Consider the following 96,553-nt stretch of genomic DNA (forward strand, 5'->3'; position numbering starts at 1 on the left):
CGAAAACGCGCTGATCTTCGCCCTCGTCGGCCAAGTCGCAGCCGAAGCCGGCGTGCTGCTGATCATCATGTCTGCGGGGCCGGGCTGAGCGCCGTCCCGAAAAATCGACTTCGGCAGCGGGCTGCTACGGTTCGGACGCGCTTTCCGGCGTCGTGAACTTCGTCCTCAAGAAGGACCTCGACGGCGTGCGCCTCGACATGCAGACCGGCTTCGCGCAGCACAACAACAACAACGATGCGGTGCGCGCCCTGCAGGCCGCTAAGGGCTATGAGCAGGCGCCCAGCTCGGTCGCCGACGGCGGCAAGCAGGACATCACCATCGCCGCGGGCAAGAACTTCGCAGACGGCCGTGGCAACATCACCGTGTATGGCGGTTATCGCAGCTTCAGCCCGGTCCGCCAGTCGAGCCGCGACGTATCCGCCTGCGCGATCCAGGACCAGAACAACGGCACCGAACTGTTCTGCGGCGGCTCCAGCAACACGCCCTACGGCTCGTTCCTGCCACTGTCGGACCGCAGCCCGCTGATCGGCCAGACGCTGATCAACAACCGCAACAACGACGGCACGCTGGTCCCCTACGATCCTTCGTATGCCTACAACTACGCGCCCGACAACTACTTCCAGCGTTCGGACGAGCGCATCACCGCGGGCGCCTTCGGCCGCTTCGAGATCAGCCCGGCCGCCGAAGTCTACGGCAGCTTCATGTTCATGCGTGACCATACCTTCTCGCAGGTGGCGCCCTCGGGCATCTGGCTCGGCCGCTCCTTCGCGATGCCCTGCAACCATCCGCTCGCCAGCGCCGCGCAGCTGACCGCCTTCTGCGGTGCCAACGCCGGCACCGATACCACCGAGGACGTGCAGGTGGCCTACCGCATGGCGACCGCACCCCGCCGCGACGACATCAAGTTCAACGACTACCGCTATTCGGCCGGTGTCCGCGGCGATATCGGCAAGGGCTTCAGCTACGACGTCAACTACATGTACTCGCTCGTGCGCATGAAGGAGACCTACCTCAACGACGTCGACCAGGACAAGGCGGCCAACGCTCTCGACGTGGTCAGCGTAGGCGGCGTTCCGACCTGCCGCGTCACCGCCAACGGCACCGATCCGGACTGTCTGCCCATCAACGTCTTCCAGCCCAACGGCGTCACCGCCGAGCAGGCCGCCTACCTCTTCACGCCGAGCCGCAGTTCCTCGCGCAACTCGCTCAGCGTGATTTCGGGCACGCTGTCGGGCGATCTGGGCGAAATGGGCGTGACCGTTCCCTGGGCCAACCACGGCGTGGGCCTGGCGCTGGGTCTCGAACGTCGCCGCGAGACGCTCGACTTCAGGGCCGACCGCATCAAGCAGCAGGGCGGCACGATGCCTTCGGACGGCATCATCAGCGTGACCGAGGCCTATGGCGAGATCGAGATCCCGCTGATCGAAGACCGTCCGTTCTTCCGCTCGCTCACCATCAACGGCGGCCTGCGCTACTCCTCCTACGACAACAAGCAGAACTCGACCGGCTTCAAGTCCAGCTACAACGTGTGGACGTACAAGGGCGAGATCTCGTGGGCGCCAGTGGACGACCTGCGCCTGCGCGGCAGCTACAACCGCGCCATCCGCGCGCCGAACGTGTCGGAGCTCTTCAACTCGCAGGGCATCGGCAACGTCGCGGGCAACGACCCGTGCGCCGGCGCCAACCCCACCGCCTCATTCGAGATCTGCCAGCTCACCGGCGTGACGCAGGCGCAGTACGGCCGAATCCCGGACTGCCCTTCGGCACAGTGCTCGACCTTGGGCGGCGGCAACCTGGGTCTCAAGCCCGAAACCGCGGACACCTACACCCTCGGCGTCGTGATCACGCCGCAGGCACTGCGCCGCTTCTCGCTCTCGATCGACTACTACAACATCAAGGTGAAGGATTACATCGGCACGATCGCGCCTTCGCTTATCATGGGCCAGTGCGCCGAGACGGGTGACCCCTACTTCTGCGGCCTGTTCAACCGCGATCCGCGCTCGGGTGCCGTCTTCGGCCTGAACACCGGCTACATCATCTCCACCACGATGAACACCGGCTACCTCAAGACCTCGGGCATCGACGTCAACGCCGACTACACGTTCGACGTGGGCAACATGGGCAGCGTCAACATCGGACTGGTCGGCACATACCTCCTCGAGCAGGTGTCGCAGCCGGTGCCCGGCCTTGGCTCGTACGACTGCAAGGGCCTGTTCGGCTATACCTGCGGCCAGCCCACGCCCGAATGGCGTCATGTCGCCCGCCTGAGCTGGATGGCTCCGAGCGATACGACGGTGTCGGTCTCATGGCGTCATATCGGCGGCACCAAGCTGTCGAGCCTGAGCGACAACCCGCTGCTCGGCGCACCGGAAACGGTCGTCAACAGCGAGATCGAGGCCTACAACTACATCGACCTTGCCCTGACCCAGGTGATCGACAAGCGCCTGACGCTGCGCGCGGGCGTCAACAACCTGTTCGACAAGGACCCGCCGGTCCTCTCCTCGAACCTGTTGCAGACGTTCGGCAACGGCAACACCTACCCCGGCATCTTCGACGCGCTGGGTCGCACGATCTTCGTGGGCGCGACCGTCAACTTCTGACGCCCGAAACCCTGATTTCCGCAAAGGCGGGCGGCGGCGCTCTTCCCACCCGGCGTCGCCGCTCCGGGAAATTGCCCGCTCGGTCTCAGGACCGGGCGGGTCTTTTTGTGGAGAAAGGCAAGGCGGTGCGGCCGCCACGGCAAAGGGAAACGCGCGCCGGACATGCCAAATGCCCGCTGGCGAGTGCGGGCGTAACGCCGGGGCCAGCTTCGCGAGCGCCCCTGTCGGGCACTCGGTAACTGCGGCTCCTTGCGAACGGCCCGGTAGCGGCATGGCAGCCCGGCTCGACCCTCAGCGAAAGCGTTCGGAACTGGCGCGCGGGCTCGCGAAAAGGCACCGGTTCCAAAGCTTGGCGGGAAGCGTCCTCTTATCAGGAGTCACGCCGTTTGCGCCGCGCCTTGCCTGTCTTCCCCTGAAAAGGGGAGCAGGCGGATGAACGCTTCCGGTGGCACACGGGGCCTTGTGCCCACGATGCCGACCCGATGATCCTCCAACCGTGTACCTCGGCCGGATGATGTCGCGACGTGTAACCTAATCGGTTAGTTGCGTCAAGGGCACATCGCGCTGCCATCGATTTGCCCTGATCTGTGTAGTGCGTCGCGCAACGGTCCATGCGGCGGTGGAACGCGGTGCCTGCATGCGAGTTTGCAGATGCAGCACAAGGGAAGCCGCGGCGAACCTTGCATTCAGGAGGCAGCACGTGTCGCAGGGGCCGATCGCCGGAGAACCGGCAGACTATTCTTTCGCTCGTCCGGAGCGGATGATCCATGAACTGGGCGCCGAGTTCACCGGAGAAGGAACGCACTTCGGCGTCTTTTCCGAGAACGCGGAAGCCATCGAGCTGTGCCTGTTCTCGGACGACGGCGCCGAGGAAACCGCAAGGCTTGAACTGCCCTCACGCGAGGGTTCGATCTTCTCGGGCTACCTTCCCGGCGTGAAGCCCGGCCAGCTTTACGGATTTCGCGCACACGGTCCTTACGAGCCGGAAGCGGGACACCGCTTCAACCCCAACAAGCTGCTGCTCGACCCCTATGCGCGCGAGGTTTCCGGCGCGGTGCGGTGGGACGATGCCTTGTGGGGATACGATCTCCTGAGCGGCGACGACACCACATTCGACGAGCGCGATTCCGCGCCCTTCATGGTCAAGAGCGTGGTTCAGGATCCCGACTTCGACTGGGAAAACGACCGTGCGCTCTGCCGTCCGTGGACCGAGACCATCGTCTACGAAGCCCACGTGCGCGGCCTGACCATGACCCATCCCGACGTGCCCGAGGCCCTTCGCGGCACTTACGAGGGCATGGCGAGCGAGCCCATCCTCGACCACTTGCAGAAGCTTGGCGTCAGCGCCATCGAACTGCTGCCCTGCCAGTTCTTCCTCGACGACCGGATGCTGCTGGACAAGGGGCTCTCGAACTACTGGGGTTACCAGACGCTGGGCTTCTTCGCGCCCGAGCCGCGCTTCCTGCGCGGCGGCGACGTGGCCCCCCGCGCGATCCGGCAGTTCAAGGACATGGTCAAGCGGTTCCACAAGGCCGGGATCGAGGTGATCATGGACGTGGTCTACAACCACACCGCCGAAGGCTCGGAAAAAGGGCCCACGATGTGCTTTCGCGGCCTCGACAACGCGAGCTACTACCTCCTGAGCCCCGAAAGTCCGCGCCACAGCTTCGATCATACCGGGACGGGCAACACGCTGGCGGTCGCGCATCCGATGGTGATGCGCATGGTCCTGGATTCGCTGCGCTACTGGGTCCAGGTCATGCACGTGGACGGTTTCCGCTTCGACCTCGCCTCTACGCTGGGCCGCGAAGCACAGGGTTTCGACCGCGAGGGCGGCTTCTTCGATGCGATCCGCCAGGATCCGATCCTCGCCGGCGTCAAGCTGATCGCGGAGCCGTGGGACGTCGGCATGGGCGGCTACCAGGTCGGCGGGTTCCCCTATCCCTTCCGCGAGTGGAACGACAAGTTCCGCGACGACGTGCGCGCATTCTGGCGCGGCGACGAGGGGCTGGTGGGGGACATCGCACAGCGACTGATCGGCTCTCCCGTGCAGTTCAACCATTCCGACCGGGGAGCGACGAGCTCGATCAATTTCCTTGCCGCGCACGACGGCTTCACGCTGATGGACACCGTTTCTTACACCGAACGCCACAACGAGGCGAACGGCGAAGGCGGCGCGGACGGGCACGACAACAACCTGTCCGATTCCATGGGCGCCGAAGGCGCGACGCAGGATGAAGGCATCAACGCCGCGCGCGCCCGTCGCCGCCGTGCGATGATGGCGACGTTGCTCATCAGCCAGGGCGTGCCGATGATCCTCTCGGGCGACGAGATCGGCAACAGCCAGCAAGGCAACAACAACGTCTACTGCCAGGACAACGAGCTTGGCTGGGTCGACTGGCAGGGCCGGGACGATGCCTTCCTCGACTTCTGCCGCCAGATGACCGCGCTGCGCCATCAGTTCCCGGTGCTGTGCCAGGAGAACTTCCTGCAGGGCGACACCGGCGACAACGAACGCGTCGAGATTGCCTGGTTCCAGCCCGACGGACGAGCGATGGACAACGAGCTTTGGGGCCAGGCAGGCCTTCGCGTGCTTGGCATGATGGTCGATTATTCCGCGCGCGAGGTTTTCCTCGATGGCGGCAGGCCGCTGTTCGCCGTGGTGAACGCAGGCGACGGGCTTCAGTTCACGTTGCCCAGCGGGAACGGCGCCGACCGGTGGGAGCGCGTGCTCGACACCGCCCGGGACGATCCGTTCACGGTGGAACCCATCGAAAGCGACGCCGCCGAAATCTCCCCGGCCAGCGTCTGCCTGTTCCGGCCGGTGTGAGGGCAGCCATGAAAGACATGCAATGGGGAGCCCGGCCGCTTGGAAACGGCCGATGGAGCTTCGCGATCTGGGCGCCCGAGGCAGGCGAGGCAGCGCTCGAACTGGGCGGCACGACCATCCCGGTCCCGGCCGTGGGCGAGGGATGGTGGCGGATCGAGGCGGAAGCGGAGGCGGGCGACGCCTATCGCTGGGCAATCGACGGTGCAGCCTATCCCGATCCCGCCGCAAGAGCGCAGGCAGGCGACGTTCACGGCCCTTCCGTGCTGGTCGATCCGGCCGGGTTTACGTGGAGAGCGCCATGGCAGGGGCGGCCCTGGCACGAGGCGACCATCTATGAACTGCATGTCGGCACCTTCACACCCGAGGGCACGCTGACTGCGGCGAAGGGCCAGCTGGCGCGCCTTGCGGAACTGGGCGTCACCATGATCGAGCTCATGCCGCTGGCCCAGTTCGACGGGCACCACGGCTGGGGCTACGACGGCGTACTGCCCTATGCCGTGCACCCGGCCTACGGCTCGCCCGATGAACTGCGCGCCTTCGTCGATGCGGCGCACGAGCTGGGCATGGGCGTGCTGCTCGACGTGGTGTACAACCACTTCGGGCCCTCGGGGAACTACCTAGGCGCCTGGTGCAAGGCGTTCTTCCACGCCGAGCGCGCCTCTCCCTGGGGCCAGGGCATCGCGTTCGAGGAGCCTGCGGTTCGCGAGTTCTTCATCGCCAACGCGCTCCACTGGCTCGAGGAATACCGGTTCGACGGCCTGCGCCTCGACGCTGTCCACGCGATCGAGGATCATTCGGCGAAGCACTTCCTCGACGAGCTTGGCGAGCGCATCCGATCGCGCGAGTGGGGGCGGCCGATCCATCTCGTGACCGAGGACGAGCGCAACCTCGCGCGTTACTTCACGTCCGACGCCCCCTTCGATGGCACCTGGAACGATGACTGGCATCACGCCGTGCACTGCCTGCTGACCGGCGAGAACGAGAGCTATTATGCGCCTTTCGCCGTCGATCCCGTGGGGGACATCGCGGTGGCCCTTGGAGACGGCTATGTCGAGCAGGGCCAGGCGCGGCCGAGCGGGGACGAGAAGCCGCGCGGCGAAGCGTCCGGTGATCTTCCCCGCACCGCCTTCGTCAACTTCCTTGGCAACCACGACCAGGTCGGCAATCGCGCGCGGGGAGAGCGGCTCCATCAACTGGTGACGGACTGCCATGCGCTGCGCGTGGCCACCGCGCTTACGCTGCTCACGCCGTTCGTGCCCATGCTGTTCATGGGCGACGAGTTCCTGACCGACGCGCCCTTCCTGTTCTTCGCCGACTTCTCGGGCGACCTTGCCGAGGCAGTGCGCAAGGGCCGGGCACAGGAGTTCGCACGCTTCAGCAGCTTCGGGGGCGAAGTGCCGGATCCGATCGCGCCGGAAACCTTCCGCCAATGCCGGATCGGGAGCCCCGCGCGGGCCGAGCAGAGCGAGCACGAACAGTTCGTCCATGGCCTGCTGGCCCTGCGCGCGCGGCACGTGGTTCCAATGCTGGGGCGCAACGCGCTGCCGACTTCCAGCGTTCATCGCGAAGGAGCGGACATCACGGCGCAGTGGTCGTTCGCGCCGGGCACGCTTTTCGTAAAGGCAAGGCTCGGCACGGGTGACCGCCCCTTCGAGCCGCATTCCCAACCTATCTTCCAGCTGACCGACGCGTCGAGCCCCTTCGCGTTCTCGGCTGCCGTCTCACCGGAGTGACCTGATGCAAGCCGCCGCCCACGCGCCCGACCTCGTCGCCACCTATCGCCTGCAACTGCGCTGCGGGGTCGATCTCGACCGGGCCGCGGCGCTGCTTCCCTGGCTGCAGGAACTGGGCGTCAGCCACCTCTATCTGGCGCCTCCCTTCCATGCGGCGGAAGGGTCCACCCACGGGTACGACGTGATCGATCCCACTCGTATCGATCCGGCGATCGGCGGCGACGAGGCGTTCGTGCGCCTGAGCGATGCCGCCAGGGCGGCGGGCATGGGCATCGTCATCGACATCGTGCCCAACCACATGGCGTTCACGCCCGAGAACCCATGGCTGGCCGACGTGCTTCGTCACGGCCGCGAAAGCCGGTATGCGCGCGTCTTCGACATCGATTGGGACCGGATCGAGAAAACGGACGCGCGCATCCACTTCCCGGTGCTCGACGGCACCGCCGCGGATCTTCTCGCGCAGGAGCAGATCGGCCTTGCCGGCACCGCCGACGATCCGCGCCTCCGCGTCTACGAGCGCGACTACCCGCTGCGCCTGACGCAGCTTGCCGCCGATCTCGTGCAGGGCGCGCGCACGCTCGACCTTGCCTCGCTGGAGAAGCTGCTGGCAGAGCAGCACTTCTCGCTGGGAGACTGGCGCGGCGATGCGGCTCTGGTGAGCCACCGCCGTTTCTTCAACATCACCGACCTTATCGGCGTGCGGCAGGAAGATCCGGAGGTCTTCGCGCTGACGCACCGCTGGATCCTGGATCAGGTCGCCGCTGGCCGCATCCAGGGCCTGCGGGTCGATCATGTGGACGGGCTTGCGCGGCCGGGTTCCTACCTTGCCGACTTGCGCCAGGCGGTCGGCGATCTGCCGGTCTGGGTGGAGAAGATCGTCAAACCCGGCGAGCAGATGCCGCCGTCCTGGCCGGTCGAGGGCATGAGCGGATACGAATTCATGGGCCCGGTTACGCGCCTGCTTACAGCCCCGGGCGGCCTTGCGGCCATGCGTCTCGCGGCCGAAGGTGCGGTGCCGCCCAGCACCTTGCATGAAGTGCGCAAGGTGCGGCGCAAGCTTCTGGACGACGTCTTCGTTCCCGAGCTTGCCCGCGTTACCGAAGCCGCCCTCGCCGCTCTTCCATCCGGAACGAAGGACCGTTCCGGAGTGTCCGAAGCGGTGAAGCGACTGGCGACGGCCTGGCCGGTCTACCGCTCCTACGCTGCGGATCATGAACCGCTTACGCCGCTGGTGACCGAAGGGATCGCCGAAGCCGCCGCCGATCCCGGCGCTGCCGCCCTGCTCGACCTGCTGCGCGCAGGCGACGATCCGCGCGCCCGCGCCTTCGCCGCCCGCTTCGAACAGCTGACGGGCGCCCTCACCGCCAAGTCGGAGGAAGATACCGTCTTCTTCCGCAGCGTCGCATATCTGCCCTTCTGCGAGGTGGGCTCCGAGCCCGACCTCGAGGCGATGGACGCGGACAGTTTTGCCGAGACGCTGTCGGCAAGAGCCGCGCAGAGCCCGCTCGCCCTCGACGCGCTCTCCACGCACGATACCAAGCGTTCCGCCGACGCGCGGGCCGTGCTGGTGGCGCTGAGCCATTTTCCGGAACTCGCGACCTTACTCTATGTCCAGGCGCGCGAAGCGGCCCTTTCCGCCGGGGTGCCGGAACACTGGGGCATCTACGCGCTGCAGACTGCGCTCATGCTGCGCGGCGAGGACGAGGCCGAGGAGCGCATGGCCGCGCACATCGCCAAGGCCATGCGAGAGGCGAAGGATCTTTCCCGTCACGAAGCGCCGAATGAAGAGGCGGAAGGCGCCGTGACGGCATTGGCCACGGCATTCCTGCACGATCTTGCCGACGGTGGCCTGCTTTCCGAAGATCAGGCCGCCCGGCTCGACGCGGCGACGGAGACCGTCGTGCTGGCGCAGGTCGCGCTGCAACTGACCGCGCCGGGCATTCCGGATGTCTACCAGGGCACCGAGGGGCTTGCCATCGCCCTTACCGACCCTGACAACCGCCGCGCCGTGCCGTGGGAGACGCTTAGCGGTGGCAAGGATGCCTTCTCTCCCCTCGCGGCCCGCAAGCTCGCGCTGACCCGGGATCTGCTGGCCCGCCGCCGGGCGGCTCCGCAGCTGTTCGCGCGCGGCAGCTATGCCCTTGCGAGCAAAGAAGGCCGCCTCGTCGTCGAGCGGACGTGGGAAGGAAAGAGCTTCCGGCACGAGATACCGCTCGTCGCCGCCGATGGCACGCCACAACCCGTCGATTCCCCGCCACTTCTGCTGCAGTAGCCGCACGCCGGAGGCGCTTGTCCGCTTCGTTGCTGTTCCCGCCGTGTTCCTTGACGGAGCCGCGCGGGAAGGCTGCGAGGCTGCATTATCCTTGTCTCATGGCTCGACAATCGCGTCGTAACCGTGTTTGGGAGCACGGCGCTGGCCCATCGCAACTGCGATGCGTGGCCTATCGAACACTGGCCTATTGAAGACAGGACTGCACAATGGACGAGAACCTCCGCCGCGCGGCACTGGATTACCACTTCCTTCCGCGCCCCGGCAAGCTGGCCATCGAGCCTACCAAGCGCATGGTCAACCAGCGCGACCTCGCGCTCGCCTACTCGCCCGGCGTCGCTGCTCCTTGCGTCGAGATCGCGGCGGACCCTGCCAAGGCGCTCGACTATACCGCGCGCGGCAACCTCGTGGCGGTGATCTCGAACGGCACCGCCGTGCTCGGCCTCGGCGCGATCGGGGCGCTTGCCTCCAAGCCGGTGATGGAAGGCAAGGCCGTCCTGTTCAAGAAGTTCGCCGACATCGACGTGTTCGACATCGAGGTGGACACCACCGATCCCGAGAAGTTCATCGAGGCCGTGGCCCTGCTGGAGCCGACCTTCGGCGGCATCAACCTCGAGGACATCAAGGCGCCCGAGTGCTTCGCCATCGAGGCGGCGCTGAAGGAGCGCATGAACATTCCGGTGTTCCACGACGACCAGCACGGGACCGCGATCGTCGTGGCGGCGGCAGTCACCAACGCGCTGGTGCTGCGCGGCATTCCGCTGTCCGAGGCGCGCCTCGTCACCTCCGGAGCGGGCGCGGCGGCGCTTGCATGCGTGGACCTGCTGGTGTCCATGGGTCTGCCGGTGGAGAACGTCACTCTCACCGACAAGGACGGCGTCATCCACGCCGGGCGCGAGGGCATGCTGCCCAACATGGCCCGCTACGCCCGCGTTACGGACGCACGCTCGCTGCCCGAAGTGCTGCCGGGCGCCAACGTGTTCCTCGGCCTGTCGGCGCCGGGCGTGCTCAAGCCGGAATGGCTGCCGATGCTCGCTCCCAACCCGCTGATCTTCGCGCTTGCCAATCCCGAGCCGGAAATCCGCCCCGAGATCGCGCGCGAGGTGCGTCCCGACGCGATCATCGCTACAGGCCGCTCTGACTATCCGAACCAGGTCAACAACGTCCTGTGCTTCCCCTATATCTTCCGCGGCGCGCTCGACGTGGGCGCGACGCAGATCAACGAGGCGATGAAGGCCGCCGCCGCGCAGGCGATCGCCGGGCTCGCCCGCGTTCCCGCGCATGACAGCGTGGCGCAGGCATATGGCGGGCGGCGCCTTGTCTTCGGCCCCGAATACATCATACCCACCCCCTTCGATCCGCGGCTCATCGCCGAGATCGCCGCGGCCGTGGCGCAGGCCGCGATGGAAAGCGGCGTCGCAACCCGCACCATCGACCTCGAGGAATACAAGCGCTCGCTCGCCAACGTGAACGCGCGCTCGGCACAGGTCATGCTGCCCGTGTTCCAGGCGGCACGCGGCGCGAACAAGCGCGTTGCCTATGGCGAGGGCGAGGACGACCGGGTGCTGCGCGCCGTGCAGGACGCGCTGCGCGAGGGCATGGTCCGCCCCACCCTCGTCGCGCGCCGCCGCATTCTGGAGCAGAAGCTCCCCGAACTCGGCCTGCAGTTCCAGCTCGACCGCGACGTCGACGTGGTCGATCCCGAAACCGATCATGGGCTGATGGAGGAACTGGCCAACGCTTACCGCGACGTCGCCGGGCGCAAGGGCGTGCCGGCAGCCGAAGTCATCCGCCATACCCACCGCCGCCCGACCGTGACCGCGGCGATGCTGCTGCGCACGGGCAAGGTGGATGCGGCGCTCGTAGGCGGCAATTCGGAATACTGGGGACAGATCGAGCATGTCCTTCGCATCATCGACCGTGCTCCCGGAGTGAACCGGGTCTATGCGCTTTCGGGCCTCATCCTCGATGCCGGCGCGCTGTTCCTAACCGACACGCACATGGTGCCCGATCCCACGCCAGAGCAGGTCGCCGAAATGACCGTGCTTGCCGCCGATGCGGTCCGGCGCTTCGGGCTCGAGCCGAAAGTGGCGCTGCTCTCGCATTCAAACTTCGGCTCCTCGCATAGCCCCAGCGCGCGCAAGATGCGCTCGGCCGCCAAGCTGGTCTGCAAGGCCCGGCCCGACCTGCTGGTGGACGGCGAGATGCATGCCGACGCGGCGCTCAGCCAGGCACTGCGCGAAAAGCTCGTGCCCGACAGCCGCTTCCAGGGCGCGGCCAACCTTCTGGTCATGCCCAATCTCGATGCCGCGAACATCACGCTGACGGCGCTTTCCGCCTCGTCCAGTTCGCCCACCATCGGGCCGATGCTGCTGGGTCTTTCGCAGCACATCCACGTGTTGACCCCCGGCGTCACCGCCCGCGGCATCCTCAACCTGACGAGCATCGCGGTCAGCGGCGTCGAGGACGATGCTGCTGTGGGCATCGCGGTTCCCGCCGCCTGAACACTCATGCCGGGGCGGCAGGGCTGTCCCGGCAAATTCCCGTTACCAGGGTTAGCCCAAGGAACCCCGGGTGTTTCCCATCGATTGCAGGAGCCGTTGCTGGTGCCTCTGGCACCTTACGGATCCCCAACGAAGGAAACCCCATGGACACCCTGAACACGCCCCTCCCGGAGCAGCAGCAGACGCCCCCGGGCACGACCGCGCAGATGGATCCCCGCCCCGACCACGGCGAGACCAGCTATCAGGGCCACGGCAGGCTCAAGGACAAGAAGGCCATCATCACCGGCGGCGACAGCGGCATCGGCCGCGCGGTCGCCATCGCATTCGCGCGTGAAGGCGCGGACGTGCTGATCTCCTACCTCAACGAGGAGGAGGACGCCCGCGACACTGCGCGCCTTGTCGAGGAAGCAGGACGCAAGGCGGTGCTCGTGCCCGGCGACATCGCCGACGCGGCCCACTGCCGCGCGATCGTCGAAAAGGCCGTATCGGAGCTTGGCGGGCTCGACATCCTCGTCAACAACGCGGCGCACCAGATGACGTTCGAGGACATCGTCGACATTCCCGACGAGGAGTGGGACAAGACCTTCCGCACCAACATCCACGCGATGTTCTACCTCGCGAAAGCCGCCGTGCCGCACATGAAGAGCGGGGCGGCGATCATCAACACCACCTCCGTCAACGCGGATATGCCCAAGCAGACGCTGCTTCCCTATGCGACCACCAAGGGCGCGATCCAGAACTTCACCGGCGGTCTGGCGCAGATGCTGATGCCCAAGGGTATCCGCGTGAACTGCGTCGCGCCGGGTCCGGTGTGGACGCCGCTGATCCCGGCCACGATGCCGCCCGAGCAGGTGAAGGAGTTCGGAGCGAGCTATCCCATCGGCCGCCCAGCCCAGCCCGGCGAACTCGCCCCGGCCTACGTCATGCTCGCCAGCGACGAGGCAAGCTACATCGCCGGCGCGACTATCGCGGTAACCGGGGGCAAGCCCTTCATCTGATCCCGCCCCTGCCCGGCTCTCGGGCGTCGAGAGCCGGGCCTTGCGGCCATGGTGCCAACATAAGGCAAAGCCTTTGGCACAAGGCATTGCCACGATGCCGCAGGTCCCCTAAGCACCGTTGTCTCCGCGACATTTGGGACACGCATGATAGCCGGCATCGACAAAGCCAAGACAGGCATCGAAGGCTTTGACGACATTACCATGGGAGGGTTGCCACAGGGCCGCCCGACACTCGTCTGCGGGTCGGCCGGCTGCGGCAAGACGTTGTTCGCCTCCACGTTCCTGGTCAATGGCGCGCGCGAAGGGGAACCCGGCGTCTTCGTGACGTTCGAGGAGCGGCCCCGCGACATCGTCGCCAACGTGGCCTCGCTCGGCTTCGAACTCGACGCGCTGATCGAGCAAGGCCTTGTCGCGATCGAGCATATCGCCATCGAGCCTTCCGAGCTTGCCGAGGTGGGCGACTATGATCTCGAAGGACTGTTCCTGCGCCTGGAACTGGCGATCGACGAAGTGGGCGCAAAGCGCATCGTGCTCGACACGATCGAGAGCCTGTTCTCCGCGTTCCAGAACCCCGCGATCCGGCGGGCCGAAATCCGCCGCCTGTTCGACTGGCTAAAGGAAAAGGGCCTTACCGCCGTCATCACCGGCGAGCGGGGCGATGGCACGCTGACCCGGCAGGGGCTTGAGGAATACGTTTCCGACTGCGTGATCCTGCTCGACCACCGGGTGCACAACCAGATCTCCACCCGCCGCATGCGCATCGTCAAGTACCGCGGCACCGCGCACGGCACCAACGAATACCCCTTCCTCATCGGCGAGGACGGCTTCAGCGTCCTGCCGGTCAGTTCGCTCGGCCTTGCCCATCAGGTTTTCGAGGAGCGGGTGCCAAGCGGCATTCCCGATCTCGACGCCATGCTTTCCGGCGGCGGCTTCCATCGCGGCAGCAGCGTGCTGCTTTCGGGCGTGGCGGGCGCGGGCAAGAGTTCGGTGGCGATGTGCTTCATCGATGCCGCCTGCGCGCGGGGCGAGCGGGCGCTCTGCTTCTCGTTCGAGGAATCCTCCGAGCAGATCGCGCGCAACATGCGCTCCATCGGGCTCGACGTGAACCGCTGGCTGGAGGAAGGGCTTCTGCGCTGCGTCTCGGCGCGGCCCACGTTCTATAGCCTGGAGATGCACCTCGCGATCATGGTTCGCGAGATCGCCCGGTTCCGCCCTTCGGTGGTGGTTCTCGACCCGATCTCGGCGTTCCTCGACAGCGGCGAACAGCTTGAGGTGCAGGCCATGCTGCTGCGCATGGTGGACTATCTCAAGTCCCACGGCATCACCGGCATCTTCACGCACCTTGCCCACGACCAGCGGATGGCGAAGACCGACGCCGGGCTCTCTTCCCTCATGGACGCGTGGCTGCTGCTCCTCAATCGCGAGGTCAACGGCGAGTTCAACCGCGAGCTCTACCTGCTGAAAGCGCGCGGCATGGCGCATTCGAACCAGGTGCGCGAGTTCGTCATGAGCGACCACGGTATCCGGCTGATCGAGCCTTATCTGGGCGAGAACGGGGCGCTCACCGGCTCCGCGCGCCGCTTCGCCGAAGCCCAGGCCCGCCGCGAAGAGAGCGAGCGTCGCCACCAGGTATCTGTCCTACAGGACGAGGTGTCGCAGCGCCGCCGCCGCGCCGAGGTCGAGATCGAGGCCTTGCAGGCCCAACTGGCGGCAGACGATGCCGAACTCCAGCGGCTGATGAAAGCCGAGCAGGACTACCGCAACCAGGCAGCCAACGACCTCGCGGAACTAGCGGCCGGCCGAAACGCTTCAAAGGCATGATCATGGACAAGCCGACCGAACTTACTCTCTATATCGCGGGGCAGACCCCCAAGTCGGTGGCGGCGATCCGCAATCTCGAGCGGATCTGCGCGGAGCATCTCGACGCGAACTTCGTGGTCAAGGTCGTCGACCTGAAAGAGAACCCGAAGCTCGCGCGCGAACACAATATCGTGGCGATACCTACGCTGGTTCGCCAGCTTCCCGTCCCCATCCAGAAGATCATCGGCGATCTTTCCGATACCGAGAAGGTGCTCGTCCACCTGCAGCTCGGCGACGCCGCATGAGCGACGGCGCGGCGCTCTCCACCCTGTCGGTGGATGAACTGCGCCGCCGGTTGACCGAAGCCGAGGACACGCTGCGGGCGATCCGTGAAGGAGAGGCCGACGCGGTCGTGGTCCGCAGCGAGGACGAGGACACCGTCTTCGCACTGGCGGGCGGCCAGGACAGCTACCGTGCGATCATGGAAGCGATGGACATCGGCGCCGTCGCTCTCGACGAGCAGGAGCGCGTGCTCTACGCCAACGCGGCGTTCTGCACCCTGCTGGGATGCGGCCCCGGCGCTCTTCAGCGCGACGGTCTGTTCACGCGTCTGTCGTCGGCTTCCACGGCGATCGTTCGCGAAACTATTGCACAAGCGCGCAACGGTCGACATCAGACGCAGTTCGTAGAGGCGTACGACGGCGGCGAACGGCACCTGATGGTCACTGCTGCGCCGCTGCCGCTGGCGTTCGGCACGGGATGCGCTCTCACCTTCAGCGATGTCACGGCACGCGTGAAGGCGGCTGCGGCCGAAGAGTCGGAGCGCATCGGACAAGCCGTGATCGCTTCGGCCAACGAAGCCGTGGTCGTGTGCGACCCTACCGGGCTCATCATCAATGCGAACGCGGCGCTCGCCTCCATCATCGAGGGCGATCCTATCGGCCGCCGCTTCGAGGAGGCGCTCCGCCTCTCCTTCCCCATCGGCAGCGCGGTGATGCACCCCGACGACCTGGTGATGATGGCCTGCGAGGGCACCGCCATAAAGGGCCTCGAAGCGTCTGCACCCTTTGCCGATCCTCCCAAGGATCTCCTCGTCAGCGTGGCGCCGCTCAGGCTTTCGGGCGAGACGATCGGCGGATGCGTCGTCACGCTCATCGACATGTCCGAGCGCAAGGCCGTTGAAAAGCGCCAGATGCTGCTGATGCACGAGCTGGACCATCGGGTTAAGAACACGCTGACGATGGTGCTGTCCATCTGCGGGCGCACGCTTGCCGGATCCAGCGGTCTGGAGGACTTTCGAGAGCGCTTCACCCGGCGGATCCAGGCCCTTGCTGCCACGCACAACCTGCTGGCCGACGCATCATGGGCCGGGATCGACCTGACCGCCCTGATCCGCTCGGAACTGGCGCCCTACCTCTCGCCCACAGGCCCGCGCCTCGAACTCAGCCGGCTGGACCGTCCCGTCACCCCCGATGTCGCCATCGCGTTCGGGCTGGTGATCCACGAACTGTCGACCAACGCGGTGAAATACGGCGCTCTTTCTCGCGAGACCGGGTGCGTCTCCGTCAGCGGCCGCCCGCTCCCGGACGCATTGTACGAGATCACCTGGACCGAAAGCGGAGGTCCGCCTGTGTCCATTCCTACCCGACATGGCTTTGGCCAGACCCTCATCACGCGCAGCCTTGCGCGGGGCGGCGGCACCGGTGCGACGGTCGAGTTCGCCCCGGGCGGCGTGGTATGCCGGATGGTGATCCCGATCCAGGCGGACTGAGCGCCCCGCGCCCATTCTCCTAAGCAAACCCTTATACCTTCGGAACATTCCGGCGCCTGTCTCATTGACACAGCGCCATTCATGAATGTTTCTGGAGTGTAACGATGGGATCGCCAAGCCTTCAGCCGGGGAGGCGTCCGCTGCCGCCCCTTGTCGTCGGTGTCGTCATCGCCGCGATCGGCGTTGTCCTTGCCGTCGGCGGCGCGTGGCTCGCAGCGCTTGGCGGTTCGGCCTACTACGTGCTGACGGGCGTCGCGATGATCGCGTCGGGCGTCCTTCTGTTCAGGCGCAATATCCTGGGCGGATGGCTCTACTGCGCGATCTTCGTGCTGACGGTGATCTGGGCGCTCGCGGAAGTCGGCGCGAACCCGTGGGCGCTGGTGCCCCGGATAATCGCGCCGCTGGTGCTGCTGCTTGCGGTCCTGCTCGTCATGCCGCTGCTGACGGTCCATCCGCTTCGCTGGAAACTGGGCCTTGGCGCGGGTGCCTCCGCGATCGTCCTTACCGCCGTCGCCGGGCTCATCTTCGCGCGCATGGCCGATACGGGGCCGCAAGGCCCGCTTCCTCCATTGCGCTTCGAAATGGGGGATCCCTCGCTTGCCAGCGTGGGTGACGACTGGCCAGCCTATGGCGGGACCGATGCTGCGCGCAGGTTCTCTCCGCTGGGGCAGATCACGCCCGCAAACGTGAAGAACCTGAAGCGCGCCTGGCTCATCCACACCGGCGACCTGCCTTCCGACGCAAAGATCCGCAAGACTTACGGCGGCGAGAATACGCCGCTTAAGGTTGGCGACACCCTTTACGTCTGCACGCCGAAGAACATCGTCCTTGCCCTTGACCCAGCCACGGGCAAGCGCAAGTGGCGGTTCGACCCCGTCGTTTCGGACGATGCGATCCCCTACACCGCCGCCTGTCGCGGGGTGACATACTACGCCGTCCCGGGTGCACCGGCCAACCAGCCATGCGCCACGCGCATCATCTACGGTACGCTGGATGCACGCCTCTTCGCGCTCGACGCACGCACCGGCCGGCGCTGCGCCGCTTTCGGCAACAACGGCGAAGTCGATACCAAGGTCGGCATGGGCGATACTCCGCCGGGCTACGTCTCGATCAACTCGCCGCCCACCATCGTGCGCGGGGTGGTCGTGACCGGCCATCAGGTTCTGGACGGCCAGGATCGCTGGGCACCCTCGGGCGTGATCAGGGGCTATGACGCAGCCACCGGCAAGCTGCGCTGGGCATGGGACATGATGCACCCCGACTGGAACGGTTACCCGCCGCCCGGGCAGACCTGGGCGCGCGGCACCCCGAACATGTGGACCATCGCCAGCGGCGACGAGCAGCTTGGCCTGGTCTACCTGCCGATGGGCAACGCGGCGGCCGACTATTATTCCAGCTTGCGCCGCCCGCAGGAGAGGGAATTCGCCACCTCCCTCGTCGCGCTGGACGTGACCACCGGCAAGCCGCGCTGGAAGTTCCAGGCCGTGCGCGACGATGTGTGGGACTACGATTTCGGTGCGCAGGCGACACTGGTGGACTTTCGCGGAACGCCGGCGCTGGTACTGCCCTCAAAGCAGGGTGACATCTATGTGCTCGACCGCAGGAACGGCCGGCCGCTCACGCCCGTGGGCAGGATCAAGGCTCCGGGCGGCGGCGTGGAGCCGGAACAGCGTGCGCCCATGCAGCGCGTGTCGCTCTGGCATACGCTTCGCAAGCCCGAGCTTACCGAGCGCGACATGTGGGGAATGTCTCCCATCGATCAGATGGTCTGCCGCATCCAGTTCCGGCGGGCGAGCTACAAGGGCTTCTTCACTCCGCCCGAGAGCGACCGCCGCTCGATCGAGTATCCGGGCTACAACGGCGGCACTGACTGGGGCGGCATCGCGGTCGACCCGCGACGCGGGATAATCGTGGCGAACTACAACGACATGCCAAACTACGTTCGCCTCGTCCCGCGCGAGGAAGCGAACCGCAAGGGATGGACGCCAAGGGACCAGGCACGCGGCGAGATCGGCGGTGCCGAGGGGGCGGGCGATCCCCAGGCGCACACGCCCTATGCGATCGATGTCAATGCCGGGTGGCGCCTGCCGTTCACCGGCATGCTGTGCAAGCAGCCTCCCTATGGCGGCATCCGCGCCATCGACATGTCGACTGGCCGCACGATCTGGGACAAGCCGTTCGGCGAGGCGAGGACCAACGGACCGTTCGGCATCCCTTCCATGCTGCCCTGGACCATCGGCACGCCCAACAATGGCGGCGCAGTGGTGACGGCGGGAGGCGTGATCTTCATCGCCGCGGCGACCGACAACCTAATCCGGGCGATCGATTTGAGGACGGGCAAGGTCCTGTGGAAGGACGTGTTGCCATCGGGCGGGCAGGCCACCCCGATGACCTACATGATCAACGGCAAGCAGTATCTGGTGATCGCGCCGGGGGGCCACCACTTCATGGAGACCCCGATCGGCGACGAAGTGATCGCCTACGCCCTTCCCTGAGGAGGGAAGATCACCGCTTGGGATAGGTCGCCAGCTTCACCCGGAGTACCTGCGGTGCTCCGGTGAAGTTGAGACCCCAGTCCACCTGGTCCCCGTTCCAGACGCGGGCGAAACGCCAGCGGCCGTCCGCGTCGAAAGTGCCTTCTTCCACCCGGTCGATGATGAGGTTCTGCGCCTCCGCGTCCGCAAGGGCGAACTCGACACGGGCGAAGTAGCCGGTCACGAGGTATTCGTCCGGGGCGAGCCGGGCGATGGCGACACCGCCGCTTGGGTAGGAGTTGCCCTTCGGCGGAGCCTCACCGAAGTCGCTGCTGCCGAAGCTGACGGTCGCGCGGTGGCGGCCAAGGTCAAGAACCCGGCGATGGCCTTCTGCCGGATCCTCCGGCTCGGCCACGCCCCAGGTCTCCCCCTCGAACGCGAGGCGTGCCCACACGCGGGCCATCGGCCGGAACAGTCTGTAGTTCGCCGCAAAAGGCACGAGCGCATCGCCCGCCAGCTTGGGAGTGGCGGGAAGGGCGGGCAGGTAGCGGGTGAAATCCACGCCGAACGGAGACCAGCCGATGGCACCGCGCCCGACCGCCTCGAAGAAGAAGCGCGCATATTCCCGCGCATGTCCGGTTTCGGGCACGAAAAGCGGGTTATCGGGCCGATCGTAGGCTTCCAGGAAGCCGACATAGGCCTTGCGCGCCGGGTTGTAGATGTCGGGCGCGACCACGTCGAGGTGCGGGGCCGCGGCCTTGTAGACGCCGATGACCGTGTTGGCAGGCCCCCCGCTGGCATAGGTTTTCGCGTCCTGCCAGGTGAAGGGATCGCCCGGCAGCGCGGCGTTGGCATACATCGGCAGCGGCTTCACCGCCTTGCCCGCCGCCGCGACCGCATCGATGTAGCGCGCGACGTGCCAGGCATGGAAGTAGAGTTCGGCATCGCGGCCGAACAGCGTGGCCCAACTGCCTGCCGGCCGGTTCATGCGCTGTCGCAAGGCCTCGGGAACCGGCCCGGCGAACGCGGCCTCGGCCGCCGGAGAGTGATCGCGCGCGAGCCCGTAGGACCCCGGCTCGTTCTGGACCTGCACCATGATGACGGTGTTCTGCGCGTCAGCCTCGCGCAGATGGCGCATGAGAGCGGCAAAGGCCCTGCTGTCCGCCTTCAGGGTCTCGGTCCCGAACGGCGAAAGCGCATAATGCAGCGTGCCGTCCGGCCGCACCATGCGCGGAAAGCGCGCGTTGTCGAGCTTGACCCAGCGGGGCGCGTATTGCGGATTGGTGTTCTTCCAGGTGGCGAACCATAGCAAGACGAGCCGCAGGTTGCGTGCCCGGGCCTGCTCCAGCAGCGTGTCGACGATGGAGAAGTCGAAGCGGCCCTCCTCGGGCTCGATCTGCTCCCAGCCGACCGGCACTTCCACGGTGTTGACGTTCAGGGCCTCCATCGCGGGCCAGACACGCGGCAGGGCTTCCGGCCATGCGCTGGAATTGTTGACCTGTGCCCCGAGCATGAGGAACGGCGCGCCGTCCACCATCAAGGCGTGGCGCCCTTCCCTGCTGACGATATGCGGAACATCGTCGGCCGCCGCCGCCCCGTGGCCACAAACGGCGACAAGGACGGCAAGCGCCGCGGCGATGCCTTTGAACATTGCCTTCATGCGATCCCCCGCCCTTCGATCTTCACAACCGGCACGAAACTTCCCGCGCGCGGCAATTCAAGCACCATGGCCGCGTCGCTCTGCCGCCAGGGCACAGGGCCGCCGCCAAGCAGGGTCACGCGCGCGACTTGCCCGCCGCGCATCGCGCGTCGGCCGAGAACCGGAACCGTCAGCGGACCCGAAGGCGGCACCAGCGCGAGCATGTAAAGCGCGCCGGCCTTCGTGGTGAAGCGCACGTCACCCTCGACAAAGCCCTTGAAGGCACCCTCGTTCTGCATGCCGGTGGGCAGCACCGTGGGCCCGTCGCCAAAAGTGTGCCATGGACGCGAGGCGAAGATCGCCTCCTCGTTCACCGCCATCCAGGCGGCCATGGCATCAAGGATGCGTCCCTCCTCGGCATCGATGGTGCCATCGCCCCGCTGTGGCACCGAGAGCAGCAGGCTGCCGTTCTTCGAAACAACGTCCGCCAGCCGCTGGATCACGGCCTCGGCGCTCATGTAGCTGCGGTCGGTGTAGCGCGAGCGATTGTAGAACCAGTCGCCGAGGCAGGTGTCCGTCTGCCATGGCTCGTCCCAGATCCTGTTGGTGAAGCCGCGCTCCACGTCCTGCACCAGTCCGAAGCGTGCCTGCGGGGCCAGTTGCTTGGCGGTCAGCACCACGTCGATGTCGCCGTGCCACTGGACCGAGCGGTTGTAGTAGTCCGCCGCCGCCGCAAGGCCGTACGGCCCGAATGGCAGGCCGTGATCGTCGAAGTAGCACAAGTCCGGCTTGTACCTGGCTACCAGATCCATCTGGCGCAGCAGCCACTTGCGCGCGAAGCTCTCGTCGCCCGGAGGTGCGGTTTCGATCCACTGCCCGTCGTTGCGGTCGTGCCAGGCATTCATCTCGGCGATGGTGTCGATGCCGTCCGGCGCGACCATGTGCCGCCCGGTGTAGAGTGCCTGCGGGTCGAGACCATTCCACCACTTGCCGCGGCCATCGGCCTTGCCCAGCCGGTATGCATCGTAGCGCTCCCCCTTGCGCGAGCCTTCCGGATCATAGGCATAGGCCGGCTGGTACCAGTGCCATGCGTGCGAAATATGGTTCGACACGCCGAAGCGCAGTCCAGCCCCTCGCGCCACCTTCTCCCACGTACCGACGACATCGCGCTTCGGCCCTACCCGAAGCGAGTTCCACTCGTGGTGTGCGCTGTCGAAGCAGTCGAGGTTGTCGTGGTGGCAGGCAAGGCTGACGAAGTACTTGGCGCCCGCTTTGACGTAGCGGCGCATCAGGTCCTCGGGATCCCACCGTTCCGCTTTCCATAGGTTGAGGATGTCCATCATCCCGGTATCGGCGGGATGACCATAGGTGCGGCGGTGGTGGTCGGCCATGGGGTGGCCCTGCATGTACAGGAAGCGCCCGTACCAGTCGCCTTGCTCGGGCACTGCCTGCGCTCCCCAATGCGACCAGATGCCGAGCTTGGCATCGCGGAACCACTCGGGATAGCGGTACTGCGAGACGAGCGAGTTCCAGCTCGGCGCGACCGGGCCGGAGACGGTCCCCTCCATGGCGGCCCCGCGCCCGGCGAGGCCTGCCGCAAGCGCGCCGCCAAGGAACGCGCGCCGACCCGGTCGCAGGGCGCTCACTTGCCGGGCCGCTTTACGCGCAGCGGCTTGCCCTGCCAGGTCACTTCCGCATCGGCCGGCCCTTCCTGCGCCACGGAGCCGCCGGCAGCGATCCAGCGGACGCGCACCGTGCGGCTTGCCGGCATTCCGGCATAGCCCTTGCCTTCGCGTGCGCCCAGAGTGACGGTGCCGGTCCGGTCATCATAGCTGATCTGCATCCGGCTCCACGCGCCCGACTTGTACTGCATCGATCGGCCGTCGTCCTCGTAGAGCGAGAACGCGCCATCGGCACCGGTATAGACCACCAGCGTCAGCGGAGCGTCCGGCTTCTCGTCCACGTACTGCGTGACCGGGCCCATCGGCACGATCGAGCCTGCGCGCACGAACAGCGGCATCTGCTCGGCAGGTGCGGCGACGGTGGCGCTGGCGCCGCCCGCATAGGTCTTGCCGCTATGGAAGTCGTACCAGGTCACGCCCTTGCCCGGGAACCACACCGAGCGCTCGCGCGCCTTGTAGGTCGCCACCGGAGCGACGAGGAAGGCCTTGCCGAACAGGAACTCGTCATTCGCCGAGCGCGACTTCGGCTCGTCCGGGAAGTCCATGACGAGCCCGCGCATGATCGAGCCATCCTTCAGGTAAGTGTCCGCGCCGAGGGTGTAGATGTAAGGCATCAGGCGGTACCGCAGCTTGTCGTACCACACCATCGAGGCCCGCATCGGGGAGCCCTCGGGCGCGATCTCGTAGATTTCGCGCAGCGGGTACTCGCCATGACTGCGGAACAGCGGGCTGAAGGCGCCGAACTGGAACCAGCGCAGGTTCAACTCGCGCCATTCGTCGAGGTCCTCGGGTTTCGGGGTCTTGCTGGCGAAGCGATCCTCGACCGAGAAGCCGCCGATGTCGTGAGTCCAGTTGGGAAGCCCCGAGAGCGCGGTGTTCACGCCCGCCGATATTTGCGCGTGGAGATCGAACCAGCGCGTCGCCACGTCGCCCGACCAGACGGCAGAGCCATAGCGCTGCAGGCCGCCGAAGCCGGAGCGGGTGAGGAGGAAAGGCCGCACGTCCGGCTTGAAGGCACGCCATCCATCGAAGAACGCGCGGGCGTTCATCAGCGGGTACGAGTTGAAGAATTCCGCCGCTGGGCCGATCGCGGTCGGCCCCATCGCATCGATGCGCTTGGGGATCGAGGTGTTGGAGTGCATGTCGGGCTCGCTCGCGTCCGCCCACCAGGCATCGAAGCCGAGGACGCCGATGCGTTCCTCCACCTGGCGCCAGAAGATGCGCCGCCCTTCGGGAGAGTAGGGATCGTAGAACGTGTTGGCGTAGCCGGGCCCGACCCAGTCCTTGTTGCCCTGCCTCAGGTTGCCCTTGTAGACGAGCCCCTTGGCGTCGAGTTCCTTGTAGGTGTCAGTCGTCGGATAGAACTTGGGCCACACTGAGATCATGATGTTGGCGTTGTCCGCATGGACGGCGTCCACCATCGCCTTAGGATCGGGGAAGCGCGATGCGTCGAACTTGTGGCTGCCCCAGGAATCGTCGGTCCAGTAGCGCCAGTCGAGAACGATGTTGTCGAGCGGGTAGCCAAGCTCCCGATACCTGTCGACCACGCCGGTCAACTGGTCAGCCGTCTCGTAGCGCTGGCGCGACTGCCAGAAGCCATAGACCCACTTGGGCATCATCTCGGACTTGCCGGTGAGCTGTCGGTAGCCGGCAAGCACGCCGTCCATGTCCTTGCCGCCCACGAACCAGTAGTCCTTGCCGCGTGCGACTTCGCTGGTGAACCACACCGAATGACGGTCCGCTTCCGGCAAAGGCTTGCTGTGCAGCAGGGCCATGTAGCCGGCGTTGGGCTCCCACTCGATGCGAAGAGCCACGGGCTTGCCCGAGGTCATCGGCAGGTCGAAGTCGGCATACCAAGGATTCCAGTTCTGCCGCCAGCGATCCAGCACCAGCTTCCCGTCGGCATAGACCTTGTAGTAGCTCGATCCGTAGAGCTGGAACTTGTGCACGCCACTGGCATCGGGCTGAAGCTCGCCCGTCCACACGACCGTCTGCTTCTGCACCGCGTTGCCTGCGGTGTTCTGCCCACCTGTGGCCGCAACGGTCCTGGCCTTGGCGGCTTCGGGCCACTTCGCCTGATCCTCGATGTACTGATAGTCGATGGACGCTTCCTGGCGTTTCAGCACTTCCTTGCCGTCGAGGAAGTATTGCGCCGTGAACCCGGGTTTGCCGTCGCTGCTGACCTTCAGCGCGCTCTGTTCTCCCACCAGCGTGTAGGGTGCGGGATTGCCGAAGCGGGTGATGCTTTCGTTGTCCCAGAGCAACCCGTAGTTCGCGGTGGACACGACGAAGGGCACGCCGATGTCCATGTTGTGCTGGGCAAGTTCGACGTCCTTGCCGTTATAGTCCATCACCGCCTGCTGGTGCTGGCCAAGGCCGTACAGCCCTTCGCTCGTGCCGCGGTTGAACTGCTGCGATACCGTGACATAGGGCTTGCCATCGGCGGTGGTGGCCTGGAACACGGTCGCGCCGCTCTCCGTCAGCACAGGCTTGCCCGCCGCATCGAGAAAGCGCACCTGCCCTGTCGCAAGATCGACATAGACGGTGGCAAGCGGAGCCTTGACGGTGACGTGCCCGTTCGTCTCGCTAACCGTATAGCTGGCCGGCGCCGGCGGACTTGGAGCCATGAGGCTGGCGTTCGGCGCAGGCACCTCCGCGCCGCGCGGATGCGCGACGACGTGGAAGATGCCTTCGCCGTGCAGCGTCACGTCCACCCGGTCGGAGGGCCCGCTCGACGGCACGACGGACACCCCGCCCTCGATACGGCTCACCCGCGCATCCGCGGCGAAGGACGGGTTTGCGGCAAGTGCGATGGCGGTGCCGGCCAGAAGGACAGCGAAATGACGTGTTTTCATGGTATTTTGTTCCCCTGTCCGTTCAGCGCTGCTTGCCGGAGTGGAAGCCGGTGGTGATCTTCAGCACCTGCGGGCGATCGATGAGATTGAGGCCATAGTCGGTCTGGTCGCCGTTCCAGACGCGCGACATGATCCACTTGCCGTCCTTGAACGTGCCTTCCTCGACCGAGACGATCATGCCGTCGCTGCGCCCGTTCGCGGCGGAGAAACTGACGCGCACATGATCGCCCATGACGAGGTACTCGCTGTCGGAAAGCTGCGCCACGGCGACGCCGCCCACGGGCTCGGCACCCCAGGGCGTGGGATCGGCCTTGATCCAGGTCCAGTCCTTCATGCCGAACTGCCACTGCCCCCAGCTAGCGGTGATCTTCCAGTCGCCCAGCGTAGTCGACTGGTCGCTGCCATCGTCGGGCTTGGCCGCGCCCCACGTCGGGCGGGTGGAGGCGATCCGCGCCCAGTCGCGCATGATCGAACCGACCGTCGCATACGGCAGCGCGAAGGCGGCGATCGTCTTCTCGTCGAGCCTCGTGGCACCGAGCGGGTAGTTGAAATAGCCGGTGTCATCCATGCCGAAGGGAGAGAAACCGATGCCTCCGCGCCCGATGGTGGGCCAGAAAAAGCGTCCGAACTCCCGCGCGTTGCCGATCTCGGGCACCATCAGCGCGTTGTCGGGGCGGGCGTACTTGTCGAGATACTGGATGACATTGCCGCTGTCGCGATCGTAGATGTCGGGCGCGGCGAAGTCGATCGCGGGCGCGGCGGCCTTCCAGATGTCGAGCACGTCCCACTGCGGCCCGCCGCTGGCGACGCCGGTCGGGTCAGGCACGTTGGACGGCCCGGACAACGATGCATTGACGTACATCGGCAGCGGCTTCACCGCCTTTCCGGCCTCGGCGAGCGCATTGACGAAGCTTGCCACATACCAGGTGTTGAACGCGCGCGGCGCCTGCTTTCCGAACGCCTGCTCCCACGTCCCGGACTTGCCGGTCTTGCGGGCCAGCGTGGCCGGGATCTGCTGCGCGAACAGGCGGTTGCCCTCGGCCGAATAATCTCGCGGCACGCGGTATGAGCCGGTCTCGTTCTCGGGCTGGACCATGATCACGGTGTTCTGCCGGTCATGATCGCGCAGGTATTCCATGACCTTTACGAAGGCGCGGCGGTCCGCTTCCATGGTGACTTTCGACAGCGGCGTCAGCACCCCGTGGTCGTTGCCCTGCTGGTCCTTCATGCGCGGGAAGCGAGCGTTGTCCAGCTTGACCCACGCCGGAGTGTAGGCCGGGCTCGTGTTCTTCCAGGTGCCGAACCACAGCAGCACCACCCGCTTGTCGTGGGCGCGCGCTTGGTCGAGCAGTTCCTGAAGGAACGAGAAGTCGTACCGGCCTTCCACCGGTTCCACCTGTTCCCAGGCGATCGGCACCTCCATCGTATTGGCGTGCATCGCATCGAGCACCGGCCACGCGGCCTTGAGCGGCTCGGCGTAGTTGCTCGAATTGTTGACCTGCCCTGCAAGCATGATGAACGGCGCGCCATCCACGATCAGCGCATGGCGGCCGTCGCGGCTCTCGAGGCGCGGCAGCGGCGTTGCTTTTTCCGCTGCATTCACCGCAGTGGCTGAAAGCACGAGCGCCAGAGCAAGCGGCGCGATCCTGGTCAGTTTCTTCATAATTCCCCCTTGGCCGGATCGCCGGCCAGAAGCCCGCGTCCGTCAGTCGCCACGTAGACCCGGCCGAAAAGGCGTGGGTCGCCCGAGACCATGCGGATCCGCAGGCCCCATTGATGCTGGTCGTCGTTGATGCGCTTCCACCGCGCGCCGCCATCGAGCGAACGCCAGATCGCACGCAGGCCTGCCACCGAGCCCAGCGCATACAGGGCCGGTTCGGCCTGCCCCGCAGCGCCTTTGCCCAGCCCGAAGCGCTCGACCGCGATGGCATCGCTGCTCGCTCGCCAGCTTTCGCCAAAGTCGGTGGAGTGCCAGAGGCGGCCCTCGATGTTGAGCCACAAGGCACCGGCGCGCGTCGGCTCGGCCGTGATGGGCGCAGGATGCTCGCGGTTGGCCGAACGCAGGGAAGTCAGGTCAGCGGGCAACCCGCGCCCTGCGGCGACATGGAAACTCGCTCCGCCATTGTCGCTGCGAACGACCCGGCCCTGGTCGAAGTCCACGGCGTAGAAGCGCCGCGCATCGACCTTGTCCGCCGTTACCCGCACTCGGGAACGGAGGCCTTCCACCACCTGCCAGTGCACCCCTCGATCGCGCGAAAGACGCGGCACGTCGGTCTCGACCAGGAACGTCGAACCGTCTGCGGAAACCGTGATCGCTGCGTCGCCCGAAGCCTCGGGACAAGGCGACCCGTCAACGCGCGGCGCGCAGGCAGGCACATGCAGCCCGGTCCACGAACCGCCACCATCTTTGGACCACGCCAGCGAGGTATCCGGCACCGTACGGGCGTGCGTGTTCCCGCTCCGCACCATGATCAGCGGCGACTTGCCCGCATAGTCCAGCGTGTTGGTATTGGTGAGGAAAGGCTGCAGGTGAATGCGCGAGGGCGACCCGGCGAAATCATCGTGTCGGAAACCGCCGATGTCGCCAAACCCCGATACGAGATGCGCTCCGCCCGTAGGGCTGATGAAGGTTATGACCGCTGTCTGCTCGATCCCGCTCGTCCATGGCTTCCAGAGCATCCCGCCAGACCGGTCGAACGCATTCGTGCCATAGACGGTGGCGCCAGTGACGTATGCGGCGTGGCCGGGATCGAAAGGATCGATGGCAAGACCGGCGATCCAGTGCCCGAAGTTAGCCTTGCCGTCGAAATCAAGGAAGGGCGTTTGCGAGACGTCGCGCGAGGACCGGCGCCACAGCTCGTCCCAGCTCTCGCCGCCGTCCCTGCTGAGCCACACGGTATCCACCGGCCGGCTCCGATCCACCGTGCTGACCGCGATCATCTTCGGGTCGGAGGCAGAGACGGAGACCCCCATGTAGCCGCCCGGCGGAGGGTTCGCCCCCTGCAGCGGCGTCACGTCCCGCCAGGTGCCGCGTGCCGTGTCCAACTGCCACACCGCGCCGCGCCGGATGCCGTTGGGTCCGATGCCGTCGTTCAGCGTGACAGTGAGCATGCCGTCGCGCCCGAGGGCCGCCTTGGCCGCAAGCAAATCGGCGGGCGGGCCACCGGCCACTGCGCTCCAGGTGCGCCCGCCATCGTCGGAACGGTAGAGATGGTGCGCTCCGGAGTCGGCATTGCCTACGAAGACGCGCCCTTTCACCCGGGGATCGAAGACCACGAACGACAAGCCGCCGTGCGTCTGGCGGCGCGCGGTTGGCAGACCCAGCCCACCAAGCGGAAAACTTTCCACCTTGCGCCAGTTCACGCCTGCGTCCTCGCTCGTCCAGAGGCCCTGGTGTCGGGAGCCGAAGAACAGACGCCGGTTGTCGGATGGGTCCACGGCCAGCCTTTCGCCCAGTCCGCGCCCGTCCTCATTGCCACCCATGGCGAAAGGCACCGGGATGACGGACCAGTGTGCGCCGTAATCGGTCGAGCGCAGGATGGCAGCCGGCGCACGCGACCCCATGCCGGCGGCCAGATAGACTGTTCCCGCCTCAACCGGATCGGGCGCGACGCTCTCGACGCCCATGTAGCTTCCTTCCGCCATGGCGTCCTGCAGCGGCAGCCACCGCTTCTCCCTCGCGTGCCACCGGTAGGCGCCGCCCATGTCGGTGCGCAGGTATGCAAGGCCGGGCTCCACCGTGCTGAACACGATACCCGGCGCGAAGCCGCCGCCGCCGACGCGCACGTTGCTCCAGTCGTAAGCGACCGAACCACCGCTTTCGCCTGCCCATGCGAACGTGGGCATCGCCGCGCCGCTCAACGCAAGCGCCGCGATAAACGCGCTTCTCGCCCCTGGAAAACCCACGGCCCCTTCCCTTTTTCTATCCTGTCCCGCGCACCACCCCGTTCAGGAGCTCGCAGGATTCTTCCGTCACGATAACGCTACCAACACATAAGGGGAATAGCTTCATGCTCCGTTGGCAGGAATAATCTTCCGCTTCAGGCACGGTCATGTTTAAACACGATAGCGCAATCATCGTGCCGCGAGCGCACATGCGAGGACAACTGAAAGGATTACCATGAAAGAGGCAACCACTTCCAGGAGGGCGTTGCTGGGCGGCATCGCGCTGGCCGGTCTCGCAGGGGCGACCATTGCCAGTCCTGCTCGCGCCGGGCCGCGCGCGATGCGCTACGCAGGCCCTTCGGTTCCACTCTGGCCCGCGACACCGCCGGGCGCGCTTTCCATTCTGCCCGTGCGCGCGGCGGAACAGCGCTCGAGCAACCCCGATTTCGACGATCGGTGGGTCACCGGCGTCGCCAGCCCGACGATCGAAGTGCGGCGTCCCGCGTATCAGGACGGCTCCGCCGTGCTCATCATACCGGGCGGCGGATACGGCTTCCTGTCGGTCGACAACGAAGGCGAGGAGCAGGCACGCTGGCTGACCGAGCGCGGCGCGACCTGCTTCATCCTCTATTATCGCTTGCCCGGCGAAGGATGGGCAAAACGGGCAAGCGTGCCGCTGCAGGATGCGCAGCGGGCCATCCGGGTGATCCGCTCCCGCTCGGCAGAGTTCGGCATCGATCCCCGGCGGCTTTCCGTCCTCGGCTTCTCGGCCGGCGGGCATCTTGCGGGCAGCATCGCGACCCGCTTCGACGAACGGGTCTATTCGCCCGTCGACGCGGCGGACCAGGCTTCCGCCCGGCCAGACCTCGTGGGGATGATCTACCCGGTGGTGACGCTGGCGCAGCCCTTCGTTCATGCCGGATCGCGCGATGCCCTGCTCGGGCCGAACTCCAGCATGGCGGAACGCAAGGCCGCCTCGGTCGAGAACCGCGTAGCCGAGGGCACTCCGCCCGTCTTCCTCGCAGCCGCAAGCGATGACGGGCTGGTCCCCATCGCCAACAGCGTGGCGATGTACGGCGCGATGCTGGAACACGGACGGCCGGTGGAGTTCCACGGGTTCGACAAGGGCGGGCACGGCTTCGGCGCACGCCTTCCCGCCGATGTTCCCGGCCATGCGTGGCCCGATCTGTTCTACGCCTATGCCCGCCGGCACGGGATCCACACCGCCTGACCGAACGCACGAAAGCCGCCGTCGCTGGTGCGATGGCGGCTTTCGCACGGCCGAAAGAGGGCGGATCCGGATGGACCACCCTCTCTCGAAAGATCAGAACGTGACGTTCACGCCCATGCGGTAGCGACGGTCGCTCTGGAACCAGCTGCGGCCATACAGCCCACCTGGATAACCGCCCATCAAGGTTTTCTGGGTGGCGTTCAGGATGTTGGTTCCCTGAAGCTGCACGCTCAGGTTGTCGTTCACGCGAACCGTGATGCCTGCGTCCAGAGTGCCGTAGTCCGCGCCGTAGATCGGCAGGTTCGTTGCAATATTCGTGCTTACGTCAGGAGCTGTGAAGAAGTTGTAGCTCTGGTTCGTACCGTTCGCGTTCGTGGACTGTAGATACTTCGAGCGCCAGCTATAGGCTACGCGCAACGAGAACGGGTTGTGCTCGTAGAGGAACGCCAGGTTGACGTTATGCTTCGACAGGCCCTGAAGCGGCACGTCGTTGTGCGCCACGCCATCAATGTCGTAATACAGGTCGCCCGGGTTCTTGCTGTCAAGGAAGGTATAGTTGGCCTCGAATCCGATACCAGACAGCCAGCCGGGAAGCTGGTCGAGGAACAGGCGGCCGCCCACCTCGAAACCCTTGACGGTCGCCGCCTTGTCGGCAGTCCGCGCATCGTTGGTCGTTGCCAGCGCCTGCTCGGTCGTTCCATCGGCGAAGGTGACAGTCACGGTCCGCTGGGTTGAGCCGAACACGACCGAGTCGGTAATGCGCTTGTAGAAACCGGCCAGATGCAGGCTGGTGCCGGCGCTCGGGTACCATTCAACCGACAGATCGAAGTTGTTCGACATCGTAGGCTTGAGCGTGGGGTCGCCAGTCGTGGTCGTATAGTTCGCGAAGTCGGGCGGCGTGCCGTTGCCAGTCGTCTGGACACCGAGGCTGCCAGAGGCGCGCAGCGAGTTGAACGACTGGTTGTCCATGGTGATGTTGTAGGCTGCGCGGATCTTCACAGGCTCGATCGGCGAATACGTAACGTTTACCGCCGGAAGAACGCGCGTGAACTCCGCGCCGCCGCTGCGCACCTGCGCGGCATTGGAGAGGGTGTAGACCACGCCATTGCGCACGAAGCTCGAGGTGTTCTGCTGGAAGTAGCCCGAGCTCTGGTTCTTCACGTTGACCACACGGGCGCCGACGTTGCCGGTGATGGACGAGTTGTCCCACTCGGTTCCGAAGTTCGCCATGACATAGCCCGCCAACGTCTTGGTGCTGTAGTCGGTCCGGTCGTTGGGCAGGACGAAGCCTTCGGGGCGTCCAGCCTCGCCGCCGTAGATGTCGTGAATCTCGTCCACGCCCACGTTGTGCGCGAAGTCCGCCGCCGGGAAGTATTGGCTCGCGGGCAGCGCGATGCCGCCGTGGAAGAAGTTCTTGAACGTGTAGAGTTCGTAGTCGCCCGGTCGGCCTTCCGAAAACGGAATGATCGGATAGCCGTTCCAGACCTGGCCCAAGGCGGCCCAGGCATAGCCGTTGTTCAAGTCGGTTTCGGTGCGCTTGGCCCAGCGACCACCCACCTTCACCGACTTGAGGAAGCCTTCGCCGACCGCGTAAGTCAGGTCGAGCGAGGCCGAATCCAGCTTGCCCCGGTTGTCCTCGTCGTGCGGCATGGCCGCCTGCCAGGAATAGTTCGCCGGGTCGAGCAGCTCGGGCACGAAGGCCGGATCGACACTGATCGCGGGAAGCTTGCCGCTAAGATCGAGCCCGAAGCTGGTGGGGAAGTCGACCGTGCGGAAGACGTTCATGCGGTGCTGCTTGGAAGACGAGGTGATGTGCTGGTAGGCGGCATCGACCGTCAGCGGACCGGCGCCGGGATTCCAGCGGACCGAACCGGAGATGTCTTGCGTCTTCGTGCGGCTCTGCCACGCGCCCGTGGTGCCGCCGGTGGTGATCGGCGCGCCGCTGGGAAGGAAGGTTGCGCTGTCGCGCTGGAACACGGCGGGCGAGGAGATCAGGCCACCGAACTCGTCGAACGTGCTTTCGCCCGGATCCACGGCCAGCCCCTGCGAGGTGACGAAGGATCCGAACTCGTCCGAACGGCTGCGATAGCGCGACTGGAAGAAGATGCCGGTGAAGGTAAGGTCGGGACTGGGCGCCCACTGCACCGCACCGTAGATGCCGCTGCGCTTGCGCTGGAAATCTTCCTGGCCATAGGCATAGCCGCCGGGAATGAAGTAGTCGTCGCCTTCGATCCGGGTGCGGAACATGGGCTCCATGCGCACGAACTGCGATACCGAGCTGAGCTGGCTGTATGCGGCATCGAAGACGAAGCCGATATCGCCGATCCCGGTGTTCCACTTGCCCGCGACAAGGCCGGAAAGTGAGTAGTCGGTCTTCTGCGCAAGGTCGCCGAAGCTGAGGTCGCCGCTGCCGGCGAAATGCAGGCCTTCGCTGTAGTCGAAAGGAAGCTTGGTGCGCAGGTCAACCGAACCGCCGGTGCCGCCTTCGATCTGGTCTGCCGAGGACGACTTGTAGACATCCACCGCCTGCATCAGTTCGGGCGTGACATCGCCCCAGAGCAGCGAACGACCCGCGTTGGCGCTGAAGATCTCACGACCGTTCAGGCGCGATGCGACGCCCGAGAGGCCGCGGATCTGGATGCCCGATCCTTCGACCGAGTAGTGGTCGGGATCGTTGATCGCGGCGAAGCGTACGATGGTGACGCCCGGCACGCGCTGCAGGACTTCGGTGATCGAGTTGTCGGGCAGCTTGCCGGCGTCGTCGGCCACCACCGAATCGACGATCGTGACCGCGTTCTTCTTGCGGTTTTCTGCCGATTCCAGTGCCGCGCGCCTGCCGGTGACGACAATCGCATCGCCTTCGGCGGCGGCAGACTCACCCGCAGCCGTCTGGGCGATCGCCTGGGGCATACCGGCCAGCGAAAGCATGGACAGAGCGATGATGCTCGAACACGTATTGAAGCGAGTTTTAACCATGTTCCCCTCCTGAACGCATGCAGGAGGGCATTGCTTTCCACCCCTCCCACAGACCGACTGTCGCTATCGCGACTATTTGTCGGACTAGGCAACTAAGCCAGCCTACCGGGTAGGTCAAACATTTTATGAGAGCGATACCATTTTGGATTGCGGGTATGTTTCTGCGACTAGGCTTTAAAGGCCGGTCGAGGCGATTGCGATCCTTATCATCCAAAAACCGCAGCGTTCCCGTCGGCGGCGCAGTGATTCCAAGGACTTTCCCGCGCCCTCACGAAAGTGCCGAGGCTACGTGAAATGGAGCGCGATAACGCTCTCATTCTGCAGCGAGGCGCAGTCTTCGGATTGCGCTTGGGTCAGCGGCAGCCTTGAGGCGGCCGGTTGGCCGGATTCACGAAGACCCAAGGGGAGCAGTTCGATCGTGAGTCGCTGCGCCTGCGAAGGCCAGCGCGCGTCAGCCGTTGGTAAGGGGCACGGCGGCCAGGATGTCGAAGGAGGTCATGTACAGGCGCCCGTCCCCGCCGAAAGCGCAGTTCGACACCGGCTTGCCGGTTGCGATGATCCCCAGCAGCCGCCCGTCCGCACTGCAGACGTGCACACCGCCCGGCCCCGTGGCAAAGACGTCTCCCGATGGAGCGACCTTGATGCCATCGGGCAAGCCGGGCAACTTGGCGTCGAACTGCGGCTGCATGTCACGGAACATGCGCCGGTCTGTGGGTCGACCATCCTTGTCGAGTGCATAGGCCAGGACCTGGGGCTGCTTCTCGTCCGATAGCGCCAGATAGAGGGTGCGTTCGTCGGGCGAAAGCGCAAGCCCGTTCGGCCGGCGATGGCTGCGGTCCAGCAGCACGACATCCCCGTTCGGCAAGAGCGCATAAAGTCCGCACCAATCCAGTTCGCGCAGGGGCGAGTCGTCTCCTCCGGCCAGTCCGTAAGTCGGGTCCGAGAAGTAGATCGTGCCTGTGCGCGAAACGCAAAGATCATTGGGGCTGTTGAAGCGCTTGCCCTCGTAGCGGTCGGCCAGAGTGGTGCGACGGCGCGTTGCCGGATCGATCCGTACGATCGCGCGTGAACCGCTGTTCGCCGCCACAAGGTTGCCCGAGGCATCGAAGGCGAGGCCGTTGAGCCCGGGCTCGGTTATACTTGCTGGAACCGGAGCGGGATGGCCGGACGGCGAAAGGAAGGTGGAAACACCTGCGCTCCTGCTCCAGCGGTGAACCACGTTGTTCGCGGGATCGCCGAACAGCAGACAGGCTTCTGCCGGCCACCAGACCGGTCCCTCCGCCCAGCGGTACCCACTACCCAGCACCTCTATGGCTGCATCGCCGGAAACGATCCGGTCGAGATCGGGGTCGATGCGGCGCACGCCCTGAAAGGCGGCGGGCTCCGCCCCTGCGGCAACGATGTCCAGCAACGACACGGCGGACAGCCCGGCGAGCACCGCGCGGCGGCCGATCACGCGCGCAGGCTCACATGGCGGCGTTCGGCAGCGGAGCGATAGATGGCTTCGATCACGCGCATGTCGGCAAGGCCTTCCTCGCCAGCAACGATCGGCCGGTTACCATTGAGGATGCACTCCGCCAGATGATCCAGCTGCCCGGCGAACTGGTTCTTGCGCGGTGCAGGCAAAGTCCGCGGTTCGGTCCGTCCACCCTTCCGGATGGTCATCACCTGTCCGACGTAGGGCGTGGCCGGCTCCATGTCGATCGAACCCTCGGTGCCGATCACGCGGTACCCGTTGTGGGCCGAACTGTAGCTTGAAATGCAGTTCGCCTCGATCCCAGAAGGGAAGCGCAACGCAAAGGTGATCCGGTCCTCTACCGTGCGGAAGCGGGGGTCCGACCGGTCGGTCGATTCTATTGCGCTGACCTCGACGGGCTCCTCGCCCGTAAGATAGCGCGCGGCGTTGAGGCTGTAGATGCCGATGTCCATCATCGAACCGCCGCCGGACAGGGGTTTGTCGAGCCGCCATTGCCCGGGCTGGATCGGAAAGCCGTGCTCCGCCGTGATGAGCCGGGTGGGACCCACGTGCCCTGCACGCGCCAGCTCGATCGCCAGCTTGTTGTAAGGCTCGAACCGTGAACGGTAGCCGATCATCAGCTTGGTGCCGGCCTTGCGGCAGGCGGCGATCATCGCTTCGCATTCGACGACCGAGGTGGCCATCGGCTTCTCGCACATCACGTGCTTGCCGGCCTGCGCGGCGCGGATCGAGTATTCCGCGTGGAGGCTGTTCGGCAGCACGATATAGACCGCGTCGATATCGGGGTTGTCGCGGATACGGTCGAAATCCGCGTAACTGTAGCGATGCGTTTTCGCGATCCCGTACTGCTCGCCGTACTGCTCGAGCTTGGCCGGGGTGCCGCTCACAAGGGCGACGAGACGGGAATGCTCGCAGCCCGCGAAGTTCGGCATGATCTGGCGCGTCGCGTAGGAGCCCAGCCCTACCACCGCGTAGCCGATCTTGCGGGTGGCACCCACCGCCCGTCCGCTGCCTAGCCCGGCAAGCGCCAGACTGGCGCCGAGCCCGCCGAGGATTTCACGTCGTGATCCTGCCGCCATTACCTGCTCCCCTGCGTCCAGCCGGATGTCCGGCGATCCTGTTGTCTCAAAGCGAAGCCAGGCGCCCCAGCCGATCCGCAGCGATAGCCGCCTGCGTTCGGTTCCGAACGTTGAGCTTGCGCATCAGTGCCGTCATGTGAACCTTCACGGTGGCTTCAGCCATACCGAGTTCGAAAGCAATCTGCTTGTTCAGCAAGCCCGAGCGGACGCATCGAAGCACCTTGAGCTGCGTGGGTGTAAGCTGGGGGCTTTCCGAATTTTCCGGCGCGGCGGGAACGGCATACAGATCCGCAGCAAGGTGCATCTCTCTCTCCCTCTCGACATGTCCCAATGCAGCAGCGGCGATGCGGCTTTCGGCCTTGGACGCCGATGTTTGTTGCAGCCTTGATAAGTGAATCAGTCTGACAGGTTCAAGCGGAAAATAGATGCGTGTGCTAAAATCTCTAGAATAACTTGTTATCGCAGCTATAACCTGTCCAACAGATTCAAGGCGAACGGCCCGTCAGGGTACGAATCGTCCCGAAGGGAGAGGAAGCGAATGACAGAGTCATTTCGTTGCACATGCCCGCGACGCCGGGGTGTTCCGTGGCAGCAGCCAGCCGGGTGCCGTCCGCGATGACGCCGGAGGACTATCGGCTCGTCCTGTCCGCCATCGCCGGCATTGCCCTGTCGATCTTTCTGATCGTCAAGGGACGCCTGCACCCTTTCATCGGCCTTCTGTGCGGGGCCTTCGTGGTCGGCCTCCTCGCCGGCATTCCGCTGTCCGATACGGCCGATGCGGTGGAGAAAGGCGCGGGGACCATCCTGGGCGGTACCGGGCTCGTCGTCGCGCTTGGTCTGGGGCTCGGCGCGATGCTGCAACTCTCCGACGGCGCTGGAGGCATAGCGCGGGCTGCGCTGCGTCTTTCCGGCGTTCGCGGCGCGCCCTGGGCAAGCCTGTTCACGGCGCTGCTCATCGGACTGCCGCTGTTCTTCGAGACCGGGCTGGTGCTGCTGTTGCCCATCGTCGCTTCGGCGGCCGCCGCGCTGCCGAGCGGGCAGGACGACGACACCGCCAAGCTGCGCCTCATGCTGCCCGCGCTCGCCGGTCTTTCGGTGGTCCATGCCCTGGTGCCGCCGCATCCAGGCCCGCTGCTGGCGGTCGACGCACTTGGCGCAAGCCTCGGTCTTACGCTGTTCTATGGCCTCATCGTCGGTATCCCGACCGCGATCATTGCCGGGCCGGTGCTGGCACGCTTCACTGCCCCTGGAGTGCGGCTCAGCCCGCCCCCCTTGGCCGCGGTCACTGTCGAAGTTGCCGCGCCTCCGGTCGGCCGCGCCATGACGGCAGTGCTGCTCCCGGTGGTGCTGATCGCCGCGGGACAGGCGGTTTCGCTGATGCCGCCCGCTCTCGCCGGGTCGATGCAGTGGCTTGGCTGGGTCAGCGATCCCGTCGTGGCGCTGCTCATCGCTAACCTTGCAGCGCTTCCCCTGCTGTTCGGTCACCGGCTGCGGGACAGCGGCATTCAGGGCGCGATATGGACCGAAGCCATGGCTCCCGCAGGCGGCATCCTCCTCGCGATCGGCGCAGGCGGAGCGCTCAAGCAGGTGCTTGTCACGGCCGGCCTTTCCGATCTGCTGGTGCGTCTGGCTGGAGACGGCGCGATCTCGCCCCTGCTGCTTGCCTGGGGCGTTTCGGTGTGCATACGGCTTGCCACAGGCTCGGCCACGGTGGCGACGATCACGACAGCGGGGGTCATGCAGGGGCTCGTCGCGACATCCGGCGTTGCACCGGAATGGATGGTCCTGGCAATCGGCGCGGGCTCGCTATTCTTCTCTCACGTCAACGATCCGGGCTTCTGGCTGGTCAAGAGCTACCTCGGAACCGACATGCCGGGCACTTTCCGCACCTGGTCGGTCATGGAAACGGTTGTCGCGGTGGTGGGCCTGCTGCTTGTCCTTGCGGGCAGTTCCATCTTCTAACAAAGGGGATGCGGATGAGGCCGGCAGGCAGAAAGGTGCGCCGATGAACCAGGAGCGACTTTCCGACCATGCCTATGCAGGCATCGTCGAGATCATAAATTCGCGCGATCTGGAAGTGGGCGCACGCCTGCCGTCGGAAGCAAGACTGGCGGAGATGTTCGGCGTGTCGCGCGCGATCGTGCGCGAGGCGCTGGTCCGCCTGGCCTCCGATGGAATCACCGAGGCCCGGCGCGGTGCCGGGTCCTTCGTGAAGAGCCGCCCCTCCGAACGTCTGGCCGCGTTCGTTCCCGCATCCGAGCTGCCGTCGACTTTGGGCAGCTACGAAGTGCGCTTCGTGCTCGAAGCGGAAGCGGCGCGGCTTGCCGCCACGCGCCGCACCCCGCAGGAGATGGCCTACGTGGAGGAAGGGCTGGAGCTTCTGCGCGACGCCCTGCTCTCGAACGCGCCTGCCCATGCCGAAGACATGGACCTGCACCGGCGCATCGCGGTGGCGACGGGCAATCCCGCCTTCCTGCAGGCGTTCGATGCGCTCTGGACCGACGTCGAGAGGATCATGCGCGCCGGCGTGGACATCTCCCGCTCGCGTCCTCCTGAAGTGATCGCGACGATGCTCCACGAGCACGAGGTCATCGTGCGCGCCATCCGCGCGCAGGATGCGGAAGGAGCGGCGCTGGCGATGCGATGGCACTTGTGGGAAGGACGGCGCCGACTGATGCCCTGAGCCGGGTCACTCGTCCCCGAGCCAGTGCAGCACCAAGTCGCGCAAGGCCTCGGGAGGCTCGTCGGTCGTCAGGGTAATCGCCGCTTCGCTTGCGACGGGGCGCTCCAGCGTGGCCAACTGGCTGTCGAGAAGGCTGGGAGGCATGTAGTGACCCGGGCGGTTGCCCACCCGCGCCAGCAGCCGCTCACGGCTGTTCTCGAGAAAGACGAAGCGAACTCCTCCGCCTACAGCGTCGCGCAGACGGTCGCGGTAGGCAAGGCGCAGTGCCGAACACGCCACTACGGCGCCTCCATGATCGGCTGCGGTTGTCGCTGCGGCGTTTCCCAGCCGGTCGAGCCAGGGCCAGCGGTCGTCGTCGGTCAGGGCCTCGCCGCCCCGCATCTTCGCCACGGCCTCGGGGGAATGATACGCGTCGCCTTCAAGGAAGGGGTAGCCAAGCGCCTGCGACAGCAGCGCGCCCAACGTGGATTTGCCGCAGCCGCTCACCCCCATGACGATGACGGCGCGCAATGGCGACAGTGCGTGACCGGGAAGTACGGGCAAGTCGGCATCCTTCATGTCGCAAAAGGCGGGAAATGCCTTCCGCCTATAGAAGCTGCGGCAAACACTTGGGAACTACGACCTTTGTCGCAAGTGCCACCTCCTTCGATCCGATATAACGAGATCGCGGCAAAAGAACCGAGGGGGAGACGGCGATGATCAGACGCGGCGCTTTCATGGCAGTCATGCTCGTAGGCACGGCTCTGGCCTCGCCCGGAACATCTCTCGCGGCGGGAACCTCGGTCTTCCCCGTCGCGCCCGACGAGCCCACCGCAGTGACCGTGCGTGCGCCGGGAGACGGCAGAACGGACGCCACCGACGCCCTCCAGCAGGCTTTCGACAGCGCGCGTGACCGCACAGGCCATGGCATCGTCTTCCTGCCTTCCGGAACCTACCGCATCACCCGCACGCTCGTGGTGCCGGCCGGGGTCAGGGTCTACGGCATAGGCGCGACGCGCCCGACGATACTGCTCGGCCGGAGCACTCCCGGTTTCCAGAAAGGCGTGTCGACGATGATCGTCTTTGCAGGAGACGACCAGTACAACGTCGGCAAGGTTCCCGTGCCCGTGCCAACGGTCGTTCCGCGCGACAAGGTGGTCCGCGACGCCAATTCCAGCACGTTCTACTCGGCGATGAGCAACGTCGACATCGAGATCGCCGAAGGCAACCCCGCTGCGGCCGGAGTGCGCTTCCGCCTCGCGCAGCACGCATTCCTCAGCCACATGGATTTCCGGCTGGGGAGCGCTTTTGCAGGCGTGTACCAGGCCGGCAACGTGATCGAGAACGTCCACTTCCACGGTGGCCGCTACGGCATCGTAACGGAGAAGACCTCCCCCGCATGGCAGTTCACGCTGCTCGATTCTACGTTCGAGGGTCAGCGCGACGCCGCAATTCGCGAGCACGAAGCGGGGCTGACCCTGGTGAACGTCTCTATCAGCGACACGCCGGTGGGCATCGAGGTGGATCGTGGATACGGTGATTCCCTCTGGGGCAAGGACGTGCGCTTCGAGAACGTCAGCCGGGCGGCAGTCGTGATCTCGAACGAGCGGAATGCCTTCACCCAGATCGGCTTCGAAAACGCGCTTGCAAGCGAAACCCCGGTCTTTGCGCGTTTCCGCGACAGCAGGAGCACCGTCGAGGGTAAGGGCGCCGCCTACAAGGTATCCGCCTTCTCCTATGGCATCGAGGTAGCGCATGGTCGCTCGACCGGAGAATATGCGACTCAGGCCGAGATCGAGCCGCTCTCGGCCATGCCCGCCCCCCGCGCTCCGGCCATCCGCGACCTTCCGACTGTGGCGGACTGGGTGAACGCCCGCACTGTGGGTGTGGCCGGCAACGGCAAGGCGGACGACACCGCCGCCATCCAGCGCGCGATCGATACGAACAGGGTGCTCTACTTCCCGACCGGGTTCTACAAGGTCACCGCACCCTTGAAGCTGCGTTCCGACAGCATTCTCATCGGGCTGCATCCGGCGATCACGCAGTTCTATGTCCCCGACGAGAACCCCGGCCATTCCGGCGTCGGCACGGTGGTGCCGATCGTCGAGAGCCCGCAGCGCGGCGACAACGTGCTTTCCGGGATCGGGCTGTTCACGGGCCGGGTCAATCCCCGTGCCGCCGCGCTCCTCTGGCGCTCGGGCGAGAACAGCCTGGTCGAGGACGTGAAGATCATGGGCGGCGGCGGAACACCGACCGCCGACGGCAAGCCGCTCGGCAGCATGAGCGCCCGCAGCGGAGATCCGGTCGCGGACGGTCGCTGGGATGCGCAATATCCCAGCATCTGGGTGACCGATGGCGGCGGCGGAACTTTCGCGGACGTGTGGAGCCCGAACACTTTCGCACAGGCAGGCTTCTATGTGACGAACACGAGCACACCGGGCCATGTCTACGAGATGTCCGTCGAACACCATGCCCGCAACGAGTTCGTGCTCGACAACGTGCAGAACTGGGAGTTCCTCGCTCCCCAGACGGAGCAGGAGGTGGGAGACGGGCCGAACGCCGTTTCGCTCGAGATCCGCAACTCGCGCAATCTTCTGTTCGCCAACTATCACGCCTACCGCGTCACCCGCAGCTACCATCCCGCTCGCAGCGCGGCGAAGCTGTACAACTCCAGCGACATCCGCTTCCGCAACGTCCACGTGAATGCGGAAAGCGGGTATGCCGCCTGTGACGACGAAGGCTGCGGCACCTTCCTTCGCGCGAGCAAGTATCCCTTCGACAACGCGATCGAGGATGTGACGCGCAAGCTTTTCGTGCGGGAACGCGAGTTCGCGCGGCTGGACATCGGCCCCGTCGGAAACCCGGTCGCTCCCGAGGCTACGCGTCCGGCCACTAAGTTGGAGAAGGTGGCAGACGGCTTCTGGTCCATCTCCGGCGCGGCGACGGATGCGAAAGGTGCTCTCTACTTCATCGACAGGCGGTTCCAGCGCATTCACCGCTGGACCGATGCGAAAGGCCTGGAGATCGTTCGCGATCACGCGCTGGATCCGGTGAACCTGGCAGTGGACGCATCGGGCCATCTCCTCGTCCTCTCCTCGCTCGGCACGAAAGGCAGCGTCTACTCGCTTGACCCGGCCGACCCCACCGACCGGATCACGATCATCCAGCCAACTCCCGCCCGGGCAAGACCGAAGGCGCGAACGCTCCTTCCAGTCAACTGGTGGATCAACGGCGAATTTCGCGATCAGCTGGACCACGACACCTACGAGTTCACGACCCTTGCCGAAATGTTCGCACGCGATGCGGGTTCGAAGAAGGCGCGCGAATACGTCTCTCCCGATGGCAGCCTTGCGCTTCCGGCATTCCGTGTATGGCAGCAAGGGCCTGCGGACCACGTCGGATGGCGCTGGTCGAACAGCCTTAACGCGAACGGGCTTGTTGGCGGCAAGCCGGGAGAGCGGATGTTCGTGACCAATGCTTCCGAGAACGTCACCTACAGCGGGACGATCGGCTCTCTGGGCGCGCTTGGAAGCCTGAAGCCTTTCGCCGGCCGTGGAGGCGAAAGCGTGACGGTGGGCCAGGATGGGCGCGTCTTCATAGCCAACGGGCAGGTCTTCATCCATGCTCCCGACGGACGCGAGATCGGGAGGATCGACGTACCCGAACGGCCCTTGCAGATCCTGTTCGGCGGGCAGGATGGGCGTACGCTTTTCATCCTCACGCACCACGCGCTCTACACCGCGAAACCGTGATGCCGAGGTATCTACGACCTAAGTGGTAAGTGCGGTCAGAGCAGTCCCAAGGTAACGTCGTGACAATGCCGGAAGCGGCGCGGCCGAGTCCGAAAAACGGGCGGCCGGAGGTTGAAGGGGAAGGATCATGAAGAGCATCGCGACTATCGACCGCCACCGGTCGGGCGTAAGCTTGGCAGCGCTGGCGGCTGTCATTCTCGCAGGATCGGCACATGCTCAGGAAGCATCGCCACCAGCCCCCGCTGCTGCGCAGGAGGAGCAGGAAGTACCCTCCGTGTCGGACCAGCGGGCGGCGGAGATCGTCGTCACCGGTTCGCGCATCACCTCCAGCGGCTTCAACGCGCCCACGCCCACCACGGTAATCGGCGAAGCGCAGATCGCCGCCAATGCGCAGCCCAACATCTTCAACACGATCGCGCAGCTCCCTTCGCTTCAGGGCTCGACGGGTGCGGCCACCGGCACGTTCAGCACCTCCAGCGGCTCGCAGGGCCTCTCCTCGTTCTCGCTGCGGGGTCTCGGCACGATCCGTACCCTGACCCTGCTCGATGGCCAGCGCGTCGTAGGCGCCAACGTGACCGGCGTGCCCGACATCAGCCTGTTCCCTCAGTTGCTGGTAAAGCGCGTCGACGTGGTAACCGGCGGCGCCTCGGCCTCCTATGGCTCGGATGCGGTCGGCGGCGTGGTGAACTTCATCACCGACACCAAGTTCGAAGGCTTCAAGGGCAACGTGCAAGGCGGCATTACCCGCTACAACGACAACGAGCAGGTCCTGGTCCAGGGCGCCTGGGGCAAGTCGCTTGGCCGCTTCCACGTGATCGTCAGCGGCGAATACGACCACGAGGAAGGCGTCGGCCCCGGCAACTTCGGCACCGACCTCGCCGGCAGCCGCGACTGGTACCGTGCCAGCACGCTGGTCAACACCGGCGTGCTGGACAGCACCAATCCGCAGTACCTCTATCGCGACTACGCCCAGCCCTACCAGTATGCCAAGTATGGCCTCATCAACGCGGGTCCCTTGCAGGGCATCGCTTTCGATCCGAGCGGCCGGCCCTACAACTTCAACTACGGATCGAACGGCGTTCCGGCAGGCAATGCGGCGGGTGACGTGACCGGCTGCTATGTCGGCTTCTGCGTCGGCGGCGACATGTCGGGCCATGTCGGATCGGGCACGTCCCTGCAGTCTGCGCTCAAGCGCATCAACGGCTATACCCGCCTCAGCTACGAGTTTGCGGACGACAACGAGCTTTATGCCACCGTCAACATCGCGCAGGTGAAGACCAACAACCAGCCGAACCCGGGCGCTGCACTCAGCAACCTCACCGTCCAGTGCGCCAATCCCTTCGTGCCGGACCTGGTGCAGGCTGCCTGCGCGGACGCAGGCATCACCAGCTTCCGCTATGGCCTCAGCAACGCCATCCTGCCCAACATCAAGGTCTTCACCGACCGCAAGCAGTACCGCTTCGTGGGCGGCGCCAAGGGCAAGTTCGAGGCGGCGGGCACGGCGTGGAACTATGACGCCTATTACGAACACGGTGTCAACATCACCGACATCAACGTGCGCAACATCCTGCTCAGCCGGCGCTACACCGCCGCGATCAACGCAATCGAGCTGGACGGCGCGATTGTCTGCGCGGATGCGACTGCCCGGGCGAACGGCTGCCAGCCGATCAACATCTTCGGCGCCGTTACGCCCTCGTCGGCGGCGCTGGCCTATCTCCAGCCGGAGAACGGGCCGTTCCAGCACACCAAGCAGACGCAGGACGTTGCCAGCGTCAACATCTCGGGCTCGCCCTTCGAATCCTGGGCCGGCCCGGTCTCGATCGCGTTCGGCGGCGAGTACCGGCGCGAGTTCTACCGGGTCAACGCCGACCCTTATGGCGCAGGCGTATCATCGACGAGCCCCTACGACGACGAGTACCCCGCCGACCCGCTGCTGCTTGCCGACGGCAACAACTGGTACGCCGGCAACTACAAGAACGGTCGCGGCAAGTACGACGTCGTCGAGGGCTTCCTCGAAGTCGACCTGCCCATCCTCGACTCAGAAGGGGCGGGCCGGGCCAACCTCAACGGCGCGGCGCGCGTCACGCGCTACAGCACCTCGGGTACGATCTGGTCGTGGAAGGTGGGAGGAACCTGGGACACCCCGCTCGACAGCCTGCGCCTGCGGGCGGTGACCTCACGCGATGTTCGCGCCCCGAACCTGTCGGAACTCTTCGCCGCGCCCACCACGACAACGGTCCCGAACTTCACCGATCCGTTCACCAATACGCAGGTGCTGATCCTGCAGAACACCATTGGCAATACCGCGCTCAAGCCGGAAGTCGCGCGCAATACCGAGGTGGGCATCGTGCTGGCACGCCCCTCGTGGCTCCCGGGCCTCAGCCTCTCGTTCGACTACTACGACATCAAGCTCGATGACGTGATCTCGAGCCTGACTGCCCAGCAGATCGTCAATCTCTGCTTCCAGGGCGACCCGACGACCTGCAGCGCGTTCGACCTCAACAACCCGAACGGCCCGAACTACGTCAACGTGCAGGCATTCAACCTCGCCTCGATCAAGACCAGCGGCTTCGACATCGAGGCGAGCTACCAGTGGCAGAACCCGCTCGGCCTCGACGGCAGCCTGACCCTGCGCGCCCTGGCGACCCATGTGCGCAAGTTCGTGACCGACACGGGTCTTCCCGGCACGATCCCGGTCGACACCGCCGGCAACAACACCGGCGCCACGCCCGACTGGAAGTGGCTGGCGATCCAGACCTACGAGAACGATCACTTCAGTCTGACCGTGCAGGAACGCTGGTTCTCGGACGGGACCTTCGGCAACCAGTACATCGAGTGCCGGCCCGGCAGCTGCCCCGTGTCGACGGTCAACAATCCGACGATCGACAACAACCACATGGACGGCGCGTTCTACCTCGACATCGGCGGTTCGTACAACGTGACCTCGCAGATCCGGGCCTACTTCAAGGTCGACAACGTGTTCGACCGCGATCCAACGCCCTCGCCGCAGACCAACACCGGACTGGACGTGAACCCCTCCCTGTACGACACTCTGGGACGGACATATCGTGCAGGCATCCGCTTCAATTTCTGACTTGATCGACGATACCCCCCACGAACTGTCCCGGCCTTGCGGCCGGGACATTTTTTGCTTCGGAGTGAACGACATGATGCGCGGCCTGATCGGAACCAGCGCGGCGGTGCTGGCCTTGTTGCTCGCACAGGCCGCATCCGCCTCCCCTTCCGTTTACACCACCGCACCGGACGAGCCTTCGGCCGTCACAGTTTCGGCTATGGGGGACGGGCGCGCGGACGATACCGCGGCCGTCCAGCAAGCGATCGACACGGCTGCGGCCAAGGGCGGCGGCGGCATCGTCTTCCTGCCTGCCGGCACGTACCGGATCAGCCGCACCCTGTTCCTCTGGCCGGGCGTCCGCATCTTCGGCGTGGGCGAGAAGCGGCCCGTCATCGTGCTTGGCGCAAGGACACCCGGGTTCCAGAAAGGGGTGGGCCATATGCTGGTCTTCGCGGGATCGCCGCGTGAACGCGACCCAAAGGACAAGCGCGAGATCGCCTTCCCTCCGCCCGGCATCGTGCCGGCCACGAAGGAGGTGGCAGACGCCAACCCCGGCACGTTCTACTCCGCGCTGGGCAACATCGATTTCCGGATCCTCGACGGCAACCCGGCCGCCACCGCCATCCGCTTCCACTCCGCCCAACACAGCTTCGTCAGCCATGTGGATTTCGACATCGGCTCCGGGCTCGCAGGGCTTTACCACGTCGCAAACGAAGCGGAAGACCTGCACTTTCGCGGCGGACGCTATGGCATCCTTGCCGAGAAGCCCTCGCCCGCATGGCCCTTCGCGCTTGTCGATGCCACTTTCGAAGGACAGCGCGACGCTGCCATCCGCGAACACGAGGCCGGGCTGACCCTGCTCAACGTGTCCATCCGCAACACCCCCGTGGGTATCGAGATCGACCGCGGCTATGGCGACTGGCTCTGGGGCCAGGACGTGCGTTTCGAGAATGTCTCCAAGGCAGGGGTGATCATCTCGAACGAGAGGAACGTCTACACCCAGATCGGCTTCCAGAATGTGCTGGCGACGAACACGCCGGTCTTCGCACGCTTTCGCGAAAGCGGGAGGACAGTCCCCGGCAAGGGAGGCACGTACAAGGTTTCCTCGTTCACGCACGGGCTGACGCTGCCGGCGATGGGCCGCATGGGAGAATACCGCACGCAAGTGGAGGCCGGGCCGCTCGGCGCCCTGCCCGGCCCTTCCGCCCCTGCCATCCGGCCCCTCCCGCCGGTCTCCGAGTGGGTCAGCGTCCGCACGCTCGGCGCCAAGGGCGATAACCGGACGGACGACACCGCCGCCATCCAGAAGGCGATCGACACCCACAAGGTCGTCTACCTTCCCGCCGGCTTCTACGTGGTCAGCGAGACGCTGCGGCTGCGGCCGGACACGGTGCTGGTCGGCCTCCATCCCAGCCTGTCGCGCATCGTACTGCCGGACGGCACGCCGGCATGGCAGGGCGTTGGTGCGCCGAAAGCGCTCGTCGAAAGCGCCAGCGGCGGTGATGCCATCGTGGCGGGGATCGGGCTCGACACCGGCGGCATCAATCCGCGCGCCACCGCGCTCCTGTGGAAGGCGGGCGCGAACTCGATGGTCAACGACGTCAAGTTCCAGAACGGCCATGGCACGAACCGCTTCGACGGCACGCGCATCGATCCGTACAACAACAACGGCACCGGCGATCCCGACGCCGCCAAACGCTGGGACGGCCAGTACGCCAGCCTCTGGGTCACGCAGGGCGGGGGCGGCACATTCGCCAACATCTGGAGCCCCAGCACCTTCGCCCACCCCGGCATCCTGATCTCCGACACGCGTACACCCGGGCGTCTGATCCAAGCCTCCGTGGAGCATCACGTAAGAACCGAGATCGGGCTCAATCGCGTTCAGAACTGGGAGCTGCTCGCGCCCCAGACCGAAGGCGAGGCAGGCGAAAGCGGCGACGCGGTGGCGCTGGAGATCCGCAATTCGAGCAACATCCTCGTCGCCAACTTCCACGGCTATCGCGTCACCCGTACGCGCAAGCCCGCGCCGGCGGCCGTGACGCTGTACAACTCGCACGACATTCGATTCCGCAACGTTCACGTGAACGGCGAAAGCGGCCTTGGCACCTGCGACGAGAACGGCTGCGCTACTTTCCTGCGGCTCACCAAGTTCCCCTTCGACAATGCCATCCGCGACGTGACCCACGGGCTGGACGTGCGTGAACGCGAGTTTGCGGTGCTCGACGTGATCGGGAAACCCGAACCCGTCGCGGCATCGACTTTCCAGGGAGCCAGGGTGAAAAAGCTGGCCGACGGCTTCCACTCGGCCGGCGGCGGCGCGGTGGACGCCTCAGGCAAGCTCTACTTCATCGACCGGCACTTCCAGCGCATCTGGAGCTGGTCGGACGAAGGCAGGCTGGAGATCGTGCGCGATGCAGCGCTCGATCCCGTCAACCTGTCGGTAGACGCCTCCGGCAACCTGCTCGTGCTCTCGTCTTTCGGACGCAACGGCACGGTCTACAGCCTGAAACCGGGGACACCCGACACTGAACTCACGGTCATCGCTCCGACGGCGAGGGGCAGGCGGAACGCAGCCACCGTTATGCCGGTGAACTGGTGGAACAACGGCGAGTTCAAGGATCAGCTGGACTTCAAGACGTACGAGTTCACGACGCTCTCCGAGATGTTCGCCCGCGACATGGCGGTGCCCAAGGCGCAGGAGTATGTCTCACCCGATGGTAGCCTCGCGCTCCCCGCGTGGCGCGTCTTCGCCCAGGGTCCCGCCGATCACCGCGGCCTGCGCTTCTCGGATTCGCTCGACACCTATGGCTTCGTCCAGGGCCGAGCGGGTGAGCGTGTCTACGTCACCAACGGCTCGGAAAACCGGACCTACAGTGGCAAGGTCGGCGCGGGCGGCGCGCTCACCGATCTCAAGGTCTTTGCGGATCGCGGCGGCGAAGGAGTTGCCTCGGACCCGCAGGGACGCGTCTACGTCGCCAATGGACAGGTCTTCGTCTATTCCCCTCAAGGGCAGGAGATCGGCCGCATCGACGTGCCCGAACGTCCGCTACAACTGGTGTTCGGCGGCAAGGACCGCCAAACGCTGTTCATCCTCACCCATCACGCGCTTTACGCGGCACGCATCGACCACGGACCTGAATGATGCGCAAGATCGTTCGCATGCTGCTGGCTCTCCTGGCCCTTGCCGCTCCCGCAAGCGCCTGGGCCGACCCGCAGTACAAGCTGCTCGTCCTCGCGATCCCCAACAAGTACCACTACGAGTACATTCCGGTGGCACGCGACAGCCTGGAACGCCTGGCCAGGCTCCACGAGTTCGAGTTGGTATGGACGAACAGGCCCGAGGTCTTCGAGCAGGACCTCAAGCCCTACGCGGCGGTCCTGTTCCTCAACACGCCGGGAGAGGAGCTCAACGCGACCCAGCGCGCGGGCTTTGAGGCCTACATGCGCGCCGGCGGGAACGCGATGGTCGTTCACCGTGCGCTGATCATGCCGAACAAGGACTGGCCCTGGTACGAGAAGATGGTGGGGCGCAGCTTCGTCATCCATCCGATGCTGCAGACCGGCGTGGTCACCGTGGAGGACAGCGGCTTCCCCGCAACCTTCGGCCTGCCCTCCCCCTGGCTCTGGAGCGACGAATTCTACGTGACCGCGAACCCGCACAATATCGACATCACGCCGGTGCTGGGCGTGGACGAAAGCAGCTATGATCCCACGCTCATCTGGCCCGGCCAGATTGCAAGGCCGATGGGGAAGCACCACCCCATCGCTTGGCACCATCAATGGGAGAGGGGCCGCGTATTCGTCACCACCCTGGGGCACAACGTCGAGATGTACCGCGACCCTCAATACCTCGCGCACCTGATGGGCGGGATCTACTGGACCGCCACGGGACGAGGTCGCCGCTGACACCGCGCAGCCGGACGTTCAGGTCGGCGCACCGCCCCTGGGAGGAGGTTGGGGCGGTGCGCCTTGGCCGCCGCTTTGCGCAGGCGGGCGGCCAATGTGTTCAAGCGCTGCCGAGCGCCCGATATCGAAAGTCCCGCAGCTTCGCTTGCCCCGATCCGGCCACGTAGACGCCGAAGCGAAGGCTGAGGAAGCCGCCGAAAACGTTATGGTGGATGCCCGAGACTTCCATCCGCGTGCCGTGCCGCTGCCAGGTCCGCCCTTCATCATAGGAGTAGTGCCAGGTGACGACGTTCTCCTCGTTGGTGACGCGCAGGCGCACGCTGCGGGCCTTGTGCGCCACCGCCGCCCAGGGAAGGTCCTCGGAGTACTCGTAGATTTTCAGCTTTTCGGGCGTGAAGCCCAGGCCCACGAATGCTTTGTGGTTGTAGAACAGGAGGATACCCGCCTCTCCATCACCCGTGAGATCGATGGAGATTTCCGCCCGATAGCTGCGATCTCCGACGAGGCACGTCAGCGGCGAGGAATCGGCGGGCGAACTGCCGCTGGCGGTGATCGCCAGTGCGCCCGGTTCATAGCGCGCGCGGTCTGCCTCGCCGGACCTTGGCGCATGGAAGCTCCACTGCACGCCGAAGCGGTCACGGCTGAAGTCGTCCGACAGTGCCGGCGCGGAGGCGCTTGGTACGCCGGCCTTCGGCTTGGGCAGCGGTAGGGAGAGATCGCCCCCCTTGGCGCGGAACCAGCCATCGGCCGTCCACTCGATCGGCTCCAGCAGCGTCTGGCGGCCAAGCGTGCGCATGCCGTTCTCGTAGCCGTGGTAGACCATCCACCAGTCACCCGCCGGGCCTTCCACCAGAGTCGCATGGCCGCGCGACCACCACGGCTCCTCCACGCTGACGGTGCGCACCAGCGGGTTATGCGGGCAGTGCTCCCAAGGGCCATGGATCGAGCGCGATCTTGCGGCGATGACCATGTGCCCGGTGACCGGGCCCGCCGTCCCGCCGATTGCCGTCACGAGGTAGAACCACTCGCCTCGGCGCAGCAGCTTGGGCCCTTCGGGCGCGAAGTTCTCCACCACCCAGTCATCCGGATAGCGCCATGGGTCGTACGCCTTTTCCAGCGTGCCATCCGTGGCAAGGCCATCGTCGGTCAGGCGGACCTTGCGGATGCCATTGGTGAAGAGGTAGCGCTTGCCGTCCTCGCCGACGATGTGCCCGGGATCGATGCTGCCTTCGATCTTGAGATCGATAGGTTCGCTCCACGGCCCGGAGATGTCGTCCGCCCAGATCACGAAGATCGACCAGCCCTCGCCCTTCGGGTCGGCGGGGATGTAGATGAAATAGCGGCCATCGTGCTTGACCAGGTCTACAGCCCAGATCGTGCCGAGATTCTGATGCAACGCAGGCCCAACCGGGGCCCAGTTGACGAGATCGGTCGAGCGCCAGATCACCAGACCCGGATAGGAATCGAAGGACGAAAACGTCATGTAGTAGACGCTGCCATCCTTGAGGATCGTGGGATCGGGGTGGTCCCCCGCCACGATGGGATTGCGGTAGAAACCGTTGCCGAGGTCGGCCTTGCGCTGCCCCTCGGCGCCCGAGCCCCACTTTGGCGCGGGCGTGGCTCGACCTTTCGTGAGCGCATTCGCCAGCGAAGGCACGGCTGCTCCGGCAAGCGCGCCCTGGAACATGGTGCGGCGTGTGATGCTCATCCCTGGCTTCCTACTGGCCTGCAGGCTCAAGCGTGACGAGCGCGACGTCGTTGCTGCGCATCGACACCTCGACCGTGGCTGCGCCGTCGGCGCCCACGCGGACCCGCTTCTCCTGCTCGGGCCTGTCCGCCGTCTCGCGCTGGAGCTGGGACAATTGCGCGTCGCTCAGCGAGGCAGGCATGCCCATGTCAATGTAGGACGAGAGCGGATCGTTCAGCCGGTACCCGGTCTTGCGCACCTGCAGCCGATAGCTGCCCCGGGGCATGTGGGTGAACCGGAACGTGACTTTCTGACTTGCCGTCGCCGGAACCTGCCGCGTGTAGAACGGCTTGTTGCTGAGGTTCTGCACGGGCTGCTGGAAATCCCAGACCAGCGCGGTCACACGCTTGCCGTCGCGCGCCGCCATGGCCTGCTCGTCCCCTGTCGCAAGCGCCTGACCACGAATCTCGTTCAGGTACTTGTAGGCAAACCACGCGGGCTTGCGGATGCCTTCACGGTTCATCAGGCCGAAACCGCCGTGGAACGGCGTGGGCGGCGGCCCCGGTTCCTCGAACAGGTCGGTATAGGTCCAGTAGCTCATGCCCTGCGCCAGGCCTTGCGTCTGCTTGAGCTTGGAGAGGATGTAAGGCGCGCTGATATAGCTGTCGTGCACGAAGTCACGCGGCGTGTAGCTGGTGCTCCACTCCGTGAAGAAGAGCGGCACACCCGGGAAAGCCGAAGCCTCGATCTCGCCGCGAACCTTGCGAACATCGCCGACGATCGCATCGCGCGAAGGTGACAGCTTGGTGTCCTGCTTGCCCTCTTCATCCAGGAAGCCGCCTTCCACGCCGTAGGTGTGGGTCGTCACGAAATCGACCGGCAGCTTGTTGTCCGACGCGTACTTCAGGAACTCCGGCACCCAGGCCGCACCGGCAGTTGCCGGACCGCCGACGCGCAAGGCAGGGTCGATCGCCTTGATGGTGCGAGCGGTGTTGGCGTAGAGTTCGAAGTAGGCCTTCTGGTCTGCCTTTTCCCAGAAGCCGTCGAGGTTCGGCTCGTTCCAGAGCTCGAAGTACCAGCTGCGCACTTCATCAACGCCGTAGCGGCCGCGCACATGGGTGACGAAGGCATTCACGAGATCGCGCCACATCGCCGGGTCGGGGTGCGACGTGTTGCCCTTCCAGTAGAACAGCTGCTGTTCCGAGGTGCGCATCACCGCCGGTGTCCAGCCCAGTTCGACGAACGGTCGGATGTGCTTGGCAAGCAGGCCATCGTACAGCTGGTCGAGCCTGGTCCAGTCATAGACGATCTTGCCGTCCACCTTCCGCACAGTGCCGAGCACGTCATGGAAGACATCGTGGAAGCGGATGTAGCGAAAGCCCAGCTCGTCCGAAGCGACTTTGAGCTGGGCCTGGCTGTCATCGCGGATCAGCGTGCCCGGATAGTCCGAACCGACCGAGAGATCGAAGAAGCGATCGACGGGACCCGTCGGCGCTGCGACATCGATAGCGATCTCGCGCAAGGGCGAGGCTTGGGCGGCCAACGCGGGCTGCGCGATCGCGGCCGCTGCAGCAATAACTGCTCCGATCTTCTGCATGCCAATCCTCTCGATTCTTTGTCGATGTTAGCGCAATCATTGTTAAGCGCAAGAAGGTGTCCAGCCCGGACTTGCCGGGCCGGACACAATCACACCAGTCGGTTGGTGCGGATCAGTTCACGATACCAGTCGGCGCTGAGCTTGGGCGTGCGCTTCAGGGTCTTGAAGTCGACGTGGTGGATGCCGAACAGCTTGGTGTAGCCGTCCTCCCACTCGAAATTGTCCATCAGGCTCCACAGGAAGTACCCCTCGATCGGATACCCTTCGCGTGTGGCGCGCTGGAGATGAGTCAGGTAGTTGCGCAAGTACATGACGCGGTCTGCGTCATAGACCTTGCCGTCCTGCGCGACAGGATCGTCCGCCGAAGTGCCGTTCTCCGAGATGTAGATCTTCTTCGGCTTCCATAGATCGCTGACCGTGCGCACGCCCCAGTAGAGCGCCTCCGGCCCGACATAGAGCCAGGGCGAGGCCATGCGCGGCGAGTTGGCGAGATGGGGCAGGATCTCGTAGCCGCTGGCCGTGTCCGCCGCCCGCACGAAGTTGGGCGTGTAGATGTTGAGGGACACGAAATCGAGCGGCGAACCGATCAGCTTCATGTCGCCCGCCTTCATCTTGGGCGCATCCTTGCCCTGCGCGGCAAGGTAGCTCTCGAGGTAGCGGCCCTCGAGGATGGCGGTGAGGAACATCGCGTTCTCCTCGCGCATCGCCTTACCGGTTGCGGCGATATGCTCGGGCGTCTCGATCGCGGGCACGAAGATCGTCGGGTTGTCCGCCAGACCAACCTCCGTGCCTGCTCTTGCCGCCGCCCGGATCGCCTGCACGCCGAGGCCGTGGGCCAGCACGCCGTGATGGCGGATCTGGTTCACCTCGGCCATGGGCAGCTTGAGGCCGGGCGCCTTGCCGCCGGTCATGTAGGAGAGGTCGGTGAAGCAGCGCAGCTCGTTGACCGTCATGATGTGCTTCACCCGGTCGGTGACCTTGCCCGCCATGTAGCCGGCGTAATCCCCGAACGCATAGGCGGTGTCGCGCGACTGCCAGCCGCCCTCTAGACCCGTGGGCAGGTCCCAGTGGAAGAGCGTCATGTGCGGCTCGATGCCCGCTGCAAGCAGGCCGTCGATCAGGCGATTGTAGTAGTCGAGCCCCTTCTGGTTGGGCTTGCCCCTGCCGCTCGGGAAGATGCGCGACCACGCCACGGAGAAGCGATAGGCCTTGACGCCCAGCGCCTTGAGGAGCTCGATGTCCTCCTTGTAGCGGTGATAGCTGTCGCAGGCGACGTCACCGGTTCCACCGTCGCGCGTCTTGCCCGGGGTGTGCGAGAACACGTCCCAGTTCGTCTCGCCGCGTCCGTCTTCCTTTACCCCGCCCTCGATCTGGTAGGATGCGGTCGCGCAGCCCCAGAGGAAGTCGGCGGGGAAGGAAAGCGCGTCGGCAGCGGCGGCGCCCGAGGAAGCGGCGGCGGAAGTTGCGGCTCCGCCCTGTGCGGCAGCACCCCGGCCCCCCAAAGCAGCCCCGAGCGCTGCGGCACCGAAGCCGAGGCCGAGCTGGCGGCGATTGATTCCTGTCATTGGTCCGTCTCCTGAAATGTCGACCGGGGCTTACTGCCCGGCCATGATCCTGACGAGGCCGTTCAGGGACTGGCCCGTCGGCAGCGCCTGACGGCTGGTGAGCCTGCCGCTCGCATCGTCCCAGACCAGTTCCGCCTTGCGACCGCCTTTCCCGCGATAGGCGTTGGTGGTGCCATCATCGTCGTAGAGCGTGAAGGAAGCGTCGGCGCCCGGATAGACGCGGATGCTGTCGATCATCTGCTTCGTGGCGGTGCTCTGCACCTGTGCGCCGATGGGGACGATGGAGCCGGCCTTCACGAAGACCGGAATACGCTCGATGGGCGTGTCGACCTCCACCGTCTGCCCGCCTTCGAAGCGCTGGTTGGTCCAGTAGTCGTACCAGGCGGTGCCCGCGGGCAGGTAGACCGACCGGCGGGTCTGGCCCTGCTTCGTCACCGGAGCGACGAGGAAGGCCTTGCCGAGCATGTACTCGTCGCCGATCGTCGCGACCTTGGGGTCGTTGGGGAAGTCCATGAACAGCGCCCGCATGAACGGCGCACCGGTCTCGTAAGTCCCGCGTCCCAGCGAGTAGAGGTACGGGATCAGCGAATAGCGCAGGCGCAGCCAGTCGGCGAGGATCGGCTCGGCCGCGGTGCCGTATTCCCAGAGCGAGGCTCCGGGCCGCTGGCCGTGGATGCGAAGAGTGGGCGTGAAGACGCTGTACTCGAACCAGCGGACGAACAGCTCGGGATAGTCGGTGTAGTCGGGCGCCATCGCGGTCGCGCCCGCAGGATCGACGAGTAGCGGGTGCTGCGCCTTGGGTCCGCTCGGCCACTGCCATCCGCCGATGTCGCTGCCCCAGTAGGCAAGGCCGCTGGCGGTGAAGCCCAGACCTGCCGGAACCTGCCGCTCAAGCGCCTCCCAGGTGGACTTGACGTCGGAGGACCAGAACAGCCCTCCATTGCGCTGCGAACCAAGGTAAGCGGCACGCGCCAGGATCATGTTGCGGAAGTTCGGGCGATCCCGCTCGGACCCTGCCGCCACGCCGCCGGTGTGCACCAGCGGGAAGAGGTTGTGGTAGCGGTCGCCCGAACCGATCGAATAGAAGTAGCCGTCCGGGATAAGGTCTGGCTCGGTCTCGTCGAGCCAGAACCAGTCGAAACCTTCGGACAGGATGTTGTCGCGCAGCTTGCCCCAGAACCACTCGCGCGCCTCGGGATTGGTGCTGTCGATCAGGGCGCCGGCCCGATCATAGCGCATCGGCAGGCCGTCGACGACGTTGCCCTCCTTGTCCTTCAGCAGCCAACCCTTGGAGGACAGCATGTCGAAGTAGCGGGACTCCCGCTCGAAGCGCGGCCAGACGCTGATGATCGAGCGCATGCCCATCGACTTCAGCTGCTCGTTCATCCCCTTGGGATCGGGGAAATAGGTGCGATCGATGTCGAGCTGGCCCATGCGCGACCAGTAGAACCAGTCGAGAACCATGACGTCGAGCGGCAGGTTGCGCTGCCGATAGCCTTGCGCGACGTCGAGCAGTTCCTTCTGCGTCTCGTAGCGGGCCTTGCTCTGGATCAGGCCGAATGCCGCCTTGGGGGGCAGCGGCGTCTCGCCGGTAAGCTTGGCATAGCCTGCGTAAAGCTCGTCCGTGGTCTTGCCGGTGATGACGAAGAACGACACGCGCTCGCCCACTTGCGACTGGAAGCGAGTGCTGCCGTGGAGGCCAGGCCACACGAGAGTACGCGCCGGGTTGTCCCAGACGATGCCGTAGCCCTTGTTGGTGACCATGAAGGGAACGCAGACAGTCTCGCCCGCCGGTGCGTCGTAGTTGTGCGCGCAGTCGATCTGCCGCCCCCTGAGGTCGAGCGTGCCTTCCTGGTTCTGGCCAAGGCCATAGTAGTGCTCGTCGGCGGCCGCGTCGAACGTCGCGCCGGCCTTGAAGGTCTTTTCGCCGTTGACGGTGACAGGCGCCATTTCCCACCCGGTCATGCGAGTGAGCACGGTCCCGTCCGCACTTTTGACCGACAGGGTAACCGGCGGCAGCGACGGCGCGAAATAGCGCTGCATCATCGTCGGCGCAGGAGGATAGGGCTGCGCGTCGACCGTCAGCGTGAGCGCGGAAGAAGCGAACACATCGCCAGAGGCATCCGCCCGGTGAGTCCAGCCCGCGGCATCGGCCTTCGCGTTTGGCCCCTCGCCCGGAGACGCACTCGCCAACGCCGGATCGAGGGCGATCGTCACCCGCACGATATTGGGCGCATAGGGCTCGACAGCGACACGGCTGCCGTTCCGGTCGAGCAGCGCCATCGGCTCTGCCGCCGCGCCGCTGGCGGCAAGCGCCATCCACGACAACCCCAGCGCCAGCAATCCCTTTTGTGCGACCTGCGCCGCGCGCGCCCTGCCGGTCATCTTCATTCCCCTCCTTACCCGTTTCACTTCACGCCGCCTCTCGGGCGCAAGACATATGGACTATCGCTGCCGGTTCGATGCCGCGCGATTTCGGTGGATCATTGATATCGCTAGCGCCGAAAAAGCTTCGGCCACACCAGCGCTTCCGCACAGGCACGCGTCCTGGATGCAGGTGCGGTGCCGCAGGCTGTCGAAACCACCCATCAACATGGCCATCCTCTTGAACCCCTCGCCGCCCGGAAACTGACGCTCCGGTGCCGAATACGAATAGACAATCGCTTTGGTATCGCTATCACATCGCCCTGTCGAGTGGGAGTTAGGGATGGTGATCGTATTTTCTTTCGGGGATTCCGCAGGAGAGAGCGTGCGCACCAGTAGTACGCGCTCGTATCTGGCCGCGCCTCGGCCGTCAGCCTCGTTACCGAGTGGAAGCCGCGCCGCCGGGACCATGCTGCAGGGTGCTTTGGCGGCCGGTGTCTTCGCATGATCGCGGAACTGGTCGGCAACGACACCACCCGCGCCTGCTATCCCAGCCTCAAGGGCAAGAAGGTCTTCGTAAGCGGCGGCGCCAGCGGCATCGGCGAAGGGCTGGTAGAAGGCTTCGCGGCGCAAGGCGCCCGTGTCGCGTTCTGCGACATCCTCGACGGTCCCGGACAGGCGCTTGCGGAACGGCTCGGCCGCGAAGCCCTCTTCGCTCCCTCGTTCCACCCTTGCGACTTGCGCGATCTTTCCGCGCTCGAGGCCATGATGGCGCAGGTTCAGGACAGGCTGGGCGGTATCGACGTGCTGGTCAACAATGCCGCGCGCGACGACCGGCACACCATCGCCGAAGTCAACCCGGAGTTCTGGGAAGAGAACATGGCGGTGAACCTGCGGCACCAGTTCTTCGTGGCCCGCGCTGCCATTCCGGCGATGCGCGCCGCAGGCGGCGGAGTGATCCTGAACTTCGGTTCGATAAGCTGGCATCTGGCCCTGTCCGATCTCGTCCTTTACCAGACTGCCAAGGCGGCGATCGAAGGCATGACCCGGGCGCTCGCGCGCGAACTCGGCAGGGATGGGATACGCGTGAACACCATCGTGCCCGGGAACGTGAAGACCGAGCGCCAGATGAAATGGTACACACCGGAAGGAGAGGACGAGATCGTCGCCGCGCAGTGCCTTGACGGCCGGATACTTCCGGCGGACGTAGCGGCGCTGGCGATGTTCCTTGCCTCGGACGATGCAAGGATGTGTACGGGACACGATTACTTCATCGACGCGGGCTGGCGCTAGATCAAGGCGCATCCCGCGACAACATACGACAAGGAAGACGGGAAGATGAGTGAGAGGGTGGTTGAGAAGGTCAACATGACCTTCATCGCCGCGATCGTAGCGGTCGCGACGATCGGCGGTTTCATGTTCGGTTACGATTCGGGCGTCATCAACGGCACGCAGAAGGGCCTTGAGAGCGCATTCGACCTTGGCCGGCTTGGCATCGGCGTGAACGTCGGGGCCATCCTCGTCGGCTCGTCGATCGGCGCCTTCGTTGCCGGAAGGCTGTCGGACCGGATCGGCCGCCGCGGCGTGATGATGCTGGCCGCCGTGCTGTTCCTGGTCAGCGCGCTGCTGGCAGGCGCCGCCGGAAGCTCGGAGATCTTCATCATCGCCAGGATCATCGGCGGCCTGGGCGTGGGCGCGGCCAGCGTCATCTCGCCCGTCTACATCTCCGAAGTCACTCCCGCGTCGGTCCGGGGACGGCTGTCGAGCATCCAGCAGGTCATGATCATCACCGGCCTCACCGGTGCATTCGTCGCCAACTTCGCGCTCGCGCGCTATGCGGGCGGATCGACCGCAGACTTCTGGCTCGGCTATCCGGCCTGGCGCTGGATGTTCTGGCTGCAGGCCATTCCGGCGGCGATCTATTTCCTCGCCCTCCTCGGCATTCCGGAAAGTCCGCGCTACCTTGTCGCACGCGGGCATATCGAACGTGCGCAAGCCGTCCTCACCCGCTTGTTCGGCGCTACGGAAGCCGAACGCAAAGTGGCGGAAATCCGCGCCAGCCTTGCCGCCGACCATCACCGCCCCCGCCTCTCCGACCTTCTCGACAAGGCCAGCGGCAAGGTTCGTCCCATCGTGTGGACCGGGATCGGCCTTGCGGTATTCCAGCAGCTCGTCGGTATCAACGTAGTCTTCTACTACGGCGCCACGCTTTGGGAGGCAGTCGGGTTCTCCGAGGATTATGCCCTCCAGACCAACATCCTGTCGGGCGTGCTCTCCATCGGTGCCTGCCTCGCCACGATCCTCCTGGTGGACCGCATCGGCCGCAAGCCACTGCTGCTGATCGGCTCGGCTGGAATGGCAGTGACTCTGGCTGTCGTCTCCTACGCTTTCTCCACGGCCGTTACGGACGCAGCGGGAGCCGTCAGCCTGCCAGGCAACAATGGCGTGATCGCGCTGGTCGCCGCTAACCTCTACGTCGTGTTCTTCAACATGAGCTGGGGGCCGATCATGTGGGTCATGCTGGGCGAGATGTTCCCCAACCAGATCCGCGGCTCCGGCCTTGCCATCGCCGGGTTTGCCCAGTGGATGGCGAACGCCGCCATCTCGGTCAGCTTCCCTTCGCTTGCGGTGTCCCCCGGACTTGCGGTCACGTACACGGGATACGCGCTTTTCGCGGCAATCTCGTTCTTCTTCGTGCGCGCCATGGTGCATGAGACGAAGGGACGCGAACTCGAGGACATGGAGGGGTGACGCCCACGATCCGCCTGGCGCGCGGCGATGTGGACGCGGCGATCTCGCCGGGACGCGGCGGTAGCCTGCGCTTCCTGCGCAAGGCGGGGCGGGACATTCTGCGCGGTACCCCGGGCGATGTTCCGCCCGATCCCCGCGGACCGCTGGAGACTGCGTGCTTCCCGCTCGTGCCCTACGCCAACCGCATCGGCCACGGCCGGTTTCGCTACGGCGGCGAGGACTGCACGGTTCCGCTGAACTTCGGCGATCATCCTCACAGCCTGCACGGCTTCGGCTGGACCGCTGCCTGGACCGTCGCCAAGGCGGGCGAGGACCGTGTACTCCTCGTCCATGAAGGGGATCGCTCCTGGCCGTCTGCCTACCGGGCCGAGCAGCGCATCTCGCTGCTCGAGAACGGCATCGAGCTGGTCCTGCGGGTCGAGAACCTTTCGGATCGGCCGATGCCTGCCGGACTTGGGTTCCATCCCTACTTCGCGCGCGAACCGGGAACGAGGCTCCGCTTCAAGGCGCAGGGCGTCTGGCTCACGGGCGACGACCTGCTGCCCGAGCGCATCGCTCCTGCGGCTGCGCTGGGCGACTGGGACAAAGGCAGCCCACTGGCGGGCGACACCCTGATCGACAACTGTTACGCAGGCTGGGACGGAGAGGCGGAAGTGACGCGGGAGGACGGAAGCTTCGTCCGCGTCACGGCGAGCGGAGCGCCGTTCCTTCACCTTTATCGACCACCGGAACTGCCGATCTTCTGCCTGGAGCCGGTCACGCACATGCCAAATGCCCTGAACCGGCCCGAGGGCATGGCTTCACTCGGCCCGGGACAGGCGCTGCACCTTGCCATGACGATCACCGCCGGTTGAGCGGATCAATGCGTGGTGCGGTCCTGCCCGCGTGAGCGGGACCGGGGCCGGCGACGCGGCGCGGCGTCCGACTGGCGGCGGATCAAGGTGTAATCGAGGAGCACGTGCGGAGCATCCTCTGTCTCGGCTTCGCTGCCGTTCCGGCTGGCGCGCCGCAACTGCTCGACGATAAGGTCGACCGCAGCCCGGGACATGTCGCTGATGGGCTGCCGGATCGTCGTCAGCTCCGGCCAGATGGTCGTGGCCAGAAGCGTGTCGTCGAACCCGCAGACAGTGAGATCGCCGGGAACATCAAGGCTGCGGCGATGGGCCACGGCGACGGCGGCGGCGGCCATGTCGTCGTTGCTGGCGAAGATCGCGGTCGGTGGCTCGGCCAGGTCCAGGATCTGCTCTGCCGCATCCAGCCCCGAGCGGTACGTGAAGAAACCCTGCACGACAAGCGATGGCTCCAGCGTGAGGCCCGCCTCCTCCAGCGCTGCGACATAGCCCTCGTAGCGCCGCTCGCTGGCCCGCTGGTTCGGGTTGCCCTTGATGAAGCCGATGCGGGTATGCCCGAGCGCAATCAGGTGCCGGGTCATCTCGCAGGCGGCATGGAAGTCGTCGATGCTTACCACCGCGGTTCCATTCGGTGCATAGCCCGTCGCGACCGAGACCGCAGGTATGCCGGCAATCTGCAGCGCCTCGAGCATCTGCGGCGCGTCGCAGAGCGGAGGCGGCAGGATTATGCCGTTGAGACGGCCACGCTGCAGGTGCCGGATCAACTGGTCCACCGGCCACCCTTCCTCGAACTGCTCCACGACGAGGTGCACGTTGTTGCGGCTCGCCTGATCCAGTCCACCCACCATGAACTCGCTCAGGTACGAGGAGGAGGGATTGCTGTAGAGCAGACCGATGCGCATCTCCTCGCCGCCAGCCAGCGTGCGGGCGGCGGCGCTGGGCGAATAGTTGAGCGCCTCGATCGATCGTTCGACCTTTTCACGAGTGGACGGGCGGACGGCGGCACGATTGTTGATGACGCGCGATACCGTCATCGGAGAGACGCCCGCGTGCTCGGCTACGTCGCTGATCGTAGGCACCTCGCGCTGCCGGCGCTGGGCTTTGGACGTCCTACCCTTGATCTTGGTCTGGTCAGCCATTGCGCCCTTGTGAACGAACATGGGCGATACGGCAACTACGGCGAAAGGACGCCTCCGACCTGGTCCGCTGCCCTGCGCCGCCGCAAACTGCAGCCTTGCGGGGAACAGGCGCCGTTCCGCGACGTTCGCTCCGTCATGAGCAAAGCCCATGGCGCCGTTAGCAAGATGCTGGACGAGTTGGAGAAACTCGTCGAGGACAATGAGAAGACCACGATGGGCGAAATCGTGGAGGTGCTGGGGCAGCGCAGCTTCGGCCCTTTCCTGCTGCTGCCTGCTCTTCTGGAGATGTCTCCCGTTGGCGGCATCCCCGGGGTACCGACCGCACTCGCAGCGATCATCGTCCTTTTCGCAGCGCAGATCGTGATGGGCCGCAAGCACATGTGGCTGCCGGGCTTCCTGGAACGCAGGTCCCTGCGCACGAAGCGGATCGGCAAAGCCATGCCGTTCCTGCGCAAGGCAGGTTCCTTTCTCGACCGATGGTTTCACGGGCGCATGAAGACCCTGACGCAGGGCGCCTGGCTGCGCGGAGCGGCGATCTGTGTCATCGTGCTGGCGCTTACCGTGCCGCCGCTCGAACTCCTGCCCTTCGCAAGCACGGCTCCGATGGCTGCCATAGCCGCGTTCGGACTGGCGATGCTGGTGGGCGACGGCCTGCTGATGCTTGCCGCATTCCTTTGCGCCGGCCTGGCCTTCGCCGTTGGTTTTGGGATGATCGGTCGCGGTTGACCTTGCCCGGCCTTTCGTGGTCGAGCCTCGCCTACGCTCCTGCCGGCCGCAGCCCGGCCACTTCTGCAGTCGGGGTTTGGGCAGCCTCGCCCCGGGAGTAAGTCCCGATCAGGACCCCGGCCGCCAGAACACGCCCTGTGATCGCGCGCACGAATTCCGAGCGTCCGGGATTCTCGCCTAGCTGTGGCGCCTCCGAAAGAGCGAAGAGCTGGAACACGTAGTCGTGCGGACCATGTCCCGTGGGCGGATCGGGCGGCAGCCATCCTTCACCCAGATAGCTGTTCCGGCCGACATCACGCCCGTCGTCCGAACCCGCACCGTCGGGAAGGATTTCGCCTTCCGCAAGACGGTTGGTATCGGGAGGAAGCGCCCAGACAAGAGCGTGCACGAGCGGATTGGGAGCGGGAGCGTCCGGGTCCTCCACCAGAAGCGCGAGGCATGCCGTTTCCGGTGGCACCGCATTCCAGACGAGTGGCGGCGAGGAGCCCTCGCCATCTGCGGTGAAACGTACCGGAAGGCGCTGCCCATCGGCAAACGCGGGGCTCGACAGCTCGATCGCGAGTTGCGTGAGGCCCAGGTCCTGCTGCACAATCGCGAGCTTGGCATGGCCTGCCCGCACGTTCTTCAGGAGCGATCCGAGCCAGGCTGGAACATGTTCAAGCACTATGTACCTCCACTCGCGTGAATGCCTGCCTCAACGGTCTGTGCGCCCGCGCCGCAAGAGCAGCAGGGCTCCTCCTGCCAAGGCAGACACCGCCGTAGCGCCCGCGGCGATCGCCGCCTTACGGCGCACTTCCGGCCGCCGCGAATGACCGTCGGGTCCGCTCGGCGTCGTCGGCGGCGAGAACAGGGTGCCATCGGTGACTTCGCCCCGCTCCGCCTTGCGCGACCAGGCGTCCATGAAGCCGTTCATCATGGAGGCGCTCAGGTTGGGCGTGGCGAACTGAACCAGTTTCAGCCCGATGCCGGGTGCGCCCACGAAGGTCGAGTTCCTCGGCCGGCGTGCAAGCCTGACCACCGCCCGGGCGACGGTGTCTGGCGGCAGCGATCCGGGCGGAAGCGAAAGGCGAGCGCCCGTGTAGTTTCCCGCATGCCCAACCGCAGGCGTATCCACGAACGTGGGGTAGACATCGCAGATGTGGATGTTCGGCCGCTTGGACAGTTCGCCTCGAAGCGCCTCGCTGAACCCGCGCAGGCCGAACTTGCTGGCAGCATAAGCTGCCGCATAGGGCGTCCCAACGAAGGCGCCGACGGAGATCATGTTCACCCATGTCCCGCGATCCTGCTGCAGGAAGATCGGCAGAACCGCGTGGGCCTCGTACATGTGGCTGAGGAGGTTTGCCTTGATCACCTCCTCATGATCCTGAAGGGGGACGTCCTGGTACTTGCCCACCACGCCCACGCCGACGCAGCTGAACCACAGGTCGATGCCGCCCAGCAGGTCGCGTGCCTCGCTTGCGAAGGCTGCGACCGCTTCGGCGTCCGTCACGTCGAGCACCCGAACCTCGGCCGTGCCTCCCGCCTCGCGGCAGCGGCGCGCGATGTCTTCGAGGCCAGGCTCGCCGCGGGCGGCGAGCACCACGCGCGCGCCATCCCGGGCGAAGGCGATGGCAGTGGCTGCACCGATCCCGCTCGAGGCTCCGGTGATGACGATGCGCTTCCCGGCGCTGCTTCGGCTCATGTGCGTGTCTCCATCCTGATGGAACTTCCACCCGATCGGGCCTGTTCCCGCGCGCTGTCGCGGATCGATCTCGCCCGGTCGGCCGCCTGCGTCACGCCCGGGTCATCCATGCGAACGCCTGCTGCAGGCGAGCGGCGGCGTTCGTTTCGAAGATCGCGCCATGTGCGAAGATCACCCGCTCGGGCTGCAGCGCGGTGACGCGGCCGATCGCCTTGCGGGCCGCTTCTCCTCCCAGCTTCAGCGCCTTGCGGACATGATGCGCGGTCGTCCCCCGGTTTCCGCCTGCGGCTTGTACGGCAAGGCGAGTCACGGGCGGTAACTTGTGCGGTTCAAGGTTCTGGATCGTGTCGCAGAGTATCAGCGTGCGGCTGCTCTTGTGGAAGAAGTAGCTTTCGCAGAAACCGCCGCCCCCACGTATGAGCCCCTGGTCCAGCGCATCGGCCCATTCCGAAGGGGCTTCCTCGCCCAGATCGCTGTCGATGAGGACGCTCGAGAGCCGTACCTGCAGCCGTTCGCGCAAGCCCGGAACGGCCCATGTGGCCGCTTGAGGAAAGGCCCGCTGCCAGTCGGCAAGGTTCGTCCAGTGCGCCGTAGTGGGCGCGATCAAGTGCCGGACGGGTCCGAGCGCGCGCAGCGCACCGGCGAGCCGGGGGGTAAAGGCGGTGGGCGAATGCAACACCAGATCGCCGTTATCCAGCCGCAGGACCGTCATCCTCACCGGCAGGGAGAGGCCGCTCGCGACCATGGTGTCGTCGACGATCCAGAGGCCTTCGTCGAGTTGCTTGGGCGATGCCAGCGGCGGATATCCGACCTGCTTCGGATCGGCGGCACCCGATCGTGCAAGCCACAGACGATAAAGGGCCGCAGCACCGGCCGCTGCGATACCGGCGCCGAGCGCCCCGCGTTTCCAGGTCATGTGCTCATCCTTTCTCGATGTTCCGATCATACCTCGGGCAGGCCGGGGAGCAGCTTGTCGGGCGTGATCGGGAAGCTGCGGGGCCGCACGCCGCAGGCGTTGTAGATCGCGTTGGCAATCGCACCGGCCGCGCCGCAGATGCCAAGTTCGCCCACGCCCTTCGATTGCAGCGGGCTGCCCGCGGGATCGCGCTCTTCCACCAGCAGGACGTCGAGGTGCGGCACGTCGAGGTTTACCGGAAGATGGTACTCCGCAAGGTCCGGGTTGACGATGTGACCATCGCGAGGATCGAACACCAGATCCTCGGTAAGGGCGCTGCCGATGCCCCAGACCATGCCACCCATGCACTGCGACGTGGCGGTCTTCTCGTTCAGCACGCGGCCCAGCGAAAAGGCTCCCGTGAAACGACGTATCCGCACTTCGCCGGAGTAGGCGTTCACGGCCACCTCGGTGAAGAACGCGCCGTACATGGCAGCCGCGAAGGCCTCCGCGATCTTGCCGGGCTTGAAGTGTCCGATCTCCTCGACGTCACGGCCTTCGAGAAGGTCGGCAAGCGGCACCTTGCGATTGCCGCTGACCGCATGGCCATCCTTGAGCGTAAGACCAGCTTCGGCGCAGCCGAGCTTCCTTGCCAGTTCCTCGCGGATGCCCTCGCACGCTTCGAACACGGCCGAACCTGTTGAGGAGGCGCCCCAGCTTCCGCCCGAGCCCGAACCGGGCGGGAAGGCGGTGTCGCCAAGCTTCACGTCTACCGCCGCCGGATCGAGGCCCAGCATTTCGGCGGCGATCTGGCCCAGCACGGCATACGTGCCGGTGCCTATGTCCGTCATGTCGCTGGCGACTTCGGCGGTGCCGTCGCCGCGCAGCGTGACGCGGGCGTGGGCCTCGTTGAGATTGTGCACCCGCGTGGCCGTCGCCATGCCACTGCCGATCCACCACTCGCCCTCGCGCCGCTGGCAGGGACGGCGCGGGCCCTTGTCCCAGCCGAAGCGTTCGGCCCCGCTGCGAAGGCATTCCTCCAGCTTGCGCGAGCTGTACGGTATGTCCTCGCTCGGGTGCCGCTCGGGAATGTTGCGGAGCCGCAGTTCGACAGGGTCGATGCCGCTCGCTTCGGCAAGCTCGTCCATCGCCGCCTCGAGCGCCTGCATGCCGACCGCTTCTCCGGGCGCGCGCACCGAACCGGCGGTGACGCGGTGGACACGGGCGAGTTGCAGATCGAGCACCCGGTTTTCGCCGGGATAGAGGAACTCGCTCGCCTGGAGGACAGGCTCGGCGAACTCCTCCTCGGGCAGGTTGGAGACCCATGCCTCGTGACCGAAGCCGATCAGCCGCCCCTCTGCGTCAGCGGCGAGCCGGAGCCGCTGGCGTGTTTCGGAACGGCGCATGACGCACTGGAACACCTGCTGGCGCAGCATGACCACGCGCACCGGTCGACCCAGCCGGATCGCCGCCACGGCCGCTGCCACACCCTCCGGGCTGATACCCAGCTTCGAGCCGAACCCGCCGCCCACGTAAGGCGAAAGCAGGTGCACCTTCTCGGGTTCGATGCCCAGCGCGTCGGCCAGTTCCTTGCGGTTGAAGCGCAGCATCTGCAGGCTGGAATAAAGCGTCAGCGTCTCCCCATCCCACTGGGCGATGCTGGCATGAGGCTCCATCGCCGCGCTGTTGTGGCCCTCCGTCGTGTAGATGACGTCCACCGCGTGGGCCGCCTGACGCATGGAGCCTTCAAGATCTCCCTGGATCGTCGGATCCTCGAAAGGCTCGAATGTCGCCCGCTCGTCTGCGGGATCGACAAGCGCATCGGGCTCCTCGCGGTACTCGACCTTGAGGTGCTTGGCCGCATGGCGTGCCTGTTCGAAGGTTTCCGCAACCACGAGAGCGATGGGCTGCCCGTAGTACTGCACCTCGCGCACCTTGCGCACGGGGGACTCGCCCGCGCCGCCTTGCGCTGGGCGCGCGATCATGCGCTCGTCGGAGATCACGGCGATGAAGCCGGGCAAGTCGCGCACCGAGCTCTCGTCCAGCAGAGTGACTTCGCCCCTGGCGATCGTCGCCGTGACAAGCACGCCTTCGACGCAGCCCGGTATTTTGTACCTGTATTCCGCTGCATAAGTCGCGGAGCCAGATACCTTCAGGGGTCCCTCGGGCCGGTCGAGAGGCTTGCCGATCACCCCTTGCGCCATGGCATCAAGGCGGTTGCGCTCGTCCGGTTCATCCATGGTGAGCGAACGGGTCATGCGTTTTCTCCTGTCGCCTCGCGCAGCACGGCCTTCAGCACGCGCTTGGTCATCGGTATCTTGAAGTCGTTGGCGCCATAGCCCCGTGCGTCGGCCAGCAGGACGTCCGCCGCCTCGTCGAACAGCGCGTCCGACGGCTCGCGGCCGAGCAGGAGCGCGTCCACCCGCTCGTCGTGCCACGGCTTGTGCGCCAGCCCCCCGAACGCGAGCGAGGCATGGCTGATGCGCCCGTCCTCCATTCCTAGCACGCAGGCGATCGACACCAGTGCGAAAGCATAAGACGCCCGGTCGCGCACCTTGCGATAGAGCTGTGCGCCGCCCGCCGGCGAAGGCAGGACGACAGCGGTGATCACCTCGCCGGGCTCGAGCACGTTGTCCCGCTCGGGCGTGTCGCCGGGAAGCCGGTGAAATGCCCGCACCGGCACGCTGCGGATGCTGCCATCGACTGCCGCGATCTCGACTTTGGCATCCAGCGCTGCAAGCGCCACCGCCATGTCGCCCGGATAGGTCGCGATGCAGCTTTCGCTTGCGCCGAGGATCGCGTGGATGCGGTTGAAGCCGCCAAGGGCGCTGCAGCCGCTGCCCGGCTCCCGCTTGTTGCAGGGCTGGTCGCGGTTATAGAAGTAATAACAGCGCGTTCGCTGGCACAGGTTGCCGCCGGTGGTGGCCTTGTTGCGCAACTGGAAGGTGGCTCCCGCCAGGATCGCGCGGGCGAGCACCGGATAGTCGCGGCGGATGCGCTCGTCGGCGGCGCAAGCGCTGTTGGTCACCAGCGCACCGATGCGCAGACCGCCATCCTGCTCGTCGATCGTGCCGAGTTCGAGACGGTTGATGTCGACCAGTTCGTCCGGCCGCTCGATCTCCAGCTTCATCAGGTCGAGCAGGTTGGTGCCGCCCGCAATCAGCCGTGCACCGTCGCGGGTCTGTTCGGCCGCGTGAGTGACCGCCTCGGCCCGGCTATACGTGAACGCCCTCATCGACCCGCCTCCAGAACTTCGGTGATGGCATCGACGATATTCGAGTAGGCGCCGCAGCGGCAGAGATTGCCGCTCATCCTCTCGCGGATTTCCTCGGGCGTCAGCCTGCCGGGTGCAGAGAGATCCTCGCTGACGAAGCTGGCCCAGCCGCTCGCCGCCTCGTCCAGCATCGCCTTGGCCGAGCATATCTGGCCGGGCGTGCAATATCCGCATTGATACCCGTCGTGGCGGACGAACGCGGCCTGCAGCGGATGAAGCTCCTCAGCCGTTCCGAAATCCTCAATGGTGGTGACCTCATCGCCTTCGTGCATCACCGCCAGGGTGAGACAGCTGTTGATCCGCTGGCCGTTCACCAGGACGGTGCAGGCACCGCATTGGCCGTGGTCGCAACCCTTCTTGGTTCCGGTCAGCCCGCAGTCCTCGCGCAGGAAATCGAGCAGGGTCGTTCGCGGATCACCTGTGAAGTCGTGATCCGTTCCGTTGATCGTCAGTGGCATCGGGTCCTCGCGTATCGGGGACGATCCCGGCGAAGTACCGAACACGCCGAAATCAGGGTCATGGAGCCCTTTGTGGACTTGTCTGGCCAACGGGCTCGGCAAGGTTTGGTTGCCGCCCGCTATCCTGCTTTTCGGTGAGCGGACCTCGTGGCGGAGCGGGAAGCGCCTCCCCGTCCTGTGCGGGGTGAATTTACGGGAACGGCATGGGGCGCAAAGCGGTTGGGCAAGTTCAGGCCGATGCAGGAGACATCATGACCGACCTTGCCGACGCACATACCCAGCTATCCACGCTGAAAGGCCGCCAAGCCCTCATCACCGGCGGGACCACCGGCATCGGCCGCGCCATCGCCGTGCTCCTTGCAAGCGAGGGCGCAAAAGTGTTCATCTGCGGCCGCACGCCGGAGCATCTGGAGGATGCACTCGAACGCATCCGGGAAGTGGGCGAAGGAGACGGGATCGCGCTCGATCTCGCCGAACCCGACGCCGTCCGTCAGTTCTTCGAGGCTGCGAAAGCCTGTCTGCCCTCGCCCGACATCGTGGTCGTGAACGCGGCCGTGGCGGCCGGCGGCCTCTCCGACGTGAGCGTGGAGGAACTGCGCTATGCCATCGCCACGGATTTCACGGCCTATCTCACCACCGCTCATGCCGGCGCCGAACTGCTGAAGGACAAGGGCGACATCGTCCTCATCGGCTCCATGAGCGCCCACGTCCTAGGCCCCGGATCGACCGTCTATGCAGGGATAAAGGCCGGCATCGCGGGTTTCTCCGAAGCCCTGCGGCGCGAACTGGGCAGCAAGGGCATCAAAGTCTCGCTGGTGGAGCCGGGCAAGACCGGCGCCGACATGCAGTATCCCGACGTTCCGGCTGAAAAGCAGCGCGAGATGATCCGCGAGGAGACGATGCTCCGGGCCGAGGACATCGCGGTGGGCGTGCACTATCTTCTCACCCAACCACGGAGGGCCGTCGTCCAGCAACTCACCATCGTGCCAAGGGCGCAGGAAGAATGAGCTACTCGGTAGACCGCCTCGTCATCACGCCCCACGACGTCGATCTTTCCCGCTCGCCGCTCGCGGGGCATCTCGATGCCGAGACTTACGTGCTGGGCGCCTTCAACCCCGGCCTGACGCGGCTTGCCAACGGCAACCTGCTGGCCATGGTCAGGGTTGCCGAAGCGCTGCGCCAGCCGATACGCGACGGGCACGTTCATGCGATCCGCTGGGAAGGCGGAGAAGGGAAAGGGCGTTACGTTCTCGACCCATGGCCTCTGGAGCATGCAGAGACGGCCGACCCGCGCAAGTTCCTGCTGCGCGGCGGGGGCTGGCGGATCATGGCGCTCACCTCCCTGTCGTGGCTGCTTCCGGTGGAACTCACCCCGGACGGGCTGGAGATCGTCAAAACCCACTATGATCGCGCCATCGCGCCCGCGTACGATTTCCAGTGCTACGGCGTCGAGGATGCGCGCATCAGCCGGGTGGGGGATCGCTATCTGATGACCACCTGCTCGGTCAGCCCCGAGCGGCATTCGACCACGCTCTACAGCTCGCCCGACGGTCTCGACTGGACGTTCGAGGCTATCGTGCTGGATCACCAGAACAAGGACATGCTGATCTTCGAGGGACTGATCGGCGATCAGTACTGGGCACAGACCCGCCCCCTGGGAGACCTTTACTTCGCCTATCCGCCGGGAAGCGAGTGGCGGGCCGGGCCGTCGATCAATCTCGCCCATTCGCCCGATGCCCTGTTCTGGAAACCATGGCACAAGCCCGGCATCCGGCCACATGCGGCCACCGTCGCCACGGCGCGGATGGGCGGCGGCGCGCCTCCGATCCTCACGGACGATGGCTGGCTGACGCTGTGGCATGGCGTGGAGCCCAAGGAGATCGTGGGCATCTACCGCACCTACTGGTCGGTTCTGGACCGGGACGATCCCAGCATCGTCGTGCGGACCGAACACCAGCCGCTGCTTGAAGCCGCGCCCGAGCTGACCCGGCCGCTGGAAGATCTGATGTACGTGCGCGATGTCGTCTTCACCACCGGCATAGCCGACGGCGGAGACCACTACATCGTGGCGTCGGGCGAAGCGGACCTTGCATGCCGCATCACGCACGTGCCCAAGACGCGCTTTGCGCAGCAATGACAGGGCACTGATCGAAGTCACCGCCGGGCGATGCCGGTTCATCGTTGTTCGCGCCCCTTGTGCTTGGCGCAAGGAACATGCGGGCGTGGGAATGCTTGAGTCCGTCGACCTCTTTTCAGGAAAGGGATACGAAAAATGATCCGCAAACTCGCCCTCCTCGGGCTTGCCGTCTTCGCAGGAAAGAAGCTGCTGGCACGCCCGGCCGCAGCGGCATCCGCGCCTGTCTCGGGCGTTGGTCATTCACCCACCGACCTTGAGCGCAACGCCATTCGTGACGACAGTCGCGACGGCAATTTGCGCGCAGACCCGCACTTCCGCCCCGATCCGCATGGCCACATCCCGGAAGAGGACCTGGAAGGCCTTCGTCCCGTGACTTTCAAGCCGGCCGCCTCGCCTGCCGGCTATCACTCCTGACCGAGAAGCGGGATCATCATGAGCACCAGCATCGAAAAGTCCTTTGCCACCCGCGCAAGCGCGGAACTTGCCGTCGAACGCCTCGTCCAGGAGTTCGGCATCGAGCGCACCGACGTGTTCGTCAGCTCCGCCGGTGACGAGAACAGCGCCGGCGATCAGCCCAGCGGCGGGGACGCGCCGGCGCCGTTGGAGGAAGGACGCAGCGATGGCGCGCTTACGGGCGCCATCACCGTCTCTGTCGACGTGAACGACGACAGCAAGGTCGAGGCGATCCGCAGCGCGCTCGACGACGTCGCGGCGAACTGACCTTGATCAGGCTGCCTCTAGATCAGGCGGCGTAGCAGCAAAGCGGCCATCGCCACTACGGCGATGGCCATTTGCACTGGCCGCAGCCGCGCGAAGTGCCCGGGCGCATTGCCTTGCAGCGCGGCCTGTCGGTCCAGTGCTATCACCAGGATATAGGCGCCTGCCAGGCAGGCCAGGGCAAGGGCCTGCTGCTGCAGCCCGGCAAGGATCAACGCTGCTCCTGCCGGAATGAAATAGGCGAGCATCGTCGCGATCTGGACGCCTGTCGACGCGGACGGATTTCCGAAGCCGTACCCCCGGCGCACTCCCGCCACGAAGGCGAGGATAAGCGCAGCCCAGATGATCGCGAGCCACTCCGCAAGCGCAGGCAAGGGGCCTGCTCCCACCCACGCGCCGATGGCGGCAAGCGCCATCGGCAGCATGGGACCGAAGCCGAACACGATGCTCAGCGGGGGGATGGGCTCACGGCCGTGTGAGGACGGGCTCAAGGCACTTCGCTCTCGGGCTCGCTTCACCGCCCCGTCGGCGACGAGGCGTTGACCGGTTCCGGCGCCTTCACCGGGTTGAGCCGCTGCTCCTGCGCGTCAGGCGCTATCCGGCGCGTACGGGCGAGCGGCGCCACCTTGACGGGCCCACCCGAACGCAACGCTTCCACGATCGCCTCGATGACGAGGATGTCGGCAAGGCCTTCCTCGCCATCGGGTTCCACCGTGCGACCTTCGAGGATGCACTCGGAGAAATACTTCAGCTCGCCGCCGAACTGGTCGGTGGCCTTGAAGGTTTCGTGATCCTGCTGCTCGCCGATCTTGCGGTGGTGCTCCAGCCCCGGACCGTACCCGAAGGCTGGGTTCATATGGATGGAACCCTTGGTGCCGGCGACGATCAGGCTGTCGATCTGGTTGGCGAAGTAGCTGACCGTGAACTGCGCGAGGCGTTCTCCCGGCATTCGCAAGGTCACGGCGAAAGTATCGTCAAGCTCGCCAAGGCCTGCGCCCGGATGGCGGGTGGCGACGGCGGAAACCACTTCAAGCGGCTCCGCGCCGAACAGGAAACGAATGGCGTTGATGGGGTAAGGCGCCATGTCAAAAAGCGGCCCCGCCTCGATCCCGTTGCCTGCCCGGTGGTTGGATGGGTCGACCATCTGGCAGAAGCACGAGGTGAAGGCGACCAGTTCGCCCAATTGGCCCGCACGGATGCGCCTGATGGCATCCAGGTTCGCGGGCTCGAAATGCAGGCGATAGGCTGTCATCAGCAAAGCGTTGCCTCGCTCTGCCGCCGCGATCATCTCGCGGCACTTTTCGGACGTGACCTCGAGCGGCTTCTCGCACAGCACATGGATCCCCGCCTCCAGCGCGGGGATCGCGAACTCCGCGTGCCGCCAGTTCGGCGTGGCGAGATAGATCGCGTCGACCTGCCCGGACGCGATCAGCTGCGGGAACTCGTCATAGTCGTAGCGATGCTCCACCCCGTACCGCTCCCCCAGAGCGCCGAGCTTCTCCCGGTCGCTCGATACAAGCGCAGTGATCTCCGAGTTGCCAGTGTGCTTGACGCCGGGCATCAGCGCCTGCTGCGAAATGTCGCCGAGACCGACGATCGCGTATCGAACCTTGCGGCCGAAGCCGAGTGCCGAAGCGATGCTCATCCTGTTCTCCATGTCTGGATTGTCTGTTCGACGGAGTAACCGGACGCTCCACGGGATGGTTCCGCCAGCCTATCGTGAAGTGCCGACCCGGCGAAATGCAAAAAAGACACGCCGCAGGGAGAAACCCGCCCCGGTCGCACGACTTGTACGCTGCGTTCGCAGGAGAAACCATGAGCGCCAACGTGACCGATGCCCTCGCCGCCGGAGCTGCAACGGTCAGGCACATGCTGGGACGCGGCGACGAGGACGGTTCCGCCTCTGCCAGGGAACGAAGGGGCAAGCGCCAGGACGGATATCTTGCGCTGGAGGATTACGGGGCACTGGGCGACGGCCGTTCCGTCGCTCTGTCGGGCGCGGATGGTTCCATCGACTGGTGGTGCGTGCCCAACATGGATTCCCAGCCCCTGTTCGACCGTCTGCTCGATCCGGAGGAAGGCGGCCGCTTCATCATCCAGCCCGAAGATCCATTCACCGTCGAGCGCCGGTATCGCCCGGAAAGCAACGTGCTCGAGACGACGTTCACGACAGACGGCGCGCGGGCAGTGCTGGTGGAGTCGATGAACAGCGGAAGCGCGGGTCGTCTTCCCTGGGCCGAGCTTGCCCGGCGGGTGGACGGACTGGACGGCACTATGCGCTTTTGCGTCGAGATGCGCCCCGGTCGGCGCGCCAATGCCGCCAGCCCCTACCAGTCGACCATCGGCGGGCACGATGTCTTCCATGTTGACCGCGTGCTCGGCCTTTTCCTGTGCAGCGACGGGGTGGTGTGCGAACGGACGGACGAGGCAATACTCGCGCGCTTCTCGGTGTCTCCCGGCAGCCGCGAGGTAGTCGCGATCGTGGCCGGGGAAGACGAGCCGCTGGTGGTGCCACCCCTTGCCGACATCGACGAACGGATCGACCTGTCGGATCAGGAGTGGCGAGACTGGGCGCACCGCATCTTCGATGCGGGGGAATGGCGCGACGATTTCATCCGCAGCGCGCTGGCGCTGAAGCTGCTGCTGTTTTCGCCTTCGGGCGCGATCGCGGCGGCGGCGACCACTTCGCTGCCCGAGGGGATCGGAGGCAGGAAGAACTACGACTACCGTTTCGCCTGGGTTCGCGATGCGGGCTACACGATCAAGGCCTTCCTCGCCGCAGGAGCGCAGGCGGAGGCGAAGGCGGCGCTGACCTGGTTGCTCAAGCGGATCGCCGAGAAGGATCTGCGCGTCCTCTATACACTTAACGGGGACTGCGCGCCGGACGTGGTCGAGATCGACGTGCCCGGCTGGCGGCGCACCGGCCCTGTCCGCCGCGGCAATGTCGCCACGGCGCAACATCAGCACGGGATCTATGGCGACATTTTCGAGACCGTCTCCCGCTTCGTCTCCTGCGGGAACATCCTCGATTCCTCGACCGCACAGTTGCTCGTCCAGCTGGCGGACAGGTGCGCCGATCACTGGAGGCAGAAGGATGCCGGCATCTGGGAATTGCCCCAGACCGAACATTACACGTTCTCCAAGATCAGCTGCTGGCAGGCGCTTGCCCGGGCGGTGGAGCTGGTGGACCAGGGCCAGCTCCCTCCCAACTGCCGCGAACGGTGGGCGCGCGAACGCGACCGCGTAAAGCGCTGGATCAACGACAACTGCTGGTCGGAAAAGCGGCAAGCCTATGTCCTGCACCCCGGTTCCGAAGGCCTCGACGCCGCGTTCGCGCTCTCGGTTCGCTTCCGCTTCGACGAGCCGGAGCGGATTGCCAGAACCCTTGACGCGATCGAGCGGGAGCTTAGCACAGGGCCCTTCCACTTCCGCTACAGCGGCGTGCACGAGGAGGAAGGCTGTTTCATCGCCTGTTCCTTCTGGATGGCAGAGGCGCGTGCCCTGATGGGAGAGACCGATCGGGCACGGCAGGCGCTGCAGGAGATTACCGTGGGGCTATCGCACGGCGTCGGGATCTTCAGCGAAATGGTCGATCCCAGGACCGGGGCGTTCCTTGGCAATCTCCCTCAGGGGCTCACTCACCTCGCCCATATCATGGCGATCGAGGCCATCATTTCAGGGCATGGTTCTGCCACCGAGGATTGCTGAGCGCAGGCGCTGGTCCCGGCTCAGTCCGCGAGACGCAAGAGCCCCTCAGCGACTTCCGGCAAAGGCCCAGCGGATCGTGCGCGCCATCATGCGGGTGGTAGTCATCGCGGACAGCCCGGACATACGTGCCCGCTCCAGGCCGAGCATGGGTCGCGCGAATGCCGGCAGGAGATCGACGGCCGCCGTCCAGAGCGTGCGCTCGATGGCTCCGGTTCGCCGGGTGCTGTCTCCCTTGAGGAGGAACCGCGCCACCTCGCGCGCCGCCGCGCTTCCGACGAGCTCGCCGCGCATCTCACCTATAAGGGCAAGGGCCTCGGCGCGTGAGCGTGGCACCGGCGCGGCGCCGAGCGCCTCGGCGATCGTTGCTGACTGAGCGAAGTATTCGTCCTGCCGGGACGGTGGAAATGCCGGATCGCCATACATCACGTAGGCGTCGAGGAAGCTGGTCGCTTCCGCCACGTGAACCCAGGCCAGCACGCGCGGATCGGTCGCGGAGTAGGCCCGGCCATCGGGCATAGTTCCGCGCACGCGCGTGTGGATCGCGTTGACGGTTTCGATCGCTCTTTGCGCTTCGTCCCGGTGCGCGTACGTGGTGAGGGCGATGAAGCGGGCAGTTCGCCGCAGCCTTCCCTGAACATCGCGCCGGAAGTCGGAATGGTCCAGAACGCCCTGCAGGGCGGCCGGGTGCAGCATCTGCAGCAACAAGGCACGCATGCCGCCGACCATCATCGCAACGACGTCGGCATGGACGAGGCGGATGGCGGTATCTTCCTTGAATAGGGCATCCGGAGAAGGAACAACCGGCCGGTCGCCCCGCTCGTAGTCGTTGAAGATCGCCCGCACCTGGCGCACCAGCAATGCCCGCGCCGGGCTGGTGACGCCGGCAGTGCTCACAAGGATCGGCGTCCCGCACCCCGGGGCGGAACGATGCCGCCGCCCGTGAAGGGCGGCGGCTGGTGGAAGGCAGCGATCAAAGCGCCTTGGCCATGTTGAGATGCGCGGTGACGATGGGGACGAGCTCGGTCGCGAATGCCTTGAGCGAAGGCACGTCGCCGCCCGCCGAATACCCCTTCAGGGCATCCAGCGTCGCCTGATGCGCGGTTACCTGCGCGGCGATGTAGGCGCGGTCGAACTCGGCGCCGGACTTGCCGCGAAGTTCGTCGAGCGTCGCCTGCTGCGCCGCGGTCAGGACAGGCATGGGCGTGATCGCGGGCGTAGCTTCGCTCGCGGCGGCCTTCAGCTTCGCGGTGGAATCGGTATGCGCCTTGATCATCTGCTCCGCGAAAGTCTTCACTTTCGCCGCTTCCGCCTTGGTTGCGGCGAGCTTGGACGTCTCGATCTCGAAAGTGTCGCTTGCCGCCGCGACATTGGCGAATGCCTGGCCGGGGCTTTCGGCCGGGGTGGTCGCGGCTTCGGTGACGGGCTCCGAAGCCGCGGCGGTAGTGGCGGTTTCGGTGGCCGGATCGGCTTGCTTGTTGCAGCCGGCGAGGCTGACGGCGGCGAGAGACGCCGCGAACAGCAGTTGATGCTTCATGATTTTTGGCTCCGCGTTGAAAAGTTCGGGACGAGGGCTGAACGGCCATCAACCCATGAACGTTCCGTCAAACCTTTCGCCGAGCCGCGCGTTTGTCGCAGCAAGCGGGCAATGCGCCCGTCAACACCTGCCCGGGAGTAACATATGAGCGTTTTCGGAAACATCCTGACCAAGATCTTCCATCACGACAAGGCAAAAGCCGCACCCAAGGCGGCCCCTGCCGCTCCGCAACCGACCCCGGCTCCGGCACAAACCCATGCACCGCAGCCCGCGCCTGCCGCCGCCCCGCAGGCAACCCCCACCCCCGCGCCGCAATCGGTTGACGTGGGCGCCGTACTTGAAGCCATGGCGGGGATGAAGGACGATCACGGCGGCAACTACAAGACGTCGATCGTCGATCTGCTCAAGCTGCTCGATCTCGATTCCAGCCTCGCCGCCCGAAAGGAGCTCGCCCAGGAGCTGAACGTGCATGCAGGCGCGGACGGTTCTGCGGAACAGAACATCGCTCTTCACCGGGCGGTCATGGACAAGCTGGCGCAGAACGGCGGCGTCGTGCCGGACAGCCTGCGCAGCTGACGCCCGCACGTCGCTCCCAGCACAACGCACAATAGGAGCGGCGCTTTCCGGCGCCGCTCCATTGGTATCACATCGACAAGGAGGCTATAGACATGGGCAAGCTTTCAGTGGGGCCAGACAGCTCCAGTGCATCGAGCGGCCAGGAAGGCCAGGCGGGCACCGGCAGCGTGGATGCGCAGGGCGCGACCGAAGCCGACATGGACAGCGGCATCGCAGGTGCCGAGGCAAAGCCCTTCGCCTCGACTCCCGCGAACGAAGGACACGCCACTCCGTCTACCGCGCCCGGCGTGGCCAAGGCGAAACCGGAAGATGACCTCATCTCGGGCAGACGAAACGCCGGCCGCGACCCCGCAACTTCCTGACGGCGGGTTGACGGCTACTCGCACAAGCGTGCGTGTGAGGCTCGTTGATCCCATGTCCCAATCCTGATGCTGCGCCCCAGGCTCGTGGGGGCGCAGCGCTTTGGATCGCGCGACCATAACACTGCGCGCGTTTGAAATGGTGGCGGGCCCTGGCCCGGCCCGCCTTTGTCTCTCCAACCAGCAACAGCTGAGGCATGGCGCGACTACGGTGCGGAGGGCGGCCCGGCTCACTCCGACTGTCCCGCCTGAAGCACGATCCGTCTATAGCGATCCCACAGAGTGGAATCTATGTGTAGGTCCGCGCGACCCGCTTGATGCCGCTTCCGGCGTCGCTTCCATTCCATGGTCGATCATCGACCTCACCGCCATGTGTCAGGCGCGCACCATTGCGCCAGCTTTCGGCGGAACCGGAGAAAAACATGTCCGCGAGCCAGGCGCTGAGCGCCCGTTTCGGCTGGTTCAAACCAAGCAGCGAATTGACCATCGACGACGTCATCCTTGTCGAGCGATCCACCTTGAACCGCGCCGTCGGCGCAGCCGCACTCGGCAACGCCATGGAATGGTTCGACTTCGGGGTATACGGCTATCTGGCCATCACCCTTGGCCATGTGTTCTTCCCGACCGGTAACCCGGCCGCACAGTTGATCGCGACATTCGCGACGTTCACGGCCGCCTTCCTCGTCCGTCCCCTGGGCGGCGTGGTGTTCGGTAGCCTTGGCGATCGCTACGGCCGACACAAGGTCCTTGCAGCCACGATGATCATGATGGCGGCCGCCACATTCGCCATCGGCCTCATCCCGGCGTACACGCAGATCGGCATCGGCGCACCGTTGCTGCTGCTGGCCGCGCGGCTGGTGCAGGGCTTCTCGACCGGCGGCGAATACGGAGGCGCCGCCACCTTCATCGCGGAATACTCCACCGACCGCCGACGGGGCCAGATGGGCAGCTGGCTGGAGTTCGGCACGCTGGGCGGCTACATAGCGGGTGCAGGCACTGTCACTGCCCTGCAGATGAGCCTTACGCCGGCGGACATGCTGGCGTGGGGCTGGCGCATTCCGTTCCTGGTCGCGGGGCCGCTCGGGCTGCTCGGCCTGTACATGCGGCTGAAGCTGGAAGAGACCCCGGCCTTTCAGGCCTACACCCAGGAGGTGGACAGGCGCGAGATCGACCGGCCCAGCCTCAGGAATCTTTTCCAGGTGCACCGTAATCAGCTGCTGAAGTGCATGGGCCTGGTGCTCGTGTTCAACGTGACGGACTACATGCTCCTCACCTACATGCCAAACTATCTCACCGTGACCATGGGCTATGCCCAGAGCAAGGGCCTGCTGCTCATCATCCTGGTGATGGTGGTCATGATGCCGCTCAATGTCGTGGGCGGGTTGTTCAGCGACCGGATCGGCCGGCGTCCCATGATCATCGGCGCCTGCGCCGCGCTGATCGTGCTGTCCGTCCCGTGCATGATGCTGATCGGGACGGGTAACGACGGACTGATCTTCCTCGGGCTGATGCTGCTTGGCATCGCGCTGGTGTGCTTCACCAGTTCCATGCCCGCCACGCTGCCCGCGCTGTTCTATACGCCTGTGCGGTACAGTGCGCTTTCGATCGCCTTCAACATTTCGGTGTCGCTGTTCGGCGGAACCACCCCGCTTGTCACCGCATGGCTGGTCGCCAAGACCGGCGACCCCCTGGTACCGGCCTATTACCTGATGGGGGCGGCCACGATCGGGCTCATCACGATGCTGACCGTCAAGGAGACTGCCGGAATGCCACTGCGCGGGTCTCCTCCCGCGGTGGAAACGAACCGCGAGGCGGCAGCGCTGGTGAAAAGCGACGACCCGGTCACCGTAGACAGCGCCTTGCCCGCCTAGGCATCACCCCGGGATAAGGAGCGTGACTTGCAACGCGGCGCTCCTTATTCCGTCCGAGGCCATCTTCGCTCCGGCCATTTCGGGCAAGCTACCGCAATCTGCCGGCGCGCTCAGCCATGCGCCAGCGAGTAGACCGGGTCCGCCTTGCCGCGCTGGCCGTGCAGGTCCAGAGCCGCATACATGCCGCCCGTCATGTCGCGCGTGCTCGGTTCCGAACGCAGCCAGTCGAGCACGAAGGTCCGCTCGGCGATGCCCCATTTCCCCTCGCGCCGCTCGAAGCGATCGACATAGCGCCCCCCGGTGAGCGTGTCGGTCTTTTCCTCGCCGCGCGACGTGGAGACGGCGATCACGTAAGTCTCGCCCACGGCGCCGTCACCCTCCACCTCGATCCACTGGTTGGCGATCGAGTGGAAGGTCTGCTCGTAACTCGTTTCCACCAAGGCGCAGATTTCACGGGCGAAACCCTTCCCATCGCCATTGAAGGCGCCGCTGACCACGGCGGCCCCTTCGTGGAACACGCTTGCCAGCAACTCCGCGTCTGCCCGGTCCACGCCGCGGCAGTAAGCCATAGTCAGGTCCGCGATCTGCTGACGGGAAATCACCGCGTCGATCATCCGGTCGTCATGCGTCATCGTTCGGCTTCCTCTTTTCGCGTTCTTTGCGCGGGCCTGTGCCAGCAAGGCGATGCCTGCATCGACGGCGCCATGGCTGCCGACGGGCATGTGGAAGTCCAGCGGGCCGAGCGAGGGCAGCGCATCGTGCACGCCCGGTCCTGCCGCCCAGTTCACGCTGGTGTCGAGCACATACGTGCGGTGGCTCATGCGCCAGCGGCCGCCGCGACGTTCGTGGCGATCGAGGTAGCGGCCGCAGATCAGGTGCTGGGTTGACCCGCCCCCTTCCCCGGCCCCGGCGCTGGAGGCATAGGCCATGACATAGCTTTCGGACGCCGCATGGTCGCCGTCCGTTTCGATCCACATCTGCGCGGTGCGGTGGAGAGTGACCGGCCCCGCCTTCTGCGCGCCCGCGAGGATCGTCGCGAACTCGGGCGCGGGACCGGCGTAGAAGCGGTAGTCCACGGTGCCGTCCGGGTGGTAGCAGTCCGCCAGCAGTCCCGCATCGGCGCGGTCCACGCCCCGGCTGTGCTGGGCAAGGACATTGGCGATGGCCTGCCGGTCCGCGACTTGTCCGATGTTCATGCCGCCGTCTCCCCGTTGTCGATGACGATGTGCGTGCCGGTGATCTGGCGCGATTCCTCGCTGGCGAGGAACAGCACGAGGTTCGCCACGTCCTGCGGCGTGCCCTGCCCGCGTGCGTTGACCTGATCGAGGCCCGCGTTGTCCGTCGGCAGTTCTGCCAGGGCGGACTGCGTCATCGGCGTGTCGTGCGCGCCGGGCGCAATGGCGTTGACGCGGATGCGGTAGTCCTGCTCTAGGCAGTGCACCGCAACGCTGCGGGTCAGCGCGATGATGCCTGCCTTGGCGGCGCTGTAGGCGGGGATTGCGCTGATGCCCTTGAGCGCGGCGACCGATGCCACGTTGACGATCGATCCGCCGCCGCCCTTGGTCATGTGCGGCAAGGCGGTGTGGCAGCCAAGGAAGCAGCCCTCGACCATGACCTGCATCTGCAGGCGGAACGTCGCGAGGTCGCATTCCTCCACGTGGCCGAAGCGCACGAGGCCGGCGTTGTTCACCAGCACGTCGAGCCTGCCGAAGCGGTCCAGGGTCCGGGCGACCACCCCGCGCCACTGGTCCTCGTCGCGCACGTCATGCTCGAGGAACAGCGCGCCCGGGATCGAGGCGGCGACTTCGCGGCCCAGTTCCGCCTGCACGTCGGTGATCACCACCTGCGCCCCCTCGTCGGCCAGCAGCCGCGCATCGGCAGCACCCAGGCCCGACGCGCCGCCGGTTATGAGGGCGACCTTGCCCTTTACGCGGTTCATCCGTCTATCCTTCCCAAGTCCTGCGTGCCTCGAACCATGTCCATCCGTGCATCGCGCGCACCTAGAAGTTGAAGTTCACAGACCCACCCCACTGGCGCGGCGGGGCGTAGCCGGCGAGGCCGGCGTAGCCCGGGCTGTCGTAGACCGTGGACATGTAGCGGCTGTCGAGCAGGTTGGTCGCCCACAGCCCCAGCGACCATGCGGCGCCATCCGGCCTGTAGGTGAGCGAGGCATCGACAAGGTGCGTGGGCTGGATCTTCGAGCGCGGCGTGTCGAGGATCGCGGTGTAGTACTTCGAGCTGGTGTAGGTGTAGCTCACGTCGCTGACGAGGTCCGCGCCATTGCCCAGCGGCACCACGAAGTTGGCGCCGAAGCTGGCGTTCCACTTGGGCGCGTTCTGCAGCCGATAGCCTTCGAGATCGAGGACCTCGCCCGAAAGCGGGTCGGTATAGGGGAACTCCTTGTACTTTGCATCAAGGTAGGCAAGCGAGGCCCGCAGGGTCATGCCATCGACCGGCACGGCTGTGGTCTCCAGCTCGAAGCCCTTGATCTCGGACTTGCCGGCGTTGAGGATGCGGTTGCCCTGCGTGGCCGTGTCGGTGTCGAAGTAGATCTGCGCCACCTGCATGTCGCGGTAGTTGGAATAGAACGCGGCCAGGTTGATGCGCAGCCGGCGGTCGAGCAAGTCGGCCTTGATGCCTGCCTCGAATGTGTCGACCTTTTCCGGGTCATAGGGTGTGTCGCCGTCCGCGGGCACGCCGACGCGCGCGGTGAAGCCGCCCGACTTGAATCCGCGCGCCCAGCTTGCGTAGAGCAGCGTGTCGTCGAGGATCTCGTAGTCGGCGCCCAATTTCCAGCCCACGTTGTTCCAGCTTTTCTTTCCGCCCACGGTGAAGCTGGAAAGCACGAGGTTGCCCTCGCCGGAATAGTTCGAGCCGGCCGGATCGCCGATGCTGTTGACGAGGCTCGGCGCCGATTCCGTCTTTTCGTGGCTGTAGCGGATGCCTGCCTGCAGCTTCAGCCGGTCGGTCGCCTGCCAGTACGCCTGTGCGAAGCCGGAGATGGAATAGTTGTCCTGATCCTGCAGGTTGGTCTGCAGCAGGCCGGGGGTGGCGAACTGCAGGCGATAGGCCTGAATATGGTCGTAGTGGTTCTTGAGGTAGAAAGCGCCGACCAGCATGTTGAGCGTATCGGTCACCTCGATGTTGGTGCGCAGTTCCTGGCTGAACTGCCAGCCTTCCGTGCGGCGGTAAGTGTCGTTCAGGAACAGCGGCGTACCGTCCTGGTCGGTGTATTCACGCAGCTTGAACTTCTTGTAGCCGGTGATCGACGTCCAGTCGCCCAGCGCGGTGTCGGTCAGGTTCATCGTCAGCGTGCCGGAATAGGTGTCCATGTAGGACTGGTCGGGCACCGAGTTGTTGGCGCCGTAGTACTTGTCGGGCGCGATACACATGCCGGACTGGCCGTTTGCCGCGCAGGGGCTGACGTACATGCCCCCGGTGCCCGGCCCCGCCGTGCCGGGCGCCACGTATAGCGCCTCGCCGGGCCTCGCCCCGTTGATGACGATGGGCGAACCGTTGCGAGCGTTGACGTACTCGCCCTGCAGCGTCGCATCGAAGTTGCCGCTGGGCGTGAAGCGCAGGTAGGCGCGCACCGCGTCGAGGTTCTTCTTGCCCATGTCCGAGCCGTCGACGACGTTGGTGACCCAGCCCTCGCGCTGGGTGTGGATGCCCGCGACCTTGAGGGAGAGCACGTCCTCCACCAGCGGCGCCTCGATCGAGCCGGTCACGTCGAAGCGGTTGTAGTTGCCGTAGACCGCCTTGACGTGGCCGCCGAATTCGCCCGTCGGCTGCGCGGTGACGACGTTGATGACGCCGCCAGTGGTGTTCGCGCCGAACAGCGTGCCCTGCGGCCCGCGCAGCACCTCGATGCGGTCGACGTCATAGAGATCGAGCAGCGCGCCCATCGAGAAGAACTGCGGAACCCCGTCGACGACGATCGACACGGTGTTGCCGGCATAAGGATCGGGCTCGATCACGCCAATGCCGCGCACGGTGAAGACGGCGCTCTGGGGCGTGTTGGCGAAGTTGTCGATCTGGACGTTGGGGATCTGGCCCTGCAGCGCCTGCAGCGACGTTCCCTGTGTCGCCGCCAGCGCCTCGCCCCCGACCGCGGTGATGGAGATCGGCACGTCCTGCAGGTTCTCGGCGCGCTTCTGGGCGGTGACGACGATTTCCTGGATGCCGTAGCCCTGCGCTCCGGCGCCCTCTTGCGGCGATGCCGCAGCGGCCGCCTCCTGCGCCTGCGCCGGACTTGCCGCCACCAGCACGGCGGCGCCGAGCGCGATGCACAGCGCAGGCCTTGAACTGTCGTTGAGCCAGGTCTTCATGCGTCGTCTCCCGTTCTTTTGTTTTTCTCTGGTGCTCAGGCGGAGGCGTCTTGCCTCGTCGGCGGGCGTGGCGCGCGGTTTTCCTACATCGGTGAAGGCTGCTAGGTTCGCGCGCGCTTTTTCAACCGTGAACTTCCCCGTCCCGGGCGCGCCTTCAAGCAAGCTCCCGCGCGGATGTACTTCATCAACAAGCTCCCTCCCCGGTCGGCCTCAGCGCCGGCCTTCCAGGTAGTCGTTCAGAACCTCGTGGAAAAACCTGACGCGGGTTTCCTGCGCCGCCAGATAGGCGTCGGTATATCCGCGAGAGTGCATGCCCTTCTGCTGCCCCTCGGCCAGAAGCATGTCCTGGTAGACGATCTGGTCCTTGATCTCCGGCACGCCGCGCCCGTTGTCGAAGGCCCGGTGCTCCATCTGGGCCTCGCGCAGCGGTCGGGGGCCGGCCATGACCGACTCCACCATGGTCTGCCCCTCCACAGGGAAGGCCATGCACCACAGGTCGAAAGTGCACTTGTTCGGATCGTCCGGATGCGGCTCGGTGCGGAAGAAGATCAGGTTGTCCGGCAGGAAGCTGATGGTGACGTTAGGGAAGATCACCGTGTGCGGACTGTCGGTGATCTCCTCGTCGTCCATGTGCTCGTAGTGGACGTACCCGCGCTCCTTCCAGAGGCGTCGCTTGGCCGCCTTGAGGTCGAGCCAGCCTTGCATGGCCTTGGTCTCGTAGTCCGGATAGGCCGCCGGATCGATGTCCCAGGCCCTGAGGATCATGTCGAAGGGATGGTCCACACCATCGGGCAATCGGTCCGAGAGCGAGGGCCGCATCGGCTGCACGGTTCGCCCATGGCCGCCAGCCCACATCTCGTGGCGCGCGGTGTCGACATCCTGGTCGATCCAGGGCGGCACCTGCGGATGCGCGGTGCGGGTGTGATAGCTTTCCGAGAAGTTGTCGGTTGCGAACTTCCAGTTGGTGTTGAGGTCGATCTTCATCCAGAACACCCGCACGGCGGTGTCCATTGGATAGTTCCTGTAAAGATCCGGCATCGGCGCCAGGAAGTCGAGCAGTTCGGGCGCGGCGTCGTCCATGGTGTACCAGACGAAACCGCCCCAGGTGGCGCAGCGCAGTTCCTTCAGCTTGAGCTTGCCGCACGGGTTGCCCTGCGGGAAATCCTCAGGGTCCTGCGCATAGTTGAGGACGCCGTTCTTGCCCCAGATCCACCCGTGGTAGGGGCACTGGAAGGTATCCTGCGAACTTGCGTCCCAGACCAGCCGCATGCCGCGATGGCGGCACGAATTGTAGAAAGCCTTAATCGACCCGTCATCCTGGCGAACGCAGAAGACAGACTCATTCATGAAGTCGTGCACCACGTAGTCGCCCGGTTCCTCCAGTTCGGCGGTGCGGCCGGCGATGTGCCAGATGCGGGTCCACATGTGGTCCCACTCACGCTGCATGAACTCTCTGGAAGTGTATCGGTCGCCGGTGATCGGGTCGCCCCTGAGGTTGGCGGCGTTGCGGCCGTCGATCATCAGGGCTTCGATGTCCTGCCTTCCCATCGCTGCTCCTTTCGAGACCTCTCCCGGGTCCTCGTCACGGATGCAGAATAACAAAACTGGTCGATCGACCTACCTGTCAAAACGATCAGGCGGAACAGCCGGTCACGAAGCGCCGAGCCGTTGAAGCCCGCCGGCGAAGAACCTGAGCGCCGGCGCCGCCATTTCCTCCAGCCGGTCGGCGGAATGGTGGCCGGCGCTGATGTCGTCGAGAAAGCCGGGGTCCTGCACCATGAAGATCAGCGCCGCTTCGATAAGATAGACCCCGGCCAGCAGTTCACGCTCCGCAAGGTCGGGACAACGCTCACGCAGCCGATCGATGAGGATTTGCGAGACGATGGAAAGCTTCGCCAGGATCGGGCGCAGCTCCGGGAGGCGGTACGAACTCATCAGGTGCGAGGTCATGACGATGTAGTTGCGCATCGGATCATCGGGACGCGAGGCGAACTGCAGGAACGGCAGGATGAAGGCCGCCACCATGTCTTCCAGCTCAAATCGCCCCGCTGCTTGTGCGTCCGCGAAGCTGGCATGGATGGCTCCGTGCAGCAGTTCGAGCTTGCGCTCGAGCGCGGCGTCCAGGATCAGGTGCTTGTTGCCGAAGTGATAGTGCACAAGCCCCATGGTCACCCCCGCCTCCTTCGCAATGTCCCGCAGCGAAGTGCCGATGTAGCCATTTTGCGCGAAGAGAACCTCGGATGCATCCAGGATACGATTTCGCGTCGCTTCACCCTTCGTCGGGGTGGAAGGCTTGGTGGAGGTGCCCATCTTCGCGCATCAAACCGCCATTGCGCCGCTTTGTCAAACCGGCACCTGCGCCGTCCACAACCCTTGCGTCGAGGAGCCTGTCCGTACCGATGTTACATCAGGCCGGGCCCCCGCTTCGCACTCGCCGCGCGGTCTGCTGTGTCACAGAACATCCACTCCATCCGCGAAGCGATGAACATCGGCGCTCAACCGGTCCGTGCCTGAAATGCCGACACTTCAAAATCTAAGTCCGGCCCGTGCATAGTAGAAACCGCCGCTAAGGCCGAACGGTGCGAAGCCGCCGTATAACCCCGACCCGTCGAAGGCGATCGCGCCGTTCTTCTGGGGGTAAGTGTCGAACACGTTGTTGGCCCCCACGGCGAGGTCCAGCGCTTCGGTCAGTTGATAGCCGATCTCGGCGTCGGCAACCCACCGTGCGCCGAAGATGCGATCGGAAGCGGCCACGTTGCTGGATTCAGTGTACCCGCCATAGCGGGTAGCGCGGACCAGCGCGCGCACCTTGCCGGACGACCAGTTCGTCGTCAGCACGACCTTCGAACGCGGTGTTGCAGCGACGAGGTCGCGCTGTGCCTGGCGGCCGAACAGCGTTACGTTGAGGCTGGCAAGTTCTGGCGGATTGTCGATGACGTGGAGGATCTTCGTCTTGTTGTAGCTATAGGCCGCGCTCAGCCGGAAGGTACCTGCCGCCTGGGTGTCGAGCGTATATTCGCCCACCACGTCCACGCCCCGCGTGCGGGTGTCGATGGCATTGGTGAAGAACTGCGCGCTGTCCACGTCATGGACTCCGTTGACCTCGAGGATACTCCTGATCGCCGAGCCGCCGTTGGATGCGGTGCCCAGGAATTCAGTCTTCACGATGCGATCGTCGATACGGATCTGGTAGGCGTCGAGAGTGAGGCGAAGCGGGCCGCTTTCGTAAGTGACGCCGGCGGTGAAGTTGAGCGACTTCTCGGGCTTGAGCGGGCTGGCCCCCAACGCCTGCGCCGCCGCACTGTTGACGGGCAGGAACTTCGAGACTGTCAGCACTCGCGCGTCACCGATTACCGTCACCGTGTTCTGCGTGGTTGAGAATCCGGTCTGCGCGAGGGAGGGGGCCCGGAATCCGGTGTTGACGCCGCCCCGCAGCGCGAGACCCGGCGCCAGTTCGACGCGGGTCGAAGCTTTGGCGCTGAAGGTGTCTCCGGCGCCGTCCGAATAGTGCTCGAACCGCCCTGCAACGCCCAAGAACCAGCCCGGCGTCAGGTCGGTCGAAAGGTCGAGATAGGCGGCGAGATTGTTGCGGCTGAGGCTGGTTTCGTCCGCAGGAGACGTGCCGGTGAAGGAAACCAGCCCGGGCGAGGGCGAGCGACCGCCGTAGAGTTCCCCGAACGGCGTGTCGTCGACCGGGATAACATAGCCTCCGTCCCGGTAGCTGTCCGGCTCGCCTGCGATGTTCTGGAAACGCTCCCACCGGTATTCGGCCCCGAAAGCAATGTTGAGCGGCTTGGCGAGCCCCACATCGTATTCACGGCTGACATCGAGGTTGGTGACCCATAAGTCCTGTTTCTGGCGCCCCATGAAGAACTTCGTCGGGCTGGTCGGCCCGAGCGAGGGGTTGAGCGTGTTCTCGGCGCCCAGTTCGACGTTGTCCATGCCGTATGAGGTGGAAAGATCGAAGTTCCAGCCCGCCAGCGCCGTGCGAACGCCGAGCGCGGCCTGGTAATCCCACTCCCTGATGCGACGATAGGCCTGGAAGCCACCTGGATAGATCTGCGGCAGCACCGAGGCGCCTTGTGTATTGGGCTGACCGCCGTAGCCGGTGGGGGCCGCGACCGAAGCGCCGCGCGCATCCTTGATGTCGCGATAGCTCAGCGTCGAGAACGAATAGAGTGTAGCGTCCTCGCCCAGCGGCAGCTCCGCATTGTAGCTGGTGTTGACAATCTTGTCACGGTTAGACCGACCATACCCCCCGGCGATCAGGTGGTTCGCACTCGCCTCACGCGGGTCGGGCTGACCGTTCACCAGCGGATAGATGTAAGGGATCGGCTCGGCCGAGGATGTGGCCCGGTCGTGGTACTTGGCCTCCAGCGCGAAGCGGACGAAGCCGCCGTTATCGCCTAACGGAGTGCCGTACGAACCCGAAACCTGTGCCAGTTCGCCGCCCTTGGAATAGAGCGACCCGCCGGTCAGCGACAGATCTCCCCCGTCCGCGCTGTCATCGAGGATCACATTGATGACGCCGGAAATCGCATCCGACCCGTACTGCGCCGCCGCTCCGTCGCGCAGTACCTCGATCCGGCCGACGGCGCTGATAGGGATAAGGTCGATGTCGACCGGAGTGGAGCCCCCCGAAATGCGCGAGAGATTGTTGATGAGCGAAGTTGTGTGGCGGCGCTTGCCGTTGACGAGCACGAGCACATAGTCGCCCGAGAGGCCGCGGATCGAGATCGGTCGCACGCTCGCGGAAGTACCCCCGCCGCCGAGAGCGGGCATCGTCAGCGACGGGATGATGTTGCCCAGGATCTCCTTGAGCCCAGAGCGGCCAGTGGACTTCAGCTCCGCCGGTCCGATCACATCGATCGGCACCGGGCTATCGGCAACGGACCGCTGCACCTGCCCGCGTGCCCCCGTCACGACGATGGCGGCGCCCTCCACATCCGCCGCAGGAGCGGCTTCGTCCGGATCCTCGGCATGGACGGGAAAGGGGAGGAAGGATACGCTGGCGGCAAGGGCAACCGACTTCAGGAGTTTCACGGATTATAGGTCCCTGGATCTGTTTGTATCGAACCCTGATGGCATCTCTACCAATATAGTAGAAATTAAATTTCGCCGGCCATTCTCAAGTTTTGCTTGATCGAGAGAGGCTGACTTTAAGCCAGCACAAAAGCATCCTTCAGGGAGCGATTGGCCTTGACCTCGCCGAACCGCCGAAAGGTTTCGAGCACGACCTGCTGGCGCTCGATCAAGGCACCGTCGATCGGCACCGGGAGGCGAGTTCCCCGCCCGGCGAACTCGCGGGCGATCGGCAGCGGAAGACCGGTCTCGCGGGCGAGGACCTGGGCGAACTCTGCAATGTGAGTGCTTGCCCATTCGAGCGCCTTCGCCTCTCTCTTCAGGAAATCGTCCAGCAGCGCCCGCTTGTCCGTGATGGCGCTTTCGTGCGCGATGTCGAAGCCGTAGCCCTGCGCGAGACCCCGTCCGTCGACGGCGATCCGGTCCCCCTCGGCCAATGCAGCGGCGACGTAGGGCTGCCAGGTCGACCAGCCGTCCACCGCCCCGGTCTGCAGCGCCGCCCTCGCATCGCTGGGCGAGAGGAACACGGTCGTCACGTCATTCGCCCCCAGCCCCGCCGAAAGCAGGGTGCGCAGCAGCAAGTAATGACCGACGCTACCGCGCGTAGTGGCGATACGGCGGCCCTTGAGGCCCCTGGCATTCCGGATGGACGAGGCCGCGGGCACCACCAGCGCAATGGCGCCTGGCTCGCGTTCCTGCGTGCTCTGAGCGCCGATGGCCTTGATCGGACTGCCCGCCTGGTAGGCGAACAGGAACGGCGCGTCGCCGGCGATGCCGGTGTCGATCGCCCCGCTGCCGAGCGCTTCCAGAAGATTCTGTGCCGCCGGAAACTCCGACCATTCAACCTTGTACGGTGTGCCGTCGAGTGCGCCTGACGCCAGCATCAGCGACTTGGTGCCGCCCTTCTGGCTGCCGACGCGCAAGACCTTGGCGTCTGCGCCTTTACCCCCGCCGCAGGCGGCGAGGGCAAAGGTCGTTGCAATGCCGGCGAGCAGGTTACGCCTGGTGACCATCGATCAGAGATCCGTCCATAGCGGCTCGTCCGCGATCAGGATGCGGTGCAACTCGCGCGGGAAGTCGCCGTAGTTGCGAACGGCATAATGCACCGCAGCCCGATTATCCCAGAACGCCACCGTGCCCGGCCTCCACGAGAAGCGCGCCTGCAGGTCGGGCCGCTTGTACTGGCGCAGTACCTCCTCGAGCAGTTCCCGGCTTTCGGCCAGTTCTATGCCGAGGATTTGCGGCTGCTGCTGGAAGTTGACCCAAAGGATCTTCTGTCCCGTCTCGCGGTGGGTGCGCACGACTTTGTGCGCGACGATCGGGTATTCGTGGCCCGAGAGTGCAAGCGAATCCGTGAAGTCGTGCGTCACGTACTTGCCCTCGAGCCGCTGCTTGACTTCGTCGGGCAGCGTTTCATAGGCGAGGTTCGCGTCGACCCAGATGGTATCGCCGCCGACTTCGGGCAGGTTCACGTCGCGCAGCACCGCGCCCCAGGTCGGTACGAGGCGCCAGCTGGTATCGGTGTGGTAGGCATCCCCAGCCTTCAGCTTGCGACCCAGTTTCTTCTCATATTCCCGGTCATACTTCGCGGCGATCGCGTGGACCTCCTTGGTTGCGGCGTCGTGCCTGGTAGTGGGATGTGTATAGAGCGGACCGAAGTTCGCAGCGAACGCAGCCTGACCGGCATCGTCGAGCGACTGATCGCGGAAGAACACGACCTTGTACTTGAGCACCGCCGCCCGGATCGCGGTTCGAAGCTCGTCGGTGAGCGGTTTTGAAAGATCAACTCCCTCGATCTCGGCACCGTGCGAGGGCTGGACAGGCCTGATCACCAAGCCGGCGGTGGAAGTATCGAAGGTGGTCGCGGAAGTGGCCATAGCGGTGTTCCTCTCTGCTCTGGAGCTCGAAATCTATGTGCGGGCGAAGCAATCAACCAATGCGAAGGACTGATCGAAAGGTGAGTTCTGCCAATGGGTTGGCTCGCTTTCCGATCCGGACAAGCGCCCACGTCATCCCGACGAAATCAGGAGGCCGGCTTTCCTCTTTGGAAGGGCGGGGCTCCCCACTTGCTCGGAACCACAAACGTCCTCCGGGTCGATCCAGAAGCGTTCCTCAGCTCGCCAGCGCGACCTTCTGCTGCTCGCGCTGCGCAACCTTGGCACGCACCAGCGGGATCAGGTCGCGTCCATAATCAATGGCATCGGCGAGGGGCTCGAAGCCACGGATAAGGAAATGGTCGATGCCGATGTCGTAGTATTCCAGCATGGCCTCGGCGACCTGTTCGGGCGTGCCGACGAGGCCGGTGGAGTTGCCGGCGGCGCCGGTGAGCTGGGCCACGCCGGTCCACAGGCGCGTGTCACGGCGCTGCGACTGCGCCGTCTCCAGCAGGCGCAGCGAGCCCGTGTTGGGTGGCCGGTGGCCGGTGGTCGGCAGGCCGGCTGCCTCACGGGCGGCGCGAACCTGCTCGACGATGGCATCGGCCTTCCTCCAGGCGGCTTCCTCGGTGTCGGCGATCACCGGCCGCAGCGAGAGCGAGAAGCCGGGGTGCCGGCCATGTTGCGCCGCGGCATGACGGACAGTGCGCACGGCCTCGCCCACCTGCTCCAGACTCTCCCCCCAGAGCGCGTAGACGTCGGCATGACGGCCGGCGACCTCGATGGCTTCAGGTGATGACCCGCCAAAGAACACCGGCAGGTTGTCGGGCTTGATGGCACTGAAGGCGCCGCGCGCCTCGTAGAAGCGGCCCGTGTGATCGAACGGCTGGGCTTCGCTCCATTCGCGGCGCAGCACTTCGATGTACTCGTCGGAGCGCAGATAGCGTTCGGCCTTGAGCGTGTGGACATCGCCATCGCGTGCCATTTCCTCGTCAGCGCCTCCGGTGATGATGTGAACCGCGGCGCGCCCGCCCGAAAGCTGATCGAGCGTCGCCAGCTGCCGCGCCGCCAGCGTGGGCTGGGTGAAGCCGGGGCGGTGGGCGACGAGGAACCCGAGACGGCTGGTGATCGCTGCCGCATGAGCCGCCACGATCTGGCTCTCGGGCGAGGCCGAGCCGAACGGGATCAGGACCCGATCGAAGCCGCCCTTCTCCTGCGCGATCGCGGCGGCGTCCACATACTCGCGGTCGAGCGCGCGCGAGCGGGTCGCATTGTGGATTTCCGAAGTATCGTTGAAGCCGATATAGCCGATGAACTTGACGGTCATGAGAGGGTACTCCTGCCAGGGATGATCAGATGACGAAGAAGCCGTGGGTGCGGTCACGCGCAAGTTGCGCGACAAGGCCGTATTCCCAATCGAGGTAGGCCTGCATGGCGGCTTGCGGATTGTCGGTGCCCTCGTAGGGTCGCTTGTAGCGGCCCCCAGGTCCACGCGGCGGCGGAGCGCCGTCGGCCCCGGATTCCAGCGGCCCGTCGAAGCCATCCAGCACCAGCACTTCCCAACCCAGCTGTGCGAGCCATGACGCGGTCATGTCGGCCCGCGGGCCGAGATCGTCGGCAAGGACGATCCGGGCACCGCGAACAGGAGCGAAGTGGTCGGTTTCCTGCACCAGCTGCCCGCCCGGCGCGTTGCGGAAGCCCGGCAGGTGCCCAGCGACATAGGCTTCCGGCTGGCGGACATCGAAGCGGTAGAGCGTGCGATGGCTCTCGGCCGCGATCGCCGTGAGGACTGCGGCGTCGATGCGGCGCACGCCCGCGCGATAAGCTACCTCGCGCGCTCGGATGCGGGCTTCACCGCTATCACCGGGAAGTTCGACGCTTTCCTGCCGTCCCTGCTCCAGCGGCTGCCCGGCGAGTGTCCAGCCGATGGTGCCATTGCGCAGCGCGAAGACGCGGTTGGGGAGCCCTGCGTTGATGAGCGACTGCGCACCAAGTATCGAGCGGGTCCGCCCGGCGCAGTTCACGATGATCGTGGTGTCCGGATCCGGCGCTGCCTGGGGCGCTCGAAGAACGAGTTCCGCGCCCGGCACGCTCCGGGCCGCGGGAATGCTCATCGTCGCATATTCCTCGAAGCGCCGTGCATCGAGAATGGCGATGTCGGCTTTCTCGTCTATCAGCGCCTGAACGTCGGGTGCTTGCAACGAAGGCGTACCGCGCCGGTGTTCTACCAGTTCGCCGAATGCCTTGGAGTAGCTGTTGACGTCCTCGAACAGCTCGTAGCCGGCATCCGACCAACCCTGGAGGCCACCTTCGAGAAGATCGACCCGGGTAAAGCCGAGGCCGCGCAATTTCTCCACCGCGAACGGCGCGAGACCCTCGCCATGGTCGTAGACCACGATATCGACATCCTTGCGCGGAAGGCGCCATTCGGCCTCGGCGGCGATGCGGGCCAGCGGGATCTGCGCGGCGAAGAGCGGGTGGCCGGTTGCGAACGCGGCCTCGTCCCGCACGTCGAGGAGCGCAATTTCACGGCGTGCCAGCAAGGCGCTGCGCACGTGTTGGGGGGTGATGCTCATGCGCTCCTCGCTGCGTCCCAGATGTTGGGGATGGTCGTGTTGGCGTAGCCCGAGACGAAGGGGCGCTCCTCCCCGGTGGCCCGATAGGTTGCCCTATGGACCGCGCCGATGTTGGCGCCATAGACATGGATCGAGATCGAGGTGCGGTCGGCATATGCGTTCTCGACGCGGTGAATGTCTCCCTGGCGCGGGTCGATCGCCTCAACCTCTGTTTCAAGCAAGTCACGTGTCGCGCCCAGTTGCACGAGTGCGCCATCGCGGTCCCGCAACCCGAAACTCTGCACCTTCTCCGCCCCGCGCAGCACGCCGACGAGACCCCATACGCGGTGGTCGTGGACCGGTGTTGCCTGCCCCGGCCCCCACACGAACGATATGACGCTGAACCGCTCTGCGCTGTCGCAGTGCAGAAGATACTGCTGGTAGCCATCAGGGTTGGCCTGCGCGTATTCCTCCTGCAGCCAGGTGTCTCGCGCGACCAACTGCGCGAGCAGCGCGCCGCCACGTTCCAGGATAAGGTCAAGGTCCTCCGTGTCGTCCAGCAGCGCCGCGAACCCGGTGACGAAACGGCGCAGCGGGGCGGTGTCGACGGTGGCTGCGCCAGTGGGAAACGTCGCAGGCGCGTTCACGGACGGGCTCCGGCATGCAGCGCCACGACGTCAGCCGCATGGTTTTCTACGACCATTCCGCCGAGAGCTTCGAGCAGGCGGTGGCGCAAGCCGGCGGCGAGGCCGGCGCGCTCTGACCCGCGGGCGGCAGTGATACGTTCCTGCGCGACGATGCGGCCGTGATCGAGCAGGATCACCCGGTCGGCGAGCGCGATCGCCTCGTCGACATCGTGAGTGACCATCATCACCGCAGGGCGGTGTCGGTGCCACAGGGACAGCACCAGTTCGTGCATCCGAAGGCGGGTGAGAGCATCGAGCGCCGCGAAAGGCTCGTCGAGGAGCAGCAGCTGCGGCTCGCGCACCAGCGCCCGGGCAAGCGCCACCCGTTGCGCCTCGCCGCCCGAGAGCGTGAGCGGCCAGGCATCCAGCCGGTGACCGAGCCCGACTTCCTGCAACGCCTCTTCCGCCGCTGCCCGCGCGTCGCGCTTGTTCAGGCCAAGGGCGACGTTGCGCCAGACCTTCTTCCACGGCAGCAGGCGCGCGTCCTGGAACACCACAGCATGCGAAGCCGGGACGGTCACGTCCTGCTCCTCGGTTCCGTCGAGCCCGGCGAGCGTGCGCAGCAGGGTCGTCTTGCCCGAGCCCGAGCGACCCAGCAGGACCACGAACTCACCGGCGGCTATCTCGAGGTCGAGACCGGAGATAATGGTGTTGGCACCGAAACTGCGGGTGAAGTCGCGTAGCCGCACGACCGCGTCCGGCCTCGCAGAAGCAGTGGTCGGGGTGATGGTGGTGAACTGGGTCAGTCGCGCGTCCATGGCGGATCCTTCCGATATGTTGGGAGAGGCGGCTCAGGCCGCCACAATTTCGGGCCGCCAGAGCAGAGCGCGGCGTTCGATAGCCCGGACCAGCCCGTCGGCTGCCAAGCCGAGCGCGGCGTAGATCATCAGGCAAACCAGGATGATGTCGGTACGCATGAAGTCGCGCGCGTTGTTGATGAGGTAGCCGAGCCCAGCCGAGGCGTTGATCTGCTCGGCCACGACCAGCACCAGCACCGAGATCGAAAGCGAATATCGCAGGCCCACCAGCAGCGAAGGCAGCGCGCCCGGCAGGATGACGTGCCAGACCTGTTCCGCGCGGCTGAGGCCAAGGCTGCGGGCGCTTTCCAGCAGGCGCAGGTCAGTGCCGCGAATGCCGCTGTAAAGGTTGAGGTAGACCGGGAAGATCGAGGCGAACGCGATCAGTGCGATCTTGGGGGTCTCGCCGATGCCGAACCAGACGATGAACAAAGGGGTGAGCGCCAGCGTCGGGATCGTGCGCTTGATCTGCATGAGCGGATCGACCGTAACTTCGCCGCGGCGCGAGAGGCCAGCAACGAGCGCAAGCACCACGCCGGTGGTCACGCCGATCGTCAGCCCTGCCGCAATGCGCAGGAACGAGACCCACAGATTGTCCGCCAGTTCACCCGAGACCATCATGCCATAGAGCGTCGCCAGCACTCTGGACGGCGCAGCGAGCGTTCGTTCCGGGATCAACCCGGTGCGTGAACCGACCTCCAGAAGCGCAAGCAAGAGCAGCGGCGACAGCCAGCGGGCGTTGTTCAGAGTATTGGTCAGGTGCTTCAATCGGGACATGCGTCGAGCCTCGTTGCCGATGTCCGCAAGCTGGCACCCAAATCTCTATCAATTCAATTGAGAACAACTGGGCGGGCTATTTGCGGAGCTTATACTGGCTCTGCAAACGTGGCCGCATCGGTCTCAGGTGGCGGAAATCTGGCCATTCCGCAGTCCCAGCCAGTCCGGCGCCGCCGCAACAGAATTCCTTGGCTACCTCAAATGTCTACTTCATTGATTGAGAATTTCTCATGCTTCATGCCGTCTCTCCAGCGACATCCAAAGACGAAAGCTATGCGATGCCCGTGAACCTCCCGACCAACCTCCTGCGCAGCTTCGTGGCGATCGTCGATACCGGCTCGATGCTCCATGCCTCCGAGCGGGTTTTCGTCAGCCAATCCGCGCTGAGCCTGCAGATCAAGCGGCTGGAGGAGCTGCTCCAACAGTCGCTGTTCCACCGCGAAGGACGGCGCCTCGCGCTCACCGCGCATGGAGACCTGATGCTAGACTATGCGCGCAAGGTGCTGGACCTTCACGACGAGGCGGTAGCGGCAGTGACCAACGGCCAGTTCGCAGGCCCTGCGCGGATCGGCATGGTCCAGGACTTTGCCGAGCTGCTTCTGACCGGGCTGCTCGCGCAGTTCGTCGAGCTGCACCCCGAGGCTGAACTCTATTCGCGGGTCGCGGGAACAGCCGAGCTGATGGAGCTGCTCGACAGACGCCAGTTGGACATCGTTCTCGGTTTCGCAGCCGCGAACGACCGTGCAGCGGTGACGACGGCGCCGATGGCCTGGTTCGGCAAGGAGGATCTTGCCCGGCTCGACATCATTCCGCTCGCGGTGCTAGAAACGCCCTGCCGCTTCCGCGAGGCCGCCATCCGCGCTCTGGAGGACGCCAGGCGGCCCTACCGCATTACCCTCGAGACGCCCAACCTTACTACCCTGCGCGCAGCGGTCGACGCCGGGCTGGGCCTCACGTGCCGCACCGGCCTGTTCCTGCGCGACGCGCCGATCACCGATGGCGCGTTGCCCGACCTGCCGCATGTCTCGTGCATCCTGCACACAGCACCGGGGCTCGACGGACCGTGCAGTCAGCTTGCCGCGCTCGCTCGCGAGGTGGTGGCGGGGCTGCAGGAGTAACGTGGATCCACCCTTCCCCGCCTTACTCAGCAGCAAGAACGCGTAGACGCCAGAGCGAACTGCACCTCGGGGCTTATTCGATATTCTCAAGGCGCTTTGAAGGCTTCTCGTTGGTCGTGCCTAACAGCGCGTTGACGAAGTCGGTGTGATCTGATTCAGCCTGGATACGGAAAGAAGGCGGTCAGCGACGATGGCGATGCGACGTGATGGTGATGTGCAGGCGGATCTGATCGTGTCGTGGTCAGAT

General features: G+C 65.6%; 69 protein-coding genes. 30 read left to right on the forward strand and 39 right to left on the reverse strand.

Annotation, left to right across the window (positions count from 1 at the left end):
* Positions 1-152: 152 nt before the first annotated feature.
* The 10 genes from GR702_RS16600 (at position 153) to GR702_RS16645 (ending at position 19,000) form a co-directional block, all read left to right on the forward strand.
* Positions 153-2,600, forward strand: coding sequence for a TonB-dependent receptor domain-containing protein (locus GR702_RS16600; RefSeq protein WP_160986909.1), 2,448 nt, complete (start codon positions 153-155; stop codon positions 2,598-2,600).
* Positions 2,601-3,300: 700 nt separating this feature from the next.
* Positions 3,301-5,430, forward strand: a complete 2,130-nt coding sequence (glgX, locus tag GR702_RS16605) for a glycogen debranching protein GlgX (protein ID WP_337192635.1) — start codon at positions 3,301-3,303, stop codon at positions 5,428-5,430.
* An 8-nt stretch (positions 5,431-5,438) separates the two neighbouring features.
* Positions 5,439-7,163, forward strand: coding sequence for a malto-oligosyltrehalose trehalohydrolase (gene treZ, locus GR702_RS16610; RefSeq protein ID WP_160986910.1), 1,725 nt, complete (start codon positions 5,439-5,441; stop codon positions 7,161-7,163).
* A gap of 4 nt (positions 7,164-7,167) precedes the next feature.
* Positions 7,168-9,435 carry a malto-oligosyltrehalose synthase gene (treY, locus tag GR702_RS16615; protein ID WP_160986911.1) on the forward strand — a complete coding sequence of 756 codons (2,268 nt, stop codon included), beginning with the start codon at positions 7,168-7,170 and terminating at the stop codon, positions 9,433-9,435.
* A gap of 206 nt (positions 9,436-9,641) precedes the next feature.
* Complete coding sequence (locus tag GR702_RS16620; protein ID WP_160986912.1) at positions 9,642-11,936, forward strand: NADP-dependent malic enzyme; 2,295 nt, start codon at positions 9,642-9,644, stop codon at positions 11,934-11,936.
* Positions 11,937-12,079: 143 nt separating this feature from the next.
* Positions 12,080-12,934 (forward strand): SDR family oxidoreductase, encoded by an 855-nt coding sequence (locus tag GR702_RS16625; protein WP_160986913.1) that lies wholly within the window; start codon positions 12,080-12,082, stop codon positions 12,932-12,934.
* Positions 12,935-13,078: 144 nt separating this feature from the next.
* Positions 13,079-14,755, forward strand: a complete 1,677-nt coding sequence (gene kaiC, locus GR702_RS16630) for a circadian clock protein KaiC (RefSeq protein ID WP_160986914.1) — start codon at positions 13,079-13,081, stop codon at positions 14,753-14,755.
* 2 nt (positions 14,756-14,757) lie between these two features.
* Positions 14,758-15,039, forward strand: a complete 282-nt coding sequence (locus tag GR702_RS16635; protein WP_160986915.1) for a circadian clock KaiB family protein — start codon at positions 14,758-14,760, stop codon at positions 15,037-15,039.
* Positions 15,036-16,505, forward strand: a complete 1,470-nt coding sequence (locus GR702_RS16640; RefSeq protein ID WP_160986916.1) for a sensor histidine kinase — start codon at positions 15,036-15,038, stop codon at positions 16,503-16,505. Before GR702_RS16635 ends, GR702_RS16640 begins: the two co-directional genes overlap by 4 nt.
* Positions 16,506-16,609: 104 nt before the next feature.
* Entirely contained in the window at positions 16,610-19,000 is a 2,391-nt protein-coding gene (locus tag GR702_RS16645; RefSeq protein WP_160986917.1) for a membrane-bound PQQ-dependent dehydrogenase, glucose/quinate/shikimate family, read from the forward strand.
* Between the two features lie 10 nt (positions 19,001-19,010).
* Here the strand turns inward: GR702_RS16645 and GR702_RS16650 are convergent, their stop codons facing one another.
* The 5 genes from GR702_RS16650 to GR702_RS16670 all read right to left on the reverse strand — a co-directional run bounded on the left by GR702_RS16650 (position 19,011) and on the right by GR702_RS16670 (position 29,061).
* Entirely contained in the window at positions 19,011-20,639 is a 1,629-nt protein-coding gene (locus GR702_RS16650) for a DUF5597 domain-containing protein (protein WP_160986918.1), read from the reverse strand.
* Positions 20,636-22,186: an alpha-L-fucosidase gene (locus GR702_RS16655; protein ID WP_160986967.1), complete on the reverse strand. Its 1,551-nt coding sequence runs from the start codon at positions 22,184-22,186 to the stop codon at positions 20,636-20,638. Before GR702_RS16655 ends, GR702_RS16650 begins: the two co-directional genes overlap by 4 nt.
* Before the next feature lie 74 nt (positions 22,187-22,260).
* Positions 22,261-25,155 (reverse strand): glycoside hydrolase family 31 protein, encoded by a 2,895-nt coding sequence (locus GR702_RS16660; protein ID WP_160986919.1) that lies wholly within the window; start codon positions 25,153-25,155, stop codon positions 22,261-22,263.
* A gap of 22 nt (positions 25,156-25,177) precedes the next feature.
* Entirely contained in the window at positions 25,178-26,818 is a 1,641-nt protein-coding gene (locus tag GR702_RS16665; RefSeq protein WP_160986920.1) for a DUF5597 domain-containing protein, read from the reverse strand.
* Complete coding sequence (locus GR702_RS16670) at positions 26,815-29,061, reverse strand: WD40/YVTN/BNR-like repeat-containing protein (protein WP_237449766.1); 2,247 nt, start codon at positions 29,059-29,061, stop codon at positions 26,815-26,817. The genes GR702_RS16665 and GR702_RS16670 overlap by 4 nt, the downstream gene beginning before the upstream one ends.
* Positions 29,062-29,275: 214 nt before the next feature.
* Here GR702_RS16670 and GR702_RS16675 point away from each other — a divergent pair, with 214 nt between their 5' ends.
* Complete coding sequence (locus GR702_RS16675; RefSeq protein WP_202408333.1) at positions 29,276-30,271, forward strand: alpha/beta hydrolase; 996 nt, start codon at positions 29,276-29,278, stop codon at positions 30,269-30,271.
* A 93-nt stretch (positions 30,272-30,364) separates the two neighbouring features.
* Here the strand turns inward: GR702_RS16675 and GR702_RS16680 are convergent, their stop codons facing one another.
* The 4 genes from GR702_RS16680 to GR702_RS16695 form a co-directional block, all read right to left on the reverse strand.
* Positions 30,365-33,247, reverse strand: coding sequence for a TonB-dependent receptor (locus GR702_RS16680; protein ID WP_160986921.1), 2,883 nt, complete (start codon positions 33,245-33,247; stop codon positions 30,365-30,367).
* Between the two features lie 451 nt (positions 33,248-33,698).
* Complete coding sequence (locus GR702_RS16685) at positions 33,699-34,703, reverse strand: SMP-30/gluconolactonase/LRE family protein (RefSeq protein ID WP_160986922.1); 1,005 nt, start codon at positions 34,701-34,703, stop codon at positions 33,699-33,701.
* On the reverse strand, positions 34,700-35,803 hold the full coding sequence (locus GR702_RS16690; protein WP_160986923.1) for a Gfo/Idh/MocA family protein: 1,104 nt from the start codon (positions 35,801-35,803) through the stop codon (positions 34,700-34,702). Before GR702_RS16690 ends, GR702_RS16685 begins: the two co-directional genes overlap by 4 nt.
* A 46-nt stretch (positions 35,804-35,849) precedes the next feature.
* Positions 35,850-36,107 carry a response regulator transcription factor gene (locus tag GR702_RS16695; protein WP_160986924.1) on the reverse strand — a complete coding sequence of 86 codons (258 nt, stop codon included), beginning with the start codon at positions 36,105-36,107 and terminating at the stop codon, positions 35,850-35,852.
* Positions 36,108-36,418: 311 nt separating this feature from the next.
* On the opposite strand from GR702_RS16695, the gene GR702_RS16700 reads away from it, so the two are divergent.
* Together GR702_RS16700 and GR702_RS16705 are read left to right on the forward strand one after the other, a co-directional pair.
* Positions 36,419-37,765: a GntP family permease gene (locus GR702_RS16700; protein ID WP_160986970.1), complete on the forward strand. Its 1,347-nt coding sequence runs from the start codon at positions 36,419-36,421 to the stop codon at positions 37,763-37,765.
* A 43-nt stretch (positions 37,766-37,808) separates the two neighbouring features.
* Positions 37,809-38,486, forward strand: coding sequence for a FadR/GntR family transcriptional regulator (locus GR702_RS16705; RefSeq protein WP_160986925.1), 678 nt, complete (start codon positions 37,809-37,811; stop codon positions 38,484-38,486).
* 6 nt (positions 38,487-38,492) lie between these two features.
* On the opposite strand, the gene GR702_RS16710 is transcribed toward GR702_RS16705, so the two are convergent.
* Positions 38,493-38,978 carry a gluconokinase gene (locus GR702_RS16710; protein WP_160986971.1) on the reverse strand — a complete coding sequence of 162 codons (486 nt, stop codon included), beginning with the start codon at positions 38,976-38,978 and terminating at the stop codon, positions 38,493-38,495.
* A 203-nt stretch (positions 38,979-39,181) separates the two neighbouring features.
* Between GR702_RS16710 and GR702_RS16715 the strand changes: the two genes are divergently transcribed.
* The 4 genes from GR702_RS16715 (at position 39,182) to GR702_RS16730 (ending at position 49,199) form a co-directional block, all read left to right on the forward strand.
* The gene (locus GR702_RS16715; RefSeq protein WP_160986926.1) at positions 39,182-42,217 is read left to right on the forward strand and encodes a glycosyl hydrolase family 28-related protein; all 3,036 of its coding nucleotides are present in this window, start codon (positions 39,182-39,184) and stop codon (positions 42,215-42,217) included.
* Positions 42,218-42,344: 127 nt separating this feature from the next.
* The gene (locus GR702_RS16720; RefSeq protein WP_160986927.1) at positions 42,345-45,311 is read left to right on the forward strand and encodes a TonB-dependent receptor plug domain-containing protein; all 2,967 of its coding nucleotides are present in this window, start codon (positions 42,345-42,347) and stop codon (positions 45,309-45,311) included.
* Between the two features lie 73 nt (positions 45,312-45,384).
* A complete protein-coding gene (locus GR702_RS16725) occupies positions 45,385-48,435 on the forward strand; it encodes a glycosyl hydrolase family 28-related protein (RefSeq protein ID WP_160986928.1) in 3,051 nt (1,016 codons plus the stop codon).
* A complete protein-coding gene (locus GR702_RS16730) occupies positions 48,435-49,199 on the forward strand; it encodes a ThuA domain-containing protein (RefSeq protein ID WP_160986929.1) in 765 nt (254 codons plus the stop codon). The genes GR702_RS16725 and GR702_RS16730 overlap by 1 nt, the downstream gene beginning before the upstream one ends.
* A gap of 100 nt (positions 49,200-49,299) precedes the next feature.
* Here the strand turns inward: GR702_RS16730 and GR702_RS16735 are convergent, their stop codons facing one another.
* From GR702_RS16735 to GR702_RS16750, 4 genes are all read right to left on the reverse strand, one after another.
* Positions 49,300-50,907 carry a family 43 glycosylhydrolase gene (locus GR702_RS16735; protein WP_160986930.1) on the reverse strand — a complete coding sequence of 536 codons (1,608 nt, stop codon included), beginning with the start codon at positions 50,905-50,907 and terminating at the stop codon, positions 49,300-49,302.
* A gap of 10 nt (positions 50,908-50,917) precedes the next feature.
* Positions 50,918-52,483, reverse strand: a complete 1,566-nt coding sequence (locus tag GR702_RS16740) for a GH39 family glycosyl hydrolase (RefSeq protein WP_160986931.1) — start codon at positions 52,481-52,483, stop codon at positions 50,918-50,920.
* A gap of 89 nt (positions 52,484-52,572) precedes the next feature.
* Complete coding sequence (locus GR702_RS16745; RefSeq protein WP_160986932.1) at positions 52,573-54,048, reverse strand: GH1 family beta-glucosidase; 1,476 nt, start codon at positions 54,046-54,048, stop codon at positions 52,573-52,575.
* Between the two features lie 30 nt (positions 54,049-54,078).
* Complete coding sequence (locus tag GR702_RS16750) at positions 54,079-56,433, reverse strand: glycoside hydrolase family 31 protein (protein WP_160986972.1); 2,355 nt, start codon at positions 56,431-56,433, stop codon at positions 54,079-54,081.
* Positions 56,434-56,916: 483 nt separating this feature from the next.
* Between GR702_RS16750 and xylB the strand changes: the two genes are divergently transcribed.
* The 3 genes from xylB to GR702_RS16765 are packed head-to-tail and all read left to right on the forward strand — an operon-like array spanning position 56,917 to position 60,017.
* Positions 56,917-57,705: a D-xylose 1-dehydrogenase gene (gene xylB / locus GR702_RS16755; RefSeq protein ID WP_160986933.1), complete on the forward strand. Its 789-nt coding sequence runs from the start codon at positions 56,917-56,919 to the stop codon at positions 57,703-57,705.
* A 45-nt stretch (positions 57,706-57,750) separates the two neighbouring features.
* Positions 57,751-59,163 carry a sugar porter family MFS transporter gene (locus GR702_RS16760; protein WP_160986934.1) on the forward strand — a complete coding sequence of 471 codons (1,413 nt, stop codon included), beginning with the start codon at positions 57,751-57,753 and terminating at the stop codon, positions 59,161-59,163.
* A complete protein-coding gene (locus GR702_RS16765) occupies positions 59,160-60,017 on the forward strand; it encodes an aldose 1-epimerase (protein WP_337192636.1) in 858 nt (285 codons plus the stop codon). Before GR702_RS16760 ends, GR702_RS16765 begins: the two co-directional genes overlap by 4 nt.
* 5 nt (positions 60,018-60,022) lie before the next feature.
* On the opposite strand, the gene GR702_RS16770 is transcribed toward GR702_RS16765, so the two are convergent.
* Positions 60,023-61,153 carry a LacI family DNA-binding transcriptional regulator gene (locus tag GR702_RS16770; RefSeq protein WP_160986935.1) on the reverse strand — a complete coding sequence of 377 codons (1,131 nt, stop codon included), beginning with the start codon at positions 61,151-61,153 and terminating at the stop codon, positions 60,023-60,025.
* A gap of 135 nt (positions 61,154-61,288) precedes the next feature.
* On the opposite strand from GR702_RS16770, the gene GR702_RS16775 reads away from it, so the two are divergent.
* On the forward strand, positions 61,289-61,879 hold the full coding sequence (locus GR702_RS16775; RefSeq protein ID WP_160986936.1) for an exopolysaccharide biosynthesis protein: 591 nt from the start codon (positions 61,289-61,291) through the stop codon (positions 61,877-61,879).
* Between the two features lie 31 nt (positions 61,880-61,910).
* Here GR702_RS16775 and GR702_RS16780 read toward each other — a convergent pair whose 3' ends face one another.
* The 6 genes from GR702_RS16780 to GR702_RS16805 all read right to left on the reverse strand — a co-directional run bounded on the left by GR702_RS16780 (position 61,911) and on the right by GR702_RS16805 (position 68,187).
* Positions 61,911-62,543: a YbhB/YbcL family Raf kinase inhibitor-like protein gene (locus tag GR702_RS16780; RefSeq protein ID WP_160986937.1), complete on the reverse strand. Its 633-nt coding sequence runs from the start codon at positions 62,541-62,543 to the stop codon at positions 61,911-61,913.
* Positions 62,544-62,573: 30 nt separating this feature from the next.
* Positions 62,574-63,560: an SDR family oxidoreductase gene (locus GR702_RS16785; protein WP_160986938.1), complete on the reverse strand. Its 987-nt coding sequence runs from the start codon at positions 63,558-63,560 to the stop codon at positions 62,574-62,576.
* A gap of 91 nt (positions 63,561-63,651) precedes the next feature.
* Positions 63,652-64,476 carry a DUF4336 domain-containing protein gene (locus GR702_RS16790; protein ID WP_160986939.1) on the reverse strand — a complete coding sequence of 275 codons (825 nt, stop codon included), beginning with the start codon at positions 64,474-64,476 and terminating at the stop codon, positions 63,652-63,654.
* A 26-nt stretch (positions 64,477-64,502) separates the two neighbouring features.
* A complete protein-coding gene (locus GR702_RS16795; RefSeq protein ID WP_160986940.1) occupies positions 64,503-66,713 on the reverse strand; it encodes a xanthine dehydrogenase family protein molybdopterin-binding subunit in 2,211 nt (736 codons plus the stop codon).
* Positions 66,710-67,690: an FAD binding domain-containing protein gene (locus tag GR702_RS16800; protein ID WP_160986941.1), complete on the reverse strand. Its 981-nt coding sequence runs from the start codon at positions 67,688-67,690 to the stop codon at positions 66,710-66,712. The genes GR702_RS16795 and GR702_RS16800 overlap by 4 nt, the downstream gene beginning before the upstream one ends.
* Positions 67,687-68,187, reverse strand: a complete 501-nt coding sequence (locus GR702_RS16805; protein ID WP_160986942.1) for a 2Fe-2S iron-sulfur cluster-binding protein — start codon at positions 68,185-68,187, stop codon at positions 67,687-67,689. Before GR702_RS16805 ends, GR702_RS16800 begins: the two co-directional genes overlap by 4 nt.
* Positions 68,188-68,438: 251 nt before the next feature.
* Here GR702_RS16805 and GR702_RS16810 point away from each other — a divergent pair, with 251 nt between their 5' ends.
* The 4 genes from GR702_RS16810 (at position 68,439) to GR702_RS16825 (ending at position 71,044) form a co-directional block, all read left to right on the forward strand.
* Positions 68,439-69,194 (forward strand): SDR family oxidoreductase, encoded by a 756-nt coding sequence (locus GR702_RS16810; protein ID WP_160986943.1) that lies wholly within the window; start codon positions 68,439-68,441, stop codon positions 69,192-69,194.
* Positions 69,191-70,324 carry a glycoside hydrolase family 130 protein gene (locus tag GR702_RS16815; protein WP_160986944.1) on the forward strand — a complete coding sequence of 378 codons (1,134 nt, stop codon included), beginning with the start codon at positions 69,191-69,193 and terminating at the stop codon, positions 70,322-70,324. The genes GR702_RS16810 and GR702_RS16815 overlap by 4 nt, the downstream gene beginning before the upstream one ends.
* A 135-nt stretch (positions 70,325-70,459) precedes the next feature.
* Positions 70,460-70,738, forward strand: a complete 279-nt coding sequence (locus tag GR702_RS16820; RefSeq protein WP_160986945.1) for a hypothetical protein — start codon at positions 70,460-70,462, stop codon at positions 70,736-70,738.
* 18 nt (positions 70,739-70,756) lie between these two features.
* Entirely contained in the window at positions 70,757-71,044 is a 288-nt protein-coding gene (locus GR702_RS16825) for a hypothetical protein (protein ID WP_160986946.1), read from the forward strand.
* Positions 71,045-71,061: 17 nt separating this feature from the next.
* On the opposite strand, the gene GR702_RS16830 is transcribed toward GR702_RS16825, so the two are convergent.
* Both GR702_RS16830 and GR702_RS16835 read right to left on the reverse strand, forming a co-directional pair.
* Complete coding sequence (locus tag GR702_RS16830; RefSeq protein ID WP_237449767.1) at positions 71,062-71,532, reverse strand: DUF3429 family protein; 471 nt, start codon at positions 71,530-71,532, stop codon at positions 71,062-71,064.
* A gap of 23 nt (positions 71,533-71,555) precedes the next feature.
* On the reverse strand, positions 71,556-72,686 hold the full coding sequence (locus GR702_RS16835; RefSeq protein WP_160986947.1) for a Gfo/Idh/MocA family protein: 1,131 nt from the start codon (positions 72,684-72,686) through the stop codon (positions 71,556-71,558).
* 224 nt (positions 72,687-72,910) lie between these two features.
* On the opposite strand from GR702_RS16835, the gene GR702_RS16840 reads away from it, so the two are divergent.
* A complete protein-coding gene (locus tag GR702_RS16840) occupies positions 72,911-74,749 on the forward strand; it encodes a glycoside hydrolase family 15 protein (protein ID WP_160986975.1) in 1,839 nt (612 codons plus the stop codon).
* Positions 74,750-74,794: 45 nt separating this feature from the next.
* On the opposite strand, the gene GR702_RS16845 is transcribed toward GR702_RS16840, so the two are convergent.
* The gene (locus GR702_RS16845) at positions 74,795-75,643 is read right to left on the reverse strand and encodes an oxygenase MpaB family protein (protein WP_160986948.1); all 849 of its coding nucleotides are present in this window, start codon (positions 75,641-75,643) and stop codon (positions 74,795-74,797) included.
* Positions 75,644-75,719: 76 nt separating this feature from the next.
* Positions 75,720-76,283 (reverse strand): DUF4142 domain-containing protein, encoded by a 564-nt coding sequence (locus tag GR702_RS16850; RefSeq protein WP_160986949.1) that lies wholly within the window; start codon positions 76,281-76,283, stop codon positions 75,720-75,722.
* A 144-nt stretch (positions 76,284-76,427) separates the two neighbouring features.
* On the opposite strand from GR702_RS16850, the gene GR702_RS16855 reads away from it, so the two are divergent.
* Positions 76,428-76,859 (forward strand): DUF3597 family protein, encoded by a 432-nt coding sequence (locus GR702_RS16855; RefSeq protein WP_160986950.1) that lies wholly within the window; start codon positions 76,428-76,430, stop codon positions 76,857-76,859.
* Between the two features lie 92 nt (positions 76,860-76,951).
* Positions 76,952-77,221, forward strand: a complete 270-nt coding sequence (locus tag GR702_RS16860) for a hypothetical protein (protein WP_160986951.1) — start codon at positions 76,952-76,954, stop codon at positions 77,219-77,221.
* Between the two features lie 286 nt (positions 77,222-77,507).
* On the opposite strand, the gene GR702_RS22115 is transcribed toward GR702_RS16860, so the two are convergent.
* Positions 77,508-77,705: a hypothetical protein gene (locus tag GR702_RS22115; RefSeq protein ID WP_202408341.1), complete on the reverse strand. Its 198-nt coding sequence runs from the start codon at positions 77,703-77,705 to the stop codon at positions 77,508-77,510.
* Here GR702_RS22115 and proP point away from each other — a divergent pair.
* Positions 77,698-79,089: a glycine betaine/L-proline transporter ProP gene (gene proP / locus GR702_RS16865; RefSeq protein ID WP_237449768.1), complete on the forward strand. Its 1,392-nt coding sequence runs from the start codon at positions 77,698-77,700 to the stop codon at positions 79,087-79,089. The two genes, GR702_RS22115 and proP, sit on opposite strands and share 8 nt — an antisense overlap.
* Before the next feature lie 110 nt (positions 79,090-79,199).
* Here proP and GR702_RS16870 read toward each other — a convergent pair whose 3' ends face one another.
* The 13 genes from GR702_RS16870 to GR702_RS16930 form a co-directional block, all read right to left on the reverse strand.
* The gene (locus GR702_RS16870) at positions 79,200-80,285 is read right to left on the reverse strand and encodes a nuclear transport factor 2 family protein (protein ID WP_160986953.1); all 1,086 of its coding nucleotides are present in this window, start codon (positions 80,283-80,285) and stop codon (positions 79,200-79,202) included.
* Entirely contained in the window at positions 80,282-81,028 is a 747-nt protein-coding gene (locus GR702_RS16875) for an SDR family NAD(P)-dependent oxidoreductase (RefSeq protein ID WP_160986954.1), read from the reverse strand. Before GR702_RS16875 ends, GR702_RS16870 begins: the two co-directional genes overlap by 4 nt.
* A 61-nt stretch (positions 81,029-81,089) precedes the next feature.
* Positions 81,090-83,417, reverse strand: a complete 2,328-nt coding sequence (locus tag GR702_RS16880; RefSeq protein WP_160986955.1) for a TonB-dependent receptor — start codon at positions 83,415-83,417, stop codon at positions 81,090-81,092.
* 210 nt (positions 83,418-83,627) lie between these two features.
* Positions 83,628-84,965: an aromatic ring-hydroxylating oxygenase subunit alpha gene (locus tag GR702_RS16885; RefSeq protein ID WP_160986956.1), complete on the reverse strand. Its 1,338-nt coding sequence runs from the start codon at positions 84,963-84,965 to the stop codon at positions 83,628-83,630.
* 102 nt (positions 84,966-85,067) lie between these two features.
* On the reverse strand, positions 85,068-85,727 hold the full coding sequence (locus tag GR702_RS16890) for a TetR/AcrR family transcriptional regulator (protein ID WP_160986957.1): 660 nt from the start codon (positions 85,725-85,727) through the stop codon (positions 85,068-85,070).
* A gap of 216 nt (positions 85,728-85,943) precedes the next feature.
* On the reverse strand, positions 85,944-88,460 hold the full coding sequence (locus GR702_RS16895) for a TonB-dependent receptor domain-containing protein (protein ID WP_160986958.1): 2,517 nt from the start codon (positions 88,458-88,460) through the stop codon (positions 85,944-85,946).
* A gap of 116 nt (positions 88,461-88,576) precedes the next feature.
* A complete protein-coding gene (locus GR702_RS16900; protein WP_160986959.1) occupies positions 88,577-89,512 on the reverse strand; it encodes an ABC transporter substrate-binding protein in 936 nt (311 codons plus the stop codon).
* 3 nt (positions 89,513-89,515) lie between these two features.
* Entirely contained in the window at positions 89,516-90,376 is an 861-nt protein-coding gene (locus GR702_RS16905; protein ID WP_160986960.1) for a TauD/TfdA dioxygenase family protein, read from the reverse strand.
* Between the two features lie 235 nt (positions 90,377-90,611).
* Positions 90,612-91,700: an LLM class flavin-dependent oxidoreductase gene (locus tag GR702_RS16910; protein WP_160986961.1), complete on the reverse strand. Its 1,089-nt coding sequence runs from the start codon at positions 91,698-91,700 to the stop codon at positions 90,612-90,614.
* A gap of 25 nt (positions 91,701-91,725) precedes the next feature.
* Entirely contained in the window at positions 91,726-92,949 is a 1,224-nt protein-coding gene (locus GR702_RS16915; protein WP_160986962.1) for a rhodanese-like domain-containing protein, read from the reverse strand.
* Complete coding sequence (locus GR702_RS16920; protein ID WP_160986963.1) at positions 92,946-93,575, reverse strand: cysteine dioxygenase; 630 nt, start codon at positions 93,573-93,575, stop codon at positions 92,946-92,948. The genes GR702_RS16915 and GR702_RS16920 overlap by 4 nt, the downstream gene beginning before the upstream one ends.
* A complete protein-coding gene (locus GR702_RS16925) occupies positions 93,572-94,372 on the reverse strand; it encodes an ABC transporter ATP-binding protein (RefSeq protein WP_160986964.1) in 801 nt (266 codons plus the stop codon). Before GR702_RS16925 ends, GR702_RS16920 begins: the two co-directional genes overlap by 4 nt.
* A gap of 33 nt (positions 94,373-94,405) precedes the next feature.
* Positions 94,406-95,188 carry an ABC transporter permease gene (locus GR702_RS16930; RefSeq protein ID WP_160986965.1) on the reverse strand — a complete coding sequence of 261 codons (783 nt, stop codon included), beginning with the start codon at positions 95,186-95,188 and terminating at the stop codon, positions 94,406-94,408.
* A gap of 278 nt (positions 95,189-95,466) precedes the next feature.
* Between GR702_RS16930 and GR702_RS16935 the strand changes: the two genes are divergently transcribed.
* The gene (locus GR702_RS16935) at positions 95,467-96,306 is read left to right on the forward strand and encodes a LysR substrate-binding domain-containing protein (RefSeq protein WP_160986976.1); all 840 of its coding nucleotides are present in this window, start codon (positions 95,467-95,469) and stop codon (positions 96,304-96,306) included.
* Positions 96,307-96,553: the final 247 nt, after the last annotated feature.

Origin of the sequence: Novosphingobium silvae, assembly GCF_009856825.1 — a bacterium.
GTDB lineage: Bacteria > Pseudomonadota > Alphaproteobacteria > Sphingomonadales > Sphingomonadaceae > Novosphingobium > Novosphingobium silvae.

What these genes read in the sequence shown, in the direction of transcription:
- GR702_RS16740 (WP_160986931.1), bottom strand. Translation starts at nt 52,483, where the DNA reads ATGCAGAAGATCGGAGCAGTTATTGCTGCAGCGGCCGCGATCGCGCAG.
- GR702_RS16700 (WP_160986970.1), top strand. Translation starts at nt 36,419, where the DNA reads ATGACGCCGGAGGACTATCGGCTCGTCCTGTCCGCCATCGCCGGCATT.
- GR702_RS16815 (WP_160986944.1), top strand. Translation starts at nt 69,191, where the DNA reads ATGAGCTACTCGGTAGACCGCCTCGTCATCACGCCCCACGACGTCGAT.
- GR702_RS16695 (WP_160986924.1), bottom strand. Translation starts at nt 36,107, where the DNA reads ATGCACCTTGCTGCGGATCTGTATGCCGTTCCCGCCGCGCCGGAAAAT.
- GR702_RS16655 (WP_160986967.1), bottom strand. Translation starts at nt 22,186, where the DNA reads ATGGAGGGGACCGTCTCCGGCCCGGTCGCGCCGAGCTGGAACTCGCTC.
- GR702_RS16770 (WP_160986935.1), bottom strand. Translation starts at nt 61,153, where the DNA reads ATGGCTGACCAGACCAAGATCAAGGGTAGGACGTCCAAAGCCCAGCGC.
- GR702_RS16890 (WP_160986957.1), bottom strand. Translation starts at nt 85,727, where the DNA reads ATGGGCACCTCCACCAAGCCTTCCACCCCGACGAAGGGTGAAGCGACG.
- GR702_RS16805 (WP_160986942.1), bottom strand. Translation starts at nt 68,187, where the DNA reads ATGCCACTGACGATCAACGGAACGGATCACGACTTCACAGGTGATCCG.
- GR702_RS16855 (WP_160986950.1), top strand. Translation starts at nt 76,428, where the DNA reads ATGAGCGTTTTCGGAAACATCCTGACCAAGATCTTCCATCACGACAAG.
- GR702_RS22115 (WP_202408341.1), bottom strand. Translation starts at nt 77,705, where the DNA reads ATGGTCAATTCGCTGCTTGGTTTGAACCAGCCGAAACGGGCGCTCAGC.
- GR702_RS16735 (WP_160986930.1), bottom strand. Translation starts at nt 50,907, where the DNA reads ATGAGCATCACACGCCGCACCATGTTCCAGGGCGCGCTTGCCGGAGCA.
- GR702_RS16810 (WP_160986943.1), top strand. Translation starts at nt 68,439, where the DNA reads ATGACCGACCTTGCCGACGCACATACCCAGCTATCCACGCTGAAAGGC.
- kaiC (WP_160986914.1), top strand. Translation starts at nt 13,079, where the DNA reads ATGATAGCCGGCATCGACAAAGCCAAGACAGGCATCGAAGGCTTTGAC.
- GR702_RS16935 (WP_160986976.1), top strand. Translation starts at nt 95,467, where the DNA reads ATGCCCGTGAACCTCCCGACCAACCTCCTGCGCAGCTTCGTGGCGATC.
- GR702_RS16665 (WP_160986920.1), bottom strand. Translation starts at nt 26,818, where the DNA reads ATGAAGAAACTGACCAGGATCGCGCCGCTTGCTCTGGCGCTCGTGCTT.
- treZ (WP_160986910.1), top strand. Translation starts at nt 5,439, where the DNA reads ATGAAAGACATGCAATGGGGAGCCCGGCCGCTTGGAAACGGCCGATGG.
- GR702_RS16730 (WP_160986929.1), top strand. Translation starts at nt 48,435, where the DNA reads ATGCGCAAGATCGTTCGCATGCTGCTGGCTCTCCTGGCCCTTGCCGCT.
- GR702_RS16785 (WP_160986938.1), bottom strand. Translation starts at nt 63,560, where the DNA reads ATGAGCCGAAGCAGCGCCGGGAAGCGCATCGTCATCACCGGAGCCTCG.
- GR702_RS16790 (WP_160986939.1), bottom strand. Translation starts at nt 64,476, where the DNA reads ATGACCTGGAAACGCGGGGCGCTCGGCGCCGGTATCGCAGCGGCCGGT.
- GR702_RS16680 (WP_160986921.1), bottom strand. Translation starts at nt 33,247, where the DNA reads ATGGTTAAAACTCGCTTCAATACGTGTTCGAGCATCATCGCTCTGTCC.
- GR702_RS16875 (WP_160986954.1), bottom strand. Translation starts at nt 81,028, where the DNA reads ATGAACCGCGTAAAGGGCAAGGTCGCCCTCATAACCGGCGGCGCGTCG.
- GR702_RS16640 (WP_160986916.1), top strand. Translation starts at nt 15,036, where the DNA reads ATGAGCGACGGCGCGGCGCTCTCCACCCTGTCGGTGGATGAACTGCGC.
- GR702_RS16625 (WP_160986913.1), top strand. Translation starts at nt 12,080, where the DNA reads ATGGACACCCTGAACACGCCCCTCCCGGAGCAGCAGCAGACGCCCCCG.
- GR702_RS16900 (WP_160986959.1), bottom strand. Translation starts at nt 89,512, where the DNA reads ATGGTCACCAGGCGTAACCTGCTCGCCGGCATTGCAACGACCTTTGCC.
- GR702_RS16870 (WP_160986953.1), bottom strand. Translation starts at nt 80,285, where the DNA reads ATGAACATCGGACAAGTCGCGGACCGGCAGGCCATCGCCAATGTCCTT.
- GR702_RS16825 (WP_160986946.1), top strand. Translation starts at nt 70,757, where the DNA reads ATGAGCACCAGCATCGAAAAGTCCTTTGCCACCCGCGCAAGCGCGGAA.
- GR702_RS16645 (WP_160986917.1), top strand. Translation starts at nt 16,610, where the DNA reads ATGGGATCGCCAAGCCTTCAGCCGGGGAGGCGTCCGCTGCCGCCCCTT.
- GR702_RS16760 (WP_160986934.1), top strand. Translation starts at nt 57,751, where the DNA reads ATGAGTGAGAGGGTGGTTGAGAAGGTCAACATGACCTTCATCGCCGCG.
- xylB (WP_160986933.1), top strand. Translation starts at nt 56,917, where the DNA reads ATGATCGCGGAACTGGTCGGCAACGACACCACCCGCGCCTGCTATCCC.
- GR702_RS16835 (WP_160986947.1), bottom strand. Translation starts at nt 72,686, where the DNA reads ATGAGCATCGCTTCGGCACTCGGCTTCGGCCGCAAGGTTCGATACGCG.
- GR702_RS16820 (WP_160986945.1), top strand. Translation starts at nt 70,460, where the DNA reads ATGATCCGCAAACTCGCCCTCCTCGGGCTTGCCGTCTTCGCAGGAAAG.
- GR702_RS16675 (WP_202408333.1), top strand. Translation starts at nt 29,276, where the DNA reads ATGAAAGAGGCAACCACTTCCAGGAGGGCGTTGCTGGGCGGCATCGCG.
- GR702_RS16705 (WP_160986925.1), top strand. Translation starts at nt 37,809, where the DNA reads ATGAACCAGGAGCGACTTTCCGACCATGCCTATGCAGGCATCGTCGAG.
- GR702_RS16885 (WP_160986956.1), bottom strand. Translation starts at nt 84,965, where the DNA reads ATGGGAAGGCAGGACATCGAAGCCCTGATGATCGACGGCCGCAACGCC.
- GR702_RS16775 (WP_160986936.1), top strand. Translation starts at nt 61,289, where the DNA reads ATGAGCAAAGCCCATGGCGCCGTTAGCAAGATGCTGGACGAGTTGGAG.
- treY (WP_160986911.1), top strand. Translation starts at nt 7,168, where the DNA reads ATGCAAGCCGCCGCCCACGCGCCCGACCTCGTCGCCACCTATCGCCTG.
- GR702_RS16725 (WP_160986928.1), top strand. Translation starts at nt 45,385, where the DNA reads ATGATGCGCGGCCTGATCGGAACCAGCGCGGCGGTGCTGGCCTTGTTG.
- GR702_RS16750 (WP_160986972.1), bottom strand. Translation starts at nt 56,433, where the DNA reads ATGACCGGCAGGGCGCGCGCGGCGCAGGTCGCACAAAAGGGATTGCTG.
- GR702_RS16795 (WP_160986940.1), bottom strand. Translation starts at nt 66,713, where the DNA reads ATGACCCGTTCGCTCACCATGGATGAACCGGACGAGCGCAACCGCCTT.
- GR702_RS16710 (WP_160986971.1), bottom strand. Translation starts at nt 38,978, where the DNA reads ATGGGGGTGAGCGGCTGCGGCAAATCCACGTTGGGCGCGCTGCTGTCG.
- GR702_RS16840 (WP_160986975.1), top strand. Translation starts at nt 72,911, where the DNA reads ATGCTGGGACGCGGCGACGAGGACGGTTCCGCCTCTGCCAGGGAACGA.
- GR702_RS16930 (WP_160986965.1), bottom strand. Translation starts at nt 95,188, where the DNA reads ATGTCCCGATTGAAGCACCTGACCAATACTCTGAACAACGCCCGCTGG.
- GR702_RS16650 (WP_160986918.1), bottom strand. Translation starts at nt 20,639, where the DNA reads ATGAAGGCAATGTTCAAAGGCATCGCCGCGGCGCTTGCCGTCCTTGTC.
- GR702_RS16620 (WP_160986912.1), top strand. Translation starts at nt 9,642, where the DNA reads ATGGACGAGAACCTCCGCCGCGCGGCACTGGATTACCACTTCCTTCCG.
- GR702_RS16880 (WP_160986955.1), bottom strand. Translation starts at nt 83,417, where the DNA reads ATGAAGACCTGGCTCAACGACAGTTCAAGGCCTGCGCTGTGCATCGCG.
- GR702_RS16745 (WP_160986932.1), bottom strand. Translation starts at nt 54,048, where the DNA reads ATGACAGGAATCAATCGCCGCCAGCTCGGCCTCGGCTTCGGTGCCGCA.
- GR702_RS16660 (WP_160986919.1), bottom strand. Translation starts at nt 25,155, where the DNA reads ATGAAAACACGTCATTTCGCTGTCCTTCTGGCCGGCACCGCCATCGCA.
- GR702_RS16850 (WP_160986949.1), bottom strand. Translation starts at nt 76,283, where the DNA reads ATGAAGCATCAACTGCTGTTCGCGGCGTCTCTCGCCGCCGTCAGCCTC.
- GR702_RS16800 (WP_160986941.1), bottom strand. Translation starts at nt 67,690, where the DNA reads ATGAGGGCGTTCACGTATAGCCGGGCCGAGGCGGTCACTCACGCGGCC.
- GR702_RS16860 (WP_160986951.1), top strand. Translation starts at nt 76,952, where the DNA reads ATGGGCAAGCTTTCAGTGGGGCCAGACAGCTCCAGTGCATCGAGCGGC.
- GR702_RS16635 (WP_160986915.1), top strand. Translation starts at nt 14,758, where the DNA reads ATGGACAAGCCGACCGAACTTACTCTCTATATCGCGGGGCAGACCCCC.
- GR702_RS16910 (WP_160986961.1), bottom strand. Translation starts at nt 91,700, where the DNA reads ATGACCGTCAAGTTCATCGGCTATATCGGCTTCAACGATACTTCGGAA.
- GR702_RS16720 (WP_160986927.1), top strand. Translation starts at nt 42,345, where the DNA reads ATGAAGAGCATCGCGACTATCGACCGCCACCGGTCGGGCGTAAGCTTG.
- GR702_RS16715 (WP_160986926.1), top strand. Translation starts at nt 39,182, where the DNA reads ATGATCAGACGCGGCGCTTTCATGGCAGTCATGCTCGTAGGCACGGCT.
- GR702_RS16905 (WP_160986960.1), bottom strand. Translation starts at nt 90,376, where the DNA reads ATGGCCACTTCCGCGACCACCTTCGATACTTCCACCGCCGGCTTGGTG.
- GR702_RS16690 (WP_160986923.1), bottom strand. Translation starts at nt 35,803, where the DNA reads ATGGCGGCAGGATCACGACGTGAAATCCTCGGCGGGCTCGGCGCCAGT.
- GR702_RS16925 (WP_160986964.1), bottom strand. Translation starts at nt 94,372, where the DNA reads ATGGACGCGCGACTGACCCAGTTCACCACCATCACCCCGACCACTGCT.
- GR702_RS16915 (WP_160986962.1), bottom strand. Translation starts at nt 92,949, where the DNA reads ATGAGCATCACCCCCCAACACGTGCGCAGCGCCTTGCTGGCACGCCGT.